Source organism: Pyxidicoccus xibeiensis, from assembly GCF_024198175.1.
In the GTDB taxonomy this organism is placed as follows: Bacteria; Myxococcota; Myxococcia; order Myxococcales; family Myxococcaceae; genus Myxococcus; species Myxococcus xibeiensis.
This window is the reverse complement of the sequence record NZ_JAJVKV010000001.1, coordinates 1,606,460-1,721,802: the sequence shown is the minus strand read 5'-3', so window position 1 is coordinate 1,721,802 and position 115,343 is coordinate 1,606,460. Positions and strand designations below refer to the sequence as shown.

The window sequence follows — 115,343 nt, the reverse complement described above, 5'->3', positions numbered from 1 at the left end:
CGTCGAGCAGCTCGCCCACCACTCCATGCCGCGTCTGGTAGTCGAAGACCGTCTTGAAGAAGGTGCCCTCCAGTCGGCGCTCGTAGAGCCAGACGCCGCGGCCCTCGAGGATGAGGCTGCGCACGTCATCCGAGCCGAACTCGAAGGTGGAGCGCACCAGGGGCGTGTTCGCGAGGTAGCGGCCCCAGCCCCTGACTTCGACTCCGAACCCCAGGTGCGTGCGGTAGTCCATGAGGTGGAAGCCGCGAGCATCCTGCTCGGGCAGGTAGCGGATGGAGGTGAAGCGCACGTCCCAGGCGGTGTGCAGGTCGGGGTCCTGCGTGCGCTCCCAGACGCGCTCGATGGGGGCGGGGATGAGGGCCTCCACGACGATACGGCGGGGCGGAGGCTGCTTCGGAAGCCCGGCCGAGGGGACGCGGCGGAAGGCGAACCACCGCACCAGGTCCCTGGCAAAGGACGCGAGCGCCACCATGCCCATCAAGGTCATCAGCGTGCGGAGCGCGGCGGGGACAGCGGGAGGGTCCACGCGGATGCCCGTGGGCAGGAGCCGGTCCGGCCACACGGCGTGGAAGATGGACATGAGGTACAGCCCGACGAGCACGCTGAGCACCACGTGCATGAAGTACTCACCGCGCGGCAGTCCCCCCTGGGGAGCACGGCTGTCCCGCTCCTCCCAGACGTCGGCCCAGGCGACGAAGACATCCGCCGCGTAGAGCACGGCGAGCAGTCCCAGGGCCACGCCGTGGAAGCGCAGGTGCGGCACCCACAGGAACTGGAGTCCGTAGATGAGGTGACGCACGGTGTGCCAGAGCACCTCGCGCTGGCACTCGGCGCGCTCCTGGAGCCGGCCGCGCCAGATGTGGAAGTACAGCACGTCGAAGGCGCCCAGCAGGCCGATGGCGAGGAGCAGGAAGAAGGCGGCGGTCATGCCCTTCCCCTGTGCAACGGGGCGGCCAGTGCCCTCGGGGCCTCAACCGTGCGGAATCCCAGGAGGACCCCTGCCCCCGGGCCCGGCACTGTCAACGCCGTGGACAGTGCTGACAACAGCGGCACGCCACCAGCGTCTTCTCCAGCGCAGCCTTCGCGTTCCTGCAGTTGGGCTGTTGCGTGCTGCTCGCGAGCCAGGTCTAGGCGCTTGCCTGCCGGGCACCACGCAGCCCTGCACGGCGTCGAGCGAGTCCCAGAAGGATGGCCGCAGTTGGAAGCAGCGCCTGGACGGGCAGGAGCCACTCGTAGGCAGCCACGGCGGCCTCCGGCAACTCCGTGCGGATGGCTGGGCCCACGTCGGAGGAGTAGAAGTCGTCGTTGAAGCGCACGAAGGCCCAGAACGCTGCGACGAGCAACGCGGGCAGGAGCCAGATACGCCGGGGACTGCGCCCAAGGAAGAAGCACAGTGCGACCACACCAAGCGTCCCCAGCATGGGGAGCGGCTCCCAGGGTGGCGTCTCCTTGTCCATGACCTCTGCGCCGGCGGCCAGCGGCGCGAGGAATGTGGCGGCGCAGACGGCCCCGCGCATCGAGGGCTGGTTCATGCCATCAAAGTACCAGCAGTTCGCTCAGCATTCGCCGGGGTCGTGCTACCTGCTCTTGGGTAGAGCGCAGGTCCAGGATGCGCCCCTCACGCAGCCAGCCCGACGCATCCACCGTGAGCGGCGCCGCCCCCACGGCGGCCACGCGCTCCGGGGCCTTCCTCGTGAGCCACCCGAGCCACGCGCACAGCGCCGCGTCGAGCTGGTCATGCGTGGGCAGCTCTCCCTCTGCGAAGCGCAGCCCCTCAGCCTCCAGCACCGCGCGCCGCTGCTCGCGTCCCTCACGTGAGGCTTTTGCCCCCAACTTCTCCACAGCCAGCGCGCGCCACGTCGCGCCCGGAAAGGCCTCGAAGAGGCGGGCCTCGCCGAGCGCCGCCGCGTCCACGTCCAGCAGGGGCAGTCCACCCCGGGCCCGCAGCGCCGCGAACAGCAGCACGCTGCCCCTCACGAAGCCGGCGAAGGGAGGGCCCGGTACCGGCAGTACGTCCGGTGTCCTCCCGGGTGCCCGCAGCAGCCGCTCCGACTCGCGCACCGTCGCACCCGTCCGGGCCAGCGCGTGAGGCCCATCCACGACGAGCACGTCCTGGGTGCCCACGGGAAACGCCGCCGCCAGCACGCCCGGGTCGAAGCCACCGTCCCGTGACGGCGCCGGCCACCGCAGCTCCGAGAAGCGCACCCGTCCGCGCGCATCCACCTGCGCCACGTCGACCGCGCGACACTGCCGCGAGTACGGGTCCGTCAAGTCCCAGCCCACGAAACGCACGGCCTCCCTCATGCACCGGTAGCACTGCGCCGTCCATCGGAACCCGTTACAGCTCCCACCCTGATTTCCCAGGCAGGACACACGAGGTGGGACGCGCATGAACTACCGGCAGCTGGGTCGCACTGGCCTGTATGTCTCGGAGCTGTGCTTCGGCGCCATGACGTTCGGCGGCGAGGGTTTCTGGAAGGTGGTCGGTACGCAGGGCCAGGCGGAGGCGGACCGGCTCGTGGGTCGCTCCCTCGACGCGGGCATCAACTTCTTCGACACCGCCAACGTCTACTCCAACGGTGCCTCCGAGCAGCTGCTCGGCAAGGCCCTGGGCGCGAAGCGCTCCAACGTCATCCTCGCCACCAAGGTCCGCGGCCGCATGGGCCCGGGCGTCAATGACGTGGGCCTGTCGCGTGGCCACATCATGGACTCGGTACACGCGAGCCTGAAGCGGCTGGGCACCGACTACATCGACCTGTACCAGATTCACGGCTACGACCCCGTGACGCCGCTGGACGAGACGCTGCGCGCGCTCGATGACCTCGTCCACCAGGGCAAGGTGCGCTACCTGGGCGCGTCCAACCTGGCCGCGTGGCAGCTCATGAAGTCGCTGGGCATCAGCGAGCACAAGGGCCTGGCCCGCTTCGAGTCCCTGCAGGCCTACTACACGATTGCCGGACGGGATTTGGAGCGCGAGCTGGTGCCGCTGATGAAGGACCAGCAGCTGGGCCTCATGGTGTGGAGCCCGCTGGCCGGTGGCTTCCTGAGCGGCAAGTACCGCCGCGACGCGAAGGGGCCCGAGGGCGCCCGCCGCGCCGAGTTCGACTTCCCACCCGTCAACAAGGAGCGCGCCTATGACGTCATCGACGTCATGGACGGCGTGGCGAAGGAGCACGGCGTCTCCGTGGCGCGCGTGGCGCTCGCGTGGCTGCTGCACCAGCCGCATGTGACGACGCTCATCATCGGCGCGAAGACGGAGCAGCAGCTGGAGGACAACCTGGCCTGCACCACGCTCAAGCTGACGCCCGAGCAGCTCGCGAAGCTGGACGCCGCCTCGAAGCTCCCGGCCGAGTACCCGGGTTGGATGCTCGAGCGGCAGGCCGACGGTCGCGTGCCCACGCCGAAATAGGCACGGCACAGCAGGGCCGGGAAGATTCAGGGCACGTCGCGTTCCAGGGGCATCGCTTCACCACCGAACCCGAGGAACGAAATCATGAACCGTCGTGCCCTGCTGTCCGCCGCCCTGCTGTTCTCGTCCGCCTGTGGCCCCGTCCCGGAGGACATGACGTCCGTCCCCCAGGAAGCCTCCGCGCTGGCCTCCGCCGAGCAGGACCTCTGCATCCCCGTCCGCAAGCAGAACCTGCTGTCCAACCCGAGCTTCGACACCGCCAACCCCAACGGCAACCCCGTCACCACCATCACCCAGGTGCCGGGAGGCGCGGGGTGGTCCGCCGCCGCGGACTGGACGATGTTCACCAACACCGCCGGCTACATCTACTCGCGCGTGCTGCCGTCGGCGCGGCCCAACGCGGGCAGCTCCAACATGATTCAGGTGAACACGCTGGGCGCGGGCAACGGCCTGGTGCAGGTGTTCAAGCCCTTCAACATCGGGCCGCAGAAGGTCATCGCGGGCGCGTGGGTGTTCGTGCTGCGCGGCAAGGTGGGCATTGGCACCGGCAACGGTGGCAACACGGGCCTGGACACCCTCAGCCAGACGACGGGCCAGTGGGAGTACCTCACCGCGTCCAACGGCGTGTCGCCGGCCAACGAGTTCATCATCTACGCGGCGGACGCGGGCGGCGCGGAGTTCTTCGTCGACTTCGCCAGCGTGGTGGAGGCGCCCAACCTCCTGAAGAACCAGGAGTTCAACGTGCTGAGCGGGAACAGCGCCTCGGTGTCGACCCTCGTGCAGGTGCCGGGCGGCGCGGGCACCTCGGCGGCGGCGAGCTGGACGCTGTTCGCGAACACCGCGCCGGCGCGCTTCTACACCGAGGTGAAGCTCTCCACACGGGTGGCGGGCGGGCGGATGATGCGCGTCGTCACCAATGGCGAGCGCAACGGCCTGGTGCAGGTCTTCTCGTCCGACGACGTGTGTGATTTGGACGGGCCGGACCACACCGTGTCGGGCGCGTGGGTCTTCGTGCGCAGCGGCAAGGTGGGCCTGGGCACGGGCAACGGCGGCAACACGGGCATCGACACGGAGAGCACCACGCTGAACCAGTGGGAGTGGCTGAAGGCGCCCAACGGCGTGTCGCCGGCCAACGAGCTCATCCTCTACGCCACGTCGCTGACGGGCGCGGACTTCGACGTGGACTTCGCGAGCGTCCACCAGACGCCGTGAAGCGAAGCACTCAGTTCCACGGCAGGGAGGAGCGCTTCGCCCAGTACGCGCGGGGCTCCTCCACCAGGCCGTGAAGCCGTGACTCCAACTGCGCGCTCCACGTCACGGAGCGCGCGGCCACGTTGTCGCGGAGTTGCTCCACGGTGGATGCGCCGCTGAGCACGACGGAGGCCCACGGCCGCGCGAGCACCGCGGCCAGCGCGAGCGCGTCGGGTGTCACGCCCTGCTCTGCGGCCAGCTCGCGCAGGGGGCGCAGCTCCGGGCCCGTGTCGCGCGAGGTGAGCCGGCCATTGGCGACAGCCTCCTTGACGATGACGCCCCAGCCGGCGGCATGGGCCTCCTCGAGCGCGGGCCCGGCGGAGCGCTCCAGCAGGTTCCACGTGGCCTGCACGCAGGAGAACAGCGCGACGCCGTCCACGCGCACCTCCAGCGCGCGCCGCAGCACCTCCGCCTGGGAGGCTCCGCTGAGCGACAGTCCCACGACGACGCGCTGCTCCCGCAGCCGGGCCAGCGCGGAGAGGACGGCCGCGTCCTCCAGCACGCCGCTCTCGAAGGTGGCGGAGTGGACTTGATACAGCGCCAGGTGGGGCCCGAGCAGCGCGCGGCTCTCCTCGAGCTGGCGCTGGAAGGTGGCGAGGGAGTGGTCCTTCACCTCGTGGTGCTCGGCGTGGACCTGCCAGCCGGCGGTGTACGTGTAGCCCCACTTGGAGCCCACGGTGACCTGTCCCGGGCCGAGCCCACGCGCGGCGAGCCACGAGGCGAGGAAGGACTCCGCGCGGCCATAGGAGCGCGCCGCGTCGAAGTAGTGGATTCCCGCCGCATACGCGGCATCCAGCACCGCATGGGCCCGACGCTCCAGGGCGGCTTCGGAGCGGTCCCCACCCAGGTCCGAGCCATGGCCGAGGGTGATGTAGCCCGGCCTGCCGAGCGCGGCGAGGCCCAGGCCCAGCGCGGAGACGGCAGGCCCGTTGGCACCGAGGGTCCGAGTCATGACCCCCCTGCGTAGCGCACCCGGGGCGTCCAGACTGCTTCTTCCGAGGGCCGTGCAAAACGCCTGCCCATACCACAGGTGAACCCGCAGCCGCTATGCGTCATGCAAGAGCATCCAGCCTGTCACGACACCCCCCGGAGGACTGACCCTGCGGGTGGACACGCCACGCGCAGTCGATATTCTTCGGCCCACGAAGCGTTGGAAGCTGTGGACGTATTCCACGGTGCCCACGTGCAGGCCGCCCGGGCGTAACCCCAAGTCCCGGCGCTCGCGTGGAAGGAGTGCGGTTGCCCGGACGACCTTGGAGGTCCGGCGTGCGGCGGCTCCGTTGCATCGTGGGGGGCCCGCTCGGGCCCCGGGGGGCAGAGACATCCCGGGGCCCGAGTAACCTCGTTTCTCCCGCCACCCGGCTACGGCTGCGCGCCCGCCGTCTTCCCCGCGTCCTCCGCCTTGAAGGACAGCAGATAAGCCGGCTCGTCGCGCAGGCTCGCCTCCAGCAGCTCCTCCGTCAGCGCGTGCAGCGGCCACCGCTCCATCGCCGTCTTCCGGAAGCTGGCCACCGCCGCCTCCAGCGCCTCCAGCTGCGCGAGCGTCAGCACCCGCACGGCCTCGTCTCCCATGTCCTGCGCGCCGCTGCGCTGCAGCTGCAGTCCCGCCATCCGCTCCATCATCGTGGGCTGCCCCGCCATCCGCGCGCCGATGTCCCGGGCGATGCGGCCCACCCGCTTGACGCCCTCGGGAGGCATCACGCCGCGCGTGCCCACCACGCGCGTGCGCAGCACCCACGTCCCCCGGTCCGCCACGCTGCGCATCGCCACCGTCATCGCCATGGCCGCGGTGTCCGGAGCGCCGGCCTCCTTCAGGAGCCGCCGCGCCTCCTGGTAGGTGCCGGCGAAGGTGCCCTCGCGCCACAGCGGCAGCGCGGCCACCTGCTCCAGCGCGTCGATTTCCTTCGCGCTCAGCGGTGAGCCCTGCTCCGTGTCACCGATGAGCAGCAGCAGCTGGAGCTGCATCGACTGGGGGTGCGCCGCCGCCAGCGCCTCCAGCTTCTGGCGGAACACCGTCCGGGCCTCCTCGTGCGAGGCCTCCGGCAGCACGTCACCCCGCAGCGCGTCCATCACCGCCACGTAGAGGGCCGGGTCCTCCAGCCGGGGCACCTGCTTCAGCAGGAACTGCGCCATGTCCGCGTCCAGCCGCCGCGAGCCCAGCGCCAGCATCAGCTTCACGTCGTCCGAGGTGGCACGCGTCCACGCCGCCTTGAGGGCCTCGGCCTCCTGCGGGTCCGGCGGCAGCTGCGTCCCGCCCGGCAGCAGCTTGCTCTTCTGGAAGTCCGGCCGGCCCAGGGCCACCCACGTCTCGCGAAAGGCCTGCTGCCACGAGGTGCCCGCGACGCGACGCCGCTCGCGCAGCCCCTCCAGCAGCTTCAGCTCCGGCGCACGGGGGGCGATGGTCTTCAGCGCCGCCAGCGCATTGTCGGCCTCTCCGTCGTTCCCCTCCTCCATTGCCAGGCACGCCTGGATGAGGAGGGAGGGCGCGTACCTCGGTGAGAGCTTGTAGGCCTCGAACAGCTCCACGCGCGCCTTCGCCACGTCCCCGGTGGCCGCCGCCCGCGCGGCCCGGTCCGAGTGGCGCAGCATCTCCGCGTTGGCCGGGGACTTCGCCGGCTTGGAGCCATGGGCCGCATGGTCATGGCCGTCCTCGTCCGAGTGTGCGTCGGAGCGGCCGAGCTGGAAGAAGACTCCTCCCACCAGCAGCGACACCCCCAGGATGCCGACGCCCCACAGCCACTTCTTTCGCTGCGGGGGAGGCGTCTGGCCCTGGGACGGCGAGGTGGGCGGGGCAGGCGTCGGGTCCGTCATCGGCGGGGGGCTCCTGCGGGGGTGCGCCATGCGCACCACAGGGGGGGTGGGGGAGGCGCATTCCAGCCGTCCGGGCCGGGCGGAGCAAGCCGGTCCGCGTCGTGAGGCGTTGTCGGCTCCACTCCCGTCCCCCGGGAGTGATTGACGGGGAGTCCGGGCTGCTTCGGAATCCCACCAGACAGGCAGGGCACAGGAGGCCCACCCCATGGCGCTCGCGTTTCCCGTCCACCCGGTGACGGTAGGACCCATCGTCGGCTTCACCACCGACACGTCCGTGCGGCTCTGGGGGCGCGGTGAGCCTCCTCGCCCGGCAGCCGGGCGGTACTGCTACGGCATCGCCCAGGTGCTGAAGGCGGGCTCCACCACCCCCGAGCACGCCACCTACTTCAAGCTGCGCGCCGAGGACGACTTCACCGGCAGTGTCGACTTCGCGGGCCTCGAGGCCGCGCATGCCCATGCGTACCGCATGGGCTACTTCTTCTCGGACGTGGAGCAGCACCTGCTGGTGCCGCCGACGGGGCTGGACCTCCAGGGGGCCACGGCCGGTGCCTTCCGCACCGCGCGGCCGCCGGGCAGCAAGGAGCTGTCCTTCGTCTTCGGCTCGTGCCGCCACCCGGGCCCGTCCGAGGAGGAGCTGGTCGGCCTGGGCAACCGCGGCGACCGCATCTTCGGCACCATCCTGGAGCAGGCCGAGCGCATGCCCACGGACCTGCTCCTCATGGTGGGGGACCAGGTCTACGCCGACGTGCGGCGCGACGTGCGCACCTTCGAGGAGTACTGCGCCACGTACCGCCAGGCCTTCACCCAGCCTTTCTTGAGGAAGCTGATGGCGAAGGTGCCCACGTACATGACGATGGACGACCACGAGCTCGTGGACAACTGGTCCATGGACAAGCTGGTGGACCCGGCGCTGAGCAACGAGGAGCGCTGGGCGAACCGGGTGCGCTTCCTCGCGGCGATTGAAGCGTACCGCGCCTACCAGGTGGTGCACGGGCCGGCGCTGGAGCGGCGGGACGTGGAGGGACTCACCAACACGCTGACGCGCTACTGGTACGACTTCCAGGTGGGGCCCGCGCGCTTCTTCGTCCTGGACACGCGCACGGAGCGCTACCACAGCGCGCGGCCGCCGCAGCTGCTCGGCCCGCCGCAGGTGGACGCGCTGAAGCACTGGCTGGTGAAGGACCCGGGCGGGCTGAAGTTCGTGGTGTCCTCGGTGCCCTTCTTCCCGGACGTGAAGCTGGCGGGCCTGGCGGCGGTGGAGCGCAAGGACAAGTGGGCGGGCTTCCTGCACCAGCGCCAGCACCTGCTGGACTTCATCCGCGACAACGGCGTGCGCCGCGTGGTGTTCCTCTCCGGAGACATCCACGCGTCGCTGTGGAGCGAGCTGCGCTGCACGTCACGGCCGGACTTCCGCCTCTACTCCATCATCTCCTCGGCCTTCGCCGCGCCGGCCTTCGTCCCGCCGGAGTTCATGTACGAGCAGTCCGGCATCCTCGACGGGCAGTCGGACTACGTCATCGCCCGGCACGGCGGCTACGTGCAGCTGAGCAACTTCACCCGGGTGACGTGGGAGGAGCCGGAGCTGCGCGTGCAGGTGTTCGAGCGCAAGGGCGCGCTCCTCCAGGACGCACGGCTCCGGCTGGACGCATGAGGCGCGCCGTCAGTCCTTGTCGTAGGTAAGCTTGGAGCCGCCGCTGGTGTCCACGTCGCTCTTGCCCGGGCGGCGTACCAGCTGGATGACGCTGCCGCCGGACGCGTCCCCGGTGACGCTGTCGGAGACGTCGGCTTCCACGCGCGAGCCACCGCTGGCCTCGGCCTCCAGCGTCTTCACGCCGCTGACCTCCAGGGCGCGCACCACGGCGCCACCGCTGGCCTCGGCGTCCAGCTCCCGGGCGCGGCCGGACAGCGTCACGCGCGAGCCGCCGCTGGCCTCGGCATCCACCTTGCGCGCGTCCACGCCACGGACGGAGACGATGGCGCCGCCGCTCGCATCGGCGTCGAACTCATCCGTGTCGGTGGCCTCGGCTTCGACGTGGCTGCCGCCGCTGGCGCTCACGCCTTCCACCTTGGGGTTGGAGACGTAGAGGCGCACCTTGCTGCCGCGGAAGTTGTTGAAGAGGCCCTCGCGCTCGATTTCGGTGGTGAGGATGCCGTCCTTCACCTTCATCTTCACGCGGGCCAGCAGGTCCGCCGGCCCCTCGAGGCGTACGGACTTGGGACCGACCTTCACCTCGGCCTTGATGCCGTGGCTGACCGACACGCTGTCGAAGTCGGGGACGTCACGGACCTCGCCCTGCTGCGACGAGGCGGTGTCCTCCTTACGTGGCTCCTGAACCTGGGCCTGGGCCTGGGCGCAGGCGGACAGCGAGAGGGCGGAGACGAGAAGGGAGAGGCGGGCAGTCTTCATGGGCGCGCTCCAAAGGAAAGGAGCCCCGGCCAGGGCTCCGTCATGGATGGCTACGACCGGTCCTGAAAGCCATTGCATGGCGCTGCGCGCTACTGGTCGGACAGCATCGCCAGGGGGGTCCGCACGGCGGTGGTCTCCCCGGGCTTGATGTCCACGGACAGCCTCATCGCCTTTCCCTCGCCGTCCACCAGCTTCAGGGCGTGCTTCCCGGAGGGGAGCTTCACCTTGAAGAGGGGCGTGGCACCGAGCTCCCGGCCGCCGACGAACACCTTGGCGGAGGGCTCGGTGACCAGGGTGAGGAAGCCGGGCTCGACTGCCGGAGTGCCCTCCGAGCTGCCTTCCGCTGCACTCCCGGCGGCGGCTCCCTCGGTAGTGCGGGACTTCTTGGTGGCGGGCTGGGCACGCTTGGCGACGGTACGAGATTTCTTGCTGGAGGCGGCGCTCGCCTCCGCGGCCGCTGGGGACTCTGCGTCAGCGGTAGCGGTCTCCGACTCATCCGACGGAGCGTCGGCGCGCGCTGTGGGCTCTGGATTCGAGGGCGCGGTGCCAGGAGGCTCCGCCGCCGGACGCAGCGAGTCCGTGGGGGGGCCTGCCTTGGACTCCGCCGTGTCGGTGGCAGCTGCCACCGGGCCGGGGTTGGCCGGAGGGCCCTCGCCGGGGCCGGCGGCCACCGCGGCCACGGGCTCGGTGTTCACGGGAGCGGGGGCAGGAGTACCGGGCTTCGGGCGCAGGCTGAACCGTGCGAGCCCGGGGCCCAGCCGCGAGGAGATGAGGCCTCCATCCAGTCCGAGCAGCACCGCTCCGGCGCCCACGCCCACGAGCAGCAGGACTCCCGCGAGGGCGCCCCACACCCGGTTCCGGCGCTGACGGCGGCCGCCCTGGGTGTTCTCGGCGTCGTCGTCTCCGAGGTCCTCGTCATCTTCGGGGATGGAGGCGAGCACGGGCTGGGTCCGGGCTTCGGACTCGGTGAAGACGGACGGGGGCAGCGGCGGCCGGCGCCGGCTCGTGCCACCCCGGCGAGGCGTGTGGGGCGGCGTCACGGAGAGGGTTTCGTCCGGATGCTCCGGGGGAGGCCGCTGCGGGCGGGGTGCTGGCTTCTGCGAGTCCCGCTCGGTGGCAGGCGTGGACGTCCGGGGTATCGCCGCGCGCGGCTCGCGCTCGGAAGGAGGCGTGGAGGTCCGGGCCGGCTGCGCGTCGCGCTCGGCGGACGGCATCCGGACCATGGCCGTCTGCAAATCCCGCTCGGCGGGAGGAGGCGTGGAGGTCCGGGCCGGCTGCGCGTCGCGCTCGGCGGATGGCATCCGGACCATGGCCGTCTGCAAATCCCGCTCGGCGGGAGGAGGCGTGGAGGTCCGGGCCGGCTGCGCGTCGCGCTCCGCAGAGGACGCTGAGCCTCGGCCCATCTGGGCCTCACGCTCCGAAGAAGACGCGGAGCCTCGGCCCTGCTGCACGTCACGGTCCACAGAAGATGCGGAGCCCCGGCCCTGCTGCGCATCCCGCTCCGAAGAAGACGCGGACGCGCGAGCTCCCTGCGCGTCACGGTCCGGAGCAACCGGTGTCCGGACCATCGCGGTCTGCAGGTCGCGCTCCGGGTCCGACGGCGGGCGCATCATCGCCGTCTGCAGGTCCCGCTCTGAGGGAGGCGGCAGGGGCGCGGTGATGCGCAGATGGTCGTTCGTGCGCGGACCCCGGACACGCGACTCCTCCGCGGCGGTGCGAGCGGCCGTCTCCGGCGGAGCCACGGTGCGCATGCCCTCCAGGGTGCTGCGGCCAGTGCGGGGCCGTGGCTCGCCCCTCGGCGCCTCCTCGGCATCCGACGCCGCGCGCGAGCCCGCGCGCGCGAGCAGCTCCTGGGAGAGCTGCTGCGTGGAGGGCTGCGTCGTGCGGAAGCTCGGGTCCTGGGACTGGAGCGCGGAGCGGTTCGGCTGCGTGCGAGCAGCGCTCTCCTGCGCTGGCTCGGAAGGAGGCGGCGGAGGAGTCCTGGCCTCCGCTGGCGGACGAGGACCCTCACCAGACGGGGGCCGCGTGGCCACGCGCTTCTGCGGTGGACCCTGCACCCCGGGCTTGCGCAGAGGGCCTTCGTCGGATGCGGCAGACGGCGGAGGCGTGGGGACGCCGGTCGTCGCACGCCGGGGCGAAGGCGAGCCATGAGGCGGCGTGACGGGCTTGCCCTGCGCGGGCGGCTTCACCGTGGGCACCGCCACCGAAGCCTCCGAGCCCATGGCCAGCACCCGCGCCACGCTCAGCTCGTTCGTCGTGTCCGCGGCCTGTCCGCTCGCCAGCAGCTGCCGCGTCTGCTCGCGCCGGTCGGAGAAGAGGCGGCGCATCAGCTCGCTGCTCTGCTCCGGGTGCCAGATGAGCGGGCCCACCGCGCGCTCCAGGGCGCGGGCGAACTCCAGCGTCGTGGCGTACCGGTCCTCGCGCCGCCGCGCGAGCGCGCGCATCACGATGGCGTCCAGCTCCGGCGGCACCAGCTTGTTGGTGCGCGAAGGCGGCGTCACGTCGCACTTCAGCACCGCGTTCATCATCGCCTCGGCCTGCTTCGCGTAGAACAACCGCATGCCGGTGAGGCACTCGTGCAGCACCACGCCCAGGCTGAACAAGTCACTGCGCGCGTCCAGCGGCTCACCCATGATCTGCTCGGGCGACATGTACCCGCTGGTGCCCTTCACCATGCCCACCGCGGTGCGGCTGGCGCGGGCCAGGCTCTTGGCGATGCCGAAGTCGAGCAGCTTGGTGACGCCCTCGTACGTCACCATGATGTTCTTCTCCGCCACGTCACGGTGGATGACGGGGGAGGGGTGACCCAGCGGGTCCGTGAAGGTGTGCGCGTAGTGGAGCGCCACGGCGGTGTCACGCACCGCCATCAGGCTGTAGCCCAGCGGGATGGGGTGGTGGGCCTGCCGGCACGCGCGCGCCACCTCCACCAGCGTGGCGCCCGGCACGAACTCCATGGACAGGAACAGCTCGCCGTCGGCGATGTCCAGGTCGTACACCTGGGCGATGTGCGGGTGGTTGAACGCGGCCGTCACCTTGGCCTCGTCCAGGAACATCCGGACGAACTCTTCCTCCCCGCGGATGTCCGGCAGAATCTGCTTCAGCACCACCAGCTTGCGAAAGCCCGCGAGCCCGCGCTGCGACGCGAGGAAGATCTCCGCCATCCCGCCCGTGGACAGGCGGCAGAGCACCTCATACTTGCCCAGCGTCCGCGTCTCGGGCGCCAGGGGCAGCGTCGTTCCACTCATCGGAATGCCGCGAATCTACACCGTGAGCCGGACGTACGGGAAAGCCCCGCCCCCTCCGGTCTGATACCAGACTCCACGACTTCCAGGGATGGGCGGAATTGGGCGCCCACCTCGGAGGAACTTGAAGCCTGATTCAGGTAAGGAATCGTATGATGACCCGACCTGCCAGGGTGCCTGCCTGCTCAGCGTGCGGGGGCCGGAGGAATCGGCCTCAGCCGCTCGGCGGGGATGGGCTGCTTGCGCTGGTGGAGGCTGGACCAGATGAGGCGGGCGGTGGCGGTGCCGGTGTTCTCGTAGACCTCCATGCGGAGGCTGTACGCGCGGCCCGCCTCGAGGAGCACGGGCGGTGACGCGTCCTCGGTCGTCTCATGGACGGTCCAGTTGTCGATGAGGAGCTGCCCGTTCACCCAGAGCCGGACGCCGTCGTTGCTCTGGGTGTGGAAGGTGTAGGCCTCCGAGTGGAGGGGGATGACGCTGCCCGTCCAGCGGACGGTGAAGGTGTTCTCGTCCATGGAGGGGTCCGGCGAGTCGGTGCCCCAGCGGAAGTCCACGGAGGGGTCCACGCGCTCCAGCTTCGTGCCGGTGAAGTCGGGCCCGTCGTAGTACTCGGCGCGCAGGCCGGTGCTGGCGGTGACGGGGGTGAAGACGGCGGTGTAGCGCGTGTCCACCTCGGGCGTGCGCACCTCCTGCTGCGCGGCGCCGCCGTGGGCCCAGTGGGAAAAGACATACGTGACGCCGCCCAGGAGCTGGGGTGTCACGACGCCGAGCTGACGGCGCACGCCCACCACGCCCTGCACCTCCACCGGAGTGACGTGGGGCTGCCCGTCGAGCGTCACCCACAGCCCGGAGGGTTGCGAGGCCAGGGTGAGCTTCACCGTCCGCGGGAGGACGTCGCGGAACACCGCGTGCGTGGCGCCGCTGGAGTCCACCACGGAGAGGTGGATGCGGTACCAGACGTCCGCGGCCACCTCGCCGATGTCCGGCACGATGAAGCTGCCGGAGCGCATGCCCGAGGTGGCAGGCAGGAAGGGGTGGTGGTGCTCGGCATGGTGGAAGTCCACGCGCCAGGTGAAGGCGCTGGCGGGCAGCGTGCCGTCCTCCGCGTCGGTGGCGGTGGCGGAGAAGCTGATGGCGTCCGTGGCGCGGTACCGCGTGCCGGTGGCGGGAGTGAGGAGGGTGGCGACGGGCGCGGTGCCGGGGAGCACGGTGAGGACGGCCTCGTTGCTCAGCACGGAGCCCAGGGCATTGGACACCCGCGCGCGGAAGCGGGCGCCTGTGTCGGCCGCCGTCACGGCCGGCAGCGTGAGGCTGCAGCCCGTCTGGCCCGGGAGGTCCACGCGGTTGCGCTGCCACTGGCAGCCCAGGGGCGCGGTGCCGGTGGCCTCCACGGTGAAGGTGACGGGACGGCCCGCCACCACGCTGACGCTGTCCGGGTGGCGGCTGATGACGGGCGCGCCGGTGTTGCCGGTGTAGCGGATGCGGCGCACGGACTCCTCGCCGCGGTCCAGGTAGTAGAGGCTGCCGTCCGGCCCCACGGCCAGGTCCACCGGGGCATCGAGGCCGCTGGCGAACAGCTCTGTGGTGCCCGTCGCGGGGTGGAGCATGCGAATCCATCCACCGCAGTAGTCCGCGAAGAAGTAGCGCCCCACGTAGGTGGAGGGGAACTGGGCCACGGGCGGGTTGTAGAAGGTGCCGCCGGCGATGGCACAGCCCAGCGCGGTGCCGGAGCCATGGCCATAGGCATGCAGCGGGCTGCGGAAGCGCGGGTTGGTGGTGGGGCCCTCGGTGTCGGGCCAGCCGTAGTTGGCGCCGGCCACGCCCTCGTTGATCTCCTCCCAGCGGGACTGGCCCACGTCGTTGATGAAGATGCGGCCGGTGCCCGGCTGCACGGCGAAGCTGAAGGGGTTGCGCAGGCCGAGCGCCCAGATGGAGCGGTAGATGCCGGTGGTGCTCGCGTAGAAGGGGTTGTCGGTGGGGATGGAGCCGTCACGGTTCAGGCGCAGCATCTTCCCCTTCACGGTGGTGAGCAGACGCGAGTTGGACGACGTCGCGTTGTCACCCACGGCGGCATAGAGCTTCCCGTCCACGCCGAAGTGGAGGGCGCCGCCGTTGTGGGTGGAGGCGGAGCTGAGCGGGTCCAGCTCCAGCAGGATGACCTCGCTGCCGGGGACGGCGAGGTTGCCGCTGGCGGTGAAGCGGCTGATGCGGTTGCGGAGGATGGGCGAGGGAGACGTGTAATAGACATACACATACGGCTGCTGGGGAAAGCCCGGGTCGAAGGCCACGCCGAGCAGGCCGCGCTCGCCGTTGTCATCCACGGCCACGGTGAGGAAGGGGGCGGCCAGCAGCGCTCCGTTCTGGATGACGCGCAGGGTGCCTTCCTGCTCGCAGACGAAGATGCGCCCGTCGGGGGCGATGGCCATCGCCGTGGGACTGTCGAGGTCGTCCGTGAGCTCGGTGTCGGTGAAGAGGGGAGGTACGGCGGCGGAGCGGTGCTGGCCGAGGTGCTCGGGGTCGGGCTCGAAGCCGGGCTCGGAAGTGGGCGCGGGCTCCGAGCAACCCGCGAGGCACAGCAGGCAGGCGAGGGGCACGAGGAACAGGTGGCTGCGCATGGCGTCACGCTCCGATGAAGGGGTGCCGGCGCTTTCAGTGCGTCGTCACGCGCGAAGGTGGAGCGAGGGGACGCGCGTGGAAGGGCGCACGGCGCGGCGTTGTCGGGAAGCGGAGATTGACCCGGAGCGAGTGGGAGGGATGCGCCAGCAGCCTCCGACTCCGAGGATGGGCGGTGTTGGCGGGTGATGGAGTACTACCAGTCCGGTAGACACACCCAGGGGCGGGCGGGCTTCTTTCCGTGCTGGCAGGTGTAGCCCTCGGCGCAGGTGTTCGGTCCCTGCGGGTCACAGCTGGGGAGGCAGCGCCACCGGTCGCACGTGAAGCCCTCGCGGCAGGGAGGAAGGTCCGGGCCACACTCCTCGACGCACTCCGTCCATGCCTTGCCGGGTTTCTCCACCGAGGCCCTGAGTCTGCACTTGCGGCCATCGGGACACGGCGACGCCTGGCAGTTGGGGCCGTAGAGCACCGCGCACTGCGAGACTCCGTCGTCGTGACGCATGCAGTGCTGCCCTTCAGGGCACCCGCGTTTCTCACAGGTCGGCAGACAGATGGGCTCGGGCGGCACGTCTCCGCAGAAGAAGCCATCCGGGCAGCTCGCGGGTTCATCCAGGCGGCAGGGACGGCCGCACCATGCAGGCTTGGAGTCGGCACACAGCAGACCCGACTCACACGCATCCAGCCGGTCCGATGGAAGTGGGAGGCACTCCTCACCTTCCTTGCGCACGCCCAGTGGGACGCAGAAGCCGAAGAGCACTCCCTTGTTCGCGGAGGCCACTTTTCGGCAGACGAGCCCGTCCGGGCACTGGGAATCCGCCATGCACTGGCTGTCAGTGCAGTAGTGGGTGAAGACCCGGGAGTCTGTCAGGCAGCCCATCGGAGGTTCGCAGTCCGCATCCCTCCGGCACTTGCGATGATAGGTCACCCGTTGCATGCGCTCCTCGAAGGAGAGCACCGGGCTGACCGGTGTGCCTTCGGTCGAGGAGGCCGGCGCTTCCGTCCGCAGGCTGACCACCAGCACGAGCACCAGGGGTACCGGCAGGAGCGCACCCGCGATACCCCCGAGGGCCATCCGCCAGTTCATGAGCCACACTCCCGGATGCACTCCTCGAGCTCCTCGGCATCCTTGATTCCGTCGCAGAGCCTCCAGAACTCGTCATTGGTACAGCCATGCTCTTCGAGCAACTGCTTCACGTCCTTGTGGGCCGCCCTGTCCAGCACACCTCCCGGCATGTGATTGCGAGGGCAGCCCGTCAGGACCGCCAGCAGCGACACGTCCACGCACACAGTTCGCCAACGCATCCGCGGTCCCCCCGGCGAGAAGCAGGCCGCTCGACAGTAGCAGGCCCCCGGGGACCGACACTTCCCGCGCACTTCCGCCTCCGTCCTGCCGTGGACACGCTCCACCGGGCACGAAGTGGGCTAAGACGCGCCCCAAGGCACATGGACACTTCCGCTTCCCCGCGCACCGTCACCGGGCGCATCGACGTACATCCTCGCGGCTTCGGCTTCCTCACCGTGCAGACTCCCGGCACGCACGAGGTGCTCTCCGCCTTCATTCCTCCCCCCGACCTCAACCCCTACTTCGCGGGCGACATCGTCACCGCCACCGTGACGGCGGCCGCGGACGGACGCTGGACGGCGAGCGGCCTGTCGCTGGTGGAGCGCCCTCGCACCCAGGTCTACGGCGAGGTGGTGCTGCGCAAGGGCGCGCCCCTGCTTCGCGTGGACCGCGAGGTGGCCAACGCGGACTGGGTGCTCGACACCGGCGGCACCGAGGTGAAGTTCGGCGACGCCGTGGTGGCGCGCATCGCCGACGGCAAGGTGGTGCTGCTCTACCGCATCGACCCCGGCGAGGACCGCTCGCTCGAGCGCGTCATCGCCCGGCACGGCCTGCGCAAGTCCTTCCCCGCCGAGGCGGTGGACGAGGCCCGCCGCGCCAGCGCGGTGCCGCATGCGCTCGGCGCCCGGCGGGACTTGCGCTCCATCCCCACGGTGACGGTGGATGCACCGTCGACGCGGGACATCGACGACGCCATCTCCGTGCTGCCCGCCGGACCGGACGGCGCGCTGCGGCTGCTGGTGTCCATCGCGGACGTGGGCGAGTACGTGGCGGAGGGCTCGGCGCTGGACGCGGAGGCGCGTGAGCGGGCCACCAGCGTGTACCTCGCGGGACGCGTGCTGCCGATGCTGCCGGAGGAGCTGTCCTCGCACTGGCTCAGCCTGGTGCCCGGCGAGGAGCGCCTGTGCCTCACGGTGGAGCTGCGCATCGACCCGCAGGGGCGGGTGACGGCCGCGGACGTGTACGAGAGCATCATCCGCTCGTGGGCGCGGCTGAACTACGACGAGGTGGGCGCCTTCCTGGACCGGGGCGAGGTGTCCCCGCCCATGGAGCCGGTGAAGGACGTCATGCCGTGGTTCCGCCTGGCCGCGGCACGGCTCGCGGTGGCGCGGGCGGCGCGCGGCGGCATGGAGTTCGCGCGGGAAGAGGCGCGCTTCACCTTCGACGAGACGACGGGCGAGCTGTCCGGCCTCGTGAGCGAGCGGCTCACGTCCGCGCACGGGATGATTGAGCGCTTCATGGTGGCGGCGAACGAGGCCATCGCCACGTGGCTGCTGGCGCGCGGCCTGCCGGGCGTGTTCCGCGTACACGAGCAGCCGGACATGGTCCGGGTGGCGGACCTCAACGCCTTCGCCGAGCACTCGGGCTTCGCGGCGGGCTTCGGCCGCGAGCTGACGCCATTGGCGCTGGCCGCGTTCGACCGGCAGATTGCCGGCGCGGCGGCGGAGGCGGCGCTGCGCTCGGTGCTGCACCGCTCGCTGGGCCCGTCGCGCTACACGGTGAAGCCGCTGCCGCACTTCGGGCTGGCGGCGCCGCTGTACCTGCACTTCACCTCGCCCATCCGCCGCTACGCGGACCTGGCGGTGCACCGCACGCTGAAGGCGTACCTGCGCGGGCGGCGGGACTTCGTGGACGAGGACCCGGCGATGGAGGCGCTCGCGGGCCACATCAACGCGAAGGCGCGCGCCGCGGCCCGGGCGGAGACGGACCGGCACCGCGTGCTGGAGGCGCGGTGGATGGAGGCGCGCGTGGGCCAGCAGTTCCCCGCTCGCGTGACGCGGGTGAAGCCCTTCGGCCTGGTGGCGCAGCTGGACGGCATGCTGGTGGAGGGCGTGGTGCCCACCGACGCCCTGCCGGGCGGCCCCTTCCGGCCGGACGCGCGCGAGCTGTCGCTGGTGGGCAAGGAGCGGACCTTCACCGTAGGCATGCCGGTGACGGTGAAGGTCGTCTCCACTGACGAGCAGCTCGGCCGCGTGGAGCTGGCGCTGGTGACGTAGCCCCCCGCGGGCTCATCCCGCCAGCGGCAGGCCCTCGGTCTTCACGAGGAGGTCCTTCTCCGTGGCCCAGCCCAGCAGCCCGGTGGAGGACTTCACGAGGTACAGGTAGCCGCCCTCGCGCATCGCCTTGGCGGCGGCGAGGACCTGAATCGTCGAGCCCTGCGCCAGCGTGGCGACGGCCGCCTTGTCCGTGCGGCTGCGCGCCAGCGCGAAGGACGTCTTCACCCTGGCCTCCACGCCGACGGCGTACAGCTCCTGGGGCACCTCGGTGACCTTGCCCGCCTTTGCGTCCAGCGCGAACTTGTCGCGCCGGTTCCAGAAGCCCTGCCACGTGTCCGACAGGATGATGCCGTTGCCCTTCGCCTCGGTGATGTTGGGGACGGCGCCCAGCGGCTTCAGGCTCTTGCCGTCGAAGGCATACAGGTGCGCCTGCTGGTCGGCGTCCGTCTGGCCGGTGTGGACGGCGAGCTCCTTGCGCTTGTCGCTGGCGTCGAGGTCCACGACGGTGAAGCCGTTGGAGGCGTTGCCCTCGGCGGCACCGCGGGCCGTGGCGGTGCCGACCTTGAGGACCCACTGGTCCTTCGCCTCGTCGAACTGCACGGAGATGGCCTCCGGCTTGCCATCGCCGTTGAGGTCCACGGAGGCGGCCTGCACGGGCCCCTCGTCTCCCGCGCGCGCCACGGGGGCGCTGAGCAGGGTGAAGGTGAGCACGGCCAGGACAGGTGCCTGGGTCTTCATGGAGCGGCCTCGAGGTGTGGCCCGGCGTCGTCGCGTGCGGAACGGCACGCGGGGGCGCGGGCAGGAAGGACAGCGCCGCCGCATCGTAGCCGCGCCGACTCAGGGGACACGGGGATTCCCTCGGGCGCCAGGCCCGCGCCGCTTCACTCGCGCCGGCCGAAGCGTCCGCGGAAGTGCTTGTCGAGGAAGGCCTCGGCGCGCTCTCGCGCGGCCTGGGACTCGGGAGGCAGGGGCTCGGCGCGACGGGCGCGCTGCATCACCGAGCGAGGCTCGCCCTCGGAGGCGGGCGGAAGCGCTTCACCGGCGGCGGCCACCAGGGCCTGGGCCTCGTCCACCACGGCGAGCGCCTCGTCGAGGGAGACCTCCTTCTCCGCGAGCGCGGCGAAGAGCTGGCAGTGGTAGCGGCGACAGCTCGCGGGGCGGTCCGCGTAGACGGTGCAGGTGCGCCCGTCCAGGGCGGCGCAGTGCTGCGCGAGGGCCGGGGAGCCATCCGCGCGCTGGCTCAGCGGGAGGCCCCGCTGCTGGAGCGCCGCGACTTCCGTTGGCTGGAGTGACACGTGCGTGAAGAGCGTCCCGTCACAGCACATGCCGCAGCGCAGGCAGAGGGTGGAGAGGGGCAAGCAGGGACTCGGTGGCTGGCGCGAGGAGCCGTGAGACACCGCGCACGGAAGACGGAAGGGACGGCCTCCCTATCAACCCGTGGCGAAGGGCACTTCATCAATCCGAGCAGCCGTCAGAGGCCTGGCTGCCTGGAGCCGTACGAAGAAGCCCCGTCGATGCAACGCGGGGCCACGCCTTCACTCCCTTCCACCAGCACCTGTCCCACATCGGAGCTTCACTGGGCGGCGACCTGGCCCCGGTGGGTAGAAGCAGACCCGAAAGCGGCCCGACAGACTCAGCGCCTCAGGTGCAGGTGCGCTGTCTTGAAGACAAAGAGCGGGATTCATTACGACGCATGCGCGACACTCTCTCCGTCGACCGAGAACGACTGTCCCGGAGAACGAGGTGTCCCCGGCTCCTTCGTGTCCACGGTGTGGGAAACCAGCTTCCCTCCGCCTCATACTTTTAGTGGGGCTGCTTCTTTTCTCATGAAGCTGTATTGTCGGTGTCCTTACACAACGGAGCGGTCATGCAGGCGGACACGCTGGACGGAATGAGCGGCCGGGACTCGATGCTGGGCTACCGGATGGGGACGGAGCTGACGGCGGTGGCGTCGTTCGGGAACCGCCATGCTCCGGGTCGGCTGGTGCAGCTCTCACTGGAGCACCTGACACTGCACCTGGACTTGCAGGCGGCGCCGTCGCTGGGCCAGCCCGCGTCGGTGGTGCTGGGGCACGGCGAGCGCTGGGCCACCGCGCTGGACGCGGAGGTCATGGACGTGCACGGCACGCGGCCGGAGGTCAGCCTGCGCTTCGTGGCGCCGCCGCTGGACGCGGGCCGTCGCATCGTCTCCGTGCTGGAGGCGCTGCGCGACAACGGGCTGCTGCTGCCGCCGGAGACGCGGCCGGTGTGGAAGGAGCACATCGACCACGCGGACCGCGTGGCGCGCATCTGTGAAGCGCTGGCGGGCCGTCAGGCGCGCGGCGTGGTGCGGCTGCCGGACGGGCGCAAGGTGGAGGTGACGGCGGTCCTCTTCGACGCGCTCGACGGCCGCATGGGCTGGCGCTTCGACGGCGAGGTGCCCCCGCTGCCCTTCGTGCTGGAGATGTTCGGCTACAGCAGCGTGGTGCACGTGGAGGTGAAGGAGGCGCGCGAGGAGTCCGGCCTGGTGATGATGCCGGTGCCCAAGGACCTGGTGCGCTACCGCCACCGCTGGCTGCGCCGCGCGCCGCCGAGCAGCCCGTGCACGTTGTCCTTCGACCACCCGCTGTGGCCGCAGGTGCACGTGAAGCGCCCGGTGCTGGACCTGTCCTACGAGGGCCTGGCCTTCATGACGGAGCCGGGCGAGGACCTGATGTACCCGGGCCTGCGGCAGCCGGTGCTGGAAGTGGCGATGGAGGGCCTGGCGCCGGTGCGGCTGCGGGCCGAGGTGCGCAACATCTCCAGCACGGCGGCGGGCCGGCGGTGCGGCATGTCCGTGCGGCCGCTGGACGCGGCGGGCGCCCGGGCGTGGCGCGCGCTGGTGGAGGCGCAGATGCACCCGGCCACCAAGGTGGAGGGTGACTGGGGCAACGAGACGTGGAGCCTCTTCGAGCGCTCGGGCTACTTCCGCCTGCCGGGCAAGACGCCGGAGGACTTCGACGAGCAGCGCCCGCGCTTCGACGCGACGCAGGCGCGCCTGGAGGGCCGCACGAGCCTGGGCTACCGGGTGGTGCGTCCCGCCGGAGAGGCGCTGGACGCCACGCTGTCGGTGGTGAAGCCGTACGAGTTCAGCTGGATGGCGCACCAGCTCGCGCGGCAGCAGGTGCCGGGCGCGCGCTCGTCGGCGCGTGAGTCGCTGCGCGACATCTACCTGCGCGGCTACGAGCCCACGCAGGTGGACCCGGACGTGAAGTGGTTCTTCGCCTTCTGCGAGGCGAACGTGCGCTGGGTGCGCTTCACCAAGTTCGACTTCGCGACCTGGTACGAGCACACCGGGCAGTCCTGCCTCGTGCCCTTCCGCCTCATGGAGGCGGAGGTGGAGCGTCCGTGGGAGGTGCCGGTGGGCATCGACGTGGGCATGCCCACGGACGAGGAGCGCGAGACGTTCTTCGCCAAGGTGGCCAGCACGCGGCCGGTGGCGTACCGCGAGGCGCTAGACCTGGTGCCGGAGCGCTTCGACCTGGCCGCCGCGAAGGCGCGCTGGGGCGAGGCGGGCCTGGGCCGCGAGCGCGAGTTGTTCGTCGCGCGGCACGAGGGCAAGGCGGTGGCGCTGGCGGTGGTGGAGTCGGCGGAGCCGGGGCTGAACCTCTTCAACGTGCTGGACGGCGTGCGGCTGGTGCCGCTGGCCGACGACTCGCTGCCGGAGGTGCAGGACGGCCTGGTGGCGCTGCTGGCCCGCGCCGCGGACTGGTACCGGGCTCGCGGCCGCAAGGTCTTCGTGCACTACGTGGAGGTGGAGAACGTCCTCTACGTGGAGCGCGCGGCGCTCGCGGACCTGGGCGAGGGCAAGCTGTGGGTCATCTCCGCCAGCCTGCTGCCCGAGTTCCTCGAGCACCTGCACGAGTCCACCACGCCCCGTCCGGGGCAGTGACGGACACGGCAGGGCCGGGTGGCCGCGAAGGCTCCACCCGGCCCGGCCCGAGTGCCTGACGGGGCCGCTCCAGGTGGAGCGGCTCCGGGGCGCACCGCCTCAGTCGCAGCGCTGCACGTCCGCGGTGGCGGGACCGCACCCGGTGGAGCGGCTGCGGGGCGCACCGCCTCAGTCGCAGCGCCGCACGTCCGCGGTGATGGAGCCGCCCCAGGTGGAGCGGCCCCCGGCGCACCGCCTCAGTCGCAGCGCTGCACGTCCGCGGTGACGAAGCCGTTCCTCGTGGAGATGCTCCGGTCGTAGCAGCCGCCGAGGTCGCTGGTCAGCCGGTAGCGGTGCGTCGAGGTCCCCACCGCGTTGCGCTGCGGGCGCGGCACGCCGAAGTTGTAGGCCGCCTCGCCGGTGTAGACGTCGCTGAGCTCCTGGTGCGCCACCGTGAAGGGGCCCTTGAGGGTGCGCGCGTCCTCCGCGTCGCTGATGGAGATGCTCGTCGTCAGCCGGTTCTCCGGCGTCACGCTGATGAGCCCGTCGAGCACGAACGTCTTCTCCGAGCGGCTCACCGTCGGGAGCAGGCCGCGGCCCACGGTCGTCACCGTGCTGGTGTCGCTCCACGTCGCCGTGAGCTCGTCCGGGTTCTCCATGTCCCCCAGCCAGCGGTGCAGGCTGGAGTTGGACACGGCCTGCTTCACCGTCGTCAGCACGTAGCCGCGCGACGTGCGCAGCCAGCCGGACACCTCCAGCTGCTGGCGGCCCTGCGTGTCCACCTGGTTCCACCCGTCCACCACCGTGTGCGTGGAGTCATTCGTCAGCGCGGAGAGCCGGTGCGAGAGCAGCCCGCCAGTGGTGCGCGACGCGCGCGTGTCCCGCCACACGAGCACGTTGGTGGGCAGGTCCCAGCCCGGCCGCCCCTCGGGAACGCCCAGCACGCTCACGCGGACCTGGTGCGGCTGGCCGTCGGTCAGCAGGCCGGCGAACGGAGTGAGGTCATAGCGGATGGGGCGCACGTTGAAGGCGCGCGGCGCCGGCAGCGTGTACCAGAGGAACGGGTTGGACCAGCCGCCCGTGTAGACATGCGGGAACGGCATGGCGATGCCCGCCACCTTGCCGTCCACCTCGAGCTGCACCTCGCGGTACGGGCCGTCGTCGGCGGGGCAGGAGTACGGCACGACGATGGGGGCGGTGATGTACCAGAACTCCTCGCAGCCACCGCCGGAGCCCGTGGCGTACACCTCGGCGACCAGGCGCTCGGTGTTCGGGGGCACCGTGACTTCACCGACGATGGCGCTGCCCTCGCGGCGCGGGTTGGTGAGGGGGAGCACGTCGTCCGCCGTGTCGGCGGGCTTGTAGCGGCCCTGGGCGGCGTAGAACGTCAGGTAGACCTGCACGTCGAGCACGCCGGTGTACGTGTCGTTGACCACGTTGCCAATCAGCATCCAGACGGGCTGAGGCTGGCGCAGCAGCGGCGCGTAGGCCGTGACGTCCTTCTCCACGGACCAGGAGATGCCGTCACGCGAGGGCTCCGGCGTGGACGTCTTGAAGAGGGTGACGCCGCCTACCTCCAGGTGGCCGAGCCGGTCGAACTGGACGCCCTGGACCTTGCCCTCCATGCGCAGCACCACCTTGTGCCAGGGGCCGGGGCAGCCGGGGGGCGGGGTGAAGGTGCCGGTGAAGGGCGTGAAGTCGTCGAAGCGCTCGTCGACGATTCGCACGGTGCAGGAGGCCGTCGGCGGCTTCTGGATTTCGGGGACGGCGGTGCGCGGGTCATCCCAGTCGGTGCCGAACTCAGGGGGCGGCTCGGCGGCCAGCGCGGGGGACATCGCGCCGAGCGCGAGGCCCGCCGCGACGAAGACAGCGGAGAGACGTCTCACGGTGTGCTCCAGGTGGACAGAGAGGAGCGCGGAGCCTAGGGCCCACGCGCCACCCTTGCCACCTGGTTACCGTTGAGGTGTTCAGACCCCTTCGTCGTCCTCGGGGTCGGGGTAGGACTCCAGCTCCTCCTCCTCCTCGTGGGCATGGGCCTGACCGCGCTTCTTGCCCTTGCCGTCGCCGTGCCCGCTGCTGGGAGCGGTGGCGAGGTCCGAGTCCGCCGCCACCACGTACCACTGGCGGCCCTGCTGGATGCGGCGCAGCAGCCCTTCCTGCTCCAGCGCCGCCAGCAGCCGGGCGAAGGTGGAGTAGCCGTGCTCGCGCTCGTCGAAGTCCGGCTCCTTGCGGACGATGGCTTCCTTGATGAGCGACGGGTTCACCGGGCCGGTGGCGCGGGCGAGCATGCTCTGCACCACCTCGCGGGCGATGTCCGGCACTTCCGTGCGGGACTGCCCCTTGGCCGCGGCCTGCGGAGCCTGGGCCGCCTCGGCCTTGCCCCCGCGCTCACGCCCGTGGCGGCCGCCGCGCTTGCCGTGACCCGCCTCCTCGGCGGCCACGCTGCTGCGGCCCTTCTCCTTGTCGCCCTTGTCCTTGTCGCGCGACTGGCGCGGGCGCAGGTAGATGAACTCGTCACACGCCTTCACGAAGAGCGGGGACGTGGACTCCTTCACCGCGAGCCCGATGACGGTGCGGCCATTCTCACGCAGCTTGTAGGCCAGCGGGCAGAAGTCGCTGTCGCCCGAGCCGATGACGAAGGTGTCGATGCTCTCGCGCGCGTAGCACAGCTCCAGCGCGTCGATGACCAGGCGCATGTCCGCGCCATTCTTGCCGGCGCGCGTGGAGGGCGGCACGTCGAGCAGCTCGACGCCGAACTCGTGCAGGCGAATCTTGGCGTCGCTGAAGCGGGACCAGTCGCAGTACGCGCGACGGAAGACGACCTTGCCCTTCTCGAGCAGGCGGTCGAGCGAAGGCTGGAGGTCGAAGCTCGAGGAGCTGATGCCGGTGTTGGTGACCAGGTTCTCGAAGTCGATGAAGAGAGCGATGCGGTGCTCGTCGGTGCGACCGTTCAATTGCGGCCTCTGCGTGTTGCCGCCCCATTCAGAGGCGGTGATTGGGTCCGGGCGCTCGCGGTGGAGCCGGGCCGGACAGCCCACCCTAGCCCTTTCCAGGGCATATGGGGCGGATGGCTTCATGGGGTGAACATTCCCCTGGTGAGTCAGCACCGTCAGCATGCAATCAGGCGGCACGGGCGGACGGAGGCCCGGCGCGTGGGGCGTGGCCCGGGCCTCGGGACGTCCGACTCCGGGATGGCGGGTGTGCGCGCGCACGCGGGGCCTAGCTTCATGGGAACGGGTCGACCGACCCCCCCAGCAGGAGCAGGACCCATGACGTGGATGATTCCCAGGAAGTGGCGTGGCCTCGCGCTGGCGGCGCCCGCGGTGACGGCGCTGTTGCTGCCGCTGGCCGCACAGGCCCGTGACCCGGAGCCCCGCGAGGAGGGAAAGGGCGACGAGCGCCTCGGAGAGCTGCCCGTGAGCAGCGGGCGAGCGGGCCTCTTCCCTCCGATGACGCGCCAGGGCGTGTCGCAGCTGAATGTCGGCCCCCAGGGCACCAGCGCGGGCATGCCCGTGCGGAGGGTGACGCCGGACGAGGACCGCATGCGGGAGCTGTCCGGGCAGGTGGTGAAGCTCAACGGGCTGGTGCTCTACGTCCAGACGAGCCTGGGCACGGTGGTGCCACTCGACGTGAGCGCGCTCCAGCTGAACAAGACGCCGAAGGCGGGCCAGACGGTGGTGGCCGTCTACCAGGTGGAGAACCAGGTGGAGAACGTCGCGCTGTCGCTCTCGCGTGAGGTGCCCGGGAAGGGCTGAGCCGTCACTCCTCGGGCTGGAGCTGCACCAGCGAGGGCAGCTCCGCCGCCCGCGCGCGCAGGCGGGGCTTGGGGCGGATGGCCACCGGGACGCGGGAGGCCGCGAGCAGCTCGAAGTCGAACACGTTGTCGCCAAAGGCCGCGTAGAGCGGCTGGGGCGTGCGGGCGCGCAGGCACGTCACCTTCCCGGCGGCATACGGGATGGGCTCGATGATGGAGGGCAGCACGGTGCCGCCCTCCTCGCGCGGCGTGCACGCCAGCACGTGCGAGGGGTCCAGCCCCACCTCCACCACCGCGGCCTGCACGACGGCGAGCGGTGAGGCGCTGACCACGTAGCAGGGAATGCCCCGGCCCAGCGCCCACTCCACCACGCGCCGCGTCTCGGCCTGGATGCGCCGGGCCACGCCGCGGTGGGCCACCACGTCGCGAGCGAAGGCTCGCACGGCCTCCACGCGCCAGCCGGCGAAGAGCCAGGCCACCATCTCGTAGACTTCCTTCTCGGGGATGCGGCCGGCCTCGAAGGCGGCGAAGAGCCGGTGGGCCAGCTCGCGCACCTCCAGGCCCGGCGCCATGCCGTGCGCCGCGCCCAGCCGCTCCAGCGCCGCGTGGGCCTCCGGGCGGATGTCGCCGTGCTCCAGCAGGGCGAGGAAGAGGTCGTCCCCCACGTCCCCGCTCCACAGCGTGCCGTCTCCGTCGAACGCCAGCACTCCGCCGGGCGCACGCGCGGCCTCCTGGCCGATGCGCTCCAGCGTCTCCTCCACACGCTCCATCCTCATGGGCGCGCATCCTCCCCCGGGCGCGGGGCCGGCCGCCACTGCCGCGCCGTCACTGCGCCGCGGCGCCGCGCACCTCGTCGAGGACGCTCAGGTCCACCAGGCCGTTGATGTCCGCGTCGGTGGTGAAGCCCAGCTCCTTCGCGTGCTGCGCGGCGGTGGCGAGCGCGGAGGGCACCGGGTCCAGGCTGGGCTCCAGCCGGGTGAAGGCCTCCTGGATGATGGGCGCGGGCATCGGCTTGCTGGTGAGCCGTCCGAAGGCGGAGTTGACGGCGGTGGTGAAGCCCGCCGGGTCCTCCTTCCAGCGCTCGGTGAGTCGCACGTGCGCGCGCAGCAGCGCGACGATGCGCGGGCGCTGCGTCTCCAGCACCTTCTTCGTGGTGACAATCACCGTGGTGGGGAAGCGCCGCTCGGGCCACAAGTCCCGCTCGTCCACGAGGATGTGGCCGCCGCCCTCCGCCACCATGCGCGCGCCCCAGGGCTCGGGCACCCAGGCCCCTTCGATGCCGCCGCGCAGGTACTGCCCCAGGATGTCCGGGTTGCTCAGCGGCACAATCTGCACGTCGCCGGTGCCCTGGAGGTTGGTGACCAGCCCCTGCTTCTTCAGCCAGTAGCGCAGGGCGATGTCCTGGGTATTGCCCAGCTGCGGCGTGCCCAGCTTCTTGCCCTTCAGCTCCGCGGCGGACTTCGCGCTCTTCACCACCAGCACCGCGCCGCCATTCACCGCGCCGGAGATGATGCGCAGCTCGCGCCCCGCCTTGAGGAACGTGTTGATGGCCGGGCCGCTGCCCACGTACGACACGTCCAGCGAGCCGGCCACCAGCGCCTCCATGGCGGCGGGGCCCGCGTTGAACTGCTTCACCTCCAGCCGCCCCACGCCGGGCTGTGAGCCGAACGCGCCCTCCGCGTTGCCCACCAGCGCCTGGGCATGGGTGATGTTGGGGAAGAAGCCCAGCCGCAGCGGGGCCTCGGGACTGCCGGCGGCAGGCTCCTTCTTGCAGCCGGCGCCGAGCGCCACCAGACCCGCGAGAAGGAGAGGAGACAGGAAGCGATTGGCACGCATACCGGCACAGGAAAGGGACGGCGGGGTTGGATTTCAACGTACGCGAGGGTGAAGCGTCAGGCGCAATACGTCGGGTGTTTCACGTCATGGCGGCCAGGCCCCAGCGGCGCCGCAGTTTCACTTCCACCGTCTGGAAGAGGACACGGTCCACGGTGATGCCGATGAGGATGATGGCGACCATGACGGCCATGACTTGAGGCACGTCCATCAGCTCACGGCCCACGGTGAGCAGCTGGCCCAGGCCGCCGGAGACGAAGAGCAGCTCACCGGCGAGCAGCGCGCGCCACGCGAAGCTCCACCCCAGCTTGAGGCCGGTGACGATGCCGGGCAGCGCCGCGGGCAGCAGCACGCCGAACTGGAAGCGCAGCCCCTTCACGCCCAGGGTGCTGGCCACGCGCACCAGCTGCGGGTCCACGCCGCTGACGGCGTCCTCCGTGGCGATGGCGATGCCCAGCACGCTGCCCATGACGACGACGAAGAGGATGGCCGAGTCCGTCAGGCCGAACCACAGCAGCGCCAGCGGCAGCCAGCAGATGGACGGCAGCGCCTGCAGCCCCATCACCACGGGCTTCACGGCGTTGCGGAAGAAGGTCAGCCGCGAAATCAGCAGCCCCAGGGGGACGCCGATGCCCACGGAGACGACGTACGCCCGGCCCAGCCGTCCCAGCGAGCGCAGGGTGGCCTCCGCCATGCGGCCGTCGGAGAGCATGGCCCCCAGGCTCTTCGCCACCGTCACCGGTCCCGGGAACAGGTGGGGGGACCAGATGCCCAGCCGGGCCACCAGCTCCCAGCTCCCGAGCAGCAGCACGAACATGCCCAGCTTCTGCAGGTAGTTCTTCATGGCTCACCTCGCCGGACGGGGCATTCCATGAGGAGGCAGGGCCGGCTTCGCCGTGTCGTCGCGCGCCGGGGTCCGCCGGGCGGAGGTCTCCTCCACCGAGGGCCCCTCCACGTCGCGCAGCAGCCCGCGCACGTGCCGCACCATCTCGTTGAGGCCGGCGTCCTCCGGCTTGCGCGGCATGGGCAGGTGGACCTCCAAATCCCTCACGACGCGGCCCGGCCGTGGGGCCATGAGCACCACGCGGGTGCCGAGCATCAGCGCCTCGTGGACGTCGTGGGTGACGAACACCACCGTCTTCCCGGTGCGCAGCCAGATGGACTGCAGCAGCTCCTGCATGTGGATGCGCGTCTGCGCGTCCAGCGAGCCGAAGGGCTCGTCCATCAGCAGCACCGCCGGGTCCATGGCGAGCGCGCGGGCCAGCGAGGCGCGCATCTTCATGCCGCCGGACAGCTGGTGGGGCAGGGTGTCCTCGAAGCCGGTGAGCTGGACGCGCCGGATGTACTGGTCGGCGCGGGCCTTGCGCTCGGAGCGCGGCACGCCCTTGGCCGCCAGCGCGAAGGTGATGTTGCCGCGCACGCTGAGCCACGGGAAAAGCGCCGCTTCCTGGAACATCAGCAGCCGGTCCGGCCCCGGGCCGTGGATGGGCGTCCGGTCGATGGACACCGTGCCGCCGGTGGGCGTCACCTGTCCGGCGAGCGCATAGAGGAGCGTGGACTTGCCGCAGCCGGACGGCCCCAGCAGGCACACGAACTCCCCCGAGCGGACGTTGAGGTCCACGTCGCGCAGGGCGACCACCTTGTTGGCGTACTGGTGCCCCAGCTGGGCAACGGAGATTTTCGCGCGATTGGCTTCCACGTGCGCCGGCCGGAGCAGGCGCAAGGAGCTTCGCCATCGGCCGAGGAGGGCACGCAGCATCAGCCACAAGCTAGGCACGTAGGTCCAGGTGGGAAGGGGGCACATGCGGGTAGCCGGGCAGACGAGCCCCGTCATGCCTGCCTGCTTCCTCACGCCCGGAGCGCTGGATTCCGAGCCACGAAGCACAGCCAGCCCATGACTCAAGCTAACCACCGGGCCGCGGAGCCGTAGATGGCCGCTGGTACAGCCTTCCGTCCGCCATCGGGCTACGGCGGGCCGGAGGAGGGATTTCCCTTGGGTGGGGCCTGGGGCGCCCGGCTCAGGCGGATGCTGCCCGCTCGGCGCGCCGGTGCGCGCGCGTCCTCACGGCGAGCCACGCGCTGAAGGCCAGCAGCAGCAGGCCCGCGCCGGAGAAGGCGCCCCCCACGCGCAGCGACGCGCGCCGGTCATCCCGCACCACCTCCAGCGGAGCCTCCCGGGGCGCGGCGAGGTAGCGCTGCACCTGCTCCGCCACGCGCGTGGCCTCGGCCTCCTCGGTGGCCCACTGGTGGAAGAGGGGGAACTTCCCCTGCGCCGTCAGCAGCTCCGGCCGGAAGATGGGGACGCTGTTGCGGCGGGCGCTGCGGCTGCGCTCCACCGTGACGCCCTGGATTTCCTCCAGCGTGAAGCGCGCCACCTGTTCGCCGGTGAGCCAGCCCGCGCGGGAGAGGGTGCAGGGGCCGCCCGGCTCGCACCGCAGCTCCAGGCGGGCCTTCACGTCCAGCAGGTACGGGCCGAGCACGAGGAAGGGCAGCGCCAGCAGCACACAGGCCACCGCGGCAATGGCGGTGGAGCGGCTGCGGCGGGGCTCTTCCTCGGGGGAGTCGACGGCGGGGACGGAGGGCTCGCTCACGGCCCCTCTCATAGACCCGGGTGCCTCCGGGCGGCAGCGCTTTCGTGCGCCTCCCGCGTCGAGTCCCGGGCGGCGAGCGGGCAGCCGGTATGCACCGGTGGACCTCACTACCCATCTTACGGGGCGCGCGCGGGCGGCTTCCGGCAGAGGCCACGCACGGCCTCGTTCCGGGCCGAGGCCCCGCGCCTGGTCGTGAAGGAGCCGTCGCATGAAGGCCGTCGCCGTGTTCCCGAAGCAGCGTGAGGTGCGCGTCCTCACCGATGTCCCCGAGCCCCGGCTCCAGTCACCCACCCAGGTGAAGGTGCGCACGCTCGAGGTGGGCGTGTGCGGCACGGACAAGGACATCGCCCAGTTCACCTACGGCACGCCGCCGCGGGGCTCGGACTCCCTCATCCTCGGCCACGAGTGCCTGGGCGAGGTGGTGGAGGTGGGCGAGGCCGTGCAGGGCCTCCAGCGCGGAGACCTGGTGGTGCCGCGCGTGCGCCGGCCGTGCCCGCATGCCACCTGCCCCGCGTGCCGCCACGGGCACCCGGACTTCTGCATCACCGGCGACTACACGGAGCGGGGCATCAAGGAAGCGCACGGCTTCTGCGCGGAGCTCTTCGTGGAGGACGTGGCGTACCTGCACCGCGTCTCGCCGGAGCTGCGCGAGGTGGCGGTGCTCACCGAGCCCCTGACGATTGCGGAGAAGGCCCTGCGCGAGGTGGAGCGCATCCAGGAGCGGCTGCCGTGGAAGCCCGCCCCGGGCCGCGCGGTGGTGCTGGGGGCGGGGCCGGTGGGGCAGCTGGGCGCCATGGCGCTGTTGCGCCGGGGGTACGCCACCACCATGTACTCGCGCAGCCCCAAGCCCAACGCGAAGGCCGACGCCGCCGAGGCGGTGGGCGCTCCCTACCTCTCCTCCAAGGAGGTCTCCCCCGAAGAGCTCGTCCGCCGGGTGGGCGCTCCGGACGTCGTCTATGAGGCCACCGGCGTGGCGAGGGCGGCCTTCGACACCCTGAAGGCGCTGGCCGCCAATGGCGTCTTCGTCTTCACCGGAGTGCCGTCGCACCCCGAGCCGCTGCAGCTGGATGGCGCGGAGCTCTTGAAGCAGCTGGTGCTGGAGAACCAACTGGTGGTGGGGACGGTGAACGCGGCGGACTCGGACTTCAGCGCGGCGCTGGAGGACCTGGCGCGCTTCCATGCCCGCTGGCCGGGCGGGCTGGAGCGGCTCATCACCGCGCGCCACCCGCCCGAAGCATTTTCCGACGTGGTGACGGGCAAGAAGGGGAGCGGCGGCATCAAGCACGTCATCACCTTCAGCAAGAAGTGAAGCCGCGCGGTCCAGGAGAGCGCATGTCGGGGACGAGCAGCGTGGGCAGTGTGGCGGGCCGCTCGGTGCCCATCGAGGACCACGGCATCATCGGCGACCTGCGCACGGTGGCGCTGGTGGGCAACGAGGGGACGATTGACTGGCTGTGCCTCCCCCACTTCGACAGCCCGAGCGTCTTCGCCGCGCTGCTGGACCCGGACAAGGGAGGCCACTGGCGCATCTGCCCCGAGCCCGACGGGGTGATGAAGAAACAGTTCTACTGGCCGCAGACCAACGTGCTGGTGACGCGCTTCTACACGCCGGACGGCGTGGGAGAAATCATCGACTTCATGCCCATGTCCCGCGACGGGAAGCGGGCCGAGCGCGACGTGCTGCGGCGCGTACGCGTGGTGCGCGGGGAGATGCGGTTCCAGATGGAGTGCTTCCCGGCCTTCAACTACGCGCGCGACCCGCACGAGACGCTGCTCATCCACGGCGGGGCCGCCTTCGCGTCGAGGTCGCTGGAGCTGACGCTGGTGTCGTCCATGCCCTTGAAGAAGGAGGGGCGGGGCGTCACCGCGCGCTTCACGCTGCATGAGAACCAGTCCGCCATCTTCTCCCTGCGCCAGGGCGCGCGCGTGTCCTGCCAGGACCTGGTGCACAGCCACGAGTCCGCGGAGGCGCTGTTCCGCGACACGGTGGACTACTGGCGGCACTGGCTGTCGCGCTGCCAGTACAAGGGGCGCTGGCGCGAGACGGTGGAGCGCTCGGCGCTGGCGCTGAAGCTGATGACCTTCGCGCCGTCGGGGGCCATCGTCGCGGCGCCCACGGCGAGCCTGCCCGAGTCACCCGGTGGCACCCGCAACTGGGACTACCGCTTCTGCTGGCTGCGGGACGCGGCCTTCACCGTCTATGCGTTCATGCGCATCGGCTTCAAGGAGGAGGCGGCGGCCTTCATGCGCTGGGTGGAGAAGCGCTGCGCGGAGCATGGTGACGGGCCGCTGCCGCTGATGTTCTCGCTGGATGGCAGCCCGGTGCCGGCGGAGGTGGAGCTGGCGCACCTGTCCGGCTACGGCGGGGCGCAGCCGGTGCGCATCGGCAACGCGGCGGCGCACCAGCTCCAGCTCGACATCTACGGCGAGCTGATGGACTCGGTGTACCTGTCCAACAAGTACGCGGCGCCCATCTCGTATGACTTCTGGTGCCACCTGCGGCGCGAGGTGGACTGGGTCTGCAACCACTGGCAGGAGGAGGACGAGGGCATCTGGGAGGTGCGCGGCGGGCGGCGGCACTTCGTGTACTCGAAGCTGATGTGCTGGGTGGCGTTGGACAGGGCCATCCGGCTGGCGGACAAGCGCAGCTTCCCGGCGGACCGGCCGCGGTGGCTGGCGGTGCGCGACGCCATCTTCGAGGACATCATGGCGAACGGGTGGAGTGACAAGCGAGGCGCCTTCATCCAGGCCTATGGGCGCGAGGCATTGGACGCGGCGAACCTGCTGATGCCGCTGGTGTTCTTCCTGTCGCCGGTGGACCCGCGGATGCTGTCCACGCTGGACAAGATTCGCCGCCCGTCCGCGCATGGCGGGCTGGTGTCGGACGGGCTGGTGTTCCGCTACGACGCGGACGCGACGCTGGACGGGATTGCCGGCAAGGAGGGCACCTTCAACCTCTGCAGCTTCTGGCTGGTGGAGGCGATGACGCGCGCCAGCGTGGCGAGGCCCGACTTGCTGGAGGAGGCGCGGCTCACCTTCGAGCGGATGCTGGGCTACGCCAACCACGTGGGGCTGTACGCGGAGCAGACGGGCATGTCCGGCGAGGCGCTCGGCAACTTCCCGCAGGCCCTCACCCACCTGTCCCTCATCAGCGCCGCGTACAACCTGGACCGCACGCTGGGCGGGCACGACTGACGGGGTGGCGCGGGGTGAGGTGAGCACCCTGAGGCTGACCGCAACAGAACCGTGTTAAAGAATCAGGCCAGCCATGCTCGAACAGGGCGAACGAATGACCATGCAGGACCATGCTGCCCGTGTCCTTGAAACGCTCGACCAGCAAGGCTGCTTCTGGGTCGCCGGCACTCCAGGAGCCGGCCGATGGGAACTCGCACAGCGCATTCGACAGCAGCGGCCAAAGACCCACGTCATCCAACTGCCGTCCATGGATGAAGCAGACTGCGCGCTGCACGGGCTTCTCCAAGCAGCAGCGGTGCTCGGGCAAGATGCACTGGTCGAAGCCGCCTCCGACTCCAAGCCCCTTCAGTCCCGGGCACGCAAGGTCGCGGAAGCGCTATCCCGGGAAGGGTGGACACTGGTGGTCTACCTGCCGGGCTCGTGGACCTTCAGCGCCAGGGTGAAGGACCCGGCGGGCCTCATCCATCAGCGAAGAGGCTTGGAGCTGTTGAGTGGGTGGGCCGCCGCCCAGGATTTGAATTGGGTGTTGCTCACCGCACCGCTAAGGCATCTAGCGGTGCCTTCCTTCCTGGCCGCGCTGCCTTCCTCGGCCCGACTGATATTGCCGCCACGAAGGGTCGCGAAGGACGTGCTCGAGGACTCAGAGGCATGGGGTTCTTCCGCCGAGGCTGCGAGCATCCTCCGGAGAGCGATGGACATGCCGTTGGACGTCACCGCGCTCCAGCTTCGATTGATGGTGGCGCTCGTCCACATGGGAGACGACCCGGAGGTCCTGCTCCAGCAGGTTGCCTCTTCGAGGAACTACCATGCCCCGGCGGCGCTCGACGTGCTGGAACCGCGTCTGGAAGAGGTGCTGCGTCGGCCGGACAATGAAGCATTTCGCAAGGGGCTTCACCGCCTCCTCTTGTCGCGTTTCCCCCTTCCCTTGGAAGAGGTCCGGAGACTGTCGATGTTTTCGGACCCGGACCTGTCGCTGCTGAGCCGCTGTATCGGCTCAGGGGCAGAGAACGTGCGAATCGACGAGAGGGTCCGCCGGCTGTTGCTGCGGTCAACCGAGGACCGCGAGAACCCGGCCGAGCCAGACGCGCACTTCGAGCTGGCGTCGTTCCATCGGCAGCGGGATGGAGCACTTGCAGTCGAGCAGGCGCAAGGTGAGCAGGTATTGCACTGGCTGGAGAAGGTCCACCATCTCGGGCACGCTGGCGCGCGGGGCGCGAACGAGTGGGCCTCTCTTCGACTCACGGCACGTGAGTTCTTCTGGGACCGGGCCCGTGCGCTGAGTATCGAGCAGCGCGACTACCTGGGTGCTGCGGCCGTCTACCAACAATGCATCGAGCAGGTAGACGCGGAAGACGTCTATTCATGGCACTACCTGGGCTTCAATCTGGACCGTGCCGCACAGCAGCGGCAGCGGGCCGAGGAGGCTTTTCGCGAGGCCATCCGGTTGGACCCCGCCAACCCCTGGTGGAATGGCCGGCTGGTGACCTTTCTCATCGGGCAGTCCCGCTTTCGTGCGGCCGAGCAGGAATGGCGAGCGCTCCAGGAGCGGGTGGACCCCGACGGAACGCAGGTCCGCCAGGGGCCGTCTCTCGCCCTGAACCTGCATCGGTGGGTGGTGGATTCGTGGCTGGAGCGAGGTGAAGTGGAGCGCGCTCGAATGGTCTTCAATGCCATTCCGATGGATGTCGTGGGTCAGCACGACAAGCTCCAGGAACTCCGCCAGAAGCTGGAGGACGCGGAAGAAGTGCGCCAGCTGGGCGAGCCGGTCTACCCGGCAAGTGTCCCGGTGGAGCTCCGCTGGAAGAAGGCGCGGTTCCTGGAGCGCGTCAACGGGCATGGCTCCCCGTTGAAGGAGTGGTTCCCTGGCCGGGTCGTCAAGGCCACGTCACAGGTGGTCAGTGTCGTGGTGGTAACGCCAGAGACTGTCCCTCAGTCGCGCCAGGTGGTCGTCAAGGAGGTGAGCCGCGAGCAGTGGCGGCGAGCCACTGGCAGCAAGGACCTGCCTCGGACCGATACCTTCATCGAAGTGGGCTCCTACGAGGACGGTTCGCTGAGCATCGTGCTCGTTCCGAGTGACGAGACGCTCCTGCAACCACCACAGTTGATGGGCAGACAGGCCCTTCGCTACCTGAAGCGATGGGCCTGATGCAGGTCGCCCCATTGGAGGCGCTGACCCAGCTGTCGCGGGAATGGCTCCACGTTTTTGTCGCCGGGCCTGGGCAGGGCGAGGGGATTGCCATCGCCCTGCCGGAACGTGGCTGGCTGCTCGTGGACGGGTGCGCGACGAGTGATGGCCGGTTCCCACTGGAGGTCATTCTCCAGCGCTGGCGCTCACCCACCGATGACCCCGTGGAGGCCATGGTGCTCACACACCCGCACGAGGACCACATCGAGGGTGTGGCGGAGTTGCTCGAGGCACTGGCTCCCGAGAAGGTCGCCGTGACCGCGGGGGACGCTCCGGGGAGCACCCTGCTGAAGGTTGCGCTCACCCTGATGCGGGCCGCTCCTGCGGGGAACACCCACACCCAGTTGCTGGCGCGGAAGGTGATTGCCGCGCTGGCAGCCATCGAGGGATGGGAGGCATTGCATCCCGGGGGGCTGGTAGGGCTCGTGGACGGACAACTCCTGTTGTCAAAGTCGGATGTGCGGGTGCATGTCCGCGCTCCAGACCCGGCTGGGCTCAAGGAGCTTCTGCGCCCTGAGAAGCTGGGCCACCGGCTTCGCGCCGAAGCCAATCACCTGAGCCTCGTGCTGGAGGTGTGCTTCGGCGACCTCCGCCTCGTCCTCACAGGAGACCTCCCCTTCCTGCGCGGGAAGGGAGGGGCCGCCGTGCCCACGGGGTGGCAGGCCGTGTCCCGCAGGCATCCGCATCTGGGGGTCCACCAGGGGCTGAAGGTGCCGCACCATGGCTCCACGGAAGCCATGCATCCGGGATGGATGACGCCCCAGAAAGAGCCCGCGAGAGCCTGGCTCGTCACGCCGTACAACAGCTCCCGGCTGCCTCGGCTCACTCAATTGGAGGGATTACCCCGCCTCCTGGAGCATGAGTCGGAAGTACTCTTGACGGCGCTTCCCGCCAGCAAGCAACTCCAGGCCGACCAGCAGGCGGGTGGCCGGGTGCGGCTGGGACAAGTCGTGGAAAGGCTGGCCGGGCAGCGGAGAGGAACCTCGTTCCTGGACGGAGCCACTGTCATCAGTCCGGGCAGTGCGGTGGAGCCGTTGGACCCCGTCTGGTGCGTGGCATTCGACCAGAATGGGGTCATCCAAGGCCGTTGGTATGGGCGCGCCGCGCTTGCGGTAACGGCCTGACCACGGGCTCGTGCCGGCGGGTCTTCCTTCATATGGGCTACACGCCGAGGAACTCGGCCCGGGCCCCGGGCGTCACCATGCCCATGAGGCGGACGCTCACGTCGCCCTTCTTGCTGACGCCCACTTCCAGGGAGTCGAGCAGGCGCGGGTCGTCCGCGAAGTGGCGGTGCTTGCGCTCCACCAGCAGCTCGAAGTCCCGGGTCATCTCCTCGCGGTCGCCCTTTGGCAGGCGCCGCAGGGAGGTGCGGGCCCGCTCCACCCAGCCCTTCCGTGGCTCCCACGTGTCCTGGACCACGGCGTTCCAGGCGCTCATCGCCAGGGACAGAATCACGAAGAGCTCGGCCTCGGGGTCGTCCGAGTCGTGCACGTCCGTGAGCAGCGGCTGGGCGAAGTCGAGCAGGGTCTCCGAGACCTTCCGCCTGGGCACCTCGCGCAGCGGGCGTCGGGGCCCGGGGGACTTGCGAGGCCGGGGCGCGGACAGGGGCTCCAGCATGGCCCTGCCCACGTACTCGCCGGTCAGCAGGGGGAGGGGAACCTCCAGCCGTACGCTGACGTGGAGTGCCCCCACGCGAAGCTCCGCGCGGGCTCCGGGCTCCTCGGGGCGTGCGGAGGCCAGGGCGCGGGCGACGGCCGCGGCCACCAGCATGTCCCGCGCGTCTCCCAGGCGCGTGGTGTTGCCCTGGACGCGAAGCAGCTCGGGGACGAAGGCGATGCCAAAGGGCTGCTGTACGGCCTTCACTGCCCAGGATGGCTCGTCTTCGAGTGTCAGCCCCATCGAGTCCGGGACGAGCACCTCCAGGCCTTGTTGCCTCGAAGGCGCGGACAGGGCCAGCCGCTCCGTGGAGCCGGGCCGGTCGAAGAGGGCGAAGCCGAACTCGCTGAGGCCATTGCCCAGGACGGACAGCTCCCGCGTCCCCTGCACGGTGCCTTCCAGGGAGGTGGGGAAGACCTCCTCGTTCGTCCAGGTCTCCCAGGGCGCGGCGCGGATGAGCTCGGCCGAGGCTTCGAGGAGCGCCACCACCAGCTCCGGGTCCAGCTCCGCCCGTGCTTCGGGGCCCCAGGACAGCTTCACGGCGAGCACGGCCCGGAGCTTCGCGATGTCGGCGGGCATGGGCCTCGCGGAGTACCCGAGCGCGGCTCCAGCGCGCGCCAGCCGGCTCTCGCAGTAGCGCTTGTGTCCCTCCATCCCTGGAGCGAGCGCCGCCAGCGCCTCCGCGTCCTTGCGATTCATGACGGGTGGGAGCAGGTCACCCTCGGCGGTGAGGGCAACGTAGAAAGACGTCCGGCTGTCCTCGAGCGTGTCGATGGGGCCGAGCTTGAAGACGTAGGCCGAGCCGGGCTCCAGCGGCACCTCCTTGCGAGAGGACTTGCGAGGCCGTTTGCCCGCGGCGTCGAGGAAGGCCCGGGGTCGTGGAGCCACGAAGGGAATGGGCGGAGGGAGCCGGGTGGTGAACAGCTCCATCAGGTGCCGGAAGAGGAATGGCGCCAGCCGGCGTACGCGTCGGTGCGGGTCGCTGAGTGTTTCGGCGGGCTCCAGGTGAAGGAGCTGCCGGCGTGCCGCCACGACGAGCGGCTCTTGGAGCAGCACCGGAACGAGGACCGCGCTGCCCACCAGCTCCAGGTGGTCCTCCACGGGCATCACCCAGAGCACCACCGTGTCGCCTTCCTCGACCTGGGCGGTGAGGCGCCGCTCCTTCACGTCCAGCACTTCGTCGAGGAGCAGGTCCCTCAGCCGCAGCCCCGTGCCGGGTCGGATGTCCTCCACTTCGAACACCGAGCACCAGGACGAGGCCAGGGCGGACATCAGTGAGCGTTCCGCGCGAGGCAGGTCGCGGCTATCTTCGAGAAGCCTCCGGTCGGCGGCGGTACGGCCCTCGGCGTCCTCTCGTCCATGGAGGAGCCAGGCCATGAGGGACAGGTCCATCCAGGGGAACTCCTCGGCGTCCCAGGACTCCGGAAAGTCGGCGCGCGCCCTTGCGGCCAGCTCGGGCTCGGATTCCGTGAACGCGCGTAGCGCGGCCAGCCCACGGGAGAAGGCAGTGGCGCTCCAGGTAGTCATGGATTCACACTACCTGCTGGGGTATGTCCGCCGCGCGGTCATCCGTGGTGCCCTCCCTGAAGCGATGGGTACCGCACGATGCGGCGGGCACGCCTCGCCGTGAGATGTGCTCATCGACGCCGTGCACATATGGGCTGAATGCCGGATGGGTGCGACGGACTCAGACAGCGGATGATCCGTGCATGAGGTCCCGCCTGCCCACTCGGGTCGGGGAGGAGCGGGGCCGACCGCCGCGCCGGAATGAACGTTCCTTCCAGGGGCCGGAGGCAGGAGAAGGAGCCGCCGCGCCGGAATGAACGTTCCTTCCAGGCCAGGGGCTGCGTCGCCGGGCCGCACGGGACCGTTCCATCGACTTGGGGAATCGGACCCTGAGAACCGGACCGCCTCGTGCCCCGTATGGGAGCCGGGTCGACGGCCCTCCTCCCGGAGCACGTCGTCTCGACAAATGACCCGTAGTCATTTACATATGACTCAAGGTCATTTCCACTGAGGCGCCCGTGGCTGCTCCGACTTCCTCTGTTCCTGGTGCTGCATCCCCCGCCGTTCCGGTGCGCCGGGGCGTGGGGTTCCTCAAGCTCGTGGGCGGGGTGGTGACGCTGCTGCTGCTCGCCGCGCTGGGCATGCGCCTGCGCTACGGGGGCGGTGAGCCGTATCCGGATGTGTCGGGCATGCCGCTGCTGCCGGACAGCGCGCTGGAGGTGGCGGCGGTGAGCCAGGAGCCGGTGGGCAACGTGGCGGCGTCGTCCACGGGGCGCCTGTTCTTCACCATCCACCCGGAGAGCCGGCCGGAGGGCGCGAAGCTGATGGAGTGGGTGGACGGCAAGCCGGTGCCGTTCCCCGCCCTCGCGCTCCAGGCGAAGCTGCTCGAGACGCCGCTGGGCATCACCATCGACCGGCGGGACTGGCTGTGGGTCATCGACCACGGCAACCACGGCATGGGCATGCCCCGGCTGCTGGCCTTCGAGCTGGCCACGGGGCATGTGGCCCACGAGTTCGCCTTCCCGCCGGACGTGGCGCCGCCGGGCTCCTTCCTCCAGGACCTGCGCGTGGACGCGAAGGGCGAGACGGTGTTCATCGCCGACGTGGCCTTCTGGCGGAAGAGTCCGGGGCTCGTGGTGTACGACGTGACGGCGAAGCGCGCGCGCCGCGTGCTGGACGGGCACGCGTCCGTGCTCCCGCGGGACTACATCATCCGCAATCCCATCAAGGACATGGTGTTCTTCGGCGGGCTCGCCGCGCTGAAGGCGGGCGTGGATGGCATCGCGGTGGACCCGGCGGACGAGTGGGTGTGGTTCGCGGCGATGAACCACGACACCATGCACCGGGTGCGCACGGCGGACCTGCGAGACGCATCCCTCAGTGCCGCGGAGCTGGAGAAGCGCGTGCAGGCCGTGGGGCGCAAGCCGCTCAACGACGGCCTGAGCGCGGACGCGGAGGGCAACGTGCTGATTACCGACGTGGAGCACGGCGCGGTGCTGCGCATGAGTCCGGATGGCCGGCTGGAGACGCTGGTGAAGTCGCCGCGCATCCGCTGGGCGGACGCGCTCAGCCATGGGCCGGACGGCTGGCTGTACGTGGCCGACAGCGCCATCCCTCACCAGATGCTCCAGTCGAAGGCGCACATCGCGGCCAACGCCCCGTACTTCATCTACCGGTTCAAGCCCGGCATCGCCGGCGTGGCGGGGATGTGAAGCGCGAGCACTCCCGCTCCCTGTCAGGCCCTCCCCGCCGCCCGCGTCCGGCCAGCGCACGAGAGGACACGGCCATGGGAGACCCACGCAATCCGAAGCGGGCGAACGAGCCCTGGACCGCCGAGCGCCTGCGCGTCTCGGAAGTGGAGGTGCGCGCGCTGGCGCCGTGGGTGACGGTGTCCGGAGGCTGGGCCTGGCACTTCATGGCTCCGCCGCACGAGGAGCTGAAGCTGTTCCACGACCACAAGGACGTGGACCTCTTCGTTGCGCCCTCGCGCTTCCCGGAGCTGGTGCCGGTGCTCACCGCCCGGGGCTACCACCGCATCTGGACGCGCTTCGACGCCACGTCCACGCACTTCTACCGCTACGCGCGGCACGACGCGGGTGGCAAGGTCATCCTGGACGTCTTCGTGCGGCGCGTGCCCTCGGTGGAGGCCGGCGGCGTGCGCGTGGTGGACCCGGCCACGCTGCTCACCTTCTACGGCGACATCCACAGCACGGAGGACTGCGTGTCGGTGCTCGCCGCGCGCAGGCTGCTCTCGGCGGGCTTGAGCCCCATCGGCCGCGAGGAGCTCGTCACCCGGCCCCACTGACGGAGACACCCGGGAGCGCGGAGGCTGCCTTCCGCGCTCCCGGGACACTGCTCACGTCACTGCACGGTGAAGCTGAAGTTGTTGCCGTAGTTGGAGTCGTACGCCGAGCAGCCCCAGCGACTGGTGTTCTGGAACCACACCTTCAGGTTGCCCGTCTGGTTGAGCGTGATGGAGGGCGCGGGCACGGTGGGGTAGGGCTTGGCGCCCGCCACCCAGAAGCTCTGCACCGTGCCGCCGTTGAGCTGGTAGTACCCGTAGATGCTCCAGCCCGGGCCGCCATTGTAGTCGCCGCGGCACGCCGTCAGGCGGTCGGCGCTGTAGAGGATGGCCGCCGTGCTGCCGTAGGGCAGGGGGTTGGAGGAACCGAAGACATTCCAGCCCTGCGACGGCGACTGGAAGGTGATGCTCGACGTGGCCTGGGCCGTGGCCGCGGTGCTGACCAGCACGAAGGCGGTGGCGGCGGCGAGGAACCAGCGGGAGGAATGACGCAGCAAGGCGAAGCTCCTGGTTGGGGGATTGCTGATGGGAGATACGGAGGGTGGCGGCCCTGCCGGCTGTGTTGGCCCGGCGTCGCCTCCGTGCGGGATTGCCCCGCTCGGCCCTCGGAGTCTTCTACAGTCCCGGGCCGACACTCTTTACGCCCTGCGCCATGGCCGACCTCTTCCCAGCCTTCTACCGCCTCGCCGTCCGCGTGGACGCCCACTACGACGCACTGAGCCGACGGCTGCGCCAGAAGCTGGGAATCGCCCCGCCCCTGCGCATCCTTCCCTACCGGGGCTACGGCACCGCCGAGCGCGCCGTCATCAAGGCCCGCGTCCTGGAGGACCGGCACGTGCGCCCGCCCCAGCAGCGGCACACGCTGGTGGGCAGCGCCATCGCCTCCTACAAGCGCTACATGACGCGCGAAATCCCCGGCGCGCACGTGGCGGTGCGCTGGGGTGACAAGCGCTGGGAGGGCACCACCGACGAGGAGGGCTTCCTGGAGCTGTGGGTGCCGCCGCCGGAGGGGGTGCGCTCGGGCTGGCACATGGTGGAGCTGGAGCTGCTGTCCCCGGAGGCCGAGGGCGTGCCGCGCGTGGCCGCGCCGGTGCGCGTGGCGGGCTCGAGCGCCGAGTACGGCGTCATCAGCGACATCGACGACACCGTCATCGTCACCGGCGTCACCGACGTCCTCAAGCGCGCCTGGGCGCTCTTCCTCACCGAGCACCGCGTGCGCCTGCCCTTCCCCGGCGTGGACGCCTTCTACGAGGCGCTGCAGCGCGGCCGGGGCGGCGAGGCCGACAACCCCATCTTCTACGTCTCCAGCAGCCCCTGGAACCTGTACGAGCACCTGGACGAGTTCCTCGCGCTGCACCACATCCCCACCGGGCCGCTGCTCCTGCGCGACTGGGGCCTGTCCAGCACCGGCTTCGCGCCCGGCGGCGGGCACGGCCACAAGCTGGAGAAGATTCGCGGGCTGATGGAGACGATGCAGCGGCTGCCCTTCATCCTCATCGGCGACAGCGGCCAGGAGGACGCGGAGCACTACCGCACCATCGTCCGCGAGTTCCCCGGCCGCATCCTCTGCGTCTACATCCGCACCGTGCCCGGCCACCCCCTGCGCGCCCAGGAGCTGGAGCGCATCGGCCTGGACATCCGCGAGGCCGGCAGCCAGCTGCTCGTCGTGGACGACACCACCGCGGCGGCCCGCCACGCCGCCCGCGCCGGGTGGATTCAGTGGCGCGAGGTCCACGAGGTGGAGGTCCACCGCCGCGAGGACGCCGCCCGTGGCATCCTCGGCAGCCGCGAGGAATGACGCACTGCTGTATTTCAAGATGATGGAAAAAGCCGTTATCGCTTGAATTGCAGCCTTCGGGTGTGGCAAAGGCGCGCCACGTTTTCCGGGACATCCCTGTGTCCCTCCCCCACCCCCGAAGGAAGTGAGTCATGCGTGGCAAGCTGGTGCATTCGTTTCGCTGGGCGCTCTCCGCGCTGGCGCTGGGCGCGTGCGGTCAAGCGGAAGTCCCCGAAGTCGACGGTGTCGCGCAGCTCGGTGAGAGCGCGCAGGCGGTCCTGTATCCGCCTCCGGCGCCCGCGAGCGGCAACATCGTGGACAGTACGACCTTCCTGGGCCCGGTGACGCTCGGCGGCTCGGTGCAGGCGCAGTTCACGGCGAACCCGCAGTACTTCTCCTTCGCCTTCCAGGCGCAGGCGGGCGCGCAGGTGCGGCTGGAAGTCACGCACCTGGGCAGCAGCATGTACCTGGACACGGGCCTGTTCGTGTACGGGCCGCGGCTGGCCAGCGGCAGCTGGGGCACGAACATGGTCGTGCTGGATGACGACTCGGGCTACGGGCAGCTGTCGAAGCTTGCCGCCGTGTCGTTGCCGCAGGCGGGCGAGTACCTGGCGGTGGTGTCCTCCGGCTCGGGCGTGGGCAAGCGCTTCCGGCTGCAGCTGGACTGCATCAACGGCACGTGCGGGCCGCTGGCGCTGGGCAGCCTGCCGCTGAGCAGCGGGCTGGCGGCGGCCATGGCGGCGGGCAACGCGCGCTGCGACACCGGCGAGAACTGGTGCGACGGCACGCTGCACACGTACACCGTGCAGGGCCCGCAGCTGCTCGACCCGGTGGCGCTGGCCGCGGCGCAGGCGTCGCTGGGCGAGCTGTTCGACTACCACCGCTTCGAGCGCTGGCCCAACACCGAGTCCTGGGCGGAGTTCCTCGACCACCACGGCTCCTGGTGGCTGGAGCTGCAGCAGGTGCTGCCGGCCGAGCTGGCCAGCGGCGCCATTCCCCAGGTGGCGCACTACTACGCCAGCTACGCGGTGGCCCCGGGCGCCAAGGACTACCACCACGTCTACGTCTTCTACTTCCCCCAGACGAACCGGGTGGCGGTGCTGCAGCACATCACCCACGAAATCTGAAGAGCCACGCCGCTGACGGTGTGAAGACGCCGGTGCGCCCCTCGGTCGGGAGCACCGGCGTCGCCGTCTTCAGGGCAGGGGACGGCCGCCCTGGAACTGGGCCATGCGGGTGGCGCGCTCCATCAGCTCGCCCTGCGCGGAGCGCTTGTCCGCGACGGAGGCCGGCACGCGGCGGCGCCAGTGGCCGTTGGCCTCCAGCTCCCACGCGGAGATGGTGTCGCTGAGGCAGCGCTCCAGCGAGTCGCGCACCTGGGCGGCCAGGGTGGGGTCCTCCACCGGCGCGAGGATTTCCACGCGGTGGTCCAGGTTGCGGGGCATCAGGTCCGCGGAGCCGATGTAGCAGCGCATCTCGGGCCCGCGCTCGAAGAGGTAGACGCGCGAGTGCTCCAGGAAGCGGCCCAGCACGGACACCACGCGGATGTTCTCCGACACGCCGGGCACGCCGGGGCGCAGGCAGCAGATGCCGCGCACGTTCAGCTCCACCTTCACCCCCGCGCGCGACGCGTCGTAGAGGGCGCGGATGATGGCCGGGTCCACCAGCGCGTTCATCTTCATCTGGATGCGCGAGGGGCGCTCCAGCGTGTGCGCCATGATGGTGCGCTTGATTTCCTCCATCAGCCCCTGGCGCATGGTGAGCGGCGCCACCAGCAGCTTGCGGAAGGACTTGGGGCGGCCGAACCCGGTGAGGTAGTTGAAGAGGTCCGCCACGTCCGCGCCGATGTCCGGGTCCCGGGTGAACAGGCCCAGGTCCGTGTAGAGGCGCGCCGTCTTCGGGTTGTAGTTGCCGGTGCCGATGTGCACGTAGTGGCGCACCCGCTCGCCCTCGCGCCGGACGATGAGGATGGCCTTCGCGTGCGTCTTCAGGGACGGAATCCCATACACCACGTGGACGCCCGCCTCTTCCAGCGCGTTGGCCCACTTGATGTTGGTGCGCTCGTCGAAGCGCGCCTTGAGCTCCACCATGCACACGGCCTGCTTGCCGTTCTCCGTGGCGGTAATCAGCGCGGGCACCAGCGGGGAGCTGTCCGACGTCCGGTACACCGTCTGCTTGATGGCGAGCACGTCCGGGTCGGCCACGGACTCGCTGACGAAGCGCTCCACGGAGGAGCCGAAGGACTCGTAGGGGTGGTGGACGAGCAAATCTCCCCGGCGCATGGCGGACAGCACCGTGCCGCCGTCCTGCGAGTCCGCGTCCGGGCGCAGGCGCGGCTGGGTGACGGGCGTCCACGGCGGGTCCTTCAGCTCGGGGAAGCCGGGGCCGAAGGCGATGGCGGCCAGGTCGGACAGGCCCACCAGGCCGTGCTCCTCGTAGACCTGCCGCTCCTCCAGCCCCAGCGCCTCCACCAGCGGCTCCAGCAGCTTGGGGCTCATGCCGGCCTGCACCTCCAGGCGGATGACGTCGCCGAAGCGGCGCTGGCGCAGCTCCGTCTCCACGGCCTTGAGCAGGTCCTCCGCGTCCTCGGACACGGTGAAGTCCGCGTCGCGGGTGACGCGGAAGACGCCCCAGTGCAGCACCTCCATGCCGGGGAAGAGGTCTCCCAGGTGCTGGGCGATGACCTCCTCCAGCGGGACGTAGACGTGGCCCTTCAGCGGGAGGAAGCGCGGCAGCAGCTCCTTGGGCACCTTCACCCGCGCCACGCTCTCCTCGTCCGCCTCCGAGTCGCGCAGCAGCACGGCGAGGCTGAGCGACAGGTTGGAGATGTACGGGAAGTGCCGCCCCAGGCCGATGGCCAGCGGGGTGAGCACGGGGAATATCTGCTCCTTGAAGCGCTGGTCCACCTGGGCGCGCTGGTCGGAGTCCAGCTCCTTCGCGGAGAGGATGCGCAGCCCCTTCTCCGCCAGGGCGGGGCGCAGCACCTTCTCGAACGTGTCCGCGTGGCGCCGGCCCTGCTCGAAGATGCCCTCGTGCAGCTTGTCCAGCGTCTCGGTGGGCGAGGCGCCGTCCGGCACCAGCCGCGCCACGCCGCCGCGCACCTGCTCGTGCAGGCGGGCGACGCGAATCATGAAGAACTCGTCCAGGTTGCGGGCGTAGATGGAGATGAACTTCAGCCGCTCGAGCAGGGGAAGGTCGGCCGACTCGGCGAGCTGGAGGACCCTGTCGTTGAAGGCCAGCCAGGACAGCTCGCGGTTGAAGAAGAGCTCCTTGTCCACCGGCTCCGTGCCCGCTGGAAGGGCATCCCGCTCCACGGGTTTCTGGGGCGCCACCCGCCCGCCACCGCGCTTCGCCATGATTCCGTGACCCCTCGTGAACTACCTCTGGAGACGATGTAGCAGGCTGGTAACCCCCCGAATGTAAACTTCCATGTCACCTGGGGAAGCGAGCCACCAGGGCATGTATGTCTCCCCCGGAGGGCAGGCAGGTATAAAGGTGGGGAGACGTGGACTTTCTTGCATCCGGGTTATGAGGGCTGCATGTCAGGCGACGTGAGCACGACTGAAGCTGTCCCGAGTCACGATTCGAGCGCCCTCTTCACCGCCTTCCAGGAAGGTGGGAGGGCCTCCCGCGGTCGCGGGAGCTGGGGGCTGGCGCTGCTGGCCGCCTCGGTTCCCGTGGTGCTGGCGGTGGGGTTCTGGGTCCTGGCGCAGGCCGAGGAGACGACGTACCGGCTCATCACGCCCAACGGCATCAAGTCCGTGCGCGGCGGCATGACGACGGACCAGGTCGGCGCCCTGCTCGGGCGGCCGATTACGCTGGAGCGCGACGAGACGGGGGCGGACTGCTACCGCTATGGCCAGCCCAACTTCGTCAACCCGCAGTTCCTCATCTACTCGGTCTGCTACGAGTCCGGGAAGCTGCGGGACGTGAAGCAGCACAAGTACTCGGCCTGGTCGGTGGACCCGGCCACGGGGACGTTCGAGGCGCCCGGTGGCGAGACTCCGGCGGGCACGCCCGTGGAGCCTTCGAAGGAAGGCTGAGCGGCGGCGCGCTACTCGCAGTCGTCGTCCTCCGCGTCCGCCCTGCCGTCCGCGTCGTTGTCCGCGCCGTCCGAGCAGTGCGCGGCTTCCGTGGGCGCGTGCTCGCTGACGTGGAGCGTGTAGCGGATGGGCGTGTCCTGGTCGGGGTTGGCCATGCCGTCCACCACCACCAGCACCGTCTGCCCCTGCGTCAGCGTCACCTTCACCGCGGGCGAGCCCCGCGCGCTGGCCCGGGGGTTGGCCGAGCAGCCCAGCTCCGTGCCCCGGCAGCCGGTGAGCACGTAGAGCGCGTTGCCCCACCCGCCCGGTGACGTGTCGAAGACGAAGGTGCCGGCCCGGGGCGCCGTCCACAGGTGCGCGCGGTCCTGCTGGAGCAGCGCGCCGCAGGTGCCCTGGAAGCCGTCACCGGAGCCCGCCGTCTCACCCTGGAACGTCACCGGCAGCGCGCTGCCCAAATCATGGTGCGCGCAGCCCCGCCCGCCGCACCCGGGTGTCCCCTGGCAGTCGGTGTCCGCGCAGTCCACCCAGCGGTCACCGTCGTTGTCCATGTTGTCGAAGCAGGCGCCCGCCTCGCTCGCGCGCAGCGCGTCGATGTGCAGCTCGAAGTAGCCCGCGCTGAAGCGGTCGCCGCTCGCCGAGTCCACGACGACGAGCACCGTCTGCCCCTGCGTCAGCGCCGCCGACACCCGCGCGCCGCCGCCGTAGCTGATGCCATCCGTGGCACACGCCAGCTCCGCGCCGCCGCACCCGTCGCGCCGCACGGACACCAGCGAGCGCAGCGCCGAGCGCGCCGTGTCGAAGGTGAAGGTGCCGCTGCGGGGCGCCGTCCACCGGAAGCCCCGGTCCGGCGCCGGCCGCCCGCCGCACGTGGCCACGTGGTCATCCCCGGCATGCGCCGTGGAGCCCTTCACCGTCACCGGCAGCGCGCTGCCCAGCTCCCTGTCCGTGCACACCGGCTGCGTGGCCGCGCAGACGTTGGGGACGTCGGCCGCGCCGCACGCCTCGGGCGCCGTGCACATGCCGCAGTCGAGCGTCCCTCCGCACCCGTCCTCCACGGGGCCGCAGTTCTTCCCCAGCAGGCCACAGGTATACGGGCGGCACGCGGGGGGCGCGCAGACGTTGGGCGTCCCACCCCCGCCACACGTCTGCCCTTCTTCACACGTGCCGCACTCCAGCGCGCCGCCGCACCCGTCCGGCACGGTGCCGCAGTCCTTGCCGAGCGCCTCGCACGTCGTCGGTGTGCAGGCCGGGCGGCCGCACACGTTGGGCACGCCTCCGCCGCCGCACGTCTCCGGAGAAGTGCAGGCACCGCACTCGAGCATGCCGCCGCAGCCGTCCGCCACGGAGCCGCAGTTCATCCCCAGCGCCTGGCAGGTGGTGGGGGTGCAGACGCCGCCGCCGCAGACGTTGGGCGTGCCGCCGCCGCCGCACACCAGGCCGGTGGGGCAGGTGCCGCACTCCAGCGTGGCGCCGCAGCCATCCGGCACGGTGCCGCAGTTCTTCGCGAGCGCCTCACACGTCGTCGGGGTGCAGGGCGCCTTGCCGCACACGTTGGGCACCGCGTCGCCGCCGCACGCCTCGCCGTCCGGGCAGGTGCCGCAGTCGAGCATGCCGCCGCACCCATCCGACACGGGGCCGCAGTTCTTCCCCAGGGACGCGCACGTGGACGGCATGCAGATGAGGGTGCCGCACACGTTGGCGGCGCCACCTCCGCCGCACGTCTCTCCCGGGGCGCAGGCGCCGCACTCCAGGGTGTCGCCGCAGCCGTCCGGCACGGTGCCGCAGTTCTTCCCCAGGGACTCGCAGGTGTCGGGCGTGCAGGCGGGCCGGCCGCAGACGTTGGGCGTCCCCGCGCCGCCGCACGTCTCGGGCGCGGTGCAGGCGCCGCACTCGAGCACCCCGCCGCACCCGTCCGACGCCTGGCCGCAGTTGCCGCCGAGGGCCTCGCAGGTGGTGGGTACACAGGGCCCGGTGCCGCAGACGTTGTACCGGCCGCCTCCGCCGCACGTCTGCCCGGTGGGGCAGGTGCCGCACGCCAGCGTGCCGCCGCAGCCGTCGATGGCGATGCCGCAGTCCATGCCCTGCGACGCGCACGTCATCGGCAGGCAGTGGGACGGCTGCCGGGAGTCATGGGGCTCGGAGGGTGGGTTCGTGCTGGAGCACGCCACCCACACCACCAGGCCCCATACCCAGAACCCCGCCCCCAGACGACGCTCGCCCCGCATGCCTGTCCGCCGCACCCTCACCCGCCCGCGTCACAACGTGGTGCCGGTGTGGGAGGAATGCCTGGAGGGTGGCACGGGAAGCCCGGGCTTCTGGTGCCCGGTGGACAGAGGTGCCCCTTGTCCCTGGAGCCCCGCGAGGCTGGAGCGCTGGATTTCCGACGGTGGCCCGCCCGGTGGCGCGGCTGTTCCGGGGTGCCGCGGCGCCGCACCTTGCGCGGGGCGGAGAGTCTGGCGGGCGGGCAGGAAGGAAGGGGGGCGGAGTGGGGCGTCCGTGGTCGTTCGCGCAGCGCGTGGGCGCGGGCTCCATCGCCTCGCTGCTGGTGGCGCTGGTTCTGGCGGGGACCTCGGTGGTGGCGCTGCTGTCCGTGAGGACGAGCAGCAAGGCCCGCATCCTGGACCTGTCCATGGACCTGCTGGAGGTGGAGCGGCTGCGCCGGGCCTTCAGCGACAAGGTGTCCAGCGGGCGCGGCCATGCGCTGTCGGGAGACCCGCTCTTCGCGCAGGACATGGCGGCGTCGCGCGAGCGCTTCACCGCGACGTACCAGCGGCTGAAGCCCCGGCTCGAGGGAGAGCCCGTGGCCACGCTGCTGGAGTCCGCCGTCCATGCCGAGCTGGAGCACGAGGAGTCCGCGCGGACGCTCATCCTGGCGGACGACGCGGGGGTCGACCCCAAGCGGATGGAGGAGCTCTTCGAGGCCCGCGTGGGCGAGACGCGCCGGCGCGCCTTCGAGGCGCTGCAGCTGCTCGCGGAGCGCTGCGAGCAGCGGCTGGCGCTGGGCATCCAGGAGGCGGTGGAGGCGGACCGGCGGGCCCTGGTGCTCATCCTGCTGGCGGCGGGGCTGGGGCTGGCGGTGGCGGCGGTGCTGGCGTGGGTGCTGACGCGGCGGCTGCGGCCGCTCCAGCAGGAGGCCGAGTCCAGCGCGCGGCGCTTCCAGTTCCTGGTGGAGGGGGTGCAGGACTACGGCCTGGACCTGCTGGACCCGGAGGGGCGCGTGGTGAGCTGGAACCCGGGCGCGGAGCGGATGACGGGCTACCGCGAGAGCGAAATCCTGGGGCGCTCGGCGGCGGTGTTCTACCCGCCCGAGGCGGCGGGGATGCATGAGCGGGACCTGGAGCGGGCGCGGCGGGACGGGCGGCTGCGCACGGAGGGGTGGCGGGTGCGCAAGGACGGCACGCGCTTCCTGGCGGAGGTCATCACCACCGCGCTGTACGACAGGCACGGGCGGCTGCAGGGGTACGCGAAGATTTCGCGCGACATCACCGAGCGCCGCCGGGCCGAGCGCACGCAGCGGCTCTTCGCGGAGGCGGGGCGCATCTTCCATCAGCTGCTGGACCCGGACCTGACGGTGGAAGAGCTGGCGCGGATGATGGTGCCGGAGGTGGCGGATGCGTGCCTGCTCTACTTGTTGATGCCCTCGGGGCAGCTCGAGCCGCGGGCAGTGACGCACGTGATTCCGGAGCGGCAGGCGTGGCTGTTGGAGGCCGTGCAGCGCTATCCGCCCCGGCCCGACGCGTCGCACGGGGCGTGGCAGGTGCTGCGCACGGGGCGCTCGGAGCTGATGGGCCAGGTGCCGCGGGAGGTGCTGGCGCACGTGGTGGACGGTCCGGAGCACCTGGCGCTGATGGAGAAGGTGGGCATCTACTCGTACCTGGCGGTGCCGCTGCAGGTGGGGCACCAGTCGCGCGGGGTGTTCGTCCTGCTGACGTCGACGCCGGAGCGGCAGCTGACGCTGACGGACCAGGTCTTCGTGGAGGAGCTGGCGGGACGGGCGGCGCTGGCGCTGGACAACGCCAGGCTGTTCCGCGAGGCGCAGGAGGCGGTGGAGCTCATCGGTGTGGCGGCGCACGATTTGGGCAACCCGCTGAACACGCTGCAGCTGCTCCTGCGGCGGCTGCACCGGATGGAGCTGGCGGCGGGCGGGGAGAAGCTGCGCGACGGGCTGGGCACGGCGCTGAAGCAGACGCAGCGGCTGGGGCAGCTCTTGCACAACCTGCTCGATTTGTCGAGGCTGTCGTCGGGGAAGCTGGTGCTGGACGTGGCGCCGGTGGACCTGGCGGAGCTGACGCACGAGGTGGTGGAGCGCTTCTCCGAGCAGGCGGCGGAGGCGGGGTGCAAGCTGATGTTCGACGCGGAGCTGGGCCTGGTGGGGCGGTGGGACCGGCTGCGGTTGGACCGGGTGGTGACGAACCTCCTGTCGAACGCGCTGAAGTTCGGGAAGGGGCACCCGGTGGAGGTGCGGGTGGAGCGGCTGGGCTCGGCGCGGGCGCGGCTGCGCGTCTCGGACGAGGGTGTGGGCATCGCGCCGGAGTCGCAGGGGCGCATCTTCAACCGCTTCGAGCGGGTGCCGTCATCGGCGAGCCAGCACGCGGGCTTCGGGCTGGGGCTCTACATCGTGCGGCAGCTGGTGGAGGCGCACGGGGGCACCATCCGCGTGGAGAGCGTGCCCGGAGAGGGCGCGTCGTTCACGGTGGAGCTGCCGCTGATGTACCTGGGCGTGGAGCTGGGCTCGGAGCCGAGCCCGGCTCCGCCGTCGTGAGTGCGCTTCACATGTGCAGCGTGGGCGAGGACTCCGAGGCGATGAACGTGCGCAGCGGCGACACCGTGGGGGCCTTCTCCCGCTCCTCGAGCAGCTCGAACTCCAGCGAGTCATGCGCGCAGAACACGGTGACGTCCTGCCCGTGCCGCTGCACCAGCTCGCGCAGGCGGCGCAGGTTGTACCAGCGCATGTACCCGTCCTTCTGCATGAGCTTCTGGTAGAAGCGCAGCCCCGGCGTGCACCGGTACCGGTCGCGGTCCATCTCCCCGTGGTAGAAGTACGCGTCGCCGGCGTGCAGCAGCCAGCCCTCATCGGACTGGATGGCCACCCCCGCGTGGCCCATCGTGTGCCCCACCAGTGGCACGAGCAGGATTTCCGGCGGCAGGCCCTTCAAATCCTTCACGCACTCGAAGCCGAACCACCGGTCTCCCGAGCCGCCCGTCGGGTACGTCACCCAGTTCGTCTCGTGCATCCACTGCAGCGGCCGGAAGCGCCGCCGGTCCAACGGCGTGGCCTGGGCGGTGGCCTGGCGGTACTCGTCCGCCAGCAGGTGCACCCGCGCATGCGGGAAGTCATCCAGCCCGCCGGCATGGTCGAAGTCCAGGTGGGTGAGGACGATGTCGCGCACGTCCTCGGCCTTGAAGCCGAGCCGCTCAATCTGCCGGATGGCCGTCGACTGCTCGGCGAGCTGGGGCCGGCACAGCACGTCCAGGAACATGGGCGACAGCCGGGGGCGCGGGTGCAGGACGTCCTGCAGGCCGAAGCCCGTGTCCACGAGGATGAGCCCTTGCGAGCCCTCCACCAGCAGGCAGTGGCACGTCAGCGCCGCGGGCCCGACGAAGCCCTTCCGCCCGTCCATCAGCCGGCCTCCGGGCGGGCACATGGTGGTGCAGTTCAGGTGATGGATGCGCATCGCTCCCGCTCCTCGGCGTGGGGACCCGCTCGGGGCCGCTCGAATCTGGAGCAAAGGTGCGCTGTGTGGGTGCGGTGAGGAATCCGCACACGTCGGAGGACGCGAAGGCTCGCCCGCCCGGTTGGTGTCCGGGCGGGAGCCGCGCCGCTCAGAGCCGCTGGAGCTGGTCGACGGTCCGCTCCTCGCGGATGTTGCCGGTATTGAGGGTGCTGGCCGGCTCGAAGAGCAGCACGTGGACTTCTTCCTCGGCCACGGGCCGGTGCTCGGTGCCCCGGGGGATGATGATGAACTCTCCCGGCAGCACGTCCACGGTGCGGTCCTTGAGCTCCATGCGGAGGTGACCGTGGAGGACGAGGAACAGCTCGTCCTCGTTCTCGTGGTGGTGCCAGACGAAGGGCCCCTGGAGCTTCACGACCTTCACCTGTTGCCCGTTGAGGTCCCCCACCACCTTGGGAGACCAGTGCTCGCTGAACAGGGCGAGCTTCTGGGCGAGGTTGACCTTGTCGACGAGCGGGGCCGAGGGCTCGGCGTCGGGGGCGCTGGCGGTCGCGGTGTTGACGTCCCCAGGCTCCACACGGCGACGTGAGTCCCAGCGGGGAGGCCGGGCGACGGTGACGGTGGGGCTCCGGTTGGGTGCGCTCATTCCAGTACCAACTCCCGGGTTGACGTCGGTGCAATGGCTCGCGCGACGACTCCCCGCGCGGATTGTCTGCCTTCCGCTCAGGATAATCCCACGCGCGCAGTCATGGGAGCGGAAGCAGGTCGAATACCTGACGGATACGAGCTTCCCCGCACCGGAGCCCCGGGTTTGATGATCCAGCCGCGCGGACCTCAGTCCGGGAAGAACATCGGGTCTCTCGTGGTGACGAACGAGGTGATGGCATTGGCCACCTCGGCAGGCAGTCCGGTGAACTGCACGCCCACGCCCGGCATCAGCTCCGGGGTGCGGGAGTTGGACTCGCGCACCCAGCGCACGACACCGGTGACCTTCATGGGCCGGCCGCCCGGCAGCGTGAAGTCCAGCTCCACCTGCGTGCCGCGCGCCACCGGGTCCACCGTGGCGATGAAGACGCCGCCCTCGCTGATGTCCATCGAGAAGCCGGTGAAGAAGTTCGAGTCGCTGCGCATGTCGATGGACGTGTGCATCCGCACCCGCCCGTTGCGCCGCGAGTCCTTGCCCTCGGGCGCGGGAGCAGGCCGTGCCGCCACCGGCGCCGTGGGCAGCTGCGCCCCCTGCGCCTTCGCCGCGGCCGCCGCGCGGGCCAGGTCCGCCTGACGGCTCCGCGCCGCCTCCTGCTGCGCCTTCGCCGCGGCCTCCTGCTGGGCCCGAGCCCTCGCCGCGGACGCCTCGGCCTGGCGCTTCGCCACCGCCTCCGCCTCGGCCACCGCGCGCGCCACCTGCGCCGTCTGCTCCTGGTACATGCGCAGCGCGGACTGAATCTCCAGCCCCGCCTGCCGCCGCGCATCCAGCGCCGCCTCGCGGGCGTCCAGCGCCTTCTCGCGCTCGGCCTCCACGTCGAGTCCGGGCACCGTGGCCACCTGCAGGCGCGCGGCCTGCTCACCCAGCATCGGGTCGGCGCCGGGCTCCGCCGTGGCCTTCACGAGCGCGGTGCGGGTCTGGTTCAGGCGCGTGTTGAGCGCGGCCGCCTCGGCGGTGGCGCGGGCCACCTGCTCCGCGAGGCGCGCCTCCAGGGCGGACAGCTCATTCTCGGCGCGAGTCAGCTCCGCCTCTCGGGACGTGGCCGGAGGCGGGCGGGGGACAGGGGACGGCGAGGTCATTCGCTGAGACTCCAAGGGCGCCCACTGTAGCGTCCCCTGGCCGCCCCCACGAGCCCCACGGCCCCTCCCCCCAGTCGCTGTCCTTCTCCACACCTGGGGAGTAGCGCCCTACCCACCCCGAAACCAGCGGGCGGGCAGGCCCAGGAGCCCGGGATTCCCAGCGCTCCCAGCAAGACTTCAAGGAGCCTCAGTCCGCGCCCTTGATGCAGGCAACGGGCTTGAGGCGGTAGGCGACCTTGGCGAGGCCAGCCATCTCCACCGTCTCCAGCACGTCGTCCAGGTTCTTGTAGCAGGGCCCGGACTCGTCGAGCGGCGTGGTGCGCGTGTTGAGGAGGATGCCGGCCTCGGCCATGCGCTTGTCGGTGACGCTCTGGTCCAGCACGCGCCGGGCCTCACCGCGCGACAGGCGGCGGCCGGAGCCGTGGTTGACGGAGTAGATGGACTTCTCCGCGCCCTGCTCGGCGAAGAGGATGGCGCTGCCGGTCTCCATGGAGCCCGGAATGAGGATGGGGTGGCCCGTCTTCTCCCACGGCGTGCGCTTGAGCGCGGGGTGGCCGCCAGGGAACGCGCGCGTGGCGCCCTTGCGCGCGACGAACTTCCCGGCCTCCTTCTGGATGAGGTTGTGGGAGATTTCGTAATAGACGCTGGCGGTGCCGCCGAAGACGTCCTCGAGCGCGGAGCACACGGCCTCGCCGATGATGAGCCGGTTGGCCACGGCGAAGTTGGCGGCCATGTTGTGGAGGTTCCAGTACTCGCGGCCCAGGGCGCTCTCCGCGTCCAGCCAGACGGAGTCCTCGCTGTGGCGCTTGAGGCCCAGCTGCGCGGCGCCCTCCACGAAGAAGTGCTTGGCGATGTTCCACCCGAAGCCGCGGCTGCCGGTGTGGAGCATCACCCAGACGCGGCCGTTCTGGTCCACCTGCATCTCGGTGAAGTGGTTGCCGCCGCCCAGGCTGCCCAGCTGGTCGCGCTTGCCGTAGGCGCGCTCGGGGATGTCCACCCGGTCGTCCTCGACGGGGATGAAGTCCCGCTCGGTGATGGAGGAGCCACGGCCCAGGGCCTTGGCGCCGTGGCGCACCACGTCCGCGAAGGTGCGGTCCGTCACCTTGCGCTGCTTCTGCACGCGGCTGGCGCCCACGCCCACGGCGATGCGCTTCGTCACCTCGTCAATCCACTTGCGGCGCTTGGCGGCGTCGGCGACGTCCTCGGCGGTGAGCGTCGTCTGCAGCTGCACCATGCCGCAGCCGATGTCATAGCCGGCGGCGGTGGGCAGCAGGATGCCGTCCGTCTCGACGACGGTGCCGATGGGCACGCCATAGCCCACGTGACAGTCGGGCGTGACGGCCACGCGGGTGACGCCGGGGAAGGACGCGGCGTTGACGACCTGGTCGAAGACGGCGTCCTCCAGGCCCGGCGCTTCCGGGCCCTCGCCCCAGAGGAGCTTGTCGGACAGGAACAGGTCGGCGTCGACCTTCATGGTCTTCGTCTTGGGCAGGACGTAGTGGCCCTCGGCGGCCTTCTCCAGACGTTGCTTCCAGCTCATGGCTTTTCTCCCCGACAGGGGTGAACACGCGGGAGGGACGGGAGCGTCCTGAGGAAGCTGACCAACGCCTCCGAGCGCCCGGCGCTGACGGAGGATGCTGGCAGGGCAGGCGGGAAGGCGAGCGATTTCGCGGAATTTCCCTCTGAGGAGCGCCCGCCCCGCGGCCCGGGAGTACGCGCCGCGGGGGTTCCCGTGGACCCTTCGTGGCGCGGGCGATGTTGCCGTCACGACGGCGGCATCGCACCTTGGTGGTGAGGCAGGTCCGCGTCGCGCACGCGAGGACGGCCGGGCGAGAGTCGGCTCTCGTGCGAACCGCACGATTCCGATCTGCCTGGGACTTGCGGCGTTCTGCCTTCATTCCCATCCATTGCTCAGCATCCAGGTAGGGGGTGGGCGATGGGGTTCATGGGTGGGATTTTCCTGGCGGTGGCGCTGCAGACGGCGCCGGTAGAGCAGAAGCAGGAGCAGCAGAAGCCGGAGCAGGTGGCGGCCCCGGTGTTCAACCCGGCCGTCTGCGCGAAGAAGCGCGTGGACCCGTGCGGTTGCCACCATGTGTACGGCATCCGGCACTGCCACCCGGCTCGCAAGGGTGACCACTGCGAGGCGCCGGTGAAGGCGCAGCTGCCGGCCACCGAGGCCGAGGCCCCGGCGAAGGCTCAGGCGCCCGAGAAGAAGAAGCAGATCGACCCGAAGAAGTCGGTGGCGATGTAGGACCGCGGGCGCGCCCGTCGAGGCGCGCTCGGCACCTGGATGACCCTGGTGGGAGCCGCCGCCAGGGCCGTCGGGGTACATCGTCTCTAAATACGCATCATCCGCGCAGGAACGCGAGGACCTCCCGGGCCAGCAGGTCCGGCGCGGTGACATGGGCCACGTGGCCCTGTCCCCCGAGGACATTGAGGCGCGCGTTCGGCAGCGTCGTCGCGACCGCACGGCACGGCTGGGCGAGGAGCACCTCCGTGCTCTGATCGCCCAGCAGGACCAGGGTGGGCGTCGTCACCTGCCGGTAGCGGTCCAGCCCGAGCGGGAGCGTCTCCAGCGCTTCGAGCTCCCGGGTGAAGCCGGCCGTCATCCCGACCTGGCGCGACCAGACCAGCGACTGTCGGAACGCCTCCAGCTCCGCGGGGGGCGTGAAGAGGAGCTTCTGGTTGAACAGCACGAGCGCCGCGTCCGGCCCTTCACGCTGGAGCGTCTGTTTGAACTCCTCCAGGAAGGGACCGGACACAGGCTGGGTGACGGGCAGGGGCGGCTCGTAGACGAGGAGCTTCGCGGGCGCCACCTGGCGCGCGACCTCCAGCGCGAGCACGCCGCCGAACGAGTGGCCGAAGAGCGCGGCGTCCGGGCCGGCGAGCTTCATCAGGGCGAGCACGTCCTCCACCTCGCGCTCCAGCGCGTACCGGGGCGAGTCGCCGCTCTGTCCGCGCCCGCGCCGCTCCAGCACGTGGTTGGTGAAGTGGGGGGACAGGCGCTCGGCCACGTCCCGCCAGTCGCTCCAGAGGCTGAGCGCGCCGTGGACCCAGACGAGCGCGGGGCCGGTGCCCTTGCGGAAGTAGGACAGCGACGTGCCGTCCGCGGACGTGAAGCGGTGATGGGAGAAGGCCGCGGAAGCTGGCGCGGTGGACGAAGGCGAGGCCGGAGCAGCAGTCGAAGGCGAGGCCGGAGCGGCGGGAAGCGCATCCGTGGAAGGGCGCGCCGCGCAGGCGGCGAGGGGAAGCGCGGCGCCTGCCTGAAGCACGAGGCGGCGGGAGACGGTGGGAGACGAGCGGGCGTGAGTCATGGGGTTCGATTCCTCCGCGAGCATTCATGCGGTGGAAAAGGCGTGCGCGAAACAGGTGTCCCTGGCATCTCACTCGTGACTCCGGAGTCCTGAATAGAGTCATCGACAGGAGGCAGGGCGGATGGAGAGCCTCTCGGCCATCGGAGTCTTCGTGCGCGTCGCGGAGGCGCGCGGGTTCGCGGAGGCGGCGCGCTCGCTGGGAATCACGCCATCGGCGGCGAGCAAGAGCGTGGCGCGGCTGGAGGAGCGGCTGGGGACGCGGCTGTTCCAGCGCACCACGCGGAGGATGCACCTCACCGAGCCGGGTGCGCGGTTCTACGAGCGGTGCGTGCGCATCCTCGACGAGCTGCGCGAGGCGGAGACGGACCTCGCGCGGGAGCACCGCGCGCCCCAGGGAAAGCTGCGAGTCAGCGTGCCGGAGTTCGTGGCGCTGCGGCTGCTGATTCCCGCGCTGCCGAGGTTCCGCAAGGCGTACCCGCGACTGGAGCTGCACCTGGACCTGGACGACCGCGTCCGGGACATCGTGGGAGACGGGCTGGACGCGGCGGTGCGCTGTGGCGAGCTGACGGACTCGCGGCTGATGCGGCGCCGGTTCAAGCCGAAGCGCTTCATCCTCTGCGCGGCGCCGTCATACCTCCAGACGCGAGGCGTGCCGCGCACGGTGGAGGACCTGGCGCGGCATGACTGCATCCGCTTCCGGTTCACCTCCACGGGGCGCCTCGAGGACTGGTTCCTGCGGCAGGAGCCGGGAGCACCCGTGCCGCGCATCCCGGAGACCTTCACGTTCAACAACGGCGAGGCGGTGTTGCAGGCGGCGAAGGCGGGGCTCGGGGTGGGGCAGATCATCGACCTGATGGCGCTGCCGGAGCTGGCGGCGGGAACGCTGCGGCCCCTGTTGACCGAGCACTCGGTGGAGCGTGGAGCCATGTGGCTGGTGTGGCCGCCCGCGCGACCCACGCCGCCGAAGGTGAAGGTGTTCGGCGACTTCCTGGCCCAGCTGCTCGCCGAGGTGTCGTGACAGCAGAGGACCCCTCAGCTCCATGCAAGCGGAGCCCGGCCCCGGCCGCAGCTCGAATCAGTGCCGGGTGGAGGCGGGATTCTCGGTACGCGGCTCAGGAGCGAACGGCCCTCGCGGCTGCTGCTCCAGCGTCGCCGGGAGCGTCTCGGCGCGGCTCACCTCCAGCGGGCTGTCGGAGCGGATGATGACCCAGCGCGCATGAGGCGACACCCGGAGCGCCACCGCGTTCGGCCCCAGGCGGCGCATCTCCGGGCGATACGGCATGACCTGCGCCGGCGGAGCACCGGCAGCGCGAGCGCTTCCACCGACTCCTGAAGCAGCACCGCCCTGAGGCATGGGCACCATCGTCAGCAGCGCCGAGTGGGCATCGCCACCCTGTCCCGAGGCCACTCCAGCCCGAGGCAGCGGAGCCATCGTCGCGCCCGCCGGTCGATTCGAGGCAGGCGCCCCCACTGCTCCAGCGGGACGACCCGGATGTGGCACCGCGGCCGCCGGCACCCCGGACCCCGCCACGCTCACGACAGGCGAAGCCCCCGGCCCCCGCGCGGAAGGCGGAGGCACCGGCGCCTGGGTGATGAGCCGTCCCTGCACCACGGGCAGGGGGCTGGGCACCTGCTGGCCCGGCCTGGCCGGTCCAATCGCGTGGATCAACGGAATGGGCGCCAGCGTCGACGCAGGCCGTCCCGCCGCGCGCTGCAGCGCCTCCACCCTCACCGGCGCGATGGCGGGCACGGGCGGAAGCGGCCTCGGCACGGGAGTCTCCTCGGCGGCGAGGAGCACATACGGCGGAGGCGGCGGAGGCGGGGCTTGGCCCAGGTTCCCTCGTGCCCCGGCGTCGGCCGCCGCGTCCTGCCGCTGGAAGAAGCCCGTGGCCCCCGCGGTGTAGAGCCGCTCGTCCTCCAGCGTGGTGGACGGCGCCGCCTGCTGGCCGAGCCGCGCCAGGTCCGCGTGAATCGTCGGGTCCTTCGGATCCAGCTCGAGCGCGGCGCGCAGCGCCCCCCGGGCCCGCGACTCGCAGCCCTGCTCCATCAGCAGCGCCGCCGCTGCCCGGTAGGAGGCGACCGCCGACTGCCGGTCCCCCGCGCGGCGGCAGGACTCGGCATGCCGCACCCGGACGTTCGGGTCCTTCGGGGCCAGCCGGAGGATGCGCGCGTAGGTCTCCGCGCACTGGGCGTAGCGCCCACGCGCGAACAGGGCGTGCGCGGCCTCCTTCAGCTCCCTCAACTTCATCAGCTCACGCTCGCCCATCGCCCGTCCCCCATGGCCAGTGCGCTGTATTTGAAAGCAGGCGGCGTGCCGGGAAGTGCAGAGCCGTTGAAAGGTCCAATGCAGGGCGGAATCCCCACCCGGCGAGCCAGCCTCCTGTCACCCACCGTGCGCGCCGAGGCACCGGGGTGCGTGGGTGGATGCGTGCGGCGCGGAGGACGCCGCTCCCGGACCCTGTAGAAATGCCGAAGGGCGCTGTAACAAGGAAAGTCCCAGCCGGGTGCCAGCCGGTGGAGGCGAGCATGCGAACGCAGCGGAGCCGGTCCCACCTCTTCGTCCAGCACCTGCGCCCCGAGGCCCGCGTCCCCCCGGACGTGAGCGCGTTGGAGGCCGTCCTGGCGTCGCTGTACGACGCAGGGCGACAGGCGTGGCCGGAGGTGCCCCTGGAGGAGGAGGCCTTCCTGCGCCACCTCGCCGAGCGGCTGCTACCCGGAGACGACGTGGCCGGGGGGCTCGCCGCGATGCACGCCGCGGACCTGTACCTGGCCTGTGCCTGCGCGCGAGGCGAGCCCGCCGCACACGCCGCGCTGGAGCGCCACGTCCTGCCACGGGCGGCGGAGTCGGTGGCGCGGGTGCGGGGCGCGGACGCGGCCGAGGTGCTCCAGCTCCTGCGCGAGCGGCTCCTGGTCGCGGAGGGAGGCCGCCCGCCCAGGGTGGCCGACTACGAGGGCGGAGGCCCCCTGGTGGCCTGGCTGCGCGCGGCGGCGGTGCGCACGGCCCTCAACCTCCAGCGCGCGGAGGGGCGCCGGGCCCGGGCGGAGGAGGACGCGGAGGCGGGGCCGCTCATGGAGGCGGCGGGCCCGGAAGCGGACCTGGAGCTGGACTACCTGCGCCGGCACCACCGCGAGGACTTCCAGGCGGCGCTCACCGAGGCGCTGGCGGCCCTGCCCACCCGTGAGCGCACGCTGCTGCGCCTGCACCTGGTGGAGGGGCTGAGCCTGGAGCGCATCGGCGCCATGTACCAGACGCACAAGTCCACCGTGTCGCGCCAGGTGGCGAAGGCACGGGAGGCGCTGCTGGCCGGGGCGCGGCAGCGGCTGGCGGAGCGGCTCCGGCTGTCCTCCGGCGAGCTGCACAGCCTGATGCGCGCGGTGCAGGGCGAGCTGGACCTGAGCCTGCCCTCGCTGCTGCGCGAGCCCGGGTAGCCCTGGGGCCTCGGACTTTCTTCGCCCGTGCGTGCAACACGGGGAAATGGCCGGTGTCCTCCGGTTGAAGGTGGAAGCACGACCTGGAGGACACACACATGCGGCATGGCATCGGCATCACCCTGTTCACGCTGGCGGTCGCGGGCACGGCACTGGCGCGCTCGTCCGAGAAGGACAACGCTCCGAAGACGGAGTCGGCTCACGAAGAGGTGGTGGCCCTGAAGAAGGGCGGCGCGCACACGCTGCGCATCAAGGGAGTCACGCGAGTCGCGCTGGGAGACCCCGAGATTGCCAAGGTCGAGCTGACGGGGGACGACACCCTGCGAGTCACCGCCCTCACGTCGGGTGAGACGACGCTGATTCTGTGGAGTGGGCCGAAGCAGGACATGACCGTGTACCGCATCGTCGTGAAGGGCTGAGGCCCCCCGCCCCCCGCCACGTGTGGTCCCTGTTCGGAAATGTCGGGGGTTTTGCGCCGCGAAATGTCCCGACATTTCCGAACAGCAAGCCGCCGGACGCGTCCGGACCCCGCCTTTGCGTCACGAAGCTGGACTGGGATGATGTGAGGCAAGCCATGCGACCGGTGCACCGCCGCGACCCGACAGCCTGTCCCGACGAGAACGTGCTCGCGAGCTTCGCCGTGGGGGCGCTGCTCGCGACGCGGGTGCCGCCGGTGGAGGAGCACCTCGACAGCTGCGCGGACTGCCGGGCGCTGGTGGCGGCGGTGGCGGCCGGGGCTTCGCGGCCGGGCCCGCTCGGCACGGAGCCGTCCACGTGGCTGGCCACCGGAGCGTCGGCGGGAGCGCCTGCGGGAGCGGAGGCCGGAAGCGAGCCCCTGCTCCCCGAAGGCACGCGGCTGGGGCCCTACGTCCTCCGCCAGCTGCTGGGCTCGGGCGGCATGGGCATGGTGTACGCGGCGGAGGACCCGAGGCTGGGGCGGCGGGTGGCGCTCAAGCTGCTGCGGCAGGTCAGGAAGGGCGCGGAGGCGGAAGCCCGCGCGCGGCTGCTGCGAGAGGCGCAGGCGATGGCGCGCCTGTCCCATCCCAACGTGATGCCCATCTTCGAGCTGGGCACGGCGGACGGGCGGGACTACCTGGCCATGGAGCTGGTGCGGGGCGCGACGCTCTCCGGCTGGCTGCGAGCGCGCGAGCGTCCCTGGCGCGAGGTGCTGGACCTGTTCCTCGCGGCGGGAGCAGGGCTGGCGGCGGCGCACCGGACGGGGCTGGTGCACCGCGACTTCAAGCCCGCCAACGTGCTGGTCGGCGAGGATGGCCGGGCGCGAGTCACGGACTTCGGCCTCGCCATGTGGGAGCACCCGGAGCGGGCCACGCGGGCACTGCCGGAGGGCACGGAGGCGCCCGGCCTCACCCGGGCGGGAGCGGTGCCGGGAACGCCCGCGTACATGTCTCCCGAGCAGCGCGCGGGCCAGCCGGTGGACGCGCGCAGCGACCAGTACAGCTTCTGCGTCGCGCTCCACGAAGCGCTCCACGGCGAGCGCCCGGCTCTACCGGAGGCCGCGGGGCTCTCCCGGGAGCGCACCCCGCGCGGAGGGAAGCGGCTGCCCGCGCACCTGGAAGCAGCGCTGGCCCGGGGGCTGGCGCCGGCTCCGGAGGACCGCTTCCCCTCCATGGAGGCGCTGCTCGCGGAGCTCTCCCGCCCGGCGCCATCACGCGCCCGGCCCGTGGGGCTCCGGCTGGCCATTGCCCTGGTCCTGCTGGTCCTGGGGTTGGGCCTCTTCTTCTGGAGGCTGGTGCCGGCGGAAATCGCGGACCCTTCGGGCAATCAGTTCCTCACGCTGCGGGTGGGTGAGGTGCGCAAGCTGCGCCTTCCCGACCTCGAGCGACTGGCCGTGGGCGAGCCGGACATCGTGGAGCTCAAGGCGCTGCCGGATGGGATTCAGATGAGGGGGCTCAGCGCCGGGGCCACCCATGTGATGGGGTGGACCCGGAGCGGAGAGAATCACTTCTACACCGTGTCCGTGACGCCGCAGTGATCAGCGGTTCTGGGGCGCCGAGCGCGCCTGGCGCGGAGCCTCCTGGCCCAGCAGCCTGTGCGCCTGCTGGCGGTGCTGCTTCAGCGTGGGCAGGGCCGAGTCGAGCAGGCCCTTCAGCTCGGTGTTGGTGGCGAACTGCTGCTGGCCCGCCATCACCGTGGCGATGTCGGCGTCATGTTGGCCGACCATGTGGGCCAGGAAGGCGCGGTCGAACGCGGGGCCCTGGAGCGACTGGAGCTTCGTGAGGGCGGCTTCGTTGGCGTTCTTCATCACCTTCTCGAAGTCGGTGTCCGGCTGGGGCTGGGCGAGCTGGAGGTTCTTCTTCGTCGCATAGGTGGTGACCTTGAGGTCCGCGGCCTCGTGGTCCTTCACCAGCCGCGCGCCGTAGTCCTTCACGCCCTTCGAGACGCCCTTCTCCTGGGCGAGCTGGCCCAGCTTGATTTCCATCTGGTTCACGTGGTGCTGCATCTCGAGGAAGGCCTTCTCGTCGGTGTCGATGGGCAGCAGGCCCTGCTGCATCCGCTTCGCGCCCTCGGCGTCGGGCTGAGCGGCCTGGGGCTGGCCGGAGCCGCCGGTGCCCTGCTGCTGCACACCGCCGGTGGTGTCCTTCACGCTCTCGCCCTGGTCGATGGCCTCCGCCTCGCCCATGCGGAACATGCCCTGCGTGTCATCCGTCCCGTTCTGGGTGCCCTGCTGCGCCTCGGAGGGCTCCTCCTGCTTCGAGTCCTCCTGCGCGACGGCCGCGCCGCCGACCGCGAGTGAGCCCATCAGCATCCAACCCATCCATCGCTTCATTGCCTGCCTCCTTCATCGTCCTGGGATTCCCAGCACGAAGTTGGAGACGGCGAAGCCGGGCAGGCCAGGGGAAGGCAGGCGGAGGGGCGGGCGGCCCGCTCCCGGAGCGCCGGGCTCGAGCGAAGTCGAGCCCGACGTCCCTGGGCTCAGTTGAAGGTGATGAGCGGCAGGTGGTAGCCGATGTGGAACCCGAGCGAGGCCGCCGGCCGGAGCGTAGGCGCCCCGTCGCCGCCCCCTGCTTCGAGGCTCGGCGTCCAGCGACCGTCCACGCCGATGACGAAGTCCTTGTAGCTCGCCCCGAGCGCCCCACCGAACGTCAGCGCATTGTAGGGCGTAGCCTTCGCGGTGCTCGAGCCATTCCCGGGGGTATCCACCACGACTGCGTACTGCCCCACGTCGGCGCCGAAGACCTGGCTGTAGAATGCCCAGGGACCGCTTCCCTGATAGGTCATGGCGATGCCCAGGGGCAGCGAGGGCTGGAAGGCGAAGCGCTCACGGCCGGGGACGAGCATGAATGAAGGGCGCAGCCCCGGCGTCACGGAAAGGGAGAAGAGGACTTCATGCCTGCGCATGCTCCGGTCCGAGCCGAGGTCCACCAGGCTCCGCAGGGCCTGCTTGCGAGCCAGGCGTTGCTCCTCGCGGTTGCGACTCGGGTCCATCGCGCCGTCCGCGGAGCTGTAGGTCCCCGCATAGCTGGCCATGGCGCTCGCGTAGCGCATCACGCGCTGGATGCGGAGCTTGCGGTCTGCATCCTCGCCGGTGTTGCCCGCTACCGCCAGAACGCCGCCGAGCACGGCGGAGGAGGCAGCGATGGCGACGGGAACATCCCGGTCCGAGACCGCATCGACCAGGTCGAAGAGCTGTTTCATTTTCTGCCGCTCCGTGTCGCAATTGGATTTTTCGGTGCTCTCACAGCCGTGCTCGAGCCAGTAGTCCGTGGTGTAGCGGAGGAAGGAGGTCGCGTGACGGGTGGCCTCCGAGGCGTCGGCCTGCGTCTTGGGCGACATGACCTCGAGCCCCTCCGTGACGATGTTGACGAGCGCGGCCTGGCGCCGGCGGAAATCGACGAGCCGGTCGAGGTCCTTTTCACGGGGGAAGTGCTCTACCGGGAGGTTGAAGAACTTCTCGGGGGACTCCAGGATGTTGCGGATGAAGTGGGTGTCGCAGCGGCCATTGGAATGGCAGAAGGCCAGCGTGGTGCCCGCGATGACCAGGTCCAGCTTCTGGTGGTAGGCAGCGTCACCCACAGGCAGCGTCTTGCCGAGCTGCTCGATGGCGCCCACCGCCTGCCGCACGACGAGCTGCGCATCTCCCAGGGACGCGCCCTTGCGCTCGAGCACGACCGTTCCCAGCAGCGCACCAAGGCTGGTGAATGCGGTCGCCAGCATCTGGGTCTCTGTCGTCTTGGGGAGATAGCTGGAGAAGCAGCGCGTGCTGTCCTTCTTGGCGCACTGCAGGTGCCGCTCTTGGGCTGTGAAGAGCGCGAGTGCCAGGCCATCCTTCAGCAGCGCTTGCTGGAGGTTCTTGGAAGCAGCGGTCAGGTCACGGAGGCGCACGTTCTTGATCGCCTCACAGGTGTTGCCGAACAAGTCGAAGGTGCGCTTGGCGGGCGGCTGGGCTTCTTTCTCGCCGACGAGTTTCGTCGTCAGCCAGCTGGCGGAATCCTCGCCGCACAGTCGCTCCGTCAGCAGTTCGTTTGTGGCCTGCAGGATTCTGGCCTCGGCTTCTTCGACCGCGACGTCCGCGACGGCCTGCATTGCATCGTCCACGAGCGTGGTCGGGTCGACCCCGAAGGCCCTGTTGGCTGAAGGCAGTGGGGTGTACTCCTCTCCCTTGTTCCCGAACCTGCTCAGCAGGTCATGCGGAGTGGCTGCCTGGAGGCGGCGGATGACGATGGGGATGCCAGTCCAGCCGCTGCTGCTCGGACATAGAGCGTCTGGACTCGACCCCGCGCCAGTCGCTGGCTTGCCGCTGTTCACGCCGGGCCATGGCGTGTCGCTGTTCTCCGATGCAGCGACCTGACGGTAGGCGCACAGCACGGCCCTGGATTGTTGGCCGAGCTGCTGGACGAGCTTGAAGCGGGACCATGACGTATCCACGAAGGCGGCCGTGGCATGGGGGATGGGAACGGCGTGCAGGGAGACCTGCCAGCAGCCCTTGGTCAGAAAGGCGTCACGTGCCAGGGGGGCCCGCTCCAGCGGCTCCCAGACGATGTCGAAGTGGGCTCCCAGGTCCTTCGGCTCTTCGGCTGTCTCGCCTGAACACTTCACCTTGTCGAAGCTCAGCTTCGTCAGGGACGGCGGCATCATGGCGGGAGTCACCTGGACGCGACCCGATTCGAACAGCTCGTCGCCTGTGGATGCATCAGGGGCACCGGCGCTGCTCACGCCATTCTTGGCACCCTGGAAGTCGGCGGCGATGTATCCATCCTCGACTTTGGTACTGAGCTCGACTTCCCGTGCGGAGGTCTGCCCCGCGTCGGGTGTTCCGGCGACGACCGCGACTCCGGCTTGGGACGAACCGCTTCCTCCCTCCACAGGCGGCTCCGCAGCCGTTGCCGTCGTCGCGATGCCCCACGTCATGAGCAGCGCCCATGGAATGGTCTTTCTCATACGTCCCCCCTTCGTTGGTTGAACCGGTTAAAGCCTGGACTCCGTCAGGACCCGCTCCAGCCACGGGGTGAGCGCATCCAGGCGTGTGTAGATGCCCCCCGCGCCGCAGACCGACATCGTCCCGGACAGGGAGCGCGAGGTGATGCCCAGCAATCGCCAGTCATGGACGAGCCGCTCTTTCCCCTGGGCGTCCTTGCACCGTCTCCCGTCGAAGACGGCCTCGTAGAGTCCGCCCCCGCTGTCCCCGCTGCACGTGTCGTAGCCAGGGCTGCCCATCAGCGCCCACTCGAAGGACGGGTTGCAGCCATGGCGAAGCGCCTGCTCGGCACTGCACCCTGAGTCGACGAGGCTCAGGAGCGTGACGTGCTTGTCTCCGAAGCCGAACCGGCCCGAGGGCGTCGACGCACCGAAGCCCACGTGCACTCCGCCAGCCTGGGCGGCGGGGGCCTTCGCTGGCTTCCAGGGGCGAATCTCGGCGTCGATGGGACCCGCGAGCTGGAGCACTGCCGCGTCGACGCGCCGGTCTGACGGCAGGAAGGTGCGGCTCACGGCCTGGCGAGTCGCCGGCCGCATGACGGAGTCTCCAGAGACGACCTCGGTCGCGGGTACGCAGTGCCGGGCCGTCAGCACCGCTCTGGGCGTCAGGAGCACTCCCGAGCACAGGCTTCTTCCAGCGCGTCCCACCGCGACCACCTCGGCAAAGGCAGGCTCTGGTGGGCACGGCGGGACCTCGACTGCCGGCTGCGGCTTCGGCGGCTCCTTGCATGCGTGCTCGGCCGCTGCCTCCAGCAAGCGGCTCAACTGCTCGGCCGTGACGCTGCCATCTCCGTTCAGGCCCACGTCAGCCTGCCGGGCATACGGCGCACATGCCGGCGACACGCCCTTCAGGGGGAACACGGAGTGCTGGAGTCCTCCCAGCCGCTGGGGGGGCACCGCGACCGAGCAGACGTTTCGCCCGGCGCCCGAGCGCCATTGCTCCCGGAACTCGTCCCGGAGCTGCTCCTGCGCGAACTCACACCAGCCCGACGCGCACTCCGGGCCCTTGCGCCGGCAGCTGGGGACGCCATCCGTTGCGAGCAGCAGGATGCGCGCGTCCCCGGAGCGTCCTTTACGGGCCAACTGCTGCGCGGCCGCCTGATACGCGCTGCTCAGGGGCGTATCGGTCAACGGGCCTTGGGACTTGAGCCCGGCGGCAAGCGCCGCCTCCGGTAGAGGGCGCCATTCGTAGCGCTGTGAGATGAATCCCGAGCTGCCGGAAGCAACCTGCTCCGGAGAGGGAAGGCACGCCTCAAGCGTGCCGGCGTCGACGACCTTCGGGTCGGCGTGGAAGGCTTCGACCTCGACCTGGAGCTGGCACGGCGGGGAACGGTGTTGGGAGGCTGCGGCGTCCAGTCGTTTCCCGAGGTCCCGGAGCTCCTGCCGGATGACGTCGAAGCGGGTCCCTCCATCCGGAACCCCGAGCCCCATGCTGCCCGAGACGTCGACCAGGACCTTCACCCAGACAGTCCCGGCTGGAGTGGCGCCGGCGTCCGGCGCGTCCGCCTTTGTGACGCCGGGCATGAGCAGCACGGCGGCGAAGGTCAGCAGCGTGTGCTGGAGCGTGCGCCCACCCCGGCTGCGATGGCGTACGGGCCTCGACGCAAAGGCAGAGCCCATGAAGTTCCCCCCTGGAACTCCTCAAGGCCTACCATGAATGATTGGGAAATGACAAACATAGCACAGTGCCAGTCTTTGGGGTCAAAAGCACCCCATGCCATGGGGCCAATGGCAATGGACTGACCTTCAGCATGGCCGGGCGCCGCAGCGGGCCGCCCGGCGTCATGCCCGCGCTCAGGACAGCGGCTCACCCGGAGGCCACTGGCGCTCCACGCCGGTGGGGTTCTGCGCGTACAGCTCGGCGAGGCGGGCCTTCACCTCCTCGACGGTGCCCACGATGACGTAGGTCCGCGTGTTGATGTCCTGGGGAACATCGCGCCCCATGCCGATGGTGACGCCCATCTTCGACGCGTTGTACGTGGTGTCCCCGCCGACGTTCGCCATGTCGAACTGGTGGAAGCGGTACTGGAGGTCGTCGTACTTCGCCTCGTCCGGAGACCACATGGCCATGGCGTGCTTGCCATCCGGCGAGGAGACGATGAGCGGCACGTTGCCGCCCTCGTCGTTGAAGCCATTGTTGTTCGGGTCGCTCGGGTCCAGCTCCGAGTGGACGCGCGGGTACTCGTGCGTCTCGCCGGTGGCGGGGTCGAAGCGGAAGTGCCGGTCGAACTCGGGCGGGAGGTAGTTCGTGGGGGCCTCCAGGTACATGCTCTGGTGCGGCGCGGCCAGGTGGATGTTCGTGTCGTACTGGATGACGTTGGGGTGGCCGCCCACGCCGGCCTTCACCGTCTTGCTCAGCGTGTCCTCGGACACCTCGGTGAGGTTCTTCGCCTTGGGGGCGTCGGGCCCGTTGTAGCCACCGGCGGGCTCGTTGGGCTCCAGCCAGTAGGCGGGGTTGACGGTGGTGGTGACGCCGCCGTCCTCCACCCTCACGCCCAGTATCTTCGTGGTGGACGTGAGCCCGTCGTGGTCCTGGTTGTTGCCGGCCTCGGTGGGCATCAGCGTCTCGCCGTTGCCATCCAGCGAGTACGCCACCTGCATCTGCCGGCCGTGGTCCTTGTTGTTGACGAACTGCTTGCCGTCGTAGACGAGGCTGTCGATGGCGCCGCCGAAGCGCCTGCTCGTGCCGAGCTGCACCATCTCGTTGCCGAAGGACGTGTCGCCGTCCTGCGGGCCGTAGACGCCGTAGGGCCCGGTGGGCTGCTGCGGGCCGGTGGGGCCACCCACGCCGCCCGCGTCCATCTTCCCGTCGGGCCACGCGGTGCCCAGCCGCTTCCCGTCGAGCCCGAAGGCCTGCACCTTGCCGCCCAGGTCCACGAGGTAGCCGTTCTGGAACTGCTGGAAGGGCACCGCTCCACGCGCGTCGGCCAGCGCCTTCACGTCCGGGTCATCCAGGAAGGGCGCGCCCGTCTTCAGCGCGTCCTCCCGGCCCGAGTCGGGGAAGCCGAGCACGGAGTTGGTGCCCTCCTTCCCGCTGGTGAAGGACGGGTCCGAGTACGCCTTGCAGATGTCGCCGTACACCTCGAAGGAGACCCACTGCGAGCGGTCGTCCGGCTTGAGGTCCTGGCCCTCTGGCGGGCGGCAGAAGGTGTACAGCTGCATCTGCCGGTCTTCGCTGCTGGGGAAGTCCTGGAAGAAGGCGGGGATGTTCTCGTTGCCGCCCACGGTGGAGCGGCCGGCGACGTACACGTCGCTGCGAGGGCCCGCGTGCAGCAGCGCGTTGGCGGCGTCATCCGGGAGCTGGGTGCCGCGCTTGCGGTTGAGCTCGGTGAGGGCGTTCAGCTTGAACTCGTTGCAGTAGTCCTGCCACTGCTGCACGGCCTGCTCGCGAGCCTCCGGCGTCGCATCCGGCGGCAGCGGGGGAGGCGGTGGCTTCGAGGTGGCGGCGGGCTCGGAGAAGGCGCGCACCGTGTTGCCCGACTCGAAGCGGCTCAACAAGAACAGGTCCAGCCGCTCCCGCTCGCGAGGCGTGTCCGTGGCCTCCGCGCTCGAAGTGGGCTCCTGCGTGGAAGCGGACTCCTGCGTCGACGCACTGCTGATACGGCTCTGGCTTGAAAATCTGGAAATACCGTCCACTCAACATCCCCCTCGATGGCGCGGGAGCGCCATGTCTCACGGGGATTATCGCGAACGGCGGCCGTGGGTTGCCTCACTCCCCCCGGACCTGGTTGACCATGACGGCGACGAAGACGACGAGGACCACCAGGCCGCAGACGCCGACCACTCCCACGGCTTCGAAGAGGCGGGCGATAGACTCGAGGACGCGGCCCACGGGGACCTCAGGGTTCGGCGAGGAGGAACAGCGCGTGGGCGCTGGCGATGGGGCGGGTGCGGTCATCCTGCCACGCTTCCACGCGCACGTTGGCGACGCGGCGGCCCTGGCGGGTGATGAGCGCCTTGGCGAAGGTGTCCTGGGCCTTGCCCGAGCGCAGGAAGTCCACGGTGAGCGAGATGACCTTGGGCACGCGCCCGGTGTCCGTCTGGAGGAGCAGCTCGAAGACGGCGGCGGACTCGAGCAGCGCGCCCAGGGTGCCGCCATGGAGCGCGGGCAGCAGGCTGTTGCCGATGAGCTTCGGCGCATAGGCCATGCGGCAGAGCATCTCTCCGGCGAGGTTCTCCACGCCGATGCCCATGTAGCGCGTGTACGGAATCGCGTCGGTGAGCTTGCGGTACTCGCGCGTCTTGCGCACCTCGCGCACGAGGCTGGCGAGCGGGGAGGAGGCGAGGTTCGTGTCGCTCATGGCCGTCACTCCTCCAGCTTCATGAAGGTGCCCTGCGCGGAGGCCACCGGGTTGGCGGTGTCGCCCTGGTGCACGAGCGCGCGCACGAACGCCACCTGGCGCGTCATCCGGTAGCACTCGGCCACGCAGGTGAGCGTGTTGCCGGGCTGGGCGGGGCGCAGGTAGTCGATGCGCAGGTCCAACGTGACGAGCGGAGCGAAGCGGCCCAGCTTGAGGAACACGGCGGAGCCGCAGGACGCGTCGATGAGCGTCGTCACCGCGCCGCCAGCGAGCACGCCCGTCTCCGGGTTGCCGACGAGGAAGTCGGCATAGGGCAGCTCGACCGTGGCTTCAGCGGGACCGATGTCCACCAGCTTCAGGCCGAGCGCATGGTTGTGCGGCACGACGTCCGTGTAGAACACGGAGCACCGCGCCAGCCGCCCGGCCTTGTCCTCGGGGAGATTGAAGTCCGACATGCGGTGCGGATAACAGAATCACCGCCGGGTGGCGCGAGGCGAATGCGGAGTTCCGCTGGCAGTGGACAGGCGAGCGGGCGTGCCCCCGCCCACCGTCCACCTGTCCACCTACGCCGCGACGGGAGGACCGGGCTCCACGGCGCCCAGCTGCTCCCACGCCTCCGCGAGCGACTCGCCGATGGGCCCCATCACCGAGTCATCCGACCAGTAGAAGGGATGCACCAGCGGAGTCCACGAGAACAGCGGGCCCTTGAGGCTCACGGCGCGGTCCTCCACGAGGTCGTGGTACGCGTCGCTGAGGGGCTGGAGCGGCCACGCGAAGACGTCATCGTCGTCATGGAAGTTGAGCCACTCGCCGCCCAGGCCGGGGTGGTGCTGCTCCAGCTCGGGCGCGGGCACCTGGACGGGCCTGTCCAGCGCCGAGTTCCGGTAGCGCAGGCTCCACAGCGCCATGGGAGTCCCCAGCGTGTAGAAGCGGCTGAGCGTCTCGCCGCGCTCCAGTGGAGAGTCGCCCTGCGCCGCGAGCACCGACGACTCGATGATGTCGCGTCCGTCCAGCCGGCGCGCCTGCAAGTCGTAGAAGTAGTTGCTGGCGATGACGGAGCCCAGGCTGTGCGAGATGACGCACAGGGGCGCGTCGTCTCCGGCGCGGGCGCGAAGCCGGCCGAGCGCCTCGGCCACCTTGCGATGGATGTCCGTGTACACGTCCGGGTCCGCGGGGTTGCTCTGGTACGCGATGATGTCGCCGACGAAGTGCACGATGAGCCAGCGCAGGCCGGGGTAGCGCAGGTCCATGCCGCGCAGTGACGGCCGCATCATGCGGAGCATCAGGGGCACCAGCGCGGACTCGCGGCCCTTGTTGACGGCGCGCACGCCGTCGTAGAGCGACTTCCAGTAGTCCTCCGCCTCCGGAGGGCTCTGCCGGGCGAGGAAGTCGCGCTCGGCGCCCTCCACCACGGAGGCCCAGCTCACGGTCTCCACCACCAGGGCATTGCCCGGCGCGGAGGGCGCATGCTCGCCGAAGTGCTGGCGCAGCAGGCGCAGGGCGGTGTCATAGAGGCCCGGGTCGTCCACCTCGATGCCGTGGATGACGAGAACGGCGAGCTTCTTCATGGCCGTTGCTCCTGGCCAGGACGCGGGCCGGTGGCCCGGACGGTGCTGCTCGGCTGCATGGAGGTCCCCCCTCGCGACGGTGGTGCGCATCGGGTGGAGCGGCCGAGGGCCCGTCCCTGACGGACAGCGCGCGCGTGGCTTCACCCGCAGGCGTACGTTACACGGACCGGAACAAGCCTGCCTGGCTGCCTGTTCACGGCCGGCATCCCTCCGCCCCAGGGGGCCGGGTAGTCTCGCACACCCGACACACCCCCGCCCCTCACGAGGACTTCTCCGTGAAACGACTGACCTCCGTCCTGTGCGCCGCGCTGCTCGTGCCCGCCGCGCTGCTGGCCGCGCAACCCTCCACGACGCCTCCCTCCGCCAGGCAGGACCAACCCCCCGCGCCGGACAAGAAGGACCAGGCCGCGAAGGACGCCGCCCGCGCCGCCGAGGTGGACGCCGGCACCCCTGCCACCCCGACTGCCGACGCCGCCAAGGACGCGGCGAAGGAGGGCAAGGACAAGGACGCGTGGAAGGTGGACGCGCCCGGGTTCCCCGCCACCCAGGTGAGCATCGACGTCACCGAGGGCACGTGGATGAACGTGGACGTGAGCCCGACGAACGACGAGCTCGTCTTCGACCTGCTGGGCGACATCTACGTGCTGCCCCTGGGCGGCGGCGAGGCGAAGGCGCTGACGTCCGGCGTCGCGTGGGACATGCAGCCGCGCTTCAGCCCGGACGGGAAGTCCATCGCCTTCACGAGCGACCGCGGCGGTGGCGACAACATCTGGGTGATGAAGCGGGACGGCACGGACGCGCAGGCGGTGACGCAGGAGAAGTTCCGCCTGCTCAACAGCCCGGCGTGGAGCCCGGACGGCAACTTCATCGTCGCGCGCAAGCACTTCACGGCGCGCCGCTCGCTGGGCGCGGGCGAGGTGTGGATGTACCACCGCTCCGGCGGCGAGGGCCTGCAGCTCACCGAGCGCGCCAACGAGCAGAAGGACCTGGGCGAGCCCGCGTTCTCTCCGGACGGCCGCTACGTCTACTTCAGCCAGGACATCACGCCGGGCAAGACGTTCGAGTACAACAAGGACCCCAACGGGGAAATCTACGCCATCCAGCGGCTCGACTTGGAGACGCGGGAAATCGACCCGTTCGTCACCGGGCCGGGGGGCTCCATCCGCCCCACGCCGTCGCGGGACGGGAAGCAGCTCGCGTTCATCCGCCGCGTGCGTACGAAGAGCGTCCTCTACGTCGCGGACGTGGCGTCCGGTGCGGAGCGCCCGCTGTACGACGGGCTCGACCGCGACATGCAGGAGACGTGGGCCATCCACGGCGTGTACCCGACGATGGCGTGGACGAGAGACCACAAGGCGCTGGTCCTCTGGGCGGGCGGCAAGCTGCGCCGCGTGGACGTGGCGTCGCGGAAGGTGACGGAGATTCCCTTCCACGTGAAGGGCACGCGCACGCTGTTCCAGGCGGTGCGCACGCCGCAGGCGGTGGCGCCCGAGCGCTTCGCGACGAAGCTGCTGCGCTGGGTGCAGGTGGCTCCGGAAGGCGACCGCGTGGTGTACCAGGCGCTGGGCAAGCTGTACGTGAAGGAGCTGCCGAACGGCACGCCGAAGCGGCTGACGAAGCAGGAGGACCACCTGGAGTTCTACCCGTCGTTCTCGCGCGACGGGAAGTCCATCGTCTACACGACGTGGGACGACGAGAAGCTGGGCACCATCCGCGTGGCGCCGGCGACGGGCGGCGAGGGCAAGGTGCTGACGACGCGGCAGGGCTACTACGTGGAGCCGGCGCTCAGCCCGGATGGGCGCTGGCTGGTGTACCGCGCGACGGGTGACGGCTACCTGATGCCGGGACAGTGGAGCCGGGAGACGGGCCTGTTCGTGATGCCTGCCAAGGGCGGCACGCCGCGGCGGCTGGCGAGGGACGGCGAGCAGCCGCACTTCGGCGCGAGCCTGGACCGCGTGTTCTTCCTGCACGTGGAGCAGAAGGAGAAGGAGGACGTGCGCTCCTTGAAGAGCATCGCCCTGGACGGCAGCCAGGAGCGCACGCACCTGACGAGCGCGGAGGCGACGGAGCTGCGCGTGTCGCCGGACGGGCAGTGGGTGGCGTTCCGGGAGAACTTCAACGCGTTCATCACGCCGTTCCCCCGGGGCGCGAAGTCGGCGACGGTGGGGCCGGAGGCGAAGGCGCTGCCGGTGGCGCGGGTGTCGAAGGACGCGGGCGAGTACCTGCACTGGGCGGGCAGGAGCCAGAGCCTGCACTGGGCCCTGGGGCCGCAGCTCTTCACGCGCGAGCTGAAGCAGGCTTTCCGCTTCATGGAGGGCGCGCCGGAGAAGCTGCCCGAGGCGCCGGAGAAGGGTGTGGACCTGTCCTTCCAGGTGAAGACGGACGTGCCGGAGGGCACGCTGGCGCTGGTGGGCGGGCGGGTCATCACCATGAAGGGTGACGAAGTGATTGAGCAGGGCGTGGTGGTGGTGCGGGGCAACCGCATCGTCGCGGTGGGGCCGGTGGGGAAGGTGCAGGTGCCGGCGGGGGCGAAGGTGGTGGACGTGAAGGGGAAGACGCTGATGCCGGGGCTCATCGACGTGCACTGGCACGGGTCCATGGGGGTGGACGGGCTGATGCCGGAGCAGAGCTGGGTGCATGCGGCGTCGCTGGCGTTCGGGGTGACGACGCTGCACGACCCGTCGAACTCGTCGGCGCACATCTTCGCGGCGAGCGAGCTGGGCAAGGCGGGCGGGCTGCTGGCGCCGCGCATCTTCTCGACGGGGACGATTCTGTACGGCGCGGCGGGGGCGGGCTACCGCACGCCGATTGAGACGCTGGACGATGCGCGCTCGCACCTGCGGCGGATGAAGGCGCTGGGGGCGTTCAGCGTGAAGAGCTACAACCAGCCGCGCAGAGACCAGCGGCAGAAGGTGCTCCAGGCGGCGCGCGAGCTGGACATGCTGGTGGTGCCAGAGGGCGGGTCGCTCCTGCAGCACAACCTGACGATGGTGGTGGATGGGCACACGGGGGTGGAGCACTCGATTCCGGTGGCGCGCATCTACGCGGACGTGCGGCAGCTCTGGTCGAAGAGCGGCACGGGCTACACGCCGACGCTGGGCGTGGCGTACGGCGGGTTGATGGGTGAGAACTACTGGTACCAGAAGACGAAGGTCTGGGAGGACGAGCGGCTGTTGTCCTTCGTGCCCCGGCGGGTGGTGGATGCGCGGAGCCGGCGTCCGCCGCAGTCGGCGCCGGACGACGAGTTCAACCACATCGACGTGGCGCGGGTGGCGCGCGAGCTGAACGACGCGGGCGTGAGCGTGCAGCTGGGCGCGCACGGCCAGCGTGAGGGCCTGGCGGCGCACTGGGAGCTGTGGATGTTCGGCCAGGGCGGGATGAAGCCGCTGCAGGCGCTGCGGGCAGGGACGCTGAGTGGAGCGCGCTACCTGGGCCTGGACGGGGAGGTGGGCTCGATGGAGGAGGGGAAGCTGGCGGACCTCATCGTGTTGGACAGGAACCCGCTGGAGGACCTGAAGAACAGCCGCACGGTGCGCTACACGATGGTGAACGGGCGGCTGTACGACGCGGCCACGCTGAACGAGGTGGGGACGCGGCAGCGCCAGCGCGCGAAGTTCTTCTTCGAGAAGGACGGCAACGAGGGCTGGAGCCCGAAGGCCACGGCGAACTCGCACACGCACAGCTGCGACTGACGTGAGCGGGAGCGGGACATCCTGGCGGTGAGCGTCAGGGTGTCCCGTGCTCCCATGCTTCAGGGGTCGTTTGGAGACTTCCGGGCGCGAAGCGCAAGCAGCTCACGTTCCACGAGACGATCCTTGTCGCGACCCAGGTGGCGTTTGACGGTGATGAGGTCATCCAGGCTGATGATTCGGCACTGGCGCCCATAGAGCTCCAGGGAGATTGCCCTGTCGGCCCAGTCTTTGTAGGGGCCCAGCGCCTGCACCTCGGAGAGGATATCGAGCCGGCCAAGGTCGGTGAGCAGGTAGAGGTTTCGATACGTGGCGAGCTCGCCCGCTGATTCCGTCACTGGCCGCTTGGGCCCCGCGAGTGCATACCGCGGATGGTAGGGAGCGAGCGCTTCGAGCAGGCGTGAGAAGTTGGCCTCGGTAAAGGGCGCTGCGATGTCGCAGTCCTGGGTGAAGGTCGCCGAGCCATGAGCAATGGCGGCAACCCCTCCGATGAGGACAAACTCCACGCCAGCGTCGAGCAGCAGGCGAAGGAGCTCAGGGGTTTGTTGCATCGTCGGTCAGGTTCTTGGGGCGCAGTGCCTCGTACAGCTCGGTCATGCGCTGCAGTTGCTCGATGCGCTCAGTAGGCGTCAGCTGGAGGTTCTCCTCGAGCAGGGATACATCCACGCCGGCCTCGATGGCCGCGTCCCAGTCCGGCCCATGGCTCGGATAGGCCTGCCGCAGCATCTCGCGCATATCCATGGCCTGATTGTAAGCCCGGTTCGGCCCCGACGCAGCCTTCCTCCAGGAGAATGTCCATGCCCGTCACATTCACCGAAGGAGACCTGCTCGACCAGCCGGTGGAGGCCATCGTCAACGCGTGGAACCGGAACATCATCCCCTGGTGGCTGCTGCTCCCGCAGGGCGTCTCCGGAGCCATCAAGCGCCGCGCGGGCCTGGCGCCCTTCCAGGCGCTCGCGAAGGTGGGGCCCATGCCGCTCGGCTCGGCGGTGGTGACGGCCGCGGGACGGCTCCCGTTCAAGGCCATCATCCACGTGGCCGGCATCAACCTGCTCTGGCGCGCGTCCGAGCGCTCCATCCAGGACTCCGTCCGCAACGCCCTCGCAAGAGCGCGCGAGCTGCAGCTCACCTCCCTCGCCTTCCCCCTTATCGGCACCGGCTCCGGTGGCTTCGACGAGGAGCGCTCCCTCCAGCTCATGTCCCAGGTGCTGGACGCGGAAGCCGGGACGCTCGACGTGCGCGTCGTCCGCTACCGGCCCTCCTGACGCCGCTTCCCTGGCATGACGTTCGCCGACGGCAAAGTCGCGGCGAAAGCCAGGGATGGGTGTCACGCGGAAACCATCCCGCACGCCCCGACCCTGGCCCGTTGAAACCGACAGCCCACTCCGCGTAACCGTGTCCGTCCCCGCATTCCCGGGGATGCACCCACACAACGAAGCGACACCAGGAGCAGACATCGTGAGCTCTCACATTATTGGAATTGCAAAAACAATCCGGTGGCAAGTCGGAGCGGTCCTCCTGACGGCCATGGTGGGCTGTGGCCAGGAGTCGCAGGCGCCCGCCGCACCGTCGGAGCAGGAGGCACTGCGCACCGCCGAGCAGCAGGCCCTGCACCTGGAGCCACCTGCCGGGTGTACCGAGGTCACCCTGGGCGAGCTGCAGAACGGCATCGAGCTGACGCCCGTGATGTACGGCTCGCAGCCGACGTACCGGGGTGTGTTCTCCAGCATGGGAGACCCCGCCGTCGCCGACCTCGCGCGCATCCGGCTGGACGTGAACACGGCCCCGGGCCTGTATGACCTGTCCACCGGCGGCGCCAACCTCTTCGCGTGCGAGCAGTGCGTCTGGGCCATCCAGGACTCCGGGACGACGGCGCAGCGGACGTTCGTCGCCGAGTCGGGCGCGCTGCTGCTCGCGCTCAAGGTCAACCCGCAGCAGACGATTGGCGCGCTCTCCAACGTCGTCCTGCGCCAGACGGTGGCGGCGCCGCCCCAGGGGGCGCCGTACACGGGCACCGCGCCGGTGGCGGGCGGAGAGTGCCGGTGGATTCGCTTCGCCACCTGGAACACTGTGCGCGACGGCGCGTGTGACCCGCGCGAGGGCTCGCTGACGTCCAACCTGTCGGGCCTCACCTGCGTCGCGGACAACTACGCGGCGGATGACGGCACGCTGGAGCGCTCGCTCGGCACGAAGACGCAGGGCGAGGCGTGTACGTACACGCCCGCCGTGGACGCCCACGCGCTCGCGTCCACGGACTGCGCCCAGGGCTACGCCTGCACCGACGCCTACACCGACGAGACACAGTGCATGGCCACGTGCGACTACAAGGCGGCGGACCCCGGCTGCCCGACCGGCACGGTGTGCGGCGTCTATGGTCTGTGCCAGCAGCAGGCCATCATGGAGCCCATCGGCTTCGCCTTCGACCCGGCGCTCATCGGCCAGCCGTGCGCCGGCTTCGCGGAGTTCTGTGGCGTCGAGGGCGACCGCGGCGTTTGCGCCATCCTGGTCGCCGGAGGCCAGTACACGTGCTACCGCTACGCGCGCGCCCGCTCGGAGTGCGCCGCGGGTGAGGAGCTGGGCTTCGTCAACTACCCGCTCTCCGGTGGCGGCAGCGACCGCACCTACGGGTTCTGCTACCCCGACGGGCGGTAGTCCCCACCAGGCCTGCCCGGGTGCCCAGAAGGCCCGGGCAGGTGAAGTCCGCACACGGAGCGGAGCGGCCCGCGGTGCGAGGCGGCCCTACCAGGGCGGCCCTCACACCCGGTGTCCGCAATCACCTATGCTCGCCCTCCTCTGTTCAGCGGTAGGGAGAACGGCTTGGTCGCGGGCACTCTGCTGTACGTCTCCACCCTCCTCGGTCCTTCACTCCATCGCGTCACGCGAGGGCTCCCTCCCCACCAGGCCTTCAAGGCGCGGGTGACGCCATGAGCGCCAGGGCCCTCCGGTGGAGCGGACTGCTGGCCCTGGGGCTGGTCCTGACGGGCTGCCCGGGAGATGACCCCGAGCCGGTGGGCGACCCCGTGCGCTTCGAGGTCGGTACCGGTGTCCAGTTCACCGCGCTGGAGGAAGGCGCCCCGCTGGAGCTGTTCCAGGGCGGCCAGGGCAGCCAGCACGTCTTCGTGTCCATGCGGGCCTGGGACCTCACCGAAATGGAGGCCCGCGTGGAGCTGGCCCTCGAGCGCACGTCTGACGGCGAGCGGGTGTCGTCCCGCTACAAGGTGGACCTGCGCTTCGAGCCGGGCCGCGCCGAGGGTGAGCCGGCCCTGCTGGAAGGACTGCTGCTGGTGGTGCCCGACGTGGCGCAGGCCGTGGGCCGGGAGGTGCGCCTGAAGGCGTCCTTCACCTCCGACCTCGGCCAGCACGGCAGCGACTCGCACACCGGCACGCTCGACTGGGCGGCCAATCCGTTCCCCTGAACCTCGCGGCACCTGGAGCACCCATGACGCGGCACCCGTTCCTCCCTCCCACGCGGCGCACGCGTGGCGCCTGGCTGTTGCCGCTGCTGCTGGGCGCATTGCTCACCGGCTGCCCGGATGACCCGGAGCCCGAGCCGGAGCCGGAGCCCGTAATCCCCTGGGCCACCGTGGCGGGGGCGCGCCCGGAGGCGCTGCTCTCCGTGTCGGGGCGCTCGCCCTCGGACGTGTGGGCGGTGGGCGCGGACCGGGGCCGGGGCCCCGCGGTGCTGCACTACGACGGGACGCGGTGGAGCGAGCTGCCCACCGGCCTGCGGGGAGACCTCTGGTGGGTGCATGCCTTCCAGGACGGCCCCGTGCTGATGGCGGGAGGCAACGGCACCGTCCTGCGCTACGAGGGCGGCGCCTTCACCCGCATGCGCACGCCGGGCCTGGCGCGGCACACGGTGTACGGCGTGTGGGGCGCGCGCGCGGATGACGTGTACGCGGTGGGCAGCGTCTCCGGCCGCAGCGGCTTCATCTGGCACTACGACGGCACGGAGTGGCGCGAGCGGGAGGTGCCGCACGCGGCCCTGCCTCGCACGGAGGATGGGGACATCCCCGGCTTCTTCAAGGTGTGGGGCACCGGCGCTGACGTGTACGTGGTGGGAGCGCAGGGCGTGGTGCTGCGCTCGCGCGCGGGCGGCGCGTTCACCGTCATCCCCACGGGCACCACCAGCCGGCTCTTCACGGTGCACGGCGCGGGCGGAGTCGTGGCGGTGGTGGGCGGCGAGGGCCAGGGAGAAATCCTGGAGCTGGACGAGGCGGCCGGCCGCTTCGTGAGCCGCTCTCCGGAGGGGTGCCCGCTGCTGCAGGGCGTGTCCCTCGCCGGGGACGGCACCGGCTGGGCCACGGGCTTCCGGGGCGAGGTGTACCGGCGCTCGGGCGGGAAGTGGGAGCGCGCGGACCTCGGCGCCTCGCCCACGCTGGAGTCCCTGCACGCGACGTGGACGGACCCGGAGGGTGGCGTGTGGGCCGTGGGCGGCAACGTGCTGTCGGGCTCGCTGGACGCGGGCGCGCTGCTGCACCGGGGGGCGCAGGTGGCGCAAGTCCCCGCCTGGGTGGACCCGGGCCCGCCGCCCGCGGCGACGTGTCCGGCGGCGGCGGTGGACCCGCGTCCGGCGGGCACGATTGCGCGCCGCTGGAACGAGCAGATTCTGGGCGCCATCCGCCGGGACATCCCCCGGCCGACGGTGCACGCGCGCAACCTCTACCACCTGTCCGCGGCCATGTGGGACGCGTGGGCCGCCTACGACGCGACGGCGGACGGCGTCTTCCTGCGCGAGAAGCACGGCGCGACGGACGTGGCGGCGGCGCGCGCGGAGGCCATCAGCTACGCGGCCTATCGCGTGCTCGCGCACCGGTACACCAAGGCCATTGGCGGGGCCGTGTCCGCGGCCTGCTTCCGGGACTTCATGGTGAAGCTCGGGTACGCGCCGGACGACACGGGCACGGCCGGGGACGGGCCGCGCGCGCTGGGCAACCGCATCGCGGAGGCCATCATCGGCGCGGGCGCGAATGACGGCGCCAACGAGCAGAACGACTACAAGGACACCACGGGCTTCCAGTTCGTGAACGCGCCGCTGGTGGTGGACGCGCCGGGGCAGACGCTGGCGGACCCCTCCGTGTGGCAGCCGCTCAACCTGGCGGTGGCCGTCACGCAGAACGGCATCATCACCGCCGCGGGCACGCAGGGCTACATCGGCGCGCACTGGGGCAAGGTGACGCCGTTCGCCCTGGCGCGGCCGGACGGGGGCGGGCTGTACCTGGACCCCGGCGCGCCGCCTTCGTTCGGCGCGGAGCTGCGCTCGCACGTGGTGGAGGTGCTGCGCAAGACGGACTGGCTGGGCAGCGATGAAATGGTGGACCTGTCCCCCGGGGCCTTCGGCAACAACAGCCTGGGCACCAATGACGGCACCGGCCACCCCGTCAACCCCATCACCGGCCAGCCGTATGCACCGCACCGCGTGCGGCGGGGCGACTTCGGGCGCGTGCTGGCGGAGTTCTGGGCGGACGGCCCGAAGTCGGAGACGCCGCCGGGCCACTGGAACGTGCTGGCCAACACCGTGGCGGACACGGCCGGCTTCTCGCGGCGCCTGTTCGGCACGGGCGAGGAGGTGGCGCCGCTGGAGTGGGACGTGAAGGTGTACCTGGCGCTCAACGGCGCGGTGCACGACGCGGCCATCGTCGCCTGGGAGGTGAAGCGCGCCTACGTCGCCGCGCGGCCCATCTCCCTGCTGCGCCACATGGGCCGGCTGGGCCAGTCCACGGAGCCCGACGGGCCGGCGTACCACCCGGACGGCCTGCCGCTGGTGCCGGGGCTCATCGAGGTGGTGACGGCGGAGAGCTCCGCGCCGGGGCAGCGCCACGCGCACCTGGCGCGCTTCCTGGGGCAGGTGGTGGTGCACTCCTGGCGGGGCGAGCCGGGAGACCGCCGCAACGAGGTGGGAGGCTCCGGGTGGATTCGGGCGGTGGACTGGATTCCCTTCCAGCTGCGCACCTTCGTGACGCCCGCCTTCCCGGGCTTCATCTCCGGGCACAGCACCTTCAGCCGCGCCTCCGCCGAGGTGCTCAGCCTGCTCACCGGCAGCGCGTACTTCCCCGGAGGCCTGGGGGAGTTCGTCGCGGGCCGCGACGCCTACCTCACCTTCGAGCGCGGCCCCACCACCGAGGTGCGGCTGCAGTGGGCCACGTACTACGACGCCGCGGACCAGGCGGGCCAGTCGCGGCTGTGGGGCGGCATCCACGTGACGCCGGATGACTTCGTGGGCCGCCGGCTGGGCAGCAGGGTGGGCCTGTCCGCCGTCACCCGCGCGCGGACCTTCTTCGAGGGCACCGCCGTCCCCTGAAAAGAAGAAGGGCTCCGGCGGTGAAGCCGGAGCCCTGATGAGGCCTGGGGTGCGCTCGCCTGGAGCGCGCCGTCAGGGAACTAGCAGAGACAGGTCCAGCTGCCGTCCGGCTCACGCTCCGAGCCGCAGTGGTTGCCCATGCTGTCGAGACAGACGGGCGCGGACTGCTCCGTCACGGTCCCCGGCGCGGGCGCCATGAACGGGAACATGGTGAAGCCGCGCTTCTCCAACTGGGCGGGGGACGTCTGGAACTCGGCGGCCAGCTCCGGCATCCACTGCTTCAGGTTCATCACCCGGCTGCTCGGGCAGATGACGGTGACCTTGGAGTGGTTCAGGCCCGGCTCCACGCGGAAGCCCAGGTTGCTGTTCCGCATGTCCACCGTCACCTGGCCGTCCGGCGAGGAGGCCTGCATGTCGGCGATGGAGACCACCTCGCGGCCATCCATGGTGACCTGCTGCTGGGTCTGCTCGGGCTCCGGGGCCGGCTCCTTACCACCACAAGCGATGAGGCCAGCGCACGCGGCGGCCATGGCGAGGTGCTTGAACATGGTGTCTCCAGTCCCCAGGTTGCAGGTATGAAACATGGATGGGGGGGAACCCTTATCTTTCATGCAAGCACGGAAAAGCAAGGGCACGGCGGGGAGATGGCCCCGGGGAGACACATGCCGGGTGGGTGGGGCTACTCCTTGCCCTCACCGCCGAGGATTTTCGGTGCCTGCGCGCGGTGGAAGCCCTCGTAGGGCTTGGAGGCGGAGGTCTCCTCGAGCGGGTAGATCTTCGTGTTGCACGAGGCGCCGCCATCAATCTTGATGACCTCGCCGGTGATGAAGGCGGCGGCGTCCGTGAGCAGGAAGACGATGGCGGCGCTGACCTCGGACTCGGTGGCCAGCCGCTGCAGCGGCACCTCCTTCTTGAGGAGGGGGATGAGGGCCTTGACGCCCTCGTCCTTGTAGCTGTCCATGCCACTGGAGACCACCCAGCCGGGGGCCACGGCATTCACGCGGGTGCCCGTCGAGGCCCACTCGACGGCGGCCGTCTGCGTGAGGTTGAGCATGCCCATGCGCGCCGCGCCCGAGTGCCCCATGCCCGGCATGCCGCCCCACGCATCCGCGAGCATGTTGACGATGGCGCCGCCGTGGTTGCTCATGGACTGGAGGAAGACCTCGCGGGCCATGAGGAAGCCACCGGTGAGGTTGGTGGCGACGACGGCGTCGAAGCCCTTCTTGGAGATGGCGGCCAGCGGAGACGGGAACTGACCGCCCGCGTTGTTGACCAGGCCGTGGATGACGCCGCGCGCGGCGACGATGCGGGCGACGGCGGCCTTCACGGCCTCCTCGTCACGGATGTCCAGCGCCTCGAGGGAGCAGGCGCCGCCGTCCTCCGTGATTTCGCGCGCGACGGCGTCCAGCTTCTCGCGCTTGCGGCCCAGCAGGACGACGTGCGCGCCGAGCGACGCCAGCTCGTGCGCGGTGCAGCGCCCGATGCCGCTGCCACCGCCGGTGACGATGATGGTGCGGTCCTTGAAGCAGCCCGGCGCGAAGAGAGAGCGGTAGCCCATGTCACCTCCAGAAGCGGCCGCGGTGTCCACCGGGGCCCGTGTTGGCATTGCGTTTCAAAGTGTCAGTCCTTCGCCCCACGCGAGCGCCGCGCCCCGAGTGCCTCTTCGAGCGTGCGAGCCCACCGGTGGAGGACCTTCTTGCGCCGGGCGCTGTCGTCGCGCAGCAGGTTGGCCAGCGCGAGGCCGCGGATGAGGTCGAGCGTGGCCTGGATGAGCTCGCGCACCTCCGGCTCCCGGTCATCCACGTCGAGCAGCTTCACCGTGAGCCGGTGGAACTCGCGTCCGACGCGCGCCTCCAGGGGCGCGAGCTGCGCGCGCAGCTCCGGGTCCGCCACGGCGGCCACCCACAGCTGCACGGCGGCGGTGAACAGCGGGCTGAGGTAGATGCCCGCGAGCATGTGGAGGATGCTCTCCGTGCGCCGGGCGTCCGTGGGGAGCTGCGCTGCCTGGCGGAGCACTTCCTCCACCTGCTGACTCCCGACGTACTCGACGGCCGCCGCCACCAGGTCGCCGCGCGTGGGGAAGTGGTGCTGGCAGGCGCCCCGGGACACGCCCGCCCGCTCGGCGATGACCGTCATGGTGGCGCCCGCCCACCCCAGCTCCGAGAGGGCGCCGAGGGCCGCCTCCATCAGCCGCTGGCGCGTGACGCGGCTGCGCTCCTGCTCCTGCCTGCCCGTCGCGCCGGATGACTCGCTCACGGGAGTCAGGATGGAAGTCGGAGGAGAAAAAAGCAAGCACGCTTGCTTTTTTAAGGACCGGCTCCCACACTTCCTCCAATCCAGGCGCGCGACCTTGATGGGCAGGGTGTCGCGGCCGGGTGGAGAGTGCATGAGCGCGTCCCCCCTGCGTGTCGGCAATGCCTCGGGCTTCTACGGAGACCGCTTCTCGGCCGTCCGGGAGATGCTGGAGGGCGGTCAGCTGGACGTCCTCACCGGCGACTACCTGGCCGAGCTGACGATGTTGATTCTCGGTCGAGACAGGATGAAGGACCCGGCCACGGGCTACGCCAAGACGTTCCTCCGGCAGATGGAGCAGTCCCTGGCGCTGGCGCTGGAGAAGAAGGTCAAGGTCGTCGTCAACGCGGGAGGGCTGAACCCGGCGGGGCTCGCCGCCGCACTCCGGGAGTTGTCCACGAAGCTGGGCGTGAAGGCGCGCATCGCGCACGTGGAGGGAGATGACCTCATCGCCAACACGGACGCGCTGGGGCTGGGCAGCCCGCTCACGGCGAATGCGTACCTGGGTGCGTGGGGCATCGCCGAGTGCCTGAAGGCGGGCGCGGATGTCGTCGTCACCGGGCGCGTGACGGATGCCTCGCTCGTGGTGGGGCCGGCGGCGGCGCACTTCGGCTGGAAGCCGGACGACTGGGACCGGCTCGCGGGAGCGATGGTCGCCGGCCACGTGCTGGAGTGCGGCACGCAGGCGACGGGCGGCAACTACTCCTTCTTCACCGAGGTGGACGCCCGCCGCCCCGGCTTCCCGCTGGCGGAGCTCCACGCGGACGGCAGCTCGGTCATCACCAAGCACGAGGGCACGGGCGGCGCGGTGACGGTGGACACGGTGCTCGCGCAGCTCGTCTACGAAATCACCGGCGCGCGGTACGCGGGGCCGGACGCGACGGCGCGCTTCGACACCATCTCCCTGGCTCCGGACGGGAAGGACCGCGTCCGAATCACCGGGGTGCGCGGTGAGCCGCCCCCGCCCACGGTGAAGGTGTGCCTCAACAACCTGGGGGGCTACAAGAACGAGGCGACGTTCGTCCTCGTCGGGCTCGACATCGAGCAGAAGGCCCGGCTGGTCCGCGAGCAGCTCGAAGCGGCGATGACCCGCAAGCCGAGGGAGGCGCACTGGACGCTGGTCCGCACGGACCGCGAGGACGCCGCCACGGAGGAGCAGGCCGCCGCGTTCCTGCGCGTCGTCGTGAAGGACTCCGACCAGAAGCTCGTGGGCCGCGCCTTCAGCGGCGCCGCCGTGGAGCTGGCGCTGGGCAGCTACCCGGGCTTCACCATGACGGCGCCCCCGTCGGATGGCGCGCCGTATGGCGTCTACACGCCGGCCTATGTCGAGGCGGAGAAGGTGGAGCACGTCGCCGTCCTCCCCGACGAGACGCGCACCGTGATTCCTCCGCCGAAGCAGACGCGTGGCCTCGCGCCCGTGGAGCCGCCCGCGCTCCCCGCGCCGCTGGCCGTCGGGCCCACGCGCCGGATGCCGCTGGGGCGCATCGTCGCCGCGCGCAGTGGCGACAAGGGCGGCACCGCGAACATCGGCGTCTGGGCGAGGACGGACGAGGCGTGGCGGTGGCTCGCGCATGCGCTCACGGTGGAGAAGCTCCGCGAGCTGCTGCCGGAGGCGGCCGCCTTCCCCATCGAGCGGCACGTCTTCCCGGGCCTCCGGGGGCTGAACTTCGTCATCGATGGCCTGCTGGGGGAGGGCGTGTCGTCGTCCACGCGCTTCGACCCGCAGGGCAAGGCGCTGGGCGAGTGGCTCCGCTCGCGCCACGTGGACATTCCCGAGTCGTTGCTGCGTGAAGGGCAGGGGTGAGACAGATGCCGAGAATCACATCGCGAATCGACCCGGGCTCCGAGTCCTTCAAGGCCCACCGCGCGGACATGCTCTCGCGCGTCGCGGAGCTGCGCGACGTCGAGGCGAAGGTCCGCAACACCGAGAACCAGGCGCGGGAGAAGTTCCACAAGCGGGGCCAGCTGCTGCCCCGTGAGCGGCTGACGCTCCTGCTGGACCGGGGCTCGCCGTTCCTGGAGCTGTCCACGCTGTGTGGCTACGGCTACCACGACGACAGCGACGGCTCGCTGGCGGGCGGCAACAGCATCATCGGCATCGGCTACGTGTCCGGGGTGCGGTGCCTGGTCTTCGTGAACAACTCCGCCATCAAGGGGGGCACGGCGTCGCCGTGGGGCGTGCAGAAGGCGCTGCGGGCGCAGGCGATTGCGCTGGAGAACAAGCTGCCCATGGTGTCGCTGGTGGAGAGCGGCGGCGCGAATCTCATGTACCAGCAGGAGATCTTCATCCCCGGCGGGACGACCTTCTACAACCAGGCGAAGCTGTCGGCGGCGGGCATTCCGCAGGTCACCGTGGTGCACGGCTCCAGCACGGCGGGTGGCGCGTACCTGCCGGGCCTGTCCGACTACGTCATCATGGTGAAGAAGAAGGCCAAGGTGTTCCTGGCCGGCCCGCCGCTGCTCAAGGCCGCGACGGGCGAGATTGCCACCGACGAGGAGCTGGGCGGCGCGGAGATGCACGCCACCGTGGCGGGCACCGCGGACTACCTCGCCGAGGACGACGCGGACGCCATCCGCCTGGCCCGCGAGGTGGTGGCGAAGCTCGGGTGGAACGAGCGACTGCCTCCGGCGGAGCGCGTGCCCTACGCGGAGCCTGTCTACCTGTCGGACGAGCTGTGCGGCGTCGTGCCGGTGGACTACCGGAAGCCGTACGACTGCCGCGAGGTCATCGCGCGCATCGTCGACGGCTCCGAGTTCACGGGCTTCAAGGACGAGTACGACCCGCACACCGTCTGCGGGCGGGCGAGCCTCTTCGGCATGCCGGTGGGCATCATCGGCAACAACGGTCCGATTACGCCCAAGGGGGCGACGAAGGCGGCGCAGTTCATCCAGCTGTGCTGCCAGTCGGACACGCCGCTCATCTACCTGCAGAACACCACGGGCTACATGGTGGGCACGCAGCCGGAGCAGGCGGGCATCGTGAAGCACGGCTCGAAGATGATTCAGGCGGTGGCGAACGCGACGGTGCCGCAGCTCACCGTGCTCATCGGCGGCGGCTTCGGCGCGGGCAACTACGGCATGTGCGGCCGGCCCTTCAATCCGCGCTTCATCTTCGCGTGGCCCAACTCGCGCACGGCGGTGATGGGTGGTGAGCAGGCGGCGAAGGTGATGGCCATCGTCTTCGGAGAGAAGCTGGCCCGGCGCGGTGAGGCGGTGGACGAGGAGCAGCTGCGCGCGTTCTGCCAGCCCATCATCGACCAGTTCGACAAGGAGTCGCACCCGTTCAACTGCAGCGCACGGCTGTTCGATGACGGGCTCATCGACCCGCGCGACACGCGGCGGGTGCTCGGGTTCGCGCTCTCGGTGTGCCGGGAAGCGAAGCGGCGCGAGCTGGCTCCCAACACCTTCGGCGTGGCGCGCCTGTGAGAGGGACGGACAGCATGGAGCGATTCAGGAAGGTCCTCGTCGCGAACCGCGGCGAGATTGCCGTCCGGGTGATTCGGACCTGCAAGAAGCTCGGCTACCGGACGGTGGCGGTGTTCTCCGAGGCGGACCGCTCGGCGCCGCACGTGCTCGCGGCGGACGAGGCGGTGCCCATCGGCCCGTCTCCGGCGAAGGAGTCGTACCTCGTCATCGACAAGCTGATTGCGGCGGCGAAGGCATCGGGGGCGGAGGCCATCCATCCGGGCTACGGGTTCCTCTCGGAGAACGCCGCGTTCGCGAGCGCATGCCGGGAGGCGGGGCTGGTGTTCATCGGCCCGCCGGCCGAGGCCATCACCCTGATGGGGAACAAGCGCCAGGCGAAGCTGCGGATGATTGCGGCGGGCGTGCCCTGCATCCCCGGCTACGAGGCGACGGACGCGGATGACGAGGCGCTAGCGGCCGAGGGCGCGCGCATCGGCTTCCCGCTGATGGTGAAGGCAGCGGCGGGTGGCGGCGGGCGCGGAATGCGGCTGGTGCGCGAGGCGGCGCAGCTCAAGGAGGCGCTGAGGTCCGCGCGCTCGGAGGCGACGAATGCCTTCGGGAGCGGGGAGCTCATCCTGGAGAAGGCGGTCATCGACGCGCGCCACGTGGAGATTCAGGTCTTCGCGGACGAGCACGGCAACGCGGTGCACCTGGGCGAGCGTGACTGCTCGGTGCAGCGGCGGCACCAGAAGATTGTGGAGGAGAGCCCGTCACCGGCGGTGAGCGCGGAGCTGCGAGCGCGCATGGGCGCGGTGGCGGTGACGGCGGCGAAGGCGATTGGCTACCGGGGCGCGGGGACGCTGGAGTTCCTGCTCGCGCCGGGCGGCGAGTTCTACTTCATGGAGATGAACACGCGGCTCCAGGTGGAGCACCCGGTGACGGAGGCCATCACCGGGCTGGACCTGGTGGAGTGGCAGCTGCGTGTCGCGGCGGGCGAGCGGCTTCCGCTGTCGCAGGAGCAGGTGTCTTGGAAGGGGCACGCCATCGAGGTGCGGCTGTGCGCGGAGGACCCGGCGAACGGCTATGCGCCGCAGGCGGGCCGGCTGCTGGCGTGGCGGCTGCCTTCGGGAGAGGGCGTGCGCATCGACCACGGCATTCGCGAGGGGCAGGACATCCCGCCCTTCTACGACTCGATGCAGGCGAAGGTGATTGCGTACGGCGCCGACCGGGAGATGGCGCGCCGGAGGCTCGTAGAGGCGCTGCACGGGCTGACGGTGTTCGGCGTCACCACGAACAAGACTCTGTTGTTGCACGTGCTGGAGCACGGGGCCTTCCGGACGGGCGAGTACGACACGGGCTTCATCGGCAAGCACGTGGAGGCCAGTGCGCTGGAGCGGCTGTATCAGCCGGATGCGAAGGTGCAGGCGCTGGCGGGCGCGGCGCTCTTCCATGGTGAGGCGCTGAGGCTCGCGCGCGAGGCGGGGCTGGATGGCTCGTTCGTCAACTGGAACACCGCGGGGGCATCCCAGCCCGTGCGGCTGAAGCTGGCGAGCCGGGGAGGCGAGGCGCAGGTCACCCTCCGGCCCGTGTCCACGGAGCGGTATGAGGTGGAGGTGGGGAGCGAGACGTACGACCTCGCGATTCACGGCCTGGCCGACGGGGTGCTCGACTTCTCGGTCGCGGGGACTCGCGGGCGGGCGCGCTATCTGCGGGCCGGGGACACGCTGTGGCTGGACGCGGGCGGTGGGGCGCACGCGGTGACGGATGTGACGTATCGCCCGCCGTCGAAGGCCGAGGGTGGGGGAAGTGGCCGGCTGGCGGCGCCGATGGACGGAAGGATTCTCCGCGTGGACGCGAAGCCCGGGGAGGTGGTGAAGCCCGGGGACGTGCTGGTCGTGCTGGAGGCGATGAAGATGGAGTTCCAGCTCGTGGCGGATGTGGCTGGCACGGTGGAGGCGGTCAACGTCTCCGTCGGAGGCCAGGTCGCCGCCCGGCAGCTCCTGGTGGTGTTGACGCCGGAGGGGAAGCCGGCGGCCTGATTCAAAACGCCGGGCGGCGACGCACGGCCTGCCCGGTGGAGGCTCGTCTCGCTTGCGGGCCTCAGCCTGGAAGGAACGTTCGTTCCACGCGGAGGGCTCGCCCCGCCCGCCGCCGCGGCCTGGAAGGAACGTTCGTTCCACGCGGAGGGCTCGCCCCGCCCGCCAGCCGAAGCCTGGAAGGAACGTTCGTTCCGCTCGGGGGGCTCGCCCTCCGAGCCCTCTGTCTTATCGAAGGGCTCCGGCAGTCGGACCCTGGACGCTTGCCTCCACGAGGGATTGCCGGGCCCGGCGCACCCGGTTAGTTCCGCGCGCATGCGCGCAATCGTCCTTCCCCGCTTCGGCGGCCCCGAGTTGTTCGAAGTCCGCGACGTTCCGACGCCCACGCCGGGCCCCGGGCAGGTGTTGGTCCGGGTCCTCGTCTCAGGCACCAACCCCGTGGACGCGAAGCTGCGCCAGGACGGGACGTGGGCAGGGCTCCAGCCCCCTTCCGTCATCGGCTACGACGCCTCGGGCGTCATCGAGCAGGTGGGCCCGGGCGTCACGGACTTCAAGGCCGGTGACGAGGTCTTCTACACGCCGGAGATTTTCGGCAACCCGCACGGCACCTACGCCGAGCTCAACGTCGTCCCGGCCAGCATCATCGCGAGGAAGCCGCCGAGCCTCTCGCACGAAGAGGCCGCCGCCGTCCCGCTGGCCGGTGGCACCGCGTGGGACGCCCTGGTGCGACGGATGCAGCTCCGCGTCGGGGAGACGGTGCTCATCCACGGTGGTGCGGGAGGCGTGGGCTCGTTCGCGGTGCAGATTGCGAAGGCCCTGGGCGCACGGGTGCTGGCGACGTCCGGACCGGACAACCTGGAGACGCTGCGCAAGCTGGGCGCGGACGTGGCCATCAACTACCGGAGCGAGGACCCGGCCCAGGTCGCGCTGCGAGAGACGGGCGGGCAGGGCGTGGACGCGGTGTTCGACACGGTGGGGAAGAACATGATTCCCAGCATCCCGGCGACACGGCCGCACGGGCGGCTCGCGACCATCCTGGGCTTCAGCGGGGACGTGTCCGCCTTCTACCCGCGCAACCTGACGCTGCACGGCGTCTTCCTCACGCGTGAGCGCCGCCGACTGGAGGAGATGACGGCGCTGCTGGAGCGCAAGCAGATGAAGCCGCTGGTGGAGCGCGTGCTGCCGTTGGAGCAGGTGGCGGAGGCCCACCGCATCCTCGATTCGGGACACGGGCGCGGCAAGCTGGTGCTGCGCGTGGCGAAGTAGTCGCGCAAGGGTGCTCGCCCCGCCCACCTGGACGTGCTTCTACGCACCTGCGAGCGGGCGCTCAGCCCCCTGAAGCCGGCTTCACGCCCCGCCACAGCGCCCCCAGGGCCAGGACACACAGCAAGGCCCCCGCGGCGCACACGCCCGTCCATCCCCACCGCGTCCACGCCGTCGTGCCCAGCCACGAGCCGCTCGCGCCGCCCGCGAAGTACGTCACCATGTAGAGCGTGTTCAGCCGGCTGCGCGCCTCGGGCCGCAGCGAGTACACGCGCGTCTGGTTGGAGATGTGATTGGCCTGCACCCCCAAATCCAGCAGCACCACCCCCAACCCAATCCCCCACAGCCACCGCCCCAGCGGCCACATCACCCCGAACGACAGCAGCAGCACGCCAATGGCCAGCGCGTTGATGCGCCGGTCTCCCCGCGTGTCCGCATAGCGTCCCACCAGCGGGGCAATCAGCGCCCCCGCCACCCCCACCACGCCGAACATGCCCGCCACCTGCGGGCCGTAGTGCTCCGGCAGGGCCTGGAGATACAGCGCCAGCGTGGACCAGAAGACGCTGAACGCTCCGAACGTCAGCGCCCCCAGCAGCGCGTGCAGCCGCAGCACGGGCTCGGTGCGCCACAGGTGTCCCAGCGAGCGCAGCAGCTCCGGATACGGCATGGCGGCCAGCGGCGGCTGTGACGGCAGCACGAAGCGCAGCACCCCGCCCAGCGCGAGCATCAGCCCCGCCGCAATCCAGAACATCGCCCGCCACCCCAGGTGCGTCCCCACGAAGCCCGCCGCCGTGCGCGACAGGAGGATGCCGATGAGCAGCCCGCTCATCACCGTCCCCACCACCCGCCCCCGCTGCGCCGCCGGAGCCAGGTGCGCCGCGAAGGGGACAAGCAGCTGGGGAATCACCGTCGTCGCGCCCACCACGAAGCTCGCCACCACCAGCCAGGGCAGGGTGGGTGCCAGCGCCGCACCCACCAGCGCGAGTGACACCAGCGCCGACATGGTGACGATGACCCGCCGCCGCTCCAGGCTGTCACCGAGCGAGACGATGAGCAGCATGCCCGCCGCGTACCCCACCTGCGTCAGCGTGGGCACCAGGCCGAGCGCCCCACCCGAGGCCGCCAGCTCGCGGCCGATATCCCCGAGCAGGGGCTGGTTGTAATACAGGTTCGCGGCGGTGGCGCCCGAGGCCGCGGCCATGAACCACACCAGCCCGGCTCGGAGCTGCGTGTGGGAGGAGTCCGGTGTCGTCATGGAAGGCTCGGCGCACTCTGGTGCCGGGCTCCCTCACCGTCCAGCACCTGTGTAGGCTCAGGGCATGCCTGGACCGGATACCGCACGCGGCGGCCTGCCCGTCATCGACATGGCGTCCCTGTTCGACTCCTCCCGCCCCGCCGAGCGGGCGAGCGTCGCCCGGAACATCGAGCGGGCCTGTCGCGACGCCGGCTTCTTCTACGTCACCGGCCACGGCGTCTCCGACGCGGTGGTGGCGCGCCTGGAGCGGGAGAGCCGCCGCTTCTTCGCGCTGCCGGAGGCCGCGAAGGAGGCCCTCGCCATGTCCCGGGGTGGCTCCGCGTGGCGCGGCTGGTTCCCGCTCGGAGGGGAGCTGACCTCCGGGCGCCCGGACCGGAAGGAGGGCCTGTACCTGGGCACGGAGCTCGAGGCCGGGCACCCCCGGGTGAAGGCCGGCTGGCCCCTGCACGGCGCCAACCTGTGGCCCGCCGAGGTGCCGGAGCTGCGCCCCGCCGCGCTGGAGTACATGGCCGCCGTCACCCGCGCCGCGCACGCGCTGATGAAGGGCATGGCGCTGAGCCTCGGCCTGGAGGCCGACTACTTCCAGCGGCACTACACCGCCGACCCCACCGTGCTCTTCCGCATCTTCCGCTACCCCGCCGAAGCCCCGCCCACCGCAGGCGACGAGCGCTGGGGCGTGGGCGAGCACACCGACTACGGCCTGCTCACCCTGCTGGCCCAGGACGCCCAGGGCGGGCTGCAGGTGAAGACGCCGCGCGGTTGGATTGAGGCCCCGCCCCTGCCCGGGACGCTGGTGTGCAACATCGGCGACATGCTCGACAGGATGACGGGCGGCATCTACCGCTCCACGCCCCACCGCGTGAGGAACAACGTCAGCGGCAAGGACCGGCTGTCCTTTCCGCTCTTCTTCGACCCGGACTTCGCGGCGGAGGTGCGGCCCCTGCCCTATGCGGACGGGGCCGACGTGGACGAGGACCGTGCCCGCCGCTGGGATGGCGCCAGCGTCCACGCCTTCCAGGGGACGTACGGCGACTACCTGCTCGGCAAGGTGTCCAAGGTGTTCCCCCAGCTCGTGAAGCGGGTGCTGTAGCCACCCGCCCGCCCCACGAAGCTCAGGGCTTCGGCTCCAGCTCCTCGGGGTGGAACACGCGCGAGGCCACGCGGTCGACGACCTCCTCGTTCCACCGGGTGCTGGCCTTCATCAGCCGGCGCATGTCCTTCATGAAGGCGCGCTCGGACGGCATGTGCGTGTACGTCCGGGCCAGGTACAAGCCCCGGTTCTCCGGCTCGTAGTCCACGGAGCCGCCGCCGGAGTCGTTGCCTTCCTTCTCCTCCGCGCGGAAGCCGTCGAGCACGCCCGGCTTCGGCGGCTGGCGGAAGCGGTACACCAGCGCGCTGCACTTCAGCGCCTGGGTGTCCTCCACCCACTCGAAGTAGACGTTGGAGCCTCCGGCGGACAGGCCACCGAAGCCCCGCGAGTTGAGGCCCTGGCTCGGCAGGGTGCCTTCCTCACCGAGGAAGCCCTGCACCAGCCGCTGCGCGGACTCGCGCGTCAGCGGCGTGTTCTCGGGGGCGGCGGGCCCCAGGAAGGAGACCCAGGACCTCAGGAGGCCGGCAAGGCCACTGCGCGGGGCGGTCGCCATGTGCGGTTAGCGGTTGAAGTCGCCCTCGCGCGCCTGCTCGAAGGGCACGCGGCGGTTGAGGTACACGGACTCGAAGCTGTGCCCGTCGAACGGGTTGAGGTGGAACTCGTTGAAGTGGTGCACCTTCGAGCCCTCGCCGCCGTCCGCGATGGGGTTCCACTTGTCGGCCACGGGCCCCAGGCCGAAGAGGCTCGGCACCGGGTCGCCGCGGTTGACGTAGTGCACGTAGTTCGGGCCGTCCGGGTAGCGCGTGGCCGCGGCGCCGAACGTCTCCACGTTGAGCTGGCTCATCGCCTGCTGGGCCTGCTCCTTGGACATCCCATCTTCGATGCGCAGCCGGTTGTAGACGTCGTTGAGCGCGCGGCTGCTGATGAGGCCACCCTGGCTGTGCGCCATCAGGTGCACGCTGCGGCCCGCCTTGAGCTCGTTGTAGAGCGTGTCCGCCAGCGTATCCACGGCGGGGTTGGTGCCCTTGTCCAGCTTGTCCTTCACGCACTCGGCCAGGTCCGCGGCGAAGCCCTCGGTGGCGTTGTGGATGCCGACGACGCGCGCGCCCGTGGCGTCCGCGATGGACTGCAGGCTGTTGGCCTGCGCGTCCTTCGTCGTCAGGATGCCGTTGACGTAGAGGATGGTGTGGTTCGCGTTGGGGTTGTCGCGCGGGGTGACGGCGGGAACGTCGCTCAGCGGCGTGTCGGGCGAGAAGGTCTGCCCGCCAGCACCCAGGAACTTGCCGTCATGCACGCGGTCCGGCTTGTGGCCGAAGCCCAGGGCGCCGGCCACCGCCTGTGCGCCCGAGGACACCTTGTCCTCGAAGCCGTCCACGAACTGGCCGACCTTGCGGCCGCCCGCGACCGCGGTGTTCTTCACCGCGCCCGCCGCGTCCTTGACGCCCTCGACGACGTTGCCCGCCACGTTCTGGGCACGGTCGATGGTGCGCTCGGCGCCGTTGCGCACCGAGTTGATGAGGTTCCGGCCACGCTCGAGGGGATTCATGGGCACTCCGGGGGGGAATTTTGGAGAGAAAATACTGCTGTGTAGGTGATTGTCGCGCAGGGCCCCGGAGAGTTGCGTCCCACCCCCTGCGCGAGCGCCTTTTCCGTGGATCAGCGCTTGAAGACCTTCGACGCCACCCGGTCCAGCACCTCACCGCTCCAGACGAGGCTGGCCTTCATCAGCCGCTTCATGTCGTCGTTGAAGATGGGCTGCTGGGGCGCCTGGGTGTAGGTGCGGCTCAGGAAGAGCGACTTGTTCTCCGTCTCAAAGTCCACGGTGCCGCCGCCCGTGTCCGTGCCGGATTTCTGCTCCTGCTGGAATCCCTCGAGGATGCCGGGCTTGGGGGCGTCGCGGAACTTGTGGATGAGCGCGCTGCACTCCAGGGCGCCCTCCTTGTCGTGCCACTCGAAGTAGAGCTGCGCGTCGTTGATGACGACGCCGCCGAACCCCTGGGGGTTGATGCCGATGCTGTTGGGCTGGCCGTTGGCGGCGAGGAAGGCCTGCGCCAGGCGCTGCGCTTCGTCTCGGGTCATGGGGGCGGGTGTCTCCAGAACGAGGGGGTGCTGCCTGGCGCCAGCCTAGCAAGCCCGCGCCCGGCGCGGCACCGCCCCCGGTGCCGCGCGGGCCTGAGACGCCCTTTCAGGAGTCGGCGGGCCGGGCCTCGTCGCGCGGCAAAAGCCGCCCGCCGAGCATGGTGATTCGCTTCGCCGCCAGCCGCTCCCGGGCGTCCGGCTGGATGTCCTTCGGCGTCCACTGGAGCGTCTGGTCGAACTCCACGTGGACCGAGGCGACGCCCTCCTGAGACTGGAGCCGCTGCTCGATTTCCCGCATGAAGTAGGCGGCCATCATGCACATGGGCGAGGTGATGTGCATGCGCACCGTCACCTTTCCCTCCTGGCACTCCACCGACTGAATCAGGCCCATCTCCCCGATGCCCAGCGGCACGCCGGTGGCGAGGCTGCACGGGTCGGGGATGTCCTGGATGCGCGCGCGCAGCTCCTGCTCAGTCATGGAGGCCTTCCTGGTAGCTGTAGGGCGTGACGTCCCCGCGGGCCTTCGCCTTGGAGAAGGAGTCATTGGCGATGCGCGCCTTCACGGCCTCCACGTCCACCCCCGCGTAGCGGGCGTAGTTGTCGCAGAGAATCATCCGCTTCACCTCGGGCGTCACCTGCATGCCCGCCACCTGCACCAGGTCGTCGGGCAGCTGGAAGTCGTGCCAGAACTTCAGGAGCGCCGGCTGCGGGTGGCAGAACACCGTGCCGGAGCCCCACATGATTTTCGCCGGGCCCGCCCACTTCAGCAGCGCGGCCAGGGACTCGGCGAACCAGCGCTCGCGCTTCACGATGAGCGCGCCGGTGACTTCCAGATTCACATACACGTTGGGGAACAGCGACAGCTGCATGCCCGTCTCGTCCAGGAAGGCCATGCCGCCGTGGACGATTTCGAAGTTCAGCTCGGGGAAGGCGTCGGCCGCGCCGCCGATGTCGTCCACCTTGTAGGGTTCAATGGGCACCGCGCCCATGGGCAGGCCCTTGTGGACGGCGATGTTCTTGATGCCCAGCTTCTGCGCGCGCTCGAAGAGGGGGAACGCGATGCTCGGGTCGTCCATGCGCCAGCCGGTGTGGCGGAAGGAGTCCCCCAGCCAGGCGGCGGGGTAGAGCTTCAGGCCGCTGGGCTTCAGCTCCTCGGCCTGCTTCTCCAGCTCCTCCAGGGCCGCGGTGCCGCGCAGCGGGTCCACGCCCGCGTAGACGAGGAAGCGGTGCGGGTAGCGCTTCTTGATTTCGAGCGTCTTCTCGTACGAGCACAGCCCGTCCGTGTAGAGCGTCTGCAGGGGCAGCACGTGGTGCACGGCCAGGTCGATGCCGCTCTCCACGAAGAGGATGTGGGCAAGCTCCTTCACGGACCAGTCCTTGAGGAAGCGCTTCTCCTCCGGAACGCGGTGGCTGTCGCCAGACAGGCCGCTGTGCAGGCCCCAGATGAGCTGGGCCAGCGACGCGGCGTACTTCCCGGCCCGGTAGTTGGAGGGGTGGAGGTTGTACGCGTGGGTTACCGCATCGATGACGAAGCCACCGTCAATCACCAGGAAGCTCTCTTTCGGGGTCGGGTGTGGGTCGGGAGGAGGTGAGGACTTCTCCGAGATACTGATGGATGAGCGCCACGTCGAACGGCTTTTCAATCTGCCGGTTGGGCACCCGCTCCAGGAACTGGCGGGCACGCGTGGTGTACGAGCCGCCGGTGATGAAGATGAAGCGCCGGGCCACGTCGGGCGAGGCCTCGCGCATCCGCTCGTAGACGTCCATTCCCGAGATGCCGGGCATCATCAGGTCACAGAAGACGGCGTCGAAGGACACGCCGGAGGTGAGCGCGGCCAGGGCCGCCTCGCCGCTGCCCGCCACCGTCACCTTGTGCTGGGGGCCGATGATGCGCGCCAGGGAGCGGCCCACGGGGGGCTCGTCGTCGATGACCAGCACCTGGCCCCTGCGGTCCGTCTGGGGGGCGGGGGCGGCCGGCGCCTCGCCGAGGGGGCTGGCCTCGGCGGCCATGCCGGGCAGGGTGACGGTGAACGTCGTCCCCCGGCCTGGCTCGCTGCGCACGGTGATGCTGCCGCCCATGTTGCGCACGAGGCCGTGGCAGATGGACAGGCCCAGCCCGGTGCCCTGGCCCACGGGCTTGGTGGTGAAGAACGGGTCGAAGATGCGCGCCAGCACGTCCGGGGGGATGCCGCTGCCGGAGTCCGTCACGTCCACCGCCACGGTGCCCGAGGGGCCCGGGCGGACCCAGACGGTGATGTGGTGCTCGTCCGCGCTGCCCTCGGGAATGGCCTGGGCCGCGTTGACGAGCAGGTTGAGGAACACCTGCCCCAGCCGGGACGCGTCGGCGTGGACGCGCGGGACGGGCTCGTACTTCTTGATGAGCCGGGCGCGGTGGCGCACCGCGGTGGTGGCCATGTTGATGGAGAAGTCGAGCGGCTGGCACACGTCCACCGGCTCGCGCTTCTCCTCGTCCTGGCGGGAGATGAACTTGAGGTCCCGGACGATGTTGCGCACGCGGGTGGCGCCCTCGTGGGCCTCCTTGAGCAGCGCCTCCGTCTCGCGCAGGGTGGTGCTCCACGCCACGGTGCCGGGGCCCTCGGGCACGTGCTGGGTGAGCTCGCCGCCCAGCCGCGTCATGGCGTCCATGGCCGCGTCCAGGTTGGCCATGACGTAGGTGAGCGGGTTGTTGATTTCGTGCCCCACGCCGGCGGCGAGCGTGCCCGCCAGCACCATGCGGTCCGTCTGGAGCAGCTGGGACTGGGCGCGCTTGCGCTCGGTGACGTCGCGCACCATCACCACCACGGCCTTGTCGCCGTCGAACTCGACGGGCAGCCCCACGCTCTCCGCGTCGTAGGTGGTGCCGTCGCGCCGCAGGTAGCGGATCTCCCGCAGCGGGGCCGGCTGGCCGCTGACGGCGGCCTGGACGCGCTGGCGCACCAGCGGCAGCTCGTCCGGGTGGACGATGCCCCAGATGGGCTGACCGAGCAGCTGGCTCGCGTCGTCGTAGCCCAGGGCCTTGAGGAGGGTGGGATTCACGTAGATGAACCGGTCGTCGCGGTGGACGAAGATGCCCTCGGGGGCGGTGTCGATGAGACGGCGGAAGTTCTGCTCCGAGCGCTGCAGCGCCCGCTCCACGGAGGGGGCAGGCTCCAGCGGGCGCACCGTGCAGTAGAGGAGGCCTTCCCTCGACGAGGACGCCACGCTCCAGGACAGGGAGCGCCACGTGTCGTCCTGCCCCCGCCAGCGGCAGGAGAAGTCGGCGCGCGCGTCCTTGCCCGCCACCGCTTCCAGGCGGGCTTCCATGTTCGGGAGGTCTTTCGGGTGGACGAAGCCGCGGTAGCCCCGGTTCCGGAGCGACTCCAGGGGCCAGTCCACCAGGCTGCTCCAGGCGCCGTTGGCCTCGAGGATGCGTCCGTCAGCAGCCAATACGACGAACGGCTCGGTGGAGAGCTCGAAGAAGCGATGCGCCCACTGCTCTATCAACATGCTTCCCTTGGGGGGCCAGGGTGCCGCCTTCACCGGCCGGGGGGGAGGCCAGTGCAGGGCATGCGGGGTGTTCGGAGATGCCATCTGTGCTTTTCAGGACATAGACACCATTTGCGGAAGAATTGCATTACCAGAATTTGCCAGCAGGGCTGGTGGTGCGGGGTGTGCGAAGGAAAGCGCCCGCCACCACACGGTGAGTGCCTGTGCCGGACAACACTGCGAGTCATTGAGCGTTCTGACAAGCTGAGGGTTCCGCGTAGGTGCGGATGAAGGCACGGGTGTGCTTCCGCAGCGCGGTACTCAGGGCCTCAGCGTCTGAGAAAGCTCAGGTGCCCTGGAGCAGCGGGACGCGCTTCCAGTGGGCCTCGAGGCGCTGCCGGCTCTCGGAGGAGAGGGGCAGGTGGGGGTGGAGGGACGACCAGGTGTCGAAGGCGGCGCTCACGGCGGACTTCACGACGGGGAGCACGTCGTCCGGGGACAGCTCCAGCTTCCGGGCGAGCCGCTCGAAGCTGGCGAGGGAGATGTCCTCGAAGCGCTTGGACCGGGCGAGGTTGAGCGCGAGCGTGTCCCCGGCCATGTACTGGATGGTGGAGACCAGGTCATACGCGGGCGAGAGCGCCGCGTGGATGCCATCCGGGTAGAGCAGCGACCAGTTCTTGTGGTGCGCGTCGCCGTTGCCGATGACGGCGATGAACACCAGACGGCGCAGGAACTCGTGCAGCGCGCTCACGCCGGCGACCCGGAGGATGACGTTGGCGATGGTCTCGTAGTTGTACTTCTTGTACTTCTCGTCCGAGTACAGCCCGAGCACCTGGGCCAGGTCCTCCATGTGGACGCGCTGGCCCGGCTCGGGGCGGTCGAAGCGGCGGATGGCGTAGGCCACGTCCTCGCGCAGGGTGATGCCCTCCGGGAGCCCGTCGACGTCGGCCACCTTGAGCAGCGTCACCTCCGGCACGGCGATGCCGGCGGCGCGGGCCCAGGTCATCATCGCGAACTCGTTCTCCGGGACGCGGTCGTAGCGGTTGTCCGGCAGCTTCACAATCCAGTCGCCGCCCCGGCCGCTGGTGGGCAGCGTCATCCCCTTGTCCTTGCGCAGCATGGAGAACTTGAGCTGCACGCCGGCGAGCGAGAAGCGCAGGGGCTCGTGCTCATTCCCGGTGGCCGTGGCCGCGTCCTCGAGGGGCGCGAGGATGTCCGAGGACAGCACCCCGGCGGGACGCACGGCGATGGCGCCGGGCAGGTCCTCGCCGAGCCGGGCGATGAGGAAGAACTCGCGCTGCTTCGCCACCTGCTCCCGCTCGGAGATGAGCTCGCGCAGGGGGCCTTCGGGCAGGAGGTTGGAGAAGAAGTGCGGCAGCCGCATCCGGCTGACGTGGCGGCGGGTGAGGTCGTCCTCGAAGGACTGGCCCAGCACGGGCCGGGGGTAGCGCTGGCGGTACTCCTCGGAGATGACGAACTCGATGCGCTCGTCCGCGAGCAGCGTCAGCGTGCCGACGTGGACGTTGCCCAGGTGGACGTCGAGGATTCCGGCGGTGGCGATTTCGGAGTCCACGTCAGTCCTCCTCCTCGTCGTCGACGATGAGGGACTTGAGCGACGGCCGGTCCGACTCGTCGTGCCGCGTGCGCGCCCGCAGGAACTCCACCAGCAGGGCGTCGATGTGCTGCATGCGCTGCATCAGGAAGTCGACGGTGCGCGCCTCGCGCAGCGCCGTCAGCATCTCGGAGGTGACGGCATGGCTCTCCAGGACCTCCGGTGGCGGCGGCGCGTCCGGGAGGAGCAGGTCCAGCACCTGCCGGCCCGGCACCGGGACGTGGAAGAGGAAGTTGGCGGGAATGTAGAGCAGCGAGTGGAGGACCTTGGGGTCCAGGTTGAGGTCGGCGTCCGCGGACTTCTCGGGCGGGGTGGTGAGAATCGCCTTGAGCCCCAGGTCCTGGCCCTCCAGCAGCTGGGTGGGCTCCAGCGGCGCGGCGGTGAGCAGGTGCCGGGGGCGCAGCGACAGCAGGGCGTTGAGCGCCATCCTGCGCGAGTGCAGGGTGAGCCCCACCATGTTGGTCAGCGAGTGGCGCGCCAGCCAGTCGTCGAAGAAGGGGCTCACCTGGGCCAGCATGGCCTGCAGGGACTCTTCCTCGTCGGGTCCGATGACGGCCAGCAGCTCCTTCGCGGAGCGGGCCTTGCCTCCCATGGAGCTGTCCACGCTGCCGCGCCACAGCCAGCGCGAGAGCAAGTCCCGCGTGCGCCGGGATGGCTCCGGGTGCAGGTGGAAGAAGCGGGCGAGCAGGATGAGGTAGAGCGGCTCGGGGAGGAGCTTCTCGTGGAGGACGCCCGCGTCCCGCCTGAGGAAGATGATGGCGTTGCGCAGCGCGGCCTCGGTCTGCTGGAGCGTCTCGCCGAGGTCGTCCTCCTCCCGCAGCTGCTTCTGGAAGTCCTGGGTGAAGTCGAGCCCGCGCACCGCGAGCACGCCCCGCAGCAGGATGGGCTCCTCGAGGGTGCCGAAGCCGAGCTCCGCGAGGCTGCTGGCCAGGGTCTTCAGGTTCGAGGGCCGTGAGCCCGCCGTGCCTCCGTAGAGCGCGTTGAAGACCTCGTTGTCGGTGAGCGGCTTGCCGGCCGTGTTGAGCCGCTTGAAGATGATGCGCAGCGTCTTCTCCTCCGCGGCCTCCACCACGTACGCCGGTATCTGGTACTCGCGGGCCGCCTTGCCCACGCGGATGGCGGTGCGGGTGTGCTCCGGCTTCTTCTCGCGGCCCGGATAGCGGTCCAGCCACTCCAGCAGCTGCTCGCTGTCGAGCACCACATTCAATGGCAGCCAGTGCGCGGGCGGCGGGCCGTCCCCCCGGGACGAGACGATTTCCTGCGCCTCCAGGTCGAAGAAGAGGGTGAAGCCGTCGCGCGCGGCGGGCGCACTGGCGCCGTGGAGCAGCACCGCGGCCAGGGCGGTGATGCGCTGCTGTCCGTCCACCACCCACAGCGCCTGGCTGGTGGAGGGCGCGTCGATGCGCACCGGGCCGAAGGTGATGCTCGCGGCGGGCGCCTCGCGCTTCCAGAAGAGCAGCGTGCCGATGGGATAGCCCCGGTACACGCTGTCGAACAGGTCCCGCACGTCCTCCGCCGTCCACTTCAGCGGGCGCTGGAAGTCCGGGATGCGCACCTCGCCGCGCCGGACGCGGTCCAGCAGGTCCTCGATGCTGAAGGCCGTGGCCTGGGGACGCCGGGTCAGGGTGGAGGGCATGGGGTTCCCCATGCACGGGCTGTAACACGCGCCCCGACGTGCCCGCAGGAAGGAGGCTTTCGACTCCCTGTGGACGCTCGGGGTGGAAAGTTGCCACACCGTGAAACCAAAAGTGTTCGTTTGTATGCCCGTAGGGGGAGCGTGCTTGACGGTGGCTCCAATGCCCTTCAACATGCCTTCCACGTTTCCTCCCAAAGGGTGAGACGCGGCGGCGGTGAATGCCTCCCCCAAAAGCAGCACCGCCGTGGAAGTCCCAGTTGAGCCCCGCGCGCCGCGTTCCCCCTCTCGGCGCGCGGTGGCCCCTGGGATTCCTCCCGAAACCTCGCACTCCCGGCATCCGAGCAACCGTCATCTGTCTTCCGTGAGCGTGGCGTCCATCCTGCTTGCGAGCACCGGGTGACTTGCGGAGAGTGGCGCCCTCTCCGGAGGTCGTCTTGCCCGCATCCACCTTCGTCCTGTCCGCCTCCCTCGCGCTCCTGTCGGGCGCGGCGCCGGCGGCGAAGCCCGCTGCTGCTCCCTCGAAGCCCGCCGCCACCGTGAAGGCCTCTGCTCCCGCGTACCCGCAGGCCGTGGCGGAGAAGCTCATCGGCCCCGCGCTCACGGAAGGGCACGCGTATGCGCGCCTCGCCGAGCTGACGGACGGCATCGGCCCGCGCCTGTCCGGCTCGGAGGGCGCCGAGGCTGCGGTGCAGTGGGCGCTGCGCAGCTTCAAGGCGGACGGCGTGAAGGCGTGGACCGAGCCGGTGAAGGTGCCGCGCTGGGTGCGTGGCGAGGAGCGCGGCGAGGTGCTCGCCTCGGCGCGCACGCGCGGGCACCCGCTGTCGCTGCTGGCGCTGGGCGACAGCCCGCCCACGCCGCCCGAGGGCCTCACCGCCGAGGTGGTGGAGGTGACGTCGGTGGAGCAGCTGGCGGCGCTGGGTGACTCGGTGAAGGGGAAGATTGTCTTCTTCAACCACACGATGACCGTGGCCGCCGACTACGGCCGCTTCGCCGGGCTGCGCGGGCGGGGGCCCGCCGCCGCCGCGAAGGCCGGGGCCGTGGGCGCGCTGGTGCGCTCGCTGGCCACCGCGTCGCTGCGCACGCCGCACACCGGGTCCACGCGCTTCGAGGACGGCGCGCCGAAGATTCCCGCCGCCTCCATCGCCACGGAGGACGCCGACCTGCTGCACCGCATGCTGGCCGGCGGGCCCGTGCGCGTGAAGGTGGTGCTGGGGAGCTCGTCGCTGCCGGACGCGGACTCGTCCAACGTCATCGCGGAGATTCGCGGGCGGGAGAAGCCGCAGGAAATCGTGCTCATCGGCGCGCACCTGGACTCGTGGGACGTGGGCACGGGGGCGCACGACGACGGTGCGGGCGTGGTGATGGTGATGGAGGCGGCGCGGCTCCTCGCGAAGCTGCCGCAGGCGCCGCGTCGCACGGTGCGGGTGGTGCTGTTCATGAATGAGGAGAATGGCCTGCGCGGGGCGCGTGCGTACGCGGAGGCGCATGCGGCGGAGCTGCCCCGGCACGTGGCGGCGATGGAGATGGACGCGGGTGGAGGCAGGCCCGTGGCGGTGAGCCTGCGGGCGGGGGCGGGAGGCCAGGACCTGGTGCGGCCGTGGCTGCCGCCGCTGGTGGCGCTGGGGGCGGCGAACTTCTCCGCGCGCGAGGCGGGCGGCGCGGACCTCAGCCCGATGGGGCCGGCGCGGGTGCCCTTCTTCGGCGTGGAGGTGGACAGCAGCCGCTACTTCGACGTGCACCACACGCATGCGGACACGCTGGACAAGGTGGACCCGCAGGACCTGGCGCGCAGCACCGCCGCGGTGGCGTGGGTGACGTATGCCCTGGCGGAGATGCCCGGGACGCTCGTGCGTCCGGAGCCGCCCGCGCAGCCGGGCCCGCCGGCCGCCGCTCCGCAGCCGAAGGTCTCCGGACACTGAGGCGCCGCGCAGGCGGGTACTCACACACGAGGCGAGGAGGAAGCTCCCATGAAGCGCTTCACGCGGTTTCCGGTCCTGATGCTCGTGCTGGGCGTGCTCGCAGGCTGCGCGTCCTCGTCGTCGTCCTCGCCCACACCCGCGCCCGCGCCTGCAGCCGGCACGGAGTCCACGAAGCTGGTGCCGAAGGACGCGACGGTCCTCGATGGGCCCTCTTGCAGCCTGGAGGCACCCGAGTGCCCCGAGGACCTGATGTGCGCGAGCCTGGACCTGGAGACGGGGCGCCGCACGCTGTGCGTCCCACTGCGGAAGGTCTGCGAGCAGCTCCAGTGCGCCCGGGGTGAGTGCGTCGTCCTGGAGAGCTACCCCGCGCAGATTCGCTGCGCGACCTGAGCGCTTCCTTCGCGGGCGTGCCCACGGTGCTTCGAGTTGATGCGCACCGTGGGCGTGCACAGGGGCGGCGCACTCGCTCGGCGCTGGCGTCTGGCTTCCAAGCGCCCGAGGCACGCAGCTGCCGCGCACCACGGGATGTGCGCTGTCGTGCTGAGGGGGCGCTCACAGCACCTGGCGGGGGCTCGGCTGCCCGGCTCCCCGTGCTCGCCGGGGGGGCGCTCGCACCTCGCGAGGTTCGGTGAAACAATGTCACCTCCTGGTAACGGCCTTTGCCAGGGATGAGCACCTGCGCCCGTGAATCCCCGTGACAGTGAACAGCAACCGGTAACTGGCCCGGATGTGGCGGGTTGGCTCGTGTCCGAGGCGAGGAGCCTGGAGGGACCGGCCCCGCTGCTCGACGGGCTCTGCCAGCGGCTGGTCTCCCAGGGGGTACCGCTCGCCCGCGCCTCCATCGTCCTCTTCACCCTGCACCCGCTGCTGCACGGCCGCAGCTTCCGCTGGCGCCCCGGTCAGTCCACCGCCGCGGAGGTCCATCCCCACGGCCTCCAGCACCTGCCCGCCTTCGCGCGCAGCCCCTTCAAGGCCCTGCGCGAGGGGCTTCCACTCATCCACCGCCGCCTGGTCGCGCCGCCCGCTCCGGATGACTTCCCGATGCTCGCCGAGCTGCGCGCGGACGGCCTCACCGAGTACCTCGCGCTGCCCGTGTGCTTCAGCGACGGCTCGCGCCATGCCGTGTCCTGGGCCACGTCCGCGCCCGGCGGCTTCACGGAGGCGCAGCTGGCGCTGCTCCATCATGTGCACCCGCTGCTGCAGCTCGTGCTGGAGGTCATCGCCCGCAAGGACATGACGGGCGTGCTGCTGGACACGTACCTGGGCCGCGACACGGGCCGGCGCATCCTCCAGGGACAGATTCGCCGGGGCGACGGTGAGACGACCTCCGCCGTCATCTGCCTGAGCGACCTGCGCAACTTCACCGCGCTCTCGGACGCGCTCCCGCGCGAGGCGCTGCTCGAGCTGCTCAACGCGTACTTCGAGACCATGGTGAGCGCCTTCCACGCGCACGGCGCGGAGGTGCTCAAGTTCATGGGCGACGCGGTGCTCGCCATCTTCCGCATCGACGCGGACTCGCCGGTGGAGGAGCGCTGCGCCGCAGCCGCCCGCACGGTGCGCGAGGCGGTGGCCGCCAGCACCCGTGACAACGCCGAGCGCCGCCGCAAGGGACTGCCCACCTACGAGTTCGGCGCCGCGCTCCACGTGGGCGACGTCATGTACGGCAACATCGGCGCCTCGGACCGGCTGGACTTCACCGTCATCGGTCCCGCCGTCAACCTGGCCGACCGCATCGGCGGCCTGTGTGCGGCCCTCAAGGAGCCGGTGCTCCTGTCGGAGTCCTTCGTCTCCCACTTCCGTGGCGGCACGCGAGACCTGGGCGAGCACGTGCTCAAGGGCGTGGGCGTGCCCGTGCGCATCTACACGCTCGCGGCCGAGGCCGCGGACTCCAAGGCGCTCACCGCCGCCTGACGCGAGGCCCGGCCGGACGTCGGTCCGTGGCTCGGGCGCGGATGCTGCGCTGACGCGAGCCCCTGTCGGATGTCGCGCTGTTGGCGGGCTCGGATGCCGCACCCTGTGCAAACGCAGCCGTGAGACGAGGCGCAAGGGCGCTCAACGCCGCCTGAAGGCGCATCCCCTGGACGTCAGTCCATCGGCGCGGGCGCGGACCCCTGGCCCCGGCGGCGCATCGGCTGCTCCGGCAGGAAGAACGTCACCAGCAGCGCCAGCAGCGCGATGAGGATGGCGACGCGGTACACCGCCGACACGCCGTGCGTGAAGGACTCCTTCACCGCCAGATGCGCGCGGTCCACGGCCTCCAGCGCGCGCTGCTCCTCTGCCTGCACCCGCGCGAGCTCCGAGGCGGCCTCCCGCCCTGCGGCGAGCCGCTGACGCTCGGCCTCGAACTCCGCGCGAAGCCGCACCTTCACCGCCTCGGGTTCGAAGACCGCGCCCACCGGGCCGTCCTCGCCGCTCGTCCCTGGCGCCGCGACGGCCACCTGTGCCCGCACCGACGCAGGCAGGCCCTGCGTGGCGGCGGGCAGCCGGGTCGCCAGCTCGCGAGACAGCGTCGCCGCGAACACCGTGCCCAGCAGCGCCACGCCCATGGTCATCCCGAGCTGCCGGAAGAAGGTGGCCGCCGACGTGGCCACGCCAATGCGCTGCGGCGGCACCGAGTTCTGGATGGCCAGCGTGTAGAGCGGAATCGACGGCCCCAGGCCCAGCCCCACCAGCACCATCTTCGCCGTCACCTCGGCCTGCGTGGAGTCCGGGGTCAGCGTGAAGCCCATCACGGTGAAGCCCACCATCAGCAGCACGAGCGAGCCCAGCATCAGCGCCTTGAAGCGCCCCAGCTTCGACACCAGCTGCCCGCTCAGCACGTTGCCGGCCACCACGCCCAGCGTCAGCGGCATGATGGTCAGTCCCGAGCGCGTCGCCGACAGCCCCACCACGTTCACCATGAAGAGCGGCAGGAAGACGACGCCCGACAGGAACACCGCGCCAATCACGAACACCGCCGCGTTCCCCGCGCTGAAGGCGCGCAGGCGGAACAGCCGCAGGTCGAGCAGCGGCTCGTGGGCGCGCGCTTCCAGGCGGATGAACAGCACCGTGGCCACCCCGGCCAACGCGAACAGGCCCAGGATGCGCCACGAACTCCATGCCCAGGCTCCCTCGCCGTTCTGCCCCAGGCTGAGCGCCAGCAGCAGCGGCACCACCGCCAGCGCCAGGGCACCCGCGCCGGGCAGGTCCAACCGTCCCCGGCCTCCATGGGGCCTCAGCTTCGGCATGCGCAGCAACACGAGCGCCAGCGCCACCGCGCCCACCGGCAGGTTGATGAAGAACACCCAGTGCCAGCCCAGGTGGTCGGTGATGAAGCCGCCGGCCAGCGGGCCCACCACGCTGGACAGGCCGAACACCGCGCCGAAGAGGCCCTGGTACTTGCCCCGCTCGCGAGGCTCGAAGAGGTCCGCCACGACCGCCAGTGCCGCGGTGAAGAGCGCCGCGCTGCCCAGGCCCTGCACCGCGCGGAAGACGATGAGCGCCAGCGTGCTCGTCGCCACTCCGCACAGGAAGCTGCCCGCGAGGAAGACGAGGATGCCCGCGGCCAGCACCGCCCGCCTGCCTGCCAGGTCCGAGAGCTTGCCCCACACCGGCACCATCATCGTGGACGCCACGAGGTACGACGTGGTGAGCCACGGATAGAGCGAGGCGGGGATGTGCAGGTCCGCCTGGATGGCCGGGCCCGCCGTCGCGACAATCGTCTGATCCAACGCCGCCAGCAGCACCCCCAGCAGGGCCCCCAGCATGGTGAAGACCTTCTGGGCCTTGGTGAACGCCGGGAACGCGGCGGGCAGCACATCGGCGGAGGCTGGAGACGTGGAGGCGGTCATGACTCGCCCGAGCAAGCTGGGGACGCTCCCGCGCGATGGCCAGCGTGCATGTCCGGCGGCTGGGGCAGCGGCATGGGGGAAACCGTACACAGGGCCTGACCTCCTGGCCCCGACGCCCCGACGGCCGTGACAGCCCACCCGGCGAGCGGGCCGTCGCGGAAGGAACGTTCATTCCAGTCCCAGTCCGACCCGGCGAGTCGCGGAAGGAACGTTCATTCCAGGCGCGAGCCGGCCAGGGGGACCGGGGCCGCTTCCTGGAGGTGGCGGGACGAACACCCCCGGAAAAGTCGCATGGGAAAAGCCGACTGCCGGTGCCGATTCAGGGATTCCCCTCGTACTGCAAGCATCTGGCATTGCATGTCAGTCGCGAGCGTAACCTCGCCCGCCTCGCTCCGGCACCGGCCGGGTCTGGAGCTGGCTCAAGCCCGTTCTCAGTCCTTTGGGGGACGCGGGCGCTGTTCGAGGAACGACTGCATGTACCTGCTGCGAAAGATCACGCTTTCTTCCCTGCTGGCGATGTTGCTGTGTGCTTGCCCCGGAGGCCCCGACCCCATCCCGGATGCCGGGGTGGATGCGGGCGAGCCGGATGCCGGTAAGCCCGATGCCGGCGAGCCGGATGCCGGTGAGCCCGACGCCGGCGAGCCCGACGCTGGTGAGCCCGACGCAGGCGAGCCCGATGCCGGTGCGCCCGATGCCGGTGCGCCCGATGCAGGCCCGCCCGACGCCGGCCCCGGAGATGCGGGCCCGGTCCTCTCCGAGGTGCCCCTGTGGGAGGTGAAGAACGACCCGACGTACACCGCCGGTTGCTTCGGCCGGTCCGTGGCCATGGGCGACGTGAACGGCGATGGCCAGAAGGACCTCGTGGTCGCCGCGCCGCCGTGCCTCACGTTCCCGAGAGACCCGGGGCGCGTCTATCTCTTCGCGGGTGAGGCCCCGTTCTTCATCAAGAGCGGTATCTCCACGGTGATGGATTGGCGGAACACGAACACGCGCACCAGCGGCAACCAGATGGTGGTGTCCACGGGCGACGTGGACGGGGACGCGTACGCGGACGTGCTCGTGTCCGGTCAGTACGGCGCGCTCGTCTACAAGGGGCGCGCGGACCTGTCCCAGGTGTTCGCCGAGCCGCTGTTCCTGTCGCCGGGCGGCGGCGTCTACAACAACGCCGTGCTGTCGGACGTCGATGGAGACGGCCTGGACGACCTGGTCAGCCTGAGGGGGACGCAGGTGTCGGTGTTCCGGGCCACCCCCGGCGCGGAGACGGCGCCGTTCACCCTGGTGCCCCGCACGAACGCCCTCTTCAGCTCCAGCGTGCGGCGCGCGGGCGACCTCAACGGCGACGGCGCCGAGGACCTCATCCTCATCAATGGGACGAGCTACGGCCTGTTCCTCGGGTGCAAGCCGGACAGCACGATGGTGTGTGATGGCTTCATCGCGAGGAGCCCCACGTGGGTGGTGCAGGGCCGGTCCATGAGCTTCCTTCCGGACGTGAACGACGACGGGATGCCGGAGCGCTTCGTGGGCCCGGGCGGTGGCACGGTGGACCTGCACCTGTCGGATGCGGCCACGGTGGGAGGCTACTCCACCGCGCCCGTGTGGACGGTGATGGGGGACCCGGTCTTCTCGCAGTTCGGCAACCCCGTCGTCGGCACGGGGGACATGGACGGAGACGGCAAGGCGCATGACTTCGTGGTGGGCTCGGATGGCCGGCTGTACTTCTTCTCCCCGGCGCAGGGCGTCTCCGCCGAGCTGAAGCCCGTCTGGTCCTGGCCGCGCGGCGACAGCCTCCCCTCCAACTACGAGGGCTTCATGCGCTTCTCGGTGCTGGCGCCGGGCGACATGGACGGCAACGGCTACACCGACCTGGTGGTGGGCATGGCCCCTCCGGTGGGGCTCGTCGGCGGGCCCGCGGGGCGCGTGGTCATCCTCGGCGGCGGCGCGGTGCCCTCCGCGCCCGCGAAGCCTCCGCACCTGCCGGAGGTGAAGGCGTGCGGCCTGGAGCTGGACCCGGTCAATGGCAAGCCGGACCTCACGGTGGACGCGGACGTGCTGGCGCGCTCGGTGTACGTGGAGAACCGCTTCTTCGCGCCGGACGCTTGCGAGGTGCTCGAGGGCTGCGTGGCCGGAGGCGGCCAGCGCCGCCTGCTGCGCTTCAGCACCTCCATCGTCAACCTGGGGAAGGCGGCGGCCACCGTACCCAACGTGGAGCAGCGGCCGGACCTCTACGTCTTCGACGAGTGCCACGGCCACGACCACCTCACCAACTTCGCCGGGTACGCGCTGCGTGACGCGGAGGGCAGGGACGTGGTCCAGGGCCGCAAGCAGGGCTTCTACCTGGTGGACTACCACCGCCAGTGCTCGGACGCGGCGCCGTACTTCCTCTACAGCCAGCAGATGGGCATCTCCGCCGGCTGGTCGGACATCTACGTCGCCGACATCCCCTGCCAGTGGATTGACATCACCGACCTCACGGACGGCACGTACACCCTCCGCGTCGGCGTGGACGAGCAGGACATCATCGACGAGGAGCCCACGCTGCCCAACGAGGCGAAGCTGAACGTCCGCATCGAGGGGAGCTCGGTGACGGTGGTGCCGTAGGGCTCCACCGCGGAGTCTTCCGCCCGGGCGCCGCGTTTGTCTTCGCGTGAGCGCCCGGGCGACACGGGAGAGCGACAGGAACACCGTCCTTCCGTCATCCTGCGGGACGCATGAGCCCTCCCGAGCGTCCCCTGTACCTGGACCACAACGCCACCACCCCGGTCGACCCGGAGGTGGTGGACGCGATGCTGCCGTACCTCCGAGAGGAGTTCGGCAATCCCTCCAGCGGGCACCCCTACGGCCGGCGCGCACGCGAGGCGCTGGAGGCGGCGCGCGCGAAGGTGGCGGCACTCATCGGTGCCCGGCCTGGAGACGTCCTCTTCACCTCCGGTGGCACCGAGGCCAACAACCTGGCCATCCGCGGCACCACCGAGGCCCGCGCCGAGCGGCGCCACGTCCTCACCTCCGTCATCGAGCACCCGGCCACCAAGCTGCCGTGCGACACGCTGGAGTGGCGCGGCTGGCGCGTGACGTGGCTGCCGGTGGACGCGGACGGCCGCGTGCGCGTGGAGGACGCGGCGCGGGCCCTGGACGCGGCGGGCGCGGACACCGCGCTGGTGACGCTGATTCACGCCAACAACGAGACGGGCGTGCTGCAGCCGGTGGCCGAGGTGGCCGCGCTGGCGCACCGGCACGGCGCCACCGTCCACACGGACGCGGCCCAGTCGGTGGGCAAGGTGCCGGTGGACGTGGAGTCGCTCGGCGTGGACCTCCTCACCCTGGTGGGCCACAAGCTCCGGGCGCCCAAGGGCGTGGGTGCACTGTACGTGCGGCCGGGCACGCCGCTGCGGCCCTTCGTGCTGGGCGGAGGGCAGGAGCGGGGCCTGCGGCCGGGGACGGAGAACGTGCCCTACGCCGTGGCGCTGGGCACCGCGTGTGAGCTGGCGCGCGTGCGGCTGTCGCGGGGCACCGCGGCCCGGGCGGCCCTGCGGGACAGGCTGTGGGAGCGGCTGCGCGCGGAGGTGCCCGGGCTGGTGCTGAACGGCCATCCCACCGAGCGGCTGCCCAACACCCTCAACGTCCGCTTCCCGGGCGTGCGCGGGGGCGCGGTGCTGGCGGCGGCGCCGGAGGTGGCCGCGTCCACCGGCTCGGCCTGTCACGAGGGCGGCGAGTCCGCCTCCCCGGTGCTGCGCGCCATGGGCATCCCCGAGGCCGAGGCCCTGGGCGCGGTGCGCCTGTCACTGGGGCCGGACACCACGGAGGCGGAGGTGGACCGGGCGGCGGCGGCCCTGGCCGGGGCGTGGCGGCGGCTGTCCGGACGCTGAGTGCGTCCTTGGGGGCGGGATTCCGCTCGCCCAAGGCATCGCAATTGCCCCGGGAAGGGGCGCGTGCAATCACTCCGTGGCTGGCGCGTAGCCAGGGTGCCCGCCAGCGCCGGGCGGAGAGGTCATCACGTGAGCTTCCGGGTCGATGTGTGGGAGGGCGCGCGCATCGCGCTGCTCTCACTCCGTTCCAACCGTCTGCGGACCGTACTGACGACGGTGGGCATCGGCGTGGGGGTGTGCACCCTGCTGGCCATCGTCGGCATCATCCAGGGCATCAACCGCTCCTTCGAGGAGCAGCTCAACCAGATTGGCGCCAACACCATTCAAATCTCCAAGTTCCCGTGGACGATGAACGGGGACTGGTGGGCGTACCGCAACCGCAAGAATCTGTCCGCGGACCTGGTGGAGCCCATCATGAACGCGTCCGAGCACGTGCTGGCCGCGGCGCCGGTGTTCTTCGAGCGGGTGGAGGGGCGCTTCCTGGACCGGAGAATCAACGCGGTGACGCTGGTGGGCACCTCGGCCGAGTACTCCACGGTGTCCTCCTTCGTCCTGGAGAGCGGCCGCTTCCTCACCCAGGCGGACGTGGACCACCGCGCGGCGGTGGCGGTCATCGGCGCGGAGCTGTCCCGCACGCTCTTTCCCGGCCTCAACCCGCTGGGGCACCGCATCTACCTGGAGGGCAAGCCCTTTCGCGTGGTGGGGACGCTGGAGGCCAAGGGCACCATCCTCGGAGAGAACCAGGACCTGGTGGTGGCCATCCCCTTCCGCACCTTCCTGTCGCACTACGGCAACCGGCACTCGCCCAACATCGCGGTGGCGGTGACGTCGCCGGAGCACGTGCTCGACGTGCAGGACGCGCTGACGGCGGTGCTGCGCCGGGAGCGCAGCACGCCGCCCGGGACTCCGGACGACTTCGCCATCAACCGCCCCGAGCAGCTCGCCAACATGTACGCCCAGCTCACGGGCGCGCTCTACGGCGCGGCCACGGGCGTGGGCCTGATTACGCTGCTGGTGGGTGGCATCGGCATCATGAACATCATGCTGGTGTCGGTGCGCGAGCGGACGCGGGAGATTGGCGTACGGCGCGCGCTGGGGGCTCGCAAGCGCACCATCATCCTGCAGTTCCTGATGGAGGCCTCGTGCGTGTCCGCGCTGGGCGGGGCCATGGGCACGCTGGTGGGGCTGGGGCTGGCGCGGACGATATCGCTGATTACGCCGCTGGCGGCCGCGGTGGAGCCGCTGACGGTGGTGGGCGGCGTGGGCTTCGCGGCGATGGTGGGGCTGCTGTTCGGCATCTGGCCGGCGGCGCGGGCGGCGAACCTGGACCCGGTGGAAGCGCTCCGCCATGAGTGACGGGAGCGGGCGGCGATGAATGCACTCTGGGACACCCTGCGGCTGGCGTTCGGGACGTTCGTCTCGAATCCGCTGCGCTCCTTCCTGACGTTGCTGGGCATCGTCATCGGCGCCACCACGGTGGTGGCGATGATGGGGCTCATCCAGGGGCTGCGCAACCAGGTGAACGAGAGCCTGTCCGAGCTGGGCACCAACTGCTTCCAGGTGCAGCGGCTGCCCTTCGGCGGCGAGCTGACGCCGGCGCAGCTGGCGAAGCGGCCTCGGCTGAACGAGGGAGATTTGGAGGCCATCCGCCAGCAGCCGTCGGTGCTGACGGCGGCGGCGGAGGACTCGAAGGGGGGACAGAAGGTGTCCACGGCGCAGCGCGAGTCGCGCTCGAGCGTGAGCATCTGGGCGGGGACGCCGGAGTACTTCCAGACGAACTCGGTGATGCTGTCGGCGGGGCGGGCCTTCACGGACACGGAGTACCTGGACGGCCGGCGCGTGGCGGTGATTGGCGCGGATCTGGCGGACACGCTGTTTCCAGGGGTGGAGGCGCTGGGCCAGACGGTGCGCATCCAGGGGCGCAGCTTCCTGGTGGTGGGGACGCTGAAGCGCAAGGGCGGCTTCCTCGGCGGTGGCGGCCAGGACAACAACGTGATGATGCCGCTGTCGGTGTTCAAGCAGCTCTTCGGGGTGCGGGACTACCGGGTGAGCATCCAGGCGCACTCGGCGGAGCTGGTGCAGCGCGCGCAGGACGAGGTGACGCTGCTCATGCGGCGGCGGCATGGGCTGAAGCCGACGGAGGAGGACGACTTCTTCGTGTTCTCCAACGAGAGCGCCACGGAGATGTTCAACAACATCTCCCAGGTCATCTCGGTGGCGAGCTTCGGGGTGTGCCTGCTGTCGCTCCTGGTGGGCGGCATCGGCATCCTGAACATCATGCTGGTGGCGGTGACGGAGCGGAC

89 protein-coding genes (2 of these 89 running past the window's edge) are annotated in these 115,343 nt (G+C 70.7%); 38 read left to right on the top strand and 51 right to left on the bottom strand.

What is annotated here, in order from left to right:
• From LXT23_RS06925 to LXT23_RS06915, 3 genes are all read right to left on the bottom strand, one after another.
• Positions 1 to 928 carry the 5' portion of an SRPBCC family protein gene (locus LXT23_RS06925; protein WP_253979268.1) on the bottom strand. Its footprint begins 254 nt before the window's first position, so only the first 928 of its 1,182 coding nucleotides appear in the window; it begins with the start codon at positions 926 to 928; its stop codon lies beyond the left edge, outside the window.
• Between the two features lie 199 nt (positions 929 to 1,127).
• Positions 1,128 to 1,532: a hypothetical protein gene (locus LXT23_RS06920; protein WP_253979267.1), complete on the bottom strand. Its 405-nt coding sequence runs from the start codon at positions 1,530 to 1,532 to the stop codon at positions 1,128 to 1,130.
• 4 nt (positions 1,533 to 1,536) lie between these two features.
• On the bottom strand, positions 1,537 to 2,292 hold the full coding sequence (locus LXT23_RS06915) for a DUF429 domain-containing protein (protein WP_253979266.1): 756 nt from the start codon (positions 2,290 to 2,292) through the stop codon (positions 1,537 to 1,539).
• Between the two features lie 97 nt (positions 2,293 to 2,389).
• On the opposite strand from LXT23_RS06915, the gene LXT23_RS06910 reads away from it, so the two are divergent.
• Both LXT23_RS06910 and LXT23_RS06905 read left to right on the top strand, forming a co-directional pair.
• Complete coding sequence (locus tag LXT23_RS06910; RefSeq protein WP_253979265.1) at positions 2,390 to 3,409, top strand: aldo/keto reductase; 1,020 nt, start codon at positions 2,390 to 2,392, stop codon at positions 3,407 to 3,409.
• 84 nt (positions 3,410 to 3,493) lie between these two features.
• Positions 3,494 to 4,621, top strand: a complete 1,128-nt coding sequence (locus LXT23_RS06905; RefSeq protein ID WP_253979264.1) for a hypothetical protein — start codon at positions 3,494 to 3,496, stop codon at positions 4,619 to 4,621.
• A 10-nt stretch (positions 4,622 to 4,631) separates the two neighbouring features.
• On the opposite strand, the gene LXT23_RS06900 is transcribed toward LXT23_RS06905, so the two are convergent.
• Positions 4,632 to 5,612, bottom strand: a complete 981-nt coding sequence (locus LXT23_RS06900; RefSeq protein WP_253979263.1) for an aldo/keto reductase — start codon at positions 5,610 to 5,612, stop codon at positions 4,632 to 4,634.
• Between the two features lie 410 nt (positions 5,613 to 6,022).
• Complete coding sequence (locus LXT23_RS06895; RefSeq protein ID WP_253979262.1) at positions 6,023 to 7,471, bottom strand: hypothetical protein; 1,449 nt, start codon at positions 7,469 to 7,471, stop codon at positions 6,023 to 6,025.
• 205 nt (positions 7,472 to 7,676) lie between these two features.
• On the opposite strand from LXT23_RS06895, the gene LXT23_RS06890 reads away from it, so the two are divergent.
• A complete protein-coding gene (locus tag LXT23_RS06890) occupies positions 7,677 to 9,122 on the top strand; it encodes an alkaline phosphatase D family protein (protein ID WP_253979261.1) in 1,446 nt (481 codons plus the stop codon).
• Positions 9,123 to 9,131: 9 nt separating this feature from the next.
• Here the strand turns inward: LXT23_RS06890 and LXT23_RS06885 are convergent, their stop codons facing one another.
• From LXT23_RS06885 to LXT23_RS06870, 4 genes are all read right to left on the bottom strand, one after another.
• Positions 9,132 to 9,878 carry a head GIN domain-containing protein gene (locus tag LXT23_RS06885; protein WP_253979260.1) on the bottom strand — a complete coding sequence of 249 codons (747 nt, stop codon included), beginning with the start codon at positions 9,876 to 9,878 and terminating at the stop codon, positions 9,132 to 9,134.
• Positions 9,879 to 9,967: 89 nt separating this feature from the next.
• Positions 9,968 to 13,123: a protein kinase domain-containing protein gene (locus LXT23_RS06880; RefSeq protein ID WP_253979259.1), complete on the bottom strand. Its 3,156-nt coding sequence runs from the start codon at positions 13,121 to 13,123 to the stop codon at positions 9,968 to 9,970.
• A gap of 182 nt (positions 13,124 to 13,305) precedes the next feature.
• Positions 13,306 to 15,735 (bottom strand): PQQ-dependent sugar dehydrogenase, encoded by a 2,430-nt coding sequence (locus LXT23_RS06875; protein ID WP_253979258.1) that lies wholly within the window; start codon positions 15,733 to 15,735, stop codon positions 13,306 to 13,308.
• Positions 15,736 to 16,813: 1,078 nt separating this feature from the next.
• Positions 16,814 to 17,035 carry a hypothetical protein gene (locus LXT23_RS06870; RefSeq protein ID WP_253979257.1) on the bottom strand — a complete coding sequence of 74 codons (222 nt, stop codon included), beginning with the start codon at positions 17,033 to 17,035 and terminating at the stop codon, positions 16,814 to 16,816.
• Between the two features lie 141 nt (positions 17,036 to 17,176).
• On the opposite strand from LXT23_RS06870, the gene LXT23_RS06865 reads away from it, so the two are divergent.
• Positions 17,177 to 19,072 (top strand): ribonuclease R family protein, encoded by a 1,896-nt coding sequence (locus tag LXT23_RS06865; RefSeq protein WP_253979256.1) that lies wholly within the window; start codon positions 17,177 to 17,179, stop codon positions 19,070 to 19,072.
• Between the two features lie 12 nt (positions 19,073 to 19,084).
• Here LXT23_RS06865 and LXT23_RS06860 read toward each other — a convergent pair whose 3' ends face one another.
• The gene (locus tag LXT23_RS06860) at positions 19,085 to 19,810 is read right to left on the bottom strand and encodes a hypothetical protein (RefSeq protein ID WP_253979255.1); all 726 of its coding nucleotides are present in this window, start codon (positions 19,808 to 19,810) and stop codon (positions 19,085 to 19,087) included.
• A 143-nt stretch (positions 19,811 to 19,953) separates the two neighbouring features.
• Positions 19,954 to 20,430, bottom strand: a complete 477-nt coding sequence (locus LXT23_RS06855; protein ID WP_253979254.1) for a YkgJ family cysteine cluster protein — start codon at positions 20,428 to 20,430, stop codon at positions 19,954 to 19,956.
• 509 nt (positions 20,431 to 20,939) lie between these two features.
• Between LXT23_RS06855 and LXT23_RS06850 the strand changes: the two genes are divergently transcribed.
• Positions 20,940 to 22,982, top strand: coding sequence for a PilZ domain-containing protein (locus LXT23_RS06850; protein ID WP_253979253.1), 2,043 nt, complete (start codon positions 20,940 to 20,942; stop codon positions 22,980 to 22,982).
• Positions 22,983 to 23,218: 236 nt separating this feature from the next.
• On the opposite strand, the gene LXT23_RS06845 is transcribed toward LXT23_RS06850, so the two are convergent.
• Together LXT23_RS06845 and LXT23_RS06840 are read right to left on the bottom strand one after the other, a co-directional pair.
• Positions 23,219 to 24,847, bottom strand: coding sequence for a peptide-N4-asparagine amidase (locus LXT23_RS06845; RefSeq protein WP_253979252.1), 1,629 nt, complete (start codon positions 24,845 to 24,847; stop codon positions 23,219 to 23,221).
• Positions 24,848 to 24,928: 81 nt separating this feature from the next.
• On the bottom strand, positions 24,929 to 25,915 hold the full coding sequence (locus LXT23_RS06840) for an NYN domain-containing protein (protein ID WP_253979251.1): 987 nt from the start codon (positions 25,913 to 25,915) through the stop codon (positions 24,929 to 24,931).
• A gap of 315 nt (positions 25,916 to 26,230) precedes the next feature.
• Between LXT23_RS06840 and LXT23_RS06835 the strand changes: the two genes are divergently transcribed.
• Entirely contained in the window at positions 26,231 to 26,716 is a 486-nt protein-coding gene (locus LXT23_RS06835) for a hypothetical protein (RefSeq protein ID WP_253979250.1), read from the top strand.
• Between the two features lie 4 nt (positions 26,717 to 26,720).
• Here the strand turns inward: LXT23_RS06835 and LXT23_RS06830 are convergent, their stop codons facing one another.
• The 5 genes from LXT23_RS06830 to LXT23_RS06810 form a co-directional block, all read right to left on the bottom strand.
• Entirely contained in the window at positions 26,721 to 27,491 is a 771-nt protein-coding gene (locus LXT23_RS06830) for an HAD family hydrolase (protein ID WP_253979249.1), read from the bottom strand.
• 49 nt (positions 27,492 to 27,540) lie between these two features.
• On the bottom strand, positions 27,541 to 28,551 hold the full coding sequence (locus LXT23_RS06825; RefSeq protein WP_253979248.1) for an ABC transporter substrate-binding protein: 1,011 nt from the start codon (positions 28,549 to 28,551) through the stop codon (positions 27,541 to 27,543).
• Positions 28,552 to 28,630: 79 nt separating this feature from the next.
• On the bottom strand, positions 28,631 to 29,392 hold the full coding sequence (locus tag LXT23_RS06820) for an ABC transporter permease (protein WP_253979247.1): 762 nt from the start codon (positions 29,390 to 29,392) through the stop codon (positions 28,631 to 28,633).
• Positions 29,393 to 29,395: 3 nt separating this feature from the next.
• On the bottom strand, positions 29,396 to 30,307 hold the full coding sequence (locus tag LXT23_RS06815) for an ABC transporter ATP-binding protein (protein WP_323378808.1): 912 nt from the start codon (positions 30,305 to 30,307) through the stop codon (positions 29,396 to 29,398).
• A gap of 259 nt (positions 30,308 to 30,566) precedes the next feature.
• Positions 30,567 to 31,139, bottom strand: coding sequence for a hypothetical protein (locus tag LXT23_RS06810; protein WP_253979245.1), 573 nt, complete (start codon positions 31,137 to 31,139; stop codon positions 30,567 to 30,569).
• 208 nt (positions 31,140 to 31,347) lie between these two features.
• Between LXT23_RS06810 and LXT23_RS06805 the strand changes: the two genes are divergently transcribed.
• The 4 genes from LXT23_RS06805 (at position 31,348) to LXT23_RS06790 (ending at position 37,643) form a co-directional block, all read left to right on the top strand.
• Entirely contained in the window at positions 31,348 to 32,448 is a 1,101-nt protein-coding gene (locus tag LXT23_RS06805) for a glucose 1-dehydrogenase (protein WP_253979244.1), read from the top strand.
• A 23-nt stretch (positions 32,449 to 32,471) separates the two neighbouring features.
• Positions 32,472 to 34,334, top strand: a complete 1,863-nt coding sequence (locus LXT23_RS06800; RefSeq protein WP_253979243.1) for a glycoside hydrolase family 15 protein — start codon at positions 32,472 to 32,474, stop codon at positions 34,332 to 34,334.
• 73 nt (positions 34,335 to 34,407) lie between these two features.
• Positions 34,408 to 36,480: a tetratricopeptide repeat protein gene (locus tag LXT23_RS06795; RefSeq protein WP_253979242.1), complete on the top strand. Its 2,073-nt coding sequence runs from the start codon at positions 34,408 to 34,410 to the stop codon at positions 36,478 to 36,480.
• Positions 36,471 to 37,643, top strand: a complete 1,173-nt coding sequence (locus tag LXT23_RS06790) for an MBL fold metallo-hydrolase (RefSeq protein ID WP_253979241.1) — start codon at positions 36,471 to 36,473, stop codon at positions 37,641 to 37,643. The genes LXT23_RS06795 and LXT23_RS06790 overlap by 10 nt, the downstream gene beginning before the upstream one ends.
• A gap of 37 nt (positions 37,644 to 37,680) precedes the next feature.
• Here LXT23_RS06790 and LXT23_RS06785 read toward each other — a convergent pair whose 3' ends face one another.
• Positions 37,681 to 39,702: a hypothetical protein gene (locus LXT23_RS06785; protein WP_253979240.1), complete on the bottom strand. Its 2,022-nt coding sequence runs from the start codon at positions 39,700 to 39,702 to the stop codon at positions 37,681 to 37,683.
• Between the two features lie 560 nt (positions 39,703 to 40,262).
• On the opposite strand from LXT23_RS06785, the gene LXT23_RS06780 reads away from it, so the two are divergent.
• Positions 40,263 to 41,393, top strand: coding sequence for a major royal jelly family protein (locus LXT23_RS06780; RefSeq protein ID WP_253979239.1), 1,131 nt, complete (start codon positions 40,263 to 40,265; stop codon positions 41,391 to 41,393).
• Between the two features lie 74 nt (positions 41,394 to 41,467).
• On the top strand, positions 41,468 to 41,986 hold the full coding sequence (locus LXT23_RS06775) for a hypothetical protein (RefSeq protein WP_253979238.1): 519 nt from the start codon (positions 41,468 to 41,470) through the stop codon (positions 41,984 to 41,986).
• Between the two features lie 56 nt (positions 41,987 to 42,042).
• Here the strand turns inward: LXT23_RS06775 and LXT23_RS06770 are convergent, their stop codons facing one another.
• Entirely contained in the window at positions 42,043 to 42,480 is a 438-nt protein-coding gene (locus LXT23_RS06770) for a DUF6209 family protein (RefSeq protein WP_253979237.1), read from the bottom strand.
• Positions 42,481 to 42,635: 155 nt separating this feature from the next.
• On the opposite strand from LXT23_RS06770, the gene LXT23_RS06765 reads away from it, so the two are divergent.
• Both LXT23_RS06765 and LXT23_RS06760 read left to right on the top strand, forming a co-directional pair.
• The gene (locus tag LXT23_RS06765) at positions 42,636 to 43,781 is read left to right on the top strand and encodes an App1 family protein (RefSeq protein WP_253979236.1); all 1,146 of its coding nucleotides are present in this window, start codon (positions 42,636 to 42,638) and stop codon (positions 43,779 to 43,781) included.
• Between the two features lie 131 nt (positions 43,782 to 43,912).
• The gene (locus LXT23_RS06760; protein ID WP_253979235.1) at positions 43,913 to 44,887 is read left to right on the top strand and encodes a hypothetical protein; all 975 of its coding nucleotides are present in this window, start codon (positions 43,913 to 43,915) and stop codon (positions 44,885 to 44,887) included.
• A gap of 69 nt (positions 44,888 to 44,956) precedes the next feature.
• Here the strand turns inward: LXT23_RS06760 and ppk1 are convergent, their stop codons facing one another.
• Positions 44,957 to 47,116 carry a polyphosphate kinase 1 gene (ppk1, locus tag LXT23_RS06755; protein WP_253979234.1) on the bottom strand — a complete coding sequence of 720 codons (2,160 nt, stop codon included), beginning with the start codon at positions 47,114 to 47,116 and terminating at the stop codon, positions 44,957 to 44,959.
• Positions 47,117 to 47,299: 183 nt separating this feature from the next.
• Here ppk1 and LXT23_RS06750 point away from each other — a divergent pair, with 183 nt between their 5' ends.
• Positions 47,300 to 47,803, top strand: coding sequence for a hypothetical protein (locus tag LXT23_RS06750; protein WP_253979233.1), 504 nt, complete (start codon positions 47,300 to 47,302; stop codon positions 47,801 to 47,803).
• 11 nt (positions 47,804 to 47,814) lie between these two features.
• On the opposite strand, the gene LXT23_RS06745 is transcribed toward LXT23_RS06750, so the two are convergent.
• Entirely contained in the window at positions 47,815 to 50,028 is a 2,214-nt protein-coding gene (locus tag LXT23_RS06745; RefSeq protein WP_253979232.1) for a tryptophan synthase alpha chain, read from the bottom strand.
• A 260-nt stretch (positions 50,029 to 50,288) separates the two neighbouring features.
• Between LXT23_RS06745 and LXT23_RS06740 the strand changes: the two genes are divergently transcribed.
• Positions 50,289 to 52,565, top strand: coding sequence for an ATP-binding protein (locus LXT23_RS06740; RefSeq protein ID WP_253979231.1), 2,277 nt, complete (start codon positions 50,289 to 50,291; stop codon positions 52,563 to 52,565).
• 7 nt (positions 52,566 to 52,572) lie between these two features.
• On the opposite strand, the gene LXT23_RS06735 is transcribed toward LXT23_RS06740, so the two are convergent.
• From LXT23_RS06735 to LXT23_RS06720, 4 genes are all read right to left on the bottom strand, one after another.
• A complete protein-coding gene (locus LXT23_RS06735; protein ID WP_253979230.1) occupies positions 52,573 to 53,478 on the bottom strand; it encodes an MBL fold metallo-hydrolase in 906 nt (301 codons plus the stop codon).
• Between the two features lie 148 nt (positions 53,479 to 53,626).
• Positions 53,627 to 54,121: a cupin domain-containing protein gene (locus LXT23_RS06730; RefSeq protein WP_253979229.1), complete on the bottom strand. Its 495-nt coding sequence runs from the start codon at positions 54,119 to 54,121 to the stop codon at positions 53,627 to 53,629.
• A gap of 188 nt (positions 54,122 to 54,309) precedes the next feature.
• Positions 54,310 to 55,257: a TIGR02266 family protein gene (locus LXT23_RS06725; protein ID WP_253979228.1), complete on the bottom strand. Its 948-nt coding sequence runs from the start codon at positions 55,255 to 55,257 to the stop codon at positions 54,310 to 54,312.
• 187 nt (positions 55,258 to 55,444) lie between these two features.
• Complete coding sequence (locus tag LXT23_RS06720; RefSeq protein WP_253979227.1) at positions 55,445 to 56,797, bottom strand: RtcB family protein; 1,353 nt, start codon at positions 56,795 to 56,797, stop codon at positions 55,445 to 55,447.
• Positions 56,798 to 57,193: 396 nt separating this feature from the next.
• Between LXT23_RS06720 and LXT23_RS06715 the strand changes: the two genes are divergently transcribed.
• Positions 57,194 to 57,508, top strand: coding sequence for a hypothetical protein (locus tag LXT23_RS06715; RefSeq protein WP_253979226.1), 315 nt, complete (start codon positions 57,194 to 57,196; stop codon positions 57,506 to 57,508).
• A gap of 97 nt (positions 57,509 to 57,605) precedes the next feature.
• On the opposite strand, the gene LXT23_RS06710 is transcribed toward LXT23_RS06715, so the two are convergent.
• Positions 57,606 to 58,571 (bottom strand): alpha/beta fold hydrolase, encoded by a 966-nt coding sequence (locus LXT23_RS06710; RefSeq protein WP_253979225.1) that lies wholly within the window; start codon positions 58,569 to 58,571, stop codon positions 57,606 to 57,608.
• Between the two features lie 121 nt (positions 58,572 to 58,692).
• Here LXT23_RS06710 and LXT23_RS06705 point away from each other — a divergent pair, with 121 nt between their 5' ends.
• On the top strand, positions 58,693 to 59,589 hold the full coding sequence (locus LXT23_RS06705; RefSeq protein WP_253979224.1) for a LysR family transcriptional regulator: 897 nt from the start codon (positions 58,693 to 58,695) through the stop codon (positions 59,587 to 59,589).
• Between the two features lie 57 nt (positions 59,590 to 59,646).
• Here LXT23_RS06705 and LXT23_RS06700 read toward each other — a convergent pair whose 3' ends face one another.
• Positions 59,647 to 60,837: a tetratricopeptide repeat protein gene (locus LXT23_RS06700; RefSeq protein WP_253979223.1), complete on the bottom strand. Its 1,191-nt coding sequence runs from the start codon at positions 60,835 to 60,837 to the stop codon at positions 59,647 to 59,649.
• 260 nt (positions 60,838 to 61,097) lie between these two features.
• Here LXT23_RS06700 and LXT23_RS06695 point away from each other — a divergent pair, with 260 nt between their 5' ends.
• From LXT23_RS06695 to LXT23_RS06685, 3 genes are all read left to right on the top strand, one after another.
• The gene (locus LXT23_RS06695) at positions 61,098 to 62,000 is read left to right on the top strand and encodes a sigma-70 family RNA polymerase sigma factor (protein ID WP_253979222.1); all 903 of its coding nucleotides are present in this window, start codon (positions 61,098 to 61,100) and stop codon (positions 61,998 to 62,000) included.
• A gap of 98 nt (positions 62,001 to 62,098) precedes the next feature.
• On the top strand, positions 62,099 to 62,419 hold the full coding sequence (locus tag LXT23_RS06690; protein WP_253979221.1) for a pilus assembly protein N-terminal domain-containing protein: 321 nt from the start codon (positions 62,099 to 62,101) through the stop codon (positions 62,417 to 62,419).
• A gap of 155 nt (positions 62,420 to 62,574) precedes the next feature.
• Positions 62,575 to 63,993 (top strand): protein kinase domain-containing protein, encoded by a 1,419-nt coding sequence (locus LXT23_RS06685; RefSeq protein ID WP_267146677.1) that lies wholly within the window; start codon positions 62,575 to 62,577, stop codon positions 63,991 to 63,993.
• On the opposite strand, the gene LXT23_RS06680 is transcribed toward LXT23_RS06685, so the two are convergent.
• The 8 genes from LXT23_RS06680 to LXT23_RS06650 all read right to left on the bottom strand — a co-directional run bounded on the left by LXT23_RS06680 (position 63,994) and on the right by LXT23_RS06650 (position 73,305).
• Positions 63,994 to 64,788 (bottom strand): DUF4142 domain-containing protein, encoded by a 795-nt coding sequence (locus LXT23_RS06680; protein WP_253979220.1) that lies wholly within the window; start codon positions 64,786 to 64,788, stop codon positions 63,994 to 63,996.
• A gap of 146 nt (positions 64,789 to 64,934) precedes the next feature.
• A complete protein-coding gene (locus tag LXT23_RS06675; protein ID WP_253979219.1) occupies positions 64,935 to 67,370 on the bottom strand; it encodes a hypothetical protein in 2,436 nt (811 codons plus the stop codon).
• A gap of 57 nt (positions 67,371 to 67,427) precedes the next feature.
• Positions 67,428 to 69,056: a trypsin-like serine protease gene (locus LXT23_RS06670; RefSeq protein ID WP_253979218.1), complete on the bottom strand. Its 1,629-nt coding sequence runs from the start codon at positions 69,054 to 69,056 to the stop codon at positions 67,428 to 67,430.
• A gap of 174 nt (positions 69,057 to 69,230) precedes the next feature.
• Positions 69,231 to 71,072 carry a hypothetical protein gene (locus tag LXT23_RS06665; RefSeq protein WP_253979217.1) on the bottom strand — a complete coding sequence of 614 codons (1,842 nt, stop codon included), beginning with the start codon at positions 71,070 to 71,072 and terminating at the stop codon, positions 69,231 to 69,233.
• Positions 71,073 to 71,145: 73 nt separating this feature from the next.
• Positions 71,146 to 71,268: a hypothetical protein gene (locus LXT23_RS49585; RefSeq protein ID WP_256560512.1), complete on the bottom strand. Its 123-nt coding sequence runs from the start codon at positions 71,266 to 71,268 to the stop codon at positions 71,146 to 71,148.
• 7 nt (positions 71,269 to 71,275) lie between these two features.
• Complete coding sequence (locus tag LXT23_RS06660; RefSeq protein ID WP_253979216.1) at positions 71,276 to 71,737, bottom strand: PaaI family thioesterase; 462 nt, start codon at positions 71,735 to 71,737, stop codon at positions 71,276 to 71,278.
• Between the two features lie 5 nt (positions 71,738 to 71,742).
• Positions 71,743 to 72,192, bottom strand: coding sequence for a PaaI family thioesterase (locus LXT23_RS06655; protein WP_253979215.1), 450 nt, complete (start codon positions 72,190 to 72,192; stop codon positions 71,743 to 71,745).
• Positions 72,193 to 72,300: 108 nt separating this feature from the next.
• Entirely contained in the window at positions 72,301 to 73,305 is a 1,005-nt protein-coding gene (locus tag LXT23_RS06650) for a hypothetical protein (protein WP_253979214.1), read from the bottom strand.
• 275 nt (positions 73,306 to 73,580) lie between these two features.
• Between LXT23_RS06650 and LXT23_RS06645 the strand changes: the two genes are divergently transcribed.
• Positions 73,581 to 76,997, top strand: coding sequence for an amidohydrolase family protein (locus LXT23_RS06645; RefSeq protein ID WP_253979213.1), 3,417 nt, complete (start codon positions 73,581 to 73,583; stop codon positions 76,995 to 76,997).
• A gap of 59 nt (positions 76,998 to 77,056) precedes the next feature.
• On the opposite strand, the gene LXT23_RS06640 is transcribed toward LXT23_RS06645, so the two are convergent.
• Both LXT23_RS06640 and LXT23_RS06635 read right to left on the bottom strand, forming a co-directional pair.
• A complete protein-coding gene (locus LXT23_RS06640) occupies positions 77,057 to 77,545 on the bottom strand; it encodes a nucleotidyltransferase (RefSeq protein WP_253979212.1) in 489 nt (162 codons plus the stop codon).
• On the bottom strand, positions 77,529 to 77,735 hold the full coding sequence (locus LXT23_RS06635; RefSeq protein ID WP_253979211.1) for a hypothetical protein: 207 nt from the start codon (positions 77,733 to 77,735) through the stop codon (positions 77,529 to 77,531). Before LXT23_RS06635 ends, LXT23_RS06640 begins: the two co-directional genes overlap by 17 nt.
• Positions 77,736 to 77,791: 56 nt before the next feature.
• Here LXT23_RS06635 and LXT23_RS06630 point away from each other — a divergent pair, with 56 nt between their 5' ends.
• The 4 genes from LXT23_RS06630 to LXT23_RS06615 all read left to right on the top strand — a co-directional run bounded on the left by LXT23_RS06630 (position 77,792) and on the right by LXT23_RS06615 (position 83,295).
• Positions 77,792 to 78,259: a macro domain-containing protein gene (locus LXT23_RS06630; RefSeq protein WP_253979210.1), complete on the top strand. Its 468-nt coding sequence runs from the start codon at positions 77,792 to 77,794 to the stop codon at positions 78,257 to 78,259.
• 262 nt (positions 78,260 to 78,521) lie between these two features.
• Entirely contained in the window at positions 78,522 to 79,646 is a 1,125-nt protein-coding gene (locus LXT23_RS06625) for a hypothetical protein (RefSeq protein WP_253979209.1), read from the top strand.
• Positions 79,647 to 79,918: 272 nt separating this feature from the next.
• Positions 79,919 to 80,410 carry a hypothetical protein gene (locus tag LXT23_RS06620; protein WP_253979208.1) on the top strand — a complete coding sequence of 164 codons (492 nt, stop codon included), beginning with the start codon at positions 79,919 to 79,921 and terminating at the stop codon, positions 80,408 to 80,410.
• A 23-nt stretch (positions 80,411 to 80,433) separates the two neighbouring features.
• Entirely contained in the window at positions 80,434 to 83,295 is a 2,862-nt protein-coding gene (locus tag LXT23_RS06615; RefSeq protein WP_253979207.1) for a vanadium-dependent haloperoxidase, read from the top strand.
• 80 nt (positions 83,296 to 83,375) lie between these two features.
• On the opposite strand, the gene LXT23_RS06610 is transcribed toward LXT23_RS06615, so the two are convergent.
• The 3 genes from LXT23_RS06610 to LXT23_RS06600 form a co-directional block, all read right to left on the bottom strand.
• Positions 83,376 to 83,843 carry a hypothetical protein gene (locus tag LXT23_RS06610; RefSeq protein WP_253979206.1) on the bottom strand — a complete coding sequence of 156 codons (468 nt, stop codon included), beginning with the start codon at positions 83,841 to 83,843 and terminating at the stop codon, positions 83,376 to 83,378.
• Between the two features lie 131 nt (positions 83,844 to 83,974).
• Positions 83,975 to 84,853 carry an SDR family oxidoreductase gene (locus LXT23_RS06605; protein WP_253979205.1) on the bottom strand — a complete coding sequence of 293 codons (879 nt, stop codon included), beginning with the start codon at positions 84,851 to 84,853 and terminating at the stop codon, positions 83,975 to 83,977.
• Positions 84,854 to 84,915: 62 nt separating this feature from the next.
• Entirely contained in the window at positions 84,916 to 85,551 is a 636-nt protein-coding gene (locus LXT23_RS06600) for a TetR/AcrR family transcriptional regulator (protein ID WP_253979204.1), read from the bottom strand.
• A 130-nt stretch (positions 85,552 to 85,681) separates the two neighbouring features.
• Here LXT23_RS06600 and LXT23_RS06595 point away from each other — a divergent pair, with 130 nt between their 5' ends.
• The 4 genes from LXT23_RS06595 (at position 85,682) to LXT23_RS06580 (ending at position 92,294) form a co-directional block, all read left to right on the top strand.
• Entirely contained in the window at positions 85,682 to 87,391 is a 1,710-nt protein-coding gene (locus tag LXT23_RS06595; protein WP_253979203.1) for an acyclic terpene utilization AtuA family protein, read from the top strand.
• Positions 87,392 to 87,396: 5 nt separating this feature from the next.
• The gene (locus LXT23_RS06590) at positions 87,397 to 89,013 is read left to right on the top strand and encodes an acyl-CoA carboxylase subunit beta (RefSeq protein ID WP_253979202.1); all 1,617 of its coding nucleotides are present in this window, start codon (positions 87,397 to 87,399) and stop codon (positions 89,011 to 89,013) included.
• A 14-nt stretch (positions 89,014 to 89,027) separates the two neighbouring features.
• A complete protein-coding gene (locus tag LXT23_RS06585) occupies positions 89,028 to 91,031 on the top strand; it encodes an acetyl-CoA carboxylase biotin carboxylase subunit (protein WP_253979201.1) in 2,004 nt (667 codons plus the stop codon).
• A 312-nt stretch (positions 91,032 to 91,343) separates the two neighbouring features.
• Entirely contained in the window at positions 91,344 to 92,294 is a 951-nt protein-coding gene (locus LXT23_RS06580) for a zinc-dependent alcohol dehydrogenase family protein (protein WP_253979200.1), read from the top strand.
• Positions 92,295 to 92,355: 61 nt separating this feature from the next.
• Here the strand turns inward: LXT23_RS06580 and LXT23_RS06575 are convergent, their stop codons facing one another.
• Positions 92,356 to 93,546 carry an MFS transporter gene (locus LXT23_RS06575; protein WP_253979199.1) on the bottom strand — a complete coding sequence of 397 codons (1,191 nt, stop codon included), beginning with the start codon at positions 93,544 to 93,546 and terminating at the stop codon, positions 92,356 to 92,358.
• Positions 93,547 to 93,610: 64 nt separating this feature from the next.
• Between LXT23_RS06575 and LXT23_RS06570 the strand changes: the two genes are divergently transcribed.
• The gene (locus LXT23_RS06570) at positions 93,611 to 94,636 is read left to right on the top strand and encodes an isopenicillin N synthase family dioxygenase (RefSeq protein ID WP_253979198.1); all 1,026 of its coding nucleotides are present in this window, start codon (positions 93,611 to 93,613) and stop codon (positions 94,634 to 94,636) included.
• A 22-nt stretch (positions 94,637 to 94,658) separates the two neighbouring features.
• Here LXT23_RS06570 and LXT23_RS06565 read toward each other — a convergent pair whose 3' ends face one another.
• From LXT23_RS06565 to LXT23_RS06530, 8 genes are all read right to left on the bottom strand, one after another.
• The gene (locus tag LXT23_RS06565; RefSeq protein WP_253979197.1) at positions 94,659 to 95,189 is read right to left on the bottom strand and encodes a hypothetical protein; all 531 of its coding nucleotides are present in this window, start codon (positions 95,187 to 95,189) and stop codon (positions 94,659 to 94,661) included.
• Positions 95,190 to 95,195: 6 nt separating this feature from the next.
• Positions 95,196 to 96,182 (bottom strand): hypothetical protein, encoded by a 987-nt coding sequence (locus LXT23_RS06560; protein ID WP_253979196.1) that lies wholly within the window; start codon positions 96,180 to 96,182, stop codon positions 95,196 to 95,198.
• Positions 96,183 to 96,292: 110 nt separating this feature from the next.
• The gene (locus LXT23_RS06555) at positions 96,293 to 96,715 is read right to left on the bottom strand and encodes a hypothetical protein (RefSeq protein WP_253979195.1); all 423 of its coding nucleotides are present in this window, start codon (positions 96,713 to 96,715) and stop codon (positions 96,293 to 96,295) included.
• Positions 96,716 to 96,821: 106 nt separating this feature from the next.
• Positions 96,822 to 97,193 carry a metal-sulfur cluster assembly factor gene (locus LXT23_RS06550; RefSeq protein WP_253979194.1) on the bottom strand — a complete coding sequence of 124 codons (372 nt, stop codon included), beginning with the start codon at positions 97,191 to 97,193 and terminating at the stop codon, positions 96,822 to 96,824.
• Positions 97,186 to 98,262, bottom strand: coding sequence for an amidohydrolase family protein (locus LXT23_RS06545; RefSeq protein ID WP_253979193.1), 1,077 nt, complete (start codon positions 98,260 to 98,262; stop codon positions 97,186 to 97,188). Before LXT23_RS06545 ends, LXT23_RS06550 begins: the two co-directional genes overlap by 8 nt.
• A complete protein-coding gene (locus LXT23_RS06540) occupies positions 98,255 to 100,285 on the bottom strand; it encodes an ATP-binding protein (protein WP_253979192.1) in 2,031 nt (676 codons plus the stop codon). The genes LXT23_RS06545 and LXT23_RS06540 overlap by 8 nt, the downstream gene beginning before the upstream one ends.
• 241 nt (positions 100,286 to 100,526) lie before the next feature.
• Positions 100,527 to 101,753, bottom strand: a complete 1,227-nt coding sequence (locus LXT23_RS06535) for a type II toxin-antitoxin system HipA family toxin (protein WP_253979191.1) — start codon at positions 101,751 to 101,753, stop codon at positions 100,527 to 100,529.
• Position 101,754: 1 nt separating this feature from the next.
• Positions 101,755 to 103,428, bottom strand: coding sequence for a DUF262 domain-containing protein (locus LXT23_RS06530; RefSeq protein ID WP_253979190.1), 1,674 nt, complete (start codon positions 103,426 to 103,428; stop codon positions 101,755 to 101,757).
• Positions 103,429 to 103,862: 434 nt separating this feature from the next.
• Here LXT23_RS06530 and LXT23_RS06525 point away from each other — a divergent pair, with 434 nt between their 5' ends.
• The 3 genes from LXT23_RS06525 to LXT23_RS50305 all read left to right on the top strand — a co-directional run bounded on the left by LXT23_RS06525 (position 103,863) and on the right by LXT23_RS50305 (position 107,258).
• Complete coding sequence (locus LXT23_RS06525) at positions 103,863 to 105,347, top strand: M20/M25/M40 family metallo-hydrolase (protein WP_253979189.1); 1,485 nt, start codon at positions 103,863 to 103,865, stop codon at positions 105,345 to 105,347.
• 48 nt (positions 105,348 to 105,395) lie between these two features.
• Positions 105,396 to 105,737 carry a hypothetical protein gene (locus tag LXT23_RS06520; RefSeq protein WP_253979188.1) on the top strand — a complete coding sequence of 114 codons (342 nt, stop codon included), beginning with the start codon at positions 105,396 to 105,398 and terminating at the stop codon, positions 105,735 to 105,737.
• A gap of 354 nt (positions 105,738 to 106,091) precedes the next feature.
• Complete coding sequence (locus LXT23_RS50305; RefSeq protein ID WP_253979187.1) at positions 106,092 to 107,258, top strand: adenylate/guanylate cyclase domain-containing protein; 1,167 nt, start codon at positions 106,092 to 106,094, stop codon at positions 107,256 to 107,258.
• Positions 107,259 to 107,431: 173 nt separating this feature from the next.
• Here LXT23_RS50305 and LXT23_RS06510 read toward each other — a convergent pair whose 3' ends face one another.
• The gene (locus LXT23_RS06510) at positions 107,432 to 109,177 is read right to left on the bottom strand and encodes an MDR family MFS transporter (protein ID WP_253979186.1); all 1,746 of its coding nucleotides are present in this window, start codon (positions 109,175 to 109,177) and stop codon (positions 107,432 to 107,434) included.
• 474 nt (positions 109,178 to 109,651) lie between these two features.
• Between LXT23_RS06510 and LXT23_RS06505 the strand changes: the two genes are divergently transcribed.
• From LXT23_RS06505 to LXT23_RS06490, 4 genes are all read left to right on the top strand, one after another.
• Complete coding sequence (locus LXT23_RS06505) at positions 109,652 to 111,775, top strand: lysyl oxidase family protein (protein ID WP_253979185.1); 2,124 nt, start codon at positions 109,652 to 109,654, stop codon at positions 111,773 to 111,775.
• Between the two features lie 110 nt (positions 111,776 to 111,885).
• Positions 111,886 to 113,040: a cysteine desulfurase family protein gene (locus LXT23_RS06500; RefSeq protein ID WP_253979184.1), complete on the top strand. Its 1,155-nt coding sequence runs from the start codon at positions 111,886 to 111,888 to the stop codon at positions 113,038 to 113,040.
• A 129-nt stretch (positions 113,041 to 113,169) separates the two neighbouring features.
• Positions 113,170 to 114,396 (top strand): ABC transporter permease, encoded by a 1,227-nt coding sequence (locus tag LXT23_RS06495; protein WP_253979183.1) that lies wholly within the window; start codon positions 113,170 to 113,172, stop codon positions 114,394 to 114,396.
• Between the two features lie 15 nt (positions 114,397 to 114,411).
• On the top strand, positions 114,412 to 115,343 hold the 5' portion of the coding sequence (locus LXT23_RS06490) for an ABC transporter permease (protein WP_253979182.1). Its footprint extends 289 nt past the window's final position; 932 of the gene's 1,221 nt are visible here — the first part of the coding sequence; its start codon is at positions 114,412 to 114,414; its stop codon lies beyond the right edge, outside the window.

Excerpts from the sequence above, each read along its gene's own strand:
- LXT23_RS06920 (WP_253979267.1), bottom strand. The coding sequence starts at position 1,532 with ATGAACCAGCCCTCGATGCGCGGGGCCGTCTGCGCCGCCACATTCCTC.
- LXT23_RS06910 (WP_253979265.1), top strand. The coding sequence starts at position 2,390 with ATGAACTACCGGCAGCTGGGTCGCACTGGCCTGTATGTCTCGGAGCTG.
- LXT23_RS06905 (WP_253979264.1), top strand. The coding sequence starts at position 3,494 with ATGAACCGTCGTGCCCTGCTGTCCGCCGCCCTGCTGTTCTCGTCCGCC.
- LXT23_RS06900 (WP_253979263.1), bottom strand. The coding sequence starts at position 5,612 with ATGACTCGGACCCTCGGTGCCAACGGGCCTGCCGTCTCCGCGCTGGGC.
- LXT23_RS06895 (WP_253979262.1), bottom strand. The coding sequence starts at position 7,471 with ATGACGGACCCGACGCCTGCCCCGCCCACCTCGCCGTCCCAGGGCCAG.
- LXT23_RS06890 (WP_253979261.1), top strand. The coding sequence starts at position 7,677 with ATGGCGCTCGCGTTTCCCGTCCACCCGGTGACGGTAGGACCCATCGTC.
- LXT23_RS06885 (WP_253979260.1), bottom strand. The coding sequence starts at position 9,878 with ATGAAGACTGCCCGCCTCTCCCTTCTCGTCTCCGCCCTCTCGCTGTCC.
- LXT23_RS06880 (WP_253979259.1), bottom strand. The coding sequence starts at position 13,123 with ATGAGTGGAACGACGCTGCCCCTGGCGCCCGAGACGCGGACGCTGGGC.
- LXT23_RS06875 (WP_253979258.1), bottom strand. The coding sequence starts at position 15,735 with ATGCGCAGCCACCTGTTCCTCGTGCCCCTCGCCTGCCTGCTGTGCCTC.
- LXT23_RS06870 (WP_253979257.1), bottom strand. The coding sequence starts at position 17,035 with ATGCGTTGGCGAACTGTGTGCGTGGACGTGTCGCTGCTGGCGGTCCTG.
- LXT23_RS06865 (WP_253979256.1), top strand. The coding sequence starts at position 17,177 with ATGGACACTTCCGCTTCCCCGCGCACCGTCACCGGGCGCATCGACGTA.
- LXT23_RS06860 (WP_253979255.1), bottom strand. The coding sequence starts at position 19,810 with ATGAAGACCCAGGCACCTGTCCTGGCCGTGCTCACCTTCACCCTGCTC.
- LXT23_RS06850 (WP_253979253.1), top strand. The coding sequence starts at position 20,940 with ATGCAGGCGGACACGCTGGACGGAATGAGCGGCCGGGACTCGATGCTG.
- LXT23_RS06835 (WP_253979250.1), top strand. The coding sequence starts at position 26,231 with ATGACGTGGATGATTCCCAGGAAGTGGCGTGGCCTCGCGCTGGCGGCG.
- LXT23_RS06830 (WP_253979249.1), bottom strand. The coding sequence starts at position 27,491 with ATGAGGATGGAGCGTGTGGAGGAGACGCTGGAGCGCATCGGCCAGGAG.
- LXT23_RS06825 (WP_253979248.1), bottom strand. The coding sequence starts at position 28,551 with ATGCGTGCCAATCGCTTCCTGTCTCCTCTCCTTCTCGCGGGTCTGGTG.
- LXT23_RS06820 (WP_253979247.1), bottom strand. The coding sequence starts at position 29,392 with ATGAAGAACTACCTGCAGAAGCTGGGCATGTTCGTGCTGCTGCTCGGG.
- LXT23_RS06815 (WP_323378808.1), bottom strand. The coding sequence starts at position 30,307 with ATGCTGCGTGCCCTCCTCGGCCGATGGCGAAGCTCCTTGCGCCTGCTC.
- LXT23_RS06805 (WP_253979244.1), top strand. The coding sequence starts at position 31,348 with ATGAAGGCCGTCGCCGTGTTCCCGAAGCAGCGTGAGGTGCGCGTCCTC.
- LXT23_RS06800 (WP_253979243.1), top strand. The coding sequence starts at position 32,472 with ATGTCGGGGACGAGCAGCGTGGGCAGTGTGGCGGGCCGCTCGGTGCCC.
- LXT23_RS06795 (WP_253979242.1), top strand. The coding sequence starts at position 34,408 with ATGCTCGAACAGGGCGAACGAATGACCATGCAGGACCATGCTGCCCGT.
- LXT23_RS06790 (WP_253979241.1), top strand. The coding sequence starts at position 36,471 with ATGGGCCTGATGCAGGTCGCCCCATTGGAGGCGCTGACCCAGCTGTCG.
- LXT23_RS06785 (WP_253979240.1), bottom strand. The coding sequence starts at position 39,702 with ATGACTACCTGGAGCGCCACTGCCTTCTCCCGTGGGCTGGCCGCGCTA.
- LXT23_RS06775 (WP_253979238.1), top strand. The coding sequence starts at position 41,468 with ATGGGAGACCCACGCAATCCGAAGCGGGCGAACGAGCCCTGGACCGCC.
- LXT23_RS06765 (WP_253979236.1), top strand. The coding sequence starts at position 42,636 with ATGGCCGACCTCTTCCCAGCCTTCTACCGCCTCGCCGTCCGCGTGGAC.
- LXT23_RS06760 (WP_253979235.1), top strand. The coding sequence starts at position 43,913 with ATGCGTGGCAAGCTGGTGCATTCGTTTCGCTGGGCGCTCTCCGCGCTG.
- ppk1 (WP_253979234.1), bottom strand. The coding sequence starts at position 47,116 with ATGGCGAAGCGCGGTGGCGGGCGGGTGGCGCCCCAGAAACCCGTGGAG.
- LXT23_RS06750 (WP_253979233.1), top strand. The coding sequence starts at position 47,300 with ATGTCAGGCGACGTGAGCACGACTGAAGCTGTCCCGAGTCACGATTCG.
- LXT23_RS06745 (WP_253979232.1), bottom strand. The coding sequence starts at position 50,028 with ATGCGGGGCGAGCGTCGTCTGGGGGCGGGGTTCTGGGTATGGGGCCTG.
- LXT23_RS06735 (WP_253979230.1), bottom strand. The coding sequence starts at position 53,478 with ATGCGCATCCATCACCTGAACTGCACCACCATGTGCCCGCCCGGAGGC.
- LXT23_RS06730 (WP_253979229.1), bottom strand. The coding sequence starts at position 54,121 with ATGAGCGCACCCAACCGGAGCCCCACCGTCACCGTCGCCCGGCCTCCC.
- LXT23_RS06725 (WP_253979228.1), bottom strand. The coding sequence starts at position 55,257 with ATGACCTCGCCGTCCCCTGTCCCCCGCCCGCCTCCGGCCACGTCCCGA.
- LXT23_RS06720 (WP_253979227.1), bottom strand. The coding sequence starts at position 56,797 with ATGAGCTGGAAGCAACGTCTGGAGAAGGCCGCCGAGGGCCACTACGTC.
- LXT23_RS06715 (WP_253979226.1), top strand. The coding sequence starts at position 57,194 with ATGGGGTTCATGGGTGGGATTTTCCTGGCGGTGGCGCTGCAGACGGCG.
- LXT23_RS06710 (WP_253979225.1), bottom strand. The coding sequence starts at position 58,571 with ATGACTCACGCCCGCTCGTCTCCCACCGTCTCCCGCCGCCTCGTGCTT.
- LXT23_RS06705 (WP_253979224.1), top strand. The coding sequence starts at position 58,693 with ATGGAGAGCCTCTCGGCCATCGGAGTCTTCGTGCGCGTCGCGGAGGCG.
- LXT23_RS06700 (WP_253979223.1), bottom strand. The coding sequence starts at position 60,837 with ATGGGCGAGCGTGAGCTGATGAAGTTGAGGGAGCTGAAGGAGGCCGCG.
- LXT23_RS06695 (WP_253979222.1), top strand. The coding sequence starts at position 61,098 with ATGCGAACGCAGCGGAGCCGGTCCCACCTCTTCGTCCAGCACCTGCGC.
- LXT23_RS06690 (WP_253979221.1), top strand. The coding sequence starts at position 62,099 with ATGCGGCATGGCATCGGCATCACCCTGTTCACGCTGGCGGTCGCGGGC.
- LXT23_RS06685 (WP_267146677.1), top strand. The coding sequence starts at position 62,575 with ATGCGACCGGTGCACCGCCGCGACCCGACAGCCTGTCCCGACGAGAAC.
- LXT23_RS06680 (WP_253979220.1), bottom strand. The coding sequence starts at position 64,788 with ATGAAGCGATGGATGGGTTGGATGCTGATGGGCTCACTCGCGGTCGGC.
- LXT23_RS06675 (WP_253979219.1), bottom strand. The coding sequence starts at position 67,370 with ATGACGTGGGGCATCGCGACGACGGCAACGGCTGCGGAGCCGCCTGTG.
- LXT23_RS06670 (WP_253979218.1), bottom strand. The coding sequence starts at position 69,056 with ATGGGCTCTGCCTTTGCGTCGAGGCCCGTACGCCATCGCAGCCGGGGT.
- LXT23_RS06660 (WP_253979216.1), bottom strand. The coding sequence starts at position 71,737 with ATGAGCGACACGAACCTCGCCTCCTCCCCGCTCGCCAGCCTCGTGCGC.
- LXT23_RS06655 (WP_253979215.1), bottom strand. The coding sequence starts at position 72,192 with ATGTCGGACTTCAATCTCCCCGAGGACAAGGCCGGGCGGCTGGCGCGG.
- LXT23_RS06650 (WP_253979214.1), bottom strand. The coding sequence starts at position 73,305 with ATGAAGAAGCTCGCCGTTCTCGTCATCCACGGCATCGAGGTGGACGAC.
- LXT23_RS06640 (WP_253979212.1), bottom strand. The coding sequence starts at position 77,545 with ATGCAACAAACCCCTGAGCTCCTTCGCCTGCTGCTCGACGCTGGCGTG.
- LXT23_RS06635 (WP_253979211.1), bottom strand. The coding sequence starts at position 77,735 with ATGGATATGCGCGAGATGCTGCGGCAGGCCTATCCGAGCCATGGGCCG.
- LXT23_RS06630 (WP_253979210.1), top strand. The coding sequence starts at position 77,792 with ATGCCCGTCACATTCACCGAAGGAGACCTGCTCGACCAGCCGGTGGAG.
- LXT23_RS06625 (WP_253979209.1), top strand. The coding sequence starts at position 78,522 with ATGGTGGGCTGTGGCCAGGAGTCGCAGGCGCCCGCCGCACCGTCGGAG.
- LXT23_RS06620 (WP_253979208.1), top strand. The coding sequence starts at position 79,919 with ATGAGCGCCAGGGCCCTCCGGTGGAGCGGACTGCTGGCCCTGGGGCTG.
- LXT23_RS06615 (WP_253979207.1), top strand. The coding sequence starts at position 80,434 with ATGACGCGGCACCCGTTCCTCCCTCCCACGCGGCGCACGCGTGGCGCC.
- LXT23_RS06610 (WP_253979206.1), bottom strand. The coding sequence starts at position 83,843 with ATGTTCAAGCACCTCGCCATGGCCGCCGCGTGCGCTGGCCTCATCGCT.
- LXT23_RS06605 (WP_253979205.1), bottom strand. The coding sequence starts at position 84,853 with ATGGGCTACCGCTCTCTCTTCGCGCCGGGCTGCTTCAAGGACCGCACC.
- LXT23_RS06595 (WP_253979203.1), top strand. The coding sequence starts at position 85,682 with ATGAGCGCGTCCCCCCTGCGTGTCGGCAATGCCTCGGGCTTCTACGGA.
- LXT23_RS06590 (WP_253979202.1), top strand. The coding sequence starts at position 87,397 with ATGCCGAGAATCACATCGCGAATCGACCCGGGCTCCGAGTCCTTCAAG.
- LXT23_RS06585 (WP_253979201.1), top strand. The coding sequence starts at position 89,028 with ATGGAGCGATTCAGGAAGGTCCTCGTCGCGAACCGCGGCGAGATTGCC.
- LXT23_RS06580 (WP_253979200.1), top strand. The coding sequence starts at position 91,344 with ATGCGCGCAATCGTCCTTCCCCGCTTCGGCGGCCCCGAGTTGTTCGAA.
- LXT23_RS06575 (WP_253979199.1), bottom strand. The coding sequence starts at position 93,546 with ATGACGACACCGGACTCCTCCCACACGCAGCTCCGAGCCGGGCTGGTG.
- LXT23_RS06570 (WP_253979198.1), top strand. The coding sequence starts at position 93,611 with ATGCCTGGACCGGATACCGCACGCGGCGGCCTGCCCGTCATCGACATG.
- LXT23_RS06565 (WP_253979197.1), bottom strand. The coding sequence starts at position 95,189 with ATGGCGACCGCCCCGCGCAGTGGCCTTGCCGGCCTCCTGAGGTCCTGG.
- LXT23_RS06560 (WP_253979196.1), bottom strand. The coding sequence starts at position 96,182 with ATGAATCCCCTCGAGCGTGGCCGGAACCTCATCAACTCGGTGCGCAAC.
- LXT23_RS06555 (WP_253979195.1), bottom strand. The coding sequence starts at position 96,715 with ATGACCCGAGACGAAGCGCAGCGCCTGGCGCAGGCCTTCCTCGCCGCC.
- LXT23_RS06550 (WP_253979194.1), bottom strand. The coding sequence starts at position 97,193 with ATGACTGAGCAGGAGCTGCGCGCGCGCATCCAGGACATCCCCGACCCG.
- LXT23_RS06540 (WP_253979192.1), bottom strand. The coding sequence starts at position 100,285 with ATGGCATCTCCGAACACCCCGCATGCCCTGCACTGGCCTCCCCCCCGG.
- LXT23_RS06530 (WP_253979190.1), bottom strand. The coding sequence starts at position 103,428 with ATGCCCTCCACCCTGACCCGGCGTCCCCAGGCCACGGCCTTCAGCATC.
- LXT23_RS06520 (WP_253979188.1), top strand. The coding sequence starts at position 105,396 with ATGAAGCGCTTCACGCGGTTTCCGGTCCTGATGCTCGTGCTGGGCGTG.
- LXT23_RS06510 (WP_253979186.1), bottom strand. The coding sequence starts at position 109,177 with ATGACCGCCTCCACGTCTCCAGCCTCCGCCGATGTGCTGCCCGCCGCG.
- LXT23_RS06505 (WP_253979185.1), top strand. The coding sequence starts at position 109,652 with ATGTACCTGCTGCGAAAGATCACGCTTTCTTCCCTGCTGGCGATGTTG.
- LXT23_RS06500 (WP_253979184.1), top strand. The coding sequence starts at position 111,886 with ATGAGCCCTCCCGAGCGTCCCCTGTACCTGGACCACAACGCCACCACC.